The sequence below is a fragment of the Streptomyces sp. NPDC005496 genome (assembly GCF_042872045.1).
In the GTDB taxonomy this organism is placed as follows: Bacteria; Actinomycetota; Actinomycetes; order Streptomycetales; family Streptomycetaceae; genus Streptomyces.
Genome location: NZ_JBIAJQ010000003.1, coordinates 340,622 through 452,801 on the forward strand (window position 1 = coordinate 340,622; position 112,180 = coordinate 452,801).

Sequence of the window (112,180 nt, forward strand, 5' to 3'; positions counted from 1 at the left end):
GGGCTCGGTCGGCTTCGACGAGGACTTCTGAGCCGGGCGGGCGCTCCCCCGGGCGGCCCTGAGCTCGCGGTCGACGCGCCACTCGTGGCGCAGGCCGATCAGTGAGGGCAGGGCCAGGACCAGGAAGAGCGCGAGGACGGTGAGCAGGGCGACGGTGGTGTTCACGAGTGTCTCCATGAACACCACTGTCGCGCCGATCGCGCCCCGGGGTCAGTGGCAGTACTGCCGTAGACCCTCGAATTACTGCCACGTTCCAGGCACACTGGCGGCATGCTGAAAAACGTGGCCGTGGTCCTGCTGGACGGGGTGCACCCCTTCGAACTCGGCGTCGTCTGCGAGGTGTTCGGACTCGACCGCAGCGACGAGGGGCTCCCCGTGTACGACTTCGCCGTCGCCTCGGCGGGGCCGCGCACCCTGGGCACGCACGCGGGGTTCACGCTGACGGCCGAGCACGGCCTGGAGCGGCTGGAGGAGGCCGACCTCGTCGTGGTGCCGGCCGGCGACTCCTACGCCGACCGCGCGTACCCCGAGGAGTTGCTCGACGCGCTGCGCCGCACCGTCGAGCGGGGCGCCCGGGTGCTCAGCGTGTGCTCCGGTGTCTTCGTGCTGGGCGCGGCCGGGCTGCTGGACGGTCGGCGCTGCGCCGTGCACTGGCACCACGCGGACGCGCTGGCCCGGCAGTTCCCGCGGGCGGTCGTCGAGCCGGACGTGCTCTACGTCGACGAGGGCCCGGTGATCACCTCGGCGGGCACCGCCGCCGGCATCGACGCCTGCCTGCACCTCCTGCGCAAGGAGCACGGGCCCGAGGTCGCCAACGCCGTCGCCCGCCGCATGGTCGTGCCCCCGCACCGGGACGGCGGGCAGGCCCAGTACATCGAGCGGCCGCTGCCCCGTTCGCAGTGCGACACCGTCGGCGAGGTGCTCGTCTGGATGGAGCGCCACCTGGACCAGGAGGTGACGGTCGAGCAGCTCGCGGCCCGCGCCCACATGTCCCCGCGCACCTTCGCGCGCCGCTTCCAGCAGGAGACCGGCACCACGCCGTACCGCTGGCTGCTGCGCCAACGCGTGCTGCTGGCACAGGAGTTGCTGGAGGTCACGGACGAGACGATGGACGCGATCGCCGGCCGGACCGGCTTCGGCAACGCGGCCGCGCTGCGCCACCAGTTCATGCGCAGCCTCGGGACGACGCCGGGCGCCTACCGCCGCGCGTTCCGGGGTCCGCGGGCCGCCTGAGGCGCGGGGTGCGACCTCCCCCGAGGGCGCACCCCGCGGACCCGGCTCAGCGCGGCTCGGCCCTCAGCACCAGGTCGTGCGGGCGCAGGGTGATGCCGACGCGGGTCGCGTCGTTCGACCCGGCGACCTGCTCGAAGCGCCATCTGGCGGCCACCGTCGCCGTGATGAGCGTGAGCTGCGCCATCGAGAAGTGGTCGCTGGGGCACTTGCGGTTGCCCACGCTGAACGGGCGCATGGCGTACTTCGGCAGGTCCTTGGAGCGTTCCGGAAGCCAGCGGTCGGGATCGAAATCCAGGTGCCGCTCGTACGACCGGGGATCGCGCTGTATCGCGTACGGGCTGTAGACGATGTCGGCACCGGCCGGAATGCGATAGCCGCCCAGCTCGGTTTCGGTCACCGCCCGGCGCGTCAATATCCATACGGCGGGACGCAGTCGCATGGCTTCGACGACGACATTGTTGGTGTGCGTCAGCTTTCGGACGTCACCGAATGCGACAGGCCGGTCCCCTGCGACGGATTCGACCTCCGCACTCACCTTGGCCGCTTGTTCCGGGTGTGCCGTGAGGACGTCCAAGAGCCACATGATCGTGGACGCGATGGTTTCGCTTCCGGGGGTGAGTATCGCGACGACTTGGTCGTGGACCTCCTGCTCGGTGATGGGCTCCCCGTCGTCGTCCTTCGCCTCCAGCAATGCCGTCAGCAAATCGTCCGGCTTTTGACCAGATGCGCGGCGCTCGGCGATGATCTCGTCGACCAGAAGGTGCAAATCGGCCAATGCCCGGTCGAATTTGCGATTGGCCGGAAGCGGCAGCCGATAGAGCGGTCCCGCGGGGATGACCATGCGCTGGTACATACCGCGGAACACCGTCGTGAGCGCGATGCTCAGCCGTTCGGCGCGTTCGTCCATGAACTGGCCGCGCAGCAGGCAGCGGGCCGCGATCCGCACGGCCACCCGGAAGGACTCCGAGGTGCAGTCGACGGGCTTCCCCGACGCCCAGCGGTCGGCGAACGCGCGCGCCTCCTCCTCCATCACGGACGCGTACTCGTGGATGATGTCGGCCCGGAACGCGGGCTGGATGGTGCGGCGTTGGCGCCGGTGGAGGGGGCCGTTGGCGGTCGCGACCCCGTGCTTGCCGAGCAGCCCCTCCAGGGACTCCCACAGCGGGCCGCCGATCTCGTAGTCGGGGCTGAGCGCCAGCGCCCCGGTGAGGGCCGGCGTGGTGACCGCGTACACCGTCTTGGGGCCCAGCTTGAGCCGGACGACGTCACCGTGGTCGCGCAGCTGCGCCAGGAAGCCCAGCGGATCGCGGACGAGTTTCCAGCCGTGGCCGAGACCGGGGATACCGCCACCGGCCAAAGGCGGGATGGACGACTCCGGTGCCTCGGGTGCCGCGGGCCGTACGGACTCGACGGTCATTTCTCACCTGCCGCTTCGTTGTTGACGTACGGGGGTGTGGAACGGTCGTCCCAGCTGTCGACCATGTACCGGCCGGACTCGTGGTGGAACCAGTACACGGAGCTGAACCAGTTCCGCATATTGGAGAGACAGCCCTTCACGGCCACACTCAATTCCTTTCCCCGCACGGTCCCGTCCGCGAGGGTGTCGGCGAGCCGCACCACGTCCTTTTCGACGGCGAGGAATTCTGAAATGCATTCTTCGACGCGTCGGCGCACTTCTGTGACAGCCTCTTCGAGAGTCATCCCCTCGTGTTGGATGAGACTGATTCCGAGATTATGGACTTCGTCTCCCGCGATCTCTTTCGGGAGGGAGCAGAGATCGTTGTACCAGGCGGCGAATTCCTGACTGAGGAGGGCCGCCCGCAGATATGCCGGGTCCTCCCGGACGGCGGCGGGAATTTCGAGCCCCGCGCTCGGCTCCAGCAGATCCGTCCAGATCCAGTGGGCAAAGGTGAGCCGCCGGAGTTCGAGATACTCCTCGACCGTCGGCACCGTGCCCGACGTCCGGTTGCGGAATTCCCGGTCGTACGCCTCGATCACCGCGTGGAAGTGCTCGGCGAACCGGGCGTTCCAGTCGGCGCCCAGGAACGAGTACAGCCGGACCATGCTGTCCGCGAACGCTGCCACCAGGGGATCCTGGTGGTGCAGGTGGTCCCGCGGCGAGTCGAGCGCCGCGTGCAGCTGGAACCTGAGCCTCCGCCAGGCGGCCGGGCGGCCGTGGACGATGTCGCGGTCGTGACGGTCGTCCCAAACGAAGAACCACGCGCTGTAGTCCGCTATCGCCTGGAGCACCTCGTCGGGCGCGCCTATGTAGAAGCCCGCCATGAGGTCCGTGTAGCACAGGCCGTCGGCATATTCCGCGACCTTGTCCGCAGGCATGAGGCGCTTTTCGAGGAGCCAGGCCCTGGTGTTCTCCTGCAGCCTGGGCCAATACGGGTGCAGTTGACGGGGAAACGCGGTCTCGATCACCGGAAGAGAGAGCGCCGGTGGCACCGCGACCGCGGTCGTCGTCGATGAAGTGCCGTGTGAGAAAGCATGCACGAACAAACCCCTCTCAGCCGCCTGTTGGCGCTACACCTCTCCCGCTGTGCCGGGCGTGCGCCGTTGCGTATCCCCGCACTTCCCATTCAGCACTACAACTGACCGTTCTGGGAACGGATTTGCCCCACTCACTACCCCAAGGTGCCGAGAATCTCCCCTCGCGTGACTGGTTTCGGATCGCCAGGGGAGCACAAGGGAGCGAACGTGCGACGCACACACGAACGGCGCCTGGTCGGGGAGGTCCCCGGCCAGGCGCCGTCCGACGGGACTCACGAGAGGTCGTGAGCCCCGGCTGTCATTTTCAGTCTCATTCGTTCACCGCGGTGTCCCGGCCACGGCCGCGCCGCCCCGGACCTCCCCGGACACGGTTCAGTCGTTCGCCACCACGGGGTAGCGGGGCTCGTTCTCGGCCATCTGCCGCAGCGCGTCCTTGCGCTCGCGCTTGGAGAGCCGGTCGATGTACAGGTATCCGTAGAGGTGATCCGTCTCGTGCTGGAGGCACCGGGCGAAGTAGCCCGTGCCGCGCACCCTGACCGCATGGCCCTTCTCGTCCTGCCCGGTGACCTCGGCGTAGTCCGGGCGGGCCAGCGGCGCGTACGCGGTCGGCACCGAGAGGCAGCCCTCGTTGCTGTCGTCCAGCCGGCGCAGCTCGGCGGGCAGCTCCACGAGCACGGGGTTGCACACCACGCCCACGTGCCGCTTGCCCTCGTCGTCCATGCAGTCGTAGACGAAGACCTTCAGGTCCACGCCGATCTGGTTGGCGGCCAGGCCCACGCCCTCGGCGGTGCGCTGGCTGGCGAACATGTCGGCGACCAGCTGCTGGAGCTCGTCCCCGAACTCGGTGACGTCCTTGCACTCCTTGTGCAGCACCGGGTTGCCGACGACCGTGATCGGCCGCGAGGTGCCGCGCTCGCGGTAGGCCGCCTCGCGCTCCTCGCAGTCCTCGGTGTCGATGACGAAGCCCTCGTCGTCCACGGGGAGCACGCCCGCGTGCTGCTGATCGGTGTCCTGCTGCGCCATGACCGACGTACGCCTTCCTGCGACCTGGTGAGAATTTCTGCGGGTACAGCCTAAAGGGGCGCGTCGCAGACCTCGGCGCGAACGGCGTACCCGGGGCTAACAGACCTCTTCGAGGTCCCGCCAGTCCCGCGAGTCCGGGCTGTCCGCGACCCAGCCGTCGAGCAGGCCCCGGACCAGGGAGGCGGGCGCAGCGAGACCGCACTCGCGCTCGGGCACCCACAGCTGACCGTCGGTCCGGTGCCCGAGCGGCCCCGGATGCCCCGGTTCGCTGTGGTCGTGCGGGTCCAGGTGCTCGCCGTCCCCCTCGTCGGAGGGCATCCGCGACTCGGAGCACATCCGGCACAGCAGCCGCACGGACGACGACCAGTCCTCGGCCGCGAAGCCCGCGTCGGCGGCGAGCCGCTCCAGCGCGTCCCGGTCGTCCTCGGTGGCCGCCTCCAGGAGCACGACCCAGGTCGGCACCGGCGAGGGCGCCCACAGCTCGATCTCGTCGAAGACGGGGTAGGCGTGCCCGACGGCCGTCGTCCGCTCGCCGTGCGGCACCCCGTCGTGCAGCACGACCTCGCCCCAGCGACGCCCGGAGGACGGCAGCGGGATCGACAGCACCTCGATCCGGGCGGGGTCCAGCCTGCGCCCCCACACCACCTCGGCCTCGCCCTCGGGCGACAGCCGTACGGCGGCACTGCCCAGGTCCATGCCGACCGGCTCGCCGGAGACGGCCGCGCCGCCGGGCACCCGCAGGCCGTACGCCTGCCAGGAGCGCCGAGCCAGCGGCCAGTCCTGGAGCGCGGTGGCCGCGATGCCCACGTTCCACCAGTCAGGTGCGCCCGCCTCGCGGTCGAGCAGTGCGACGGCCCGCAGACCGGCCGCCCGGGCCTGCTCCCAGTCGTGCCGGAACTTGTGCAGCAGCGCCAGGTTGAACCAGGACTCGGACAGCCAGGGCTCCAGGTCCGCGGCGCGCGTCAGCAGCGCTCCCGCGTCCTCGTACCGGCCGTCGCCGATCAGCGTGAACGCGCGGTCGGTGGCCTGCCGCCATGAGGCGGAGGGCCGGTGTCGTCCCTTGCCGAAGATCCTCACGATTCCCGCCTGCCAGTTCCTTGCGTGTCCCGCCTGCCGGTCGCTCGAAGAGTCCCTCGAGGACAGTGCGGCCCCGGGCCGGCCGGTGCCCCCGAACACCCTCTTCCTCGCATCCAACCACGTACCGTCGGACGGCCGCTCATTACCCATGGGTTACCCAGCCCGGGGCAAGGTCAGACCGGGTCGCGACAGGACCCGGGCCAGTGATTCCACGACCTCGGGCTGGTAGTCGCGGGCGGTGCCCAGACGCAGCTTCTCCAGGGCGGTCAGCGGCCCACCCGGCCCTGCTTCCCGCGCCATCTCCTCGTATGCGTTCACCGCCCGGACGATGCGCGCGGTGACCGGCTGCTCCCGGTAGGGGTCGGCCTGCCGCTCCACGACCACCGCCACCTCGGCGTCCACCCCGGTCTGGCGTACGACGGCGCCGCCGAGGAGCGCTATGCGCCGCTGCTGCTCGGCGGGCAGCACGGCGGTGGCCCCCGCGGGCACGGGGTCGACGAGGCTGAGCTGTCCGATGTCGTGCATGAGGGCCGCGTACTCCAGCACGGTCAGGTCCGGTTCGGAAAGGCCCAGCTCGCGTCCGACGGCGCGGCTGAGCGCGGCCACGCGGCGCGCGTGCCCGGCAGGTGTGTACCCGGCGATCTCGGTGGCACGCGCGAGCGAGGCGATCGTCTGCCGGTAGGTGGTCCGCACGGCCGCGTACCGCCGGAAGGACAGCTGGGTGAGCAGCAGCGGCAGGGAGAAGACCGGCAGGGCCCACAGGCCGACGACCGCCACGGCGAGGGACATCACGGCTCCGGTCGCGCAGACGGCCGAGCCGATGCCGAGCATGGCGCGCAGCTCGTCGCGCAACAGGGGTCCGAAGGGCCAGCGGGTGCGGGCGTGCGCCATCACCGCCGCGAGCACGGCGTCGCACAGGGCGGTGAGCACCAGCAGCGCGACCAGGAGCAGGGCGTAGGCGGGGCCGTCCCACTCGCGCAGCCTGCCCTCGTTGTAGAGCGGCTGGAAGCAGACGGCGGCGAAGCCGACGGTCAGCACCCGCCGGGTGAGGTGGTCGAGCGCCGGGCCCCTGCCGTGCGCCACGTGCGGTACGCAGCCGACGAGGGCGGCCGCCACGACGACGGCGACGATCTGGAGGGGGCCGTGGTGGGTGGGGGCGCCGCCGTTCTCGCCCAGCAGCGCGTACGCCAGGGCCCCGGCGGCCCCCAGCGGCGCGGACTCCCGTTCCTCGGCCCCGCTCCAGCGGGCCAGCTCCCCGACGGCGACGAGGACGCCGAAGGCCAGGGCGGCACCCCGCTCGTCGAGCCCCCGGTAGAGGGTGCCGGCGACGCAGACGACGGCGACCAGGGCGGCGCAGGCGTGTACGGACGTGAGGGCGAGCGGGGTCCGCAGCGGCTGCGGGGACCCCTCCCCCACGGCGCTCACGAGGTCCTCCCGCCGGCGGTGTCCCGGTGCCCCCGCGCGTCCTCGGGCGCGACCGGCCGGTCCCCGCCGCGCGGCACGGGGACGCCGGTGCCGGTGTCGTCGGCCGTGACCACGGGGTGCCAGCCGTGCCGGCCGAGCGCCCGCACCAGCGCGGTCACCATCCGCGGGTCGAACTGCGCCCCCGCGCAGTTCTCCAGCTCCTCCAGCGCCGCCGGCACGGGCCGGGCCCGCCGGTAGGACCGCGTGGACGTCATCGCGTCGAAGGCGTCGGCCACGGCGACCACCCGCGCGAACTCCGGGATCTGCCGGCCGGCCAGCCCGTACGGGTAGCCGCTGCCGTCGAGCCGCTCGTGGTGGTGCAGGATGGCCGACCGCGCCTCGCCGAGGAACCCGATCCCGCGCACCATCTCGTGCCCGTACTCGGGATGCAGCTCGATGATCCGGCGCTCCTGCGGGGTCAGCGGCCCGTCCTTGCGCAACAGGCGGGTGGGCACGCCGAGTTTGCCGACGTCGTGCAGGATCCCCGCCAAGCGCAGCCCCTCGACGCGCTCGTCGTCCATGCCGAGCTCGCGGGCGATCATCATGGACGCCTGTCCGACCCGCTCGCTGTGCCCGCGTGTGTAGCCGTCCTTGATGTCGACGGCCTGCACGAGCGCCCGGATGGTGGCCTGGTGGGCGGCCTGCTCGCGGTGGTACTGGGCGAACACCCAGCAGGAGATGTACATCGGCAGCAGGACGAGCAACGCGGCGACCGGGCCGTAGGGACTGCGCCAGAGCACCGCCATCATCAGTCCGGCCAGCCCGTGCACGGCGACCGGGGCGAGGGAGCGCAGGAAGAGGCCGCGCCAGGCGTTGCGCGCGGGCACCCGCTCGGCGGTGGCCAGGATCCCGCCGTCGAGGACGGTCAGGACCAGGCAGAACGCCAGGACCGCGGCCCCGGCGGGCACGAGCGCGTACGGGAAGTCGGACCCGACGACCGCGTCCCGTCCGCCGAGGGCCCAGTGCACCCGGGCCGCCGCCCAGATGCCGAGGGCGAGCTGGGCCGCCCGCCAGATCCGGCGCAGCCCGCGCGGGCGCTGTTCGACCCGGGAGAGGAGGGCGCCGGGCAGCGCGACGACCGCCGCGGCCGGCGGCGGCAGCAGGAAGGCCCCGGCCAGCAGGACGGGGAAGAAGGTGCCCATGCCCTGGGGGGCGCGGTGGCCGACGATGCGGCAGCGGGTGAGCTGCTCGCAGCCGGCGTACAGCCCGGCGAGCAGCGCGACCGCCCACCACGGTGTGTGGACGTCCGGGAGCGGGGCGACGCAGAGCAGGGCACCGACGACGACACAGGCCACGTAGACCCGGGCCTGTCCCGGAATCGACCCCATCCCCTGTCCCCTCCCTGCTCAGGCTTGTGGAGCCTAGAGCGGAGGGATCGGCGCGCGGGCGCCAATGGCCGAATCCGCGGGCCGAGGGCCCGCGGATTAGCACGTTCGGGTGATGGACCGGCCTGCGCGGGCGTCCCGGCGGGGAGCGCGCGCGAGCGGGGTCAGGACTCCTGGGGCGCCGAGGTCACGTCGTGCTCGGGCACCGTCTGTCCGGAGCGGATCAGGTCGATGCGGCCCATGACCTTGGCCCGCAGGTCCGTCGGCACGTCGTCCTGGCCGCAGCACCGCTTGACCAGCTTCTTCACGGCCTGCTCCAGGCCGTACTTCTCCAGGCACGGGGAGCACTCCTCGAAGTGCACCTCGAACTTCGTGCAGTCCGCGTCCGGCATCTCGTGATCGAGGAACTCGTAGAGATGGTCGAGGACTTCACTGCAATCCGTCTCGTGCGGCTCTCCGCAGCTCATGAGCCCGAGCCTTTCGCTTCGTTCGACTCTCCGGCGCCGGCCGGGACCAGTCCGCGGTCACGCGCGTAGTCCTCGAGCATGCCGCGCAGTTGGCGACGTCCCCGGTGCAGCCGGGACATCACCGTTCCGATGGGTGTCCCCATGATGTCCGCGATCTCCTTGTACGCAAAGCCCTCGACGTCCGCGAGATAGACGGCGATGCGGAACTCCTCGGGGATCGCCTGCAGCGCCGACTTGACGTCCGAGTCCGGCAGGTGGTCCAGCGCCTGCGACTCGGCCGACCGCAGTCCGGTCGACATGTGCGACTCGGCGCGCGCCAGCTGCCAGTCCTCGATCTCCTCGGCCGCGCTGCGCTGGGGTTCGCGCTGCTTCTTGCGGTACGAGTTGATGAAGGTGTTGGTCAGGATGCGGTAGAGCCACGCCTTGAGGTTGGTGCCCTCGCGGAACTGGTGGAAGGACGCGTACGCCTTCGCGTACGTCTCCTGCACCAGGTCCTCCGCGTCGGCCGGGTTGCGCGTCATGCGCAGGGCCGCCGAGTACATCTGGTCGAGGAATTCGAGCGCGTCCCGCTCGAAGCGCGCGGTGCGCTCGGCGGACGATTCCGCCGTCGCGTCGCTCGTGCCCTGGCCCTCGGGCTGCTCCGCCTGGCCGTGTTCGGTCCCTGCGTCGGTCCCAGTGACCGGACCCACCTCCTCCAACGACGTGGCGGAACCGAAACCGGTCCCACTCGAATCGGAGGATAGACGACGATCCGGTCCGCCCGCCGCCCGAATAGGGGCGGTCTTCGCCGCGTGCAGAACCGACCACTCCAGGTCAGCGGCGCTGCTGCGGCTCGGGCAGATGGTCGAACCCATGCGGCGGACTTCCTCTCGTACGAACGGTCAGCACCTGCGTGTGCTGTCTGATCCGCACAACATCCGCCCATCGGCGGGCATTCCCGTGGGCGTGCCGCGTGCGTCACGCGGGTCACCGGAGTGACATGAGCCACTTCGCCGTCGCGTCGGTGATGATCCGCAGCGCCTCGTCCGGCTCGATCGGGGCGCGCTTGGGTACGGCGAGGCCGTGATCGCCGTAGGGCACCTCGACGAGCTCGTGGGGCCCTTCCGGGAACTCCGCGGGCCTGCCGAAGGGGTCGTTGCCGCCCTGCACGACGAGGGTGGGCACGCCCGCGTCGAGCAGTTCGGCGGCCCGGGACTTCTCGGGCCTGCCCGGCGGGTGGAGCGGGAAGCTGAGCGCCAGGACGGCGTGGGCGCCGAGCTCGCGCGCCGTCCGGCAGGCGACCCGGGCTCCGGCGCTGCGTCCGCCCGCGACCACCGGCAGCCCCGGTGCGCACAGGGCCGGCCACAGTCCCCGCCATCCGGCGTCCAGCGTCCCGGGCGCCGGCGCCAGCTTCTTCCCGGCCACCCGCCAGGGCTGCTCGACCAGGGCGACGCTCACCCCGTGGCCGGGCAGCGTCCGGGCCAGCGCCTGGAGGTCAGCGGCCCCGATACCGCCGCCCGCGCCGTGGCTCACGGCGAGGACGAGCCGGGCCCGCTCGGCGGGATGCCAGGTCACGCGGGCCGTGCCGGTGTCCGTCTCGACCGTCTGTGTCACGTGTGTCGCGTCTGTCACATCAGAAGAGTGTGCCCTCTTCGGGCCCCTCCAGTTCCTTCAGCAGCTCCGGGCCGTTGTTGCGCACGTTGCTGACGGCGGTGGAGACGGGGTAGGCGCGCATCAGCCCGGTGGGCGGCGGCGCGAGCAGTCCGCGGAGGTCGTCGGCGTCGGTGCGCGCCGGGTCGAGCCAGGCGTCCCAGCGGTCCGGGGTGAGCATGAGGGGCATCCGCGGGTGGATGTCGGCCAGCGCGCGCGGGCCTTCGTCGGGCGCTGCGGCGAGCGGCGCGGTCTCCGCCTCGGTGGTGATGACGGAGCACGTCACCCACCAGGCTCCGGGGTGGTCGTCGGGGAGCGTCCGGTCGCGCCAGAACTCGTACAGCCCGGCCATCGCGAAGACCGATCCGTCCGCGGGCGTCACGAAGTACGGCTGCTTGCGCGGCCGCTTCCGCCTGCCCTCGACCTCCAGCTCGCGCTCGGCGGACCCGGTCACCCACTCGTAATAGCCGTCCGCCGGGATGATGCAGCGCCGGGCGGCGAAGGCGCGGCGGAAGGAGGGCTTCTCGTGCACGGTCTCCGCGCGCGCGTTGATCATCCGGGCCCCGCCGTCGGGCGTGGTGGACCAGGACGGGACCAGCCCCCACTTGAGCCTGCGCAGCTGGCGGACCGGCTTCCCCGGCGCGGAGGAACTGGCGGACGCGGACCCGGCGTCCTTCACGGGGCGGTCGAGGACGACGTGGACCTCCTTGGTCGGGGCCACGTTGAAGTCGGGGGCCAGGGTCTCCTCGGGCTCCCACTTCTCGATCTCGAAGATTCCCGCGAGATCCTCAGGCCTGCGACTCGCTGCATACCGTCCGCACATACGTGCCAGACTGCCAGATTCCGCGACACCAGAGGGAGCCATCGCCGACCATGGACAGCACCGCATCCACCTCCGCGGCCCAGCTCTGGGACCAGATATTCGGCAGCCAGCCGGACCCGGATCTGTGGGTGGTGATCGCCACCGCGGCGGCCGCGCTGGCGGTGATCGTCCCGCACGGGCTGTGGCGCCTGTCGCGCAACGCGATCACCATCGCCCACGAGGGCGGGCACGGCCTGGTCGCCCTGCTCACCGGGCGCAGCCTCAGCGGCATACGCCTGCACTCCGACACCAGCGGCCTGACGGTCAGCCGCGGCAAGCCGACCGGCCTCGGCATGATCCTGACCGCGGCCGCCGGCTACACCGCGCCACCGCTGCTCGGGCTGGGCGGGGCCGCCCTGCTGGGCGCCGGGCACATCACCGCGCTGCTGTGGCTGGCCACCCTCCTGCTGGTGGCGATGCTGGTGATGATCCGCAACGCGTACGGCGCCCTGACCGTGCTGCTGACCGGCGGTACGTTCCTGCTGGTGTCCTGGCTCGCCGGACCGCAGGTGCAGGCGGCGTTCGCGTACGCCGTGGTGTGGTTCCTGCTGCTGGGCGGGGTCCGGCCGGCCTTCGAGCTCCAGGCCAAGCGCCACCGGGGCAACGCGGGCGACTCCGACGCGGACCAGCTGTCCCGGCTGACGCACGTGCCCGCCGGGCTGTGGCTGTTCCTCTTCCACGCGGTGTCCCTGTGCTCCCTGATCGGCGGCGGGCGCTGGCTGCTGGAGGTGTGAGCGGCGGCCGGCGGCGCGGACGCGGCCGGTTCTTACCACCGCTCTGTTTCGCTCGGATTTCGCCGCTTTTGATCAAGATCTCCGCCCATCGGCAACCACTAAAGTGGGGGCATGACCGTTAACCCCGCGTACACCGCCCTCTGGCCCGCCCCGCACGCAAGCGGAGCCGTCGACGCGACGGTCCACGTGCCGGGGTCGAAGTCGGTCACCAACCGGGCGCTCGTGCTCGCCGCCCTCGCCTCCGAGCCCGGCTGGCTGCGCCGCCCGCTGCGCTCGCGCGACACCCTGCTGATGGCCGGTGCGCTGCGCGCGATGGGGGTCGGCATCGAGGAGACGGTCTCCTCCAGCTCCACCGTCGCGGTCGGCTCCGACGGCACGGGCGAGGCCTGGCGGATCATCCCGTCCGGCCTGCACGGCCCGGCCACGGTCGACGTGGGCAACGCGGGCACGGTGATGCGCTTCCTGCCGCCGGTAGCCGCGCTGGCCGACGGCCCCATCCGCTTCGACGGCGACCCGCGGTCGTACGAGCGCCCGCTGCACGGCGTGATCGACGGGCTGCGCGCCCTAGGTGCCCGGATCGACGACGACGGCCGCGGCACGCTGCCGCTGACCGTCCACGGCGGTGGCGCCCTGGACGGCGGGCCCGTGGAGATCGACGCCTCGTCCTCGTCGCAGTTCGTCTCCGCCCTGCTGCTGTCGGGCCCGCGCTTCAACCAGGGCGTGGAGGTGCGGCACACCGGATCGCGGCTCCCCTCGATGCCGCACATCCGGATGACGGTCGACATGCTGCGCACGGTCGGCGCCCAGGTGGACACCCCGGAGTCGGGCGGCGAGCCGAACGTCTGGCGGGTCACGCCGGGCGCCCTGCTCGGCCGCGACCTGACCGTCGAGCCCGACCTCTCCAACGCCCAGCCGTTCCTGGCGGCCGCGCTGGTGACCGGCGGCAAGATCCTCATCCCCGACTGGCCCGAGCACACCACCCAGCCCGGGGACCGGCTGCGGGAGATCTTCACCGAGATGGGCGGTTCCTGCGAACTGACCGACCGGGGTCTGGAATTCACCGGATCGGGTTCGATCCACGGTATCGACGTGGACCTCGGCGAGGTCGGCGAGCTGACCCCCGGCATCGCGGCGGTGGCCGCCCTCGCCGACTCCCCCTCGACCCTGCGCGGGGTGGCCCACCTGCGGCTGCACGAGACGGACCGGCTGGCCGCGCTCACCAAGGAGATCAACGAACTGGGCGGCGACGTCACGGAGACCGCCGACGGCCTCCACATCCGTCCGCGCCCGCTGCACGGGGGCGTCTTCCACACCTACGAGGACCACCGCATGGCCACCGCCGGCGCGATCATCGGCCTCGTCGTGGAGGGGGTCCGGATCGAGAACGTGGCGACGACGGCGAAGACCCTGCCGGACTTCCCCGATCTGTGGACCGGAATGCTCGGGAACTGACGGGCGGACACGGATCATGCGCCGTTACGGCAAGCACACCGACGAGGACGACATCCGCAGCCGCCCCAACCGCAAGGGCAACCGGCCGCGTACGAACATCCGGCCGAAGCACGAGGAAGCGGTCGAGGGCATGGTCGTCACGGTCGACCGGGGCCGTCTGACCTGTCTGGTCGAGGACCGCCTGGTCACCGCGATGAAGGCGCGCGAGCTGGGCCGCAAGGCCGCGGTCGTGGGCGACCGGGTGGCGATCGTGGGCGATCTGTCCGGCGAGAAGGACACCCTGGCCCGCATCGTGCGGATCGCGCCGCGCAGCTCCGTCCTGCGCCGCACCGCCGACGACGACGATCCCTACGAGCGCGTGGTCGTCGCCAACGCCGACCAGCTCGCCATCGTCACAGCCCTCGCCGACCCCGAGCCCCGCCCGCGGCTGATCGACCGCTGCCTGGTGGCGGCGTACGACGGCGGCCTGGAGCCCCTGCTGGTGCTGACGAAGTCCGACCTCGCGCCGCCGGACGAACTCCTGGAGCTGTACGGGACCCTGGGCGTGCCGTACGTCGTGACCAGCCGGGAGGAACTGGAGAGCGGCGAGGCCGTGGAGCGGGTGCGCAAGCAGCTGGACGGCAAGATCACGGCGTTCGTCGGGCACTCGGGCGTCGGCAAGACGACCCTGGTCAACGCCCTGGTCTCGCTGGACCGGCGGCGCAGCACCGGCGTCGTCAACTCCGTCACCGGGCGCGGCCGGCACACGACCACGTCGGCGCGCGCGATCCCGCTGCCCGGCACGGCCGGCTGGGTCGTCGACACCCCGGGCGTGCGGTCCTTCGGGCTGCACCACGTGGACCCGTCCCGCGTCATCAAGGCCTTCCCCGACCTGGAGCCCGGCACCGAGGGCTGCCCGCGCGCGTGCAGCCACGACGAGCCGGACTGCGCCCTGGACCAGTGGGTGGCCGACGGCCACGCGGACCCGGCCCGCCTCTACTCACTGCGCAGGCTGCTCGCCACCCGGGAACGGAACGAGGACGACTGACCGGCGCGCGGGAGGGGCGGGGGCCCTCCCGGGGAAGACGGCTGACCTCCGCGTTGTTTGCCTCCGCGGCATGTCGGTAAGGGCATAATCGCAGCGAGCCCGATCCGAGCCAGGCGAAGCAGTCGACGTGGTACGCGGGAGGACAAGACATGGCGTGGCTGCTGGTCGTTGTGGCGGGCTTCTTGGAGACCGGCTTCGCCGTCTGCCTGAAACTCTCGCACGGCTTCACCAGACTCTGGCCGACGGTCGCGTTCTGCATCTTCGCGCTCGGCAGCTTCGGTCTGCTGACCCTCTCCCTGAAGAAGCTCGACGTGGGGCCCGCGTACGCGGTGTGGACCGGCATCGGTGCCGCCGGCACCGCCATCTACGGGATGATCTTCCTCAACGACCTCGTCTCCACCCTGAAGATCGTCTCGATCAGCTTCGTGATCATCGGCGTGATCGGGCTCCAGCTGTCGGGCTCCACGCACTGACGTCGCCCTCCGCCGCGCACGCTCTCTCCAACAGGCTTGCAGCCATGGGTGATTGGCGGGTGCTCAGGACGCGGCTCCCAGGGTCCGGGGCGGCGCGGTGAGCGCGGACCGCACCAGCTCCGTGACCCCTCCGGTGCCCGGCGGAGCCGTCACGCAGGAGAGGGAGAGGCGTACGACGAGCTCGCAGGCGCGGGCCAGTTCGGCGGCGTCGGACCGGGTGGTGCCGGGTCCGGAGAGCGCCGAGACCGCCCGGTCGCGCACCAGACCCACGAAGTCGGAGGGCGAGGGCAGGGGCCCGTCCGCCCGCCGCTGCGCCGGCACCACGGACGAGGACGGCACCGGCGAGAGCGTCGGCGAGGGCAGCCGCTCGCTCCAGCAGCCGGTGAGCATCGCCCGTACCAGCGCGTTGCCGCGGGCCGCCGACGCGGTCCACTCGGCGGCCGCGACCAGGCGCTCGCGCGGGTCGGCGGGGGCGGCCACGGCCCGCTCGACGCCCGCGAGATAGCCGTCGGCCTCGCGGCGGACCAGGGCGCGGGCGAGCCCTTCCTTGCTGCCGAACTCGTTGTAGAGCGTCTGCCGGGACACACCGGCCACGGCGGCGACGTCCACCATGCGCACGGTGGACCACGGACGGCGTGCGAGCGCCGTGAAAGCGGCGTCCAGCAGGGATTCCCGCGCTGCAGGCATCTTCGCCTCCCAGGGGCGACCGGCTCCGCACCTCAGGTTTGACGGGCGGGAGGGCACTGTCAAGGGTTCGCGGCGGCGCCGAGGGGGCGTGCACCGGACACCGCACGCGGCCCGCTCCGCCGGCCCGGCGGCTCGGCACCGGCCGCGCGCCGGGGTGTGGACGAGGATCGCCGGCCTCCCCGCCCTGCGGCGTCCGGCCCGTCGGCCGGTCGTGGTGATACGGGCGAGGTGCTGTGGCGATCCCGGGCCGGGGCCCCGTATCGGGCCGGGCCCGTGTGGCCCTGCGGCGAGGCGGACAGATACGGTTCTGTCATGCCCGACTATCGCGATGACCTGCGCCTCGCCCATGTCCTGGCGGACGCCGCCGACGCGGCGACCATGGGCCGGTTCAAGGCACTCGACCTCAAGGTGGAGACCAAGCCGGACATGACGCCGGTGAGCGAGGCGGACAAGGCCGCCGAGGAGCTCATCCGCGGCCAGCTCCAGCGGGCCCGGCCGCGCGACGCGATCCTCGGCGAGGAGTACGGCGTCGAGGGCACCGGCCCCCGCCGTTGGGTGATCGACCCGATCGACGGCACGAAGAACTACGTACGCGGCGTGCCCGTCTGGGCCACGCTGATCTCCCTGATGGAGGCGGGCGAGGGCGGCTACCAGCCGGTCGTCGGCGTCGTCTCCGCGCCCGCGCTCGGCCGGCGCTGGTGGGCCGCGAAGGGCCACGGCGCGTTCTCGGGCCGCAGCCTGTCCGCCGCCACCCGGCTGCACGTCTCGGGCGTCTCCCGCATGGCCGACGCCTCCTTCGCGTACTCCTCGCTGACGGGCTGGGAGGACCAGGGGCGCCTCGACGGCTTCCTGGACCTCACCAAGGCGGTCTGGCGCACGCGCGGCTACGGCGACTTCTGGCCGTACATGATGGTCGCCGAGGGCTCGGTCGACATCTGCGCCGAACCCGAGCTCTCCCTCTGGGACATGGCCGCCAACGCGATCGTCGTCACCGAGGCGGGCGGTTCCTTCACCGGCCTCGACGGACGCCCGGGCCCGCACAGCGGCAACGCCGCCGCGTCGAACGGCATCCTGCACGACGAGATGCTCGGCTACCTCAACCAGCGTTACTGACGGCCCGTCCGCACCCGCGTCACCCGAGTGTCCACGGCGGTCTCCTGCGGTTCCTGAGCGCCTCCGTGACCCGTGTGCGCCCCTGAACTCGCCTCCCGCGCCCTCTTGTTGACCCTCCCTTTAACTGCGACTCTGAGAGTCCCCCACTTGTGAACTTGTGAACCGCTTCTCGTCGGCGTTTCACCAAGGAGGTGGCTCCATCCCATGCTCGTCCGCGACGCCATGAGCACGGTGGTCCTCACCATCGGCCCGGCACACACCCTCCGCCAGGCGGCCCGGCTGATGTCGGCGCGCCGCGTCGGCGCGGCCGTCGTCCTCGACGAGGAGGCCGGAAACCTCGGAATCCTGACCGAACGCGACATCCTCAACTCGGTGGCCCTCGGACAGGACCCGGACACCGAGACCGCAGGCACCCACACCACCAACGACGTCGTCTTCGCCACCCCCGCCTGGACCCTGGAGGACGCCGCGGCGGCCATGTCGCACGGCGGCTTCCGCCATCTGATCGTGCTCGACGCCACAGCCCCGGTCGGGATCGTCTCGGTCCGCGACATCATCCGCTGCTGGGCACCGGCCCGGCAGCACGCCACCGCCTGACCCGGCCCTCGTACGCGCGAGCGGGCCGGACCCCCGGTACAGGGGATCCGGCCCGCTCCCTACGGCAAGCGATCCAGTGCCGGCATCAGCCGCGGAGGGCCTGGACCGCGGCCTCCAGCCGCTTGCCGAAGTCTCCGTCGGCCTGACGGAAGTTGTTGATCGCGCGCTCGGCGATGTCGTCGCGCGAGACCTTGGCGATGAAGCCAGCCAGGTTGTCGACCAGACGGCCCTTCTCGTCCTCGGACATCAGGCGGTAGAGGTTGCCCGCCTGTACGAAGTCGTTGTCCTCGGCGTGGACGGGCGCCTCGCTGTTGCCCGTGACCCCGGTGACCGGCACGCCCTGCCACAGCGGGCGGTCGCTCTGGAACGGGCCGCCGAAGCTGTTCGGCTCGTAGTTCTTCGCGCCCTTGTGACGGCCGTCGTACAGGAAGCCGTCACGGGAGTGGGTGCGCGCCTCGGTGGCGTGCGGGCGGTTCACCGGCAGGTGGTCGGCGTTGATGCCGACGCGGTAGCGGTGGGCGTCGCCGTACGCGAAGAGGCGGCCCTGGAGCATCTTGTCCGGCGAGGGACCGATGCCCGGCACGAAGTGCGCGGGGCTGAAGATGCTCTGCTCGACCTCGGCGAAGACGTTCTCCGGGTTGCGGTTGAGCTCCAGCTTGCCGATCTCGACCGGCGGGTAGTCCGCGTGCGGCCACACCTTGGTGAGGTCGAACGGGTTGAAGCGGTACGTCGCCGCCTCGGCCGCCGGCATGATCTGCACCTGCACGGTCCAGGTCGGGAACTCGCCGCGCTCGATCGCCTCACGCAGGTCCCGCTGGTGCGAGTCGGGGTCGAGACCGGAGACCTTGACGGCCTCCTCGGTGGTCAGGTTCTTGATGCCCTGGTCGGTCTTGAAGTGGTACTTGACCCAGAAGACCTCGCCGGCCTCGTTGTTCCACTGGTAGGTGTGCGAGCCGAAGCCGTCCATGTGGCGGTACGAGGCGGGGATGCCCCGGTCGCCGAACAGCCAGGTCACCTGGTGGGTGGACTCGGGCGACAGACCCCAGAAGTCCCAGACGTTGTCCGCCTCCTGCGAGCCCGTGTACGGGTCGCGCTTCTGGGTGTGGATGAAGTCGGGGAATTTGATGGCGTCCTTGATGAAGAACACCGGGGTGTTGTTGCCGACGAGGTCGTAGTTGCCCTCTTCGGTGTAGAACTTCAGCGCCCAGCCGCGGGGGTCGCGCACCGCGTCGGCGGAGCCGAGGTTGCCTGCGACGGTGGAGAAGCGCAGGAAGGTCTCGGTCTGCTTGCCGACCTCGGAGAGGAACGCGGCCCGGGTCCACTGCGAGACGTCACGCGTGAGCGTGAAGGTGCCGTAGGCCCCGGCGCCACGGGCGTGCACGACACGCTCCGGGATGCGCTCACGGTTGAAGTGGGCGAGCTTCTCCAGGAGCAGCTGGTCCTGGACGAGGACGGGGCCGCCGACGCCCGCGGTCTCGCTGTTCTGGTTGTCGGCGACCGGCGCGCCGGCCTCCGTCGTAAGCGGTCCCTGCGTCACGTGCGCCTCCTGCGTCATACCCGTCTTGTCCTGTCCCTTGGCCAATGCCGAACTCGATCCTACGATAGACTTTGTCTAAGTCAAGTGAACTTCCAAAGTCACACCTGTTCGGGATCTGGTCCCCCTGCTGTTAGGCTGGTGCGCATGAGTGACCTGTTGGAACGACTGCGCGGACGCGGCTGGCGCATGACCGCGCAGCGACGTGTCGTCGCCGAGGTCCTCGACGGCGACCACGTCCATCTGACGGCCGACGAGGTGCATGCCCGGGCCGTCGCGAAGCTGCCCGAGATCTCCCGGGCCACCGTGTACAACACGCTGGGTGAGCTGGTCTCGCTCGGCGAGGTGCTGGAGGTGGCCACGGACAAGCGCGCGAAGCGGTACGACCCGAACGCCCACCGGCCCCACCACCACCTGGTGTGCGCACGGTGCGGCGCGATCAAGGACGTCCACCCGGGCGGCAACCCGCTCGCCGACCTCCCCGACTCCGAGCGCTTCGGCTTCACGGTCTCGGACGTCGAGGTGACGTATCGCGGCGTCTGCCCGAACTGCGCGAGCGCCTGACCCACACGCACCACCCGAAAGCCCCCGGCCCCGATGGACGCCGGGGGCTTTTCGCATCCGCGCCCGCCCGGCGGCCGGTGGACGCACGCGAAAACACCGAAGGCCCGGAACCATTGGTTCCGGGCCTTCGGCCTTCAGTAGCGGGGACAGGATTTGAACCTGCGACCTCTGGGTTATGAGCCCAGCGAGCTACCGAGCTGCTCCACCCCGCGTCGGTGAAATGAACACTACGTCAACCGGGTGGACAGGCGCAAATCACTTGGACGTCAGACAGATCACGCACCCGGCTCACGCCGGTGCGCGCCGGCCGCGGCGACCCCCGTGCGAGTCGCCGGCGGGCGCGGGCAGGGCGGCGGTCAGGCCGTCAGCTCCTGCCGCAGGGCGTCCCGCAACCGGGCCGCCCGCTCGGCCACCTCGGCCGGCCCGAGGGACACGGCCCGGTCGGCCCACCGGGACCCCTCGGCGAGCTCGCCACGACGCGCGTAGACGAGCGCGAGCCGCAGCGCCGCACGCCCGTGCCCCGCGTCGGCCGCCCGCGTCCACCAGAGGGCGGCCTCGGGCTCGCTACCCTCCCGGGCCAGCAGCAGCCCGAGATTGAAGGCCCCGTTGCGCGACCCGGCCTCCGCGGCCTCGCGGTACCAGCGCGCCGCCTCCACGACATCGCCGCGCGCGGCGGCGAGCATGCCGACCCGCACCTGTGCACGCCGGTGCCCCTGCGCGGCCGCCCGCTCGTACCACTCCTCGCACTCCGTCTTCTCGTGCGCGGGCTCCCCCAGCTCGTGGGCGGGCGCCGGCGGCCGCCGGGCGTCGAGCACGGCGGCGAGCCGGTACGCGGCCTCCGCGCTGCCCCCGCCCGCGGCGCACCGCAGATGGCGCTCGGCGGCGGGCTCGTCCCCCTCGCGCAGCCGCGCGATGGCGACCTGGAGCGCCGCCTCGGTGTGCCCGGCGGCGGCCGCCCGCTCGTACCACCGCAGCGCGGCGGCCTCGTCCTCCTCGCCACCGCGCCCGGCGTGCAGGATGCCGAGGTTGAACGCGGCGTCCACGCTCCCCGCCTCGGCCGCCTTGGAGAACCACGGCTCGGCCCCGGCGGCGTCGCCGACCTGGAGCAGCAGGACGGCCAGCGCGTTCGCGGCCTCCCGGTGCCCGGCGTAGGCGGCGCGCCGGTACCACTGCTCGGCCTGTGCGGTGCGCCCCTGCTCGGCGCAGAGCAGCCCCAGGTTGTACGCGCCGTTCACGTCGCCCGCGTCCATGGCGGCGCGGTACCACCGCTCGGCGGTCTGGTGCTCGCCGCGCTCGGCGTGCAGCGCGCCCAGGGCGTTGGCGGCGTTGCCGTCGCCGTCCTGGGCGGCCCGCAGCCACCACACGGCGGCGCTCTCGGTGTCGCCCGCGTCCCGCAGCAGGAAGCCGAGCGCGCACGCGGCCCTCGCCTCGCCGTCCTTGGCGGACGTCAGGTACCAGCGCCCGGCCTCCTTGAGATGGCCGCGCTTCTCCAGGATCGCCCCGAGGTGGAGCGCGGCCCGCCGGTGCCCGCGGGCGGCGGCCTGCCGGTAAAACTGGGCGGCCTCCTCGCCGCCCGCCCCGATGACACCGTTGTCAGCGCCGACCTCGCCCGCGTCGGCCGCCTTGCGGTCAAGGGTGCGCGCCAGCCGGTACGCCGCCTCGCGGTGCCCGCGCTCGGCCGCGGCGCGCATCCAGCGCTCGGCGCCGGGGTCACCGCGGTGCTCCAGCAGGTCCGCGAGCGCGTACGCGCCGAGGGCGTGCCCCTGCTCGGCGGCCTGGCGCAGCCAGTACTCGGCGGCGGGCTCGTCCCCGCGCTCGCGGTGGTGCCGTCCGAGGGCGTGCGCGGCGGCCGCGGAGCCCGCGACGGCGGCGATCCGCCACCAGCCGGCGGCCTCCTCGGCGTACCCGCGCTGATGCAGGAGGACGCCCAGGTTGTTGGCGGCTGCGCGGTCACCGGCGGCGGTGGCGGCACGCAGCTGAGGCTCGGCTCCGTCGAGATCACCGCGGCGCAGCAGCATGGCTCCGAGGACACTCATCGCCTCGGCGTCGCCAGCTTCCGCGGCGAGCCGTTGACGTGCCTCCTCGGCGGCCTCGCCGGTTTCGTCCCGGTCGGAAGGCTGCACAAAACGCCCTGTCTCCAACAGAGTTGCCTTGTCCCCCATAACGTCCATCGTCGCACCACCTGCAACCCGGGTACACCTGGTATACCGCAGTCAGTGAGGTCACTTCAGCGTTTTGTCGACATGCCCACAGAGAGACAAGTCAAACACAGATCTGCCAACTCGCCCCGCAGGCAGCGCCCTTCAGGCGCGTCGGCGCCCAACTCCGCACGCACGTACACACCTTCCGTACGCGCGTCCACGCGGCGCCCGCACAGCCCCTCGGCGCCCGTCCACACGTCCGGACGGACCCGCCCCGTCGCGCGTCCCGGACCGCGCGCTCGCCCCCGGCAGGACACGCCCGCTCCCCCGCTTCCCGTGCCCACGCACACATGACGAAGGCCCGGATCCATAGGATCCGGGCCTTCGCCTTTCAGTAGCGGGGACAGGATTTGAACCTGCGACCTCTGGGTTATGAGCCCAGCGAGCTACCGAGCTGCTCCACCCCGCGCCGTTGTGTTGCAACCGTACCACGGCGCGGGGCGGGCCCCAGGTCAGCCCCCGTCAGCGCTCTTGTCGCTGCTCTTGTCGGTCTTCCCGTCACCGCTCTTGTCGGCGCTCTTGTCCGCGTTCTTGCCGCCGGCGGCCTTGTCGGCCTTGGCCTGAGCGTCCTCGGCCCGCTGGAGCGCGTCCTCGAGGTCCTTCTGCGCCTTGCCGTACGCCTCCCAGTCGCCCTTCTTGAGGGCCGCCTGGCCGTCCTCGAAGGCCTTCTGGGCGTCGTCGAGCGCTTCCTGCACCGTCGGGTCCTGGGACGTCGGCGGCTTGGTCTGCTCACCCTCGTCCGGTGGCTCCTGGGTCGCCCCCTCGGCTCCGAAGACCTTGTTGAGCGCCTCGCCCAGGGTGTCCTCGAAGGCCGTGGCGCCGCCGTAGGTCACCAACACCTTCCGCAGCAGCGGGTACTTGAGGCCACCACCGCGTACGTAGACCGGCTCCACGTAGAGCAGTCCTCCGTCCAGCGGCACCGTCAGCAGGTTGCCGTACTCGACTTCCGAGTCACCACCTCTGAGGAGCCTGATGGACTCGGCGATGGACGGTTCGGAGTTGAACTGGCTCTGCACCCGTTTCGGTCCGTCGACCGTTCTGCCCGTGGGCAGTTTCAGGATGCTGATCTTGCCGTAACCGCCCGTGCCCGCCTCGGCGTTGACCGACATGAAGGCGCTCAGGTTGTCCCGGCCGTTCGGCGTGAGCGTCGTCGTCAGCGAGAACGCCTGGGAGGTCTCCCCGGGCAGCTTCATGCTCAGGTAGTACGGCGGCACCGCGTTGCCCGACTTGTTCGTCGGGTCGTCCGGGACCTGCCACACCTCGCTGCCGCTGAGGAACGTCTGCGCGTCCTTCACGTGGTAGCGGGTCAGCAGCTCGCGCTGGACCTTGAACAGGTCCTGCGGGTAGCGGAGATGGTCCATGAGGGACTGCGGGATGTCGTTCCGCGACTTCACGGTCCCGGGGAAGGCCTTCTTCCAGGTCTTCAGCACCGGGTCCTTGGTGTCCCACTCGTAGAGCGTGACCTTGCCGGTGTACGCGTCGACGGTCGCCTTCACCGAGTTGCGGATGTAGTTGACCTGGTTCTGCTGGGCGACCACCGCGCGCTGGTTGTTGGCGGCGGTCAGCGAGTCGGCCGTCGTGTCGCCCAGGGTGGTGCGGGAGGCGTACGGATAGCCGTTGGTCGTCGTGTAGGCGTCAACGATCCACTCGATCCTGCCGTCGACGACCGCCGGGTAGGCGTCACCGTCGATGGTGAGCCACGGCGCGACCGCCTCCACGCGCTCCTTGGGAGTGCGGTTGTACAGGATCCGCGAGCCCTCGCCGATGGCGCCCGAGTACAGGATCTGCGGCTCGCTGAACGCCACCGCGTACGCGGCCCTGTTGACCGGGCTGGAGAGGTTGACGCCGCTGTCGCCCTTGTAGCTGGTCGTCTTCTCGCCGCTGTCGTCGGAGTAGTCGATCTCCTTCTGCGGTCCGCCGACGATGGAGTACTGCGTGGTCTTCTCGCCGTAGTAGACCCGCTGCTGGTACTCCCCGAGGTTGCCCTTGGACGGCAGGTCGTACTCGGTGAACTCCGGGCGGCCCTCGGCGTCGGCCGTGGTGCCCTTGGCCGCGACCACGCCGTAGCCGTGGGTGTAGCGGAAGTGGTCGTTGATCCAGTTGTTCTTCGGGATGCCCTGGAGGTTCAGCTCGCGCAGACCGATGACGGTGTCCTGGTCCTTGCCGTCCTTGCTGTAGCGGTCGACGTCCAGGTTCGACGGGAACGCGTAGTAGTTGCGCACCTGCTGGAGCTGCTGGAACGTCGGCGAGACCACGTTCGGGTCGAGCAGGCGGATGCTGGCCGCCCCGTCGGCGTCCTTGCGCAGCTTGCTCTTGTCCTCGGTGTCGCTGCGGCCCGCGTACTCCGTCACCTCGGCGCCGTCGATGCCGTAGGCCTCGCGCGTCGCCTCCAGGTTCTTCTCGACGTACGGCGCTTCCTTGGCCTGCTCGTTCGGCTGGACCTGGAACTTCTGGACGATCGCCGGGTACAGGCCGCCGATGAGGATGGCGGAGAGCACCATCAGGCCGAAGCCGATGACGGGCAGCTGCCAGGTGCGCCGCCACAGGGTGGCGAAGAACAGCACCGCGCAGATGACGGCGATGCAGAACAGGATCGTCTTGGCCGGCAGGTACGCGTTCGCGTCGACGTACCTGAGGCCCGTCCAGTTGCCCGTCGCCTTGAAGTCACTGGACTTCACCGCCAGCCCGTACCGGTCGAGCCAGTAAGCGACCGCCTTGAGCGCGACGAAGATGCCGAGGAGCACCGAGAGGTGCCCGGTGGCCGCGGCCGTGGCGCGCGCGCCGGGGCTGGTGATCCGCAGCCCTCCGTAGAGGTAGTGCGTGAGCGCGGCGGCGATCAACGAGAGCACCGCGGCGGCGAAGCCGAAGCCCAGCAGGAAGCGGTACCACGGCAGATCGAAGGCGTAGAAGGACACGTCGAGGTGGAACTGGGGGTCCTTCTGGTGGAAGGGCACCCCGTTCACCCACATCAGCCACGTGCGCCACTGGCCGGCGGCGGACGCGCCCGCGATCAGCCCGACGAGAGAGGTCACCCCGAGGAGCAGCCACTTCTTGTACGGCGCGATGCCCATGCGGTACCGGTCGAGGCTCTGCTGCTCCATCGACATGGCGCTCAGCGGCGGGCGCAGCCGGTGGGCCAGCCACACGTTCACCCCGACCGCGGCCGCCATGAGCAGGCCGAAGACGAAGAAGAGTCCGATCTTGGTCCACAGCGTGGTCGTGAAGACGGACGAGTAGTTGACCGACCGGTACCAGAGCCAGTCCGTCCAGAATCCCGCGAACATCGTGAACGCCATGGCCAGCACGGCCAGGACGCCCAGTGTCATCAGCAGGGTCCGGACACGCCGGGACGGGCGGCCCACTCTGATCCGTGGCCCCGTCGGGCCTCCGCCGCGGTCCGGCATCTGGAAAGCCAAGGTGCGCACCTCGAAGTTCGCTGTTGATCCGTCAGGCCCCCGTGATCGTGGACCCACACCTATGCAACTTACTCACGCTTTACTCGGTTCCCGCTTCCGGGTACTTCCGAGGCAGGATTGTGACCATGTCCAACACTCCCATGGCAGCGAGCCCGCTCACCCGGGCCGTACTCGAGATCGACGAGTACGCCTCCGGCCTCGGCTGGGACCAGCCCGCTCGCCTCTTCGCCCTCGTAGACACCGCGCGACTGCGGGCCCAGGAACCCGGTCTCGCGGCCCAGCTCGGTCTTCAGGACGAGCAGGAGACCACCGGTCTCACCCCCATCGAGCAGGACGAGGTTCCCGCCGACAAGCCGCTCGACGAGTTCCTCGGCACCATCGCCTGGCCGGACGCGGTCGTCGGCTGCGCGCTGACCGTGGAGCGGCTGATGCTGCCGCCGTCGGCGGAGGCCTCGGTCCCGGAGGGCCTCAGCGACAAGAAGCTCGCGCAGTGGGTGGCCGAACACCCGGACCGCCAGGAGGTCCGGATGACCGTCGCGGTGCTGCGGAACGGCTCCCGCGACTCGGCCCTGCGGCTGCGTGCCAAGGACGCGCCGACGGAGGTCCTCACCGGCTCCGAGCTGGTGCCGGGGCTCGCGGAGGCCCTGTCGGCCACGTTCGCGGACTGACACCTTCCGCACCTCTGTCCACGAAGGCTTCCCGTACGGCGACGGGGGCGCGCCCGGTTTCCGGGTGCGCCCCCGTCTGTGTGCGGGCACGTGGAGGTGTGCGAGCGGCCCGGGTCAGCCCTTGGCCGTGCACTTCGGCAGGGCGGCGGTGTCGCCGGAGCGGATGTCCTCCAGGGCGTCCATCGCGTCGTCGATGGTGTTCACCTTGACGAGCGTGAGGCCGTCGGGGGTGTCCTTGGCGGCGGCCGCGCAGTTGTCCTTCGGCGTCAGGAAGTACTGGGCGCCCTTGTCGCGGGCACCGACCGTCTTCAGCTCGATGCCGCCGATCGGGCCGACCTTGCCGTCGTCGTCGATGGTGCCGGTGCCGGCGACGAACCGGCCGCCCGTGAGGTTCCCCGGGGTCAGCTTGTCGACGATGCCGAGGGCGAACATCAGGCCGGCGCTGGGCCCGCCGACGTCGGCGAGCTTGATGTCGATGCTGAACGGGAACGTGTGATCGGTCCCGGCCGAGATGCCGACGATCGCCCGGGCCTCGCCGGTGTCGTCGGACTTCTCCGTGGTGATGGTGATGTCCTCGGTCCGGGTCGCCGTCCTGTTCGCCTTCTCGGCGGCGGCCTGCTCCTTGGCGGGCACGATCGTGAAGTCGACCTTCTCGCCCGGCTTGTGCCTGGTGACCAGCTTCGCCACGTCCTCGGGGGCCTTGACCACCGTGCCGTCGACGGCCTTGACCACGTCACCCGCGTGCAGCTTCCCCTCGGCGGGGGTGCCCTTGACGACGGTGGAGACGATCACCCAGGACTTCACCGGGATGTCCAGCTCCTTGAGCGCCGCGACCTTGGCGCTCTCCTGGGACTGGCTGAACTCCTCGGCGTTCTCCTGCGTCGACTGCTCCTCCGTCTTGCCGTCCGGATAGAGCGTGTCGTGCGGCACGATCTTGTTGTCGTGCGCCAGCCACCCGTAGACCGCCTCGACGAGGTTCATCTTGTAGTCGGCGCTGGTGACCCTGACCGTCGTCATGTTGAGGTGACCGGTCGTGGGGTACGTCTTGCGGCCGGAGATCTGCAGCACCGGCTCGCCCGCGTGCTCCCCGAGCGTGTTCACCGTCGGTCCCGGTGACATCTCCGAGTACGGCACGTCGATGAACACTCCCGCGCACAGGAGTGCGATCAGCATCAGGGTGGAGGCGAGCATCGTCGCGGTGCGGCGTGGCATGGAACGACAGTACGGGACCACGCCGACAGCGCACTGCGGGGGCCGCCCGTACGGGGACCGGCCCCCGCTCACGTCCCGGAGTGCGACTTCTCCATGGCCTCACGGAAGCGCGTGTAACCCGCGAGCTCGGTTCCGTCTCCCGTGGTCTTGCGATTCCGTCCGACCCAACTGCCCCACAGACCGGCGCCGATCGCAGCGAAAAGCGGAATCAGCAACCAGGCGAGCGCTGCCATGCCGACCTCCCAACCCCATGAGCGACCGCAACTGAGTGATCAGCAGATTAACCATCCGCCTGCTCAACGCTCACGCCCGGGGTGCGGTTACGCAACCGGAGGACCAGGCGGGGGTGAGGAGTTCACGACGCGGCCCGCGCGCGGGTGCCGTCCACGAGTCCTCGGCGGGCGTCCGCGGCCCCGCGCGTCGCCCGTTCGGCTCAACAGGCCCCGACCCACTCCTCCGTACCGTCGGAGAACGTTTGGTGCTTCCAGATCGGCACCTCGTGCTTGAGGTCGTCGATCAGCTTGCGGCACGCCTCGAAGGCCTCGCCCCGGTGCGGGCACGACACGGCGACGACGACCGCGAGGTCTCCGACGGCCAGGTCACCCACGCGGTGGACGGCGGCCAGCGCCCGCACGGGGTACGCGGCGACCACCTTCTCGGCGATCCGCCGCATCTCCGCCTCGGCGGTGGGGTGGCACGAGTACCCCAGCCGGTCGACGTCGGCGCCCGAGTCGTGGTTGCGCACGGTCCCCACGAAGAGCGCGGTCCCGCCGGCGGCGTCGTCCCCGACGGCCCGGAAGACCTCGTCGAGGGAGAGCGGCGTCTCCCGGATCGCGAGCAGCCTGATGGGGTCCTGCGCCGCCTGCTCGCCCGGGTGGTCGTACGTAGGTGCCATGGCCCCATCGTGCCGCACGCCACCGACAAGTCGGAATAGCCGTTTCGCCCGGCACACGCGCGTGGCCGCTTGGAGCCTCCTACAGACACGGACCGCCACCCGTGCGGAGTACGGACCACCGCTCCGTCGGCGGCGCCCCGGCCGGCACCGCGCGGGACCTGCCGCGGTCCCGGCGTCAGATCCGGCGTCGGGCCTTGCGGGCCCGGCGGACGAGGGCCGCCGTACCGAGCAGGGCGACCGTCGCTCCGGCGGCTCCCGCGGCGGTGGCGTCCTTGCGCCCGAGCCGCCGCCCGGCCACCGTGTGCCGCCCGGCGACCTCCTCCAGCAGCTCGGCCATGACCTCCTCGTTGGTCCACCGGGGCCGCCACCCGGCGTCGTGCAGCTTGTTCCCGCTGACCACCCAGGGGTACATCGTGTACGCCAGGTCACCGGCCGGCGAAGGCGTCAGCCCGATCCGGTGCAGCCGGGCGGCCGCGCCGAGCGCCACCGCGGACGGCAGTTCCATCCGCCGGATGCCGCTGAGCTCCTCGACCTCCTCCTGCTCCAGCCACCCGTCGCAGCCGACAACCAGCTCGCCGTCGACCTTCTCCAGGACGGCGTACTCCAGGGCGCTGCACAGGTCCTCGACGTGGCAGAACTGCCAGGCGGGCCGCGAGCCGGCCACCACCAGCAGCCGCGGCGACTCGAAGTACCTGGTCAGCGCCGTGTCCGTGCCGCCGACCAGCACCGCGGGCCGGACGACGGTGACGTTGAGGCCCGGATGGGCGCGGGGCGCGCGCCGCGCGAGCCGCTCGACCTCCAGGAGGTCCCCGACGCCCGTGGCCTCGGCGGTCGCCCGCAGTTCTGCGTCCTCCGAGAGCGGCAGCTCGTTGTCGGGCAGCGCCCCGTAGACCATCGACGAGGTGCACAGCACCACCCGGTGGACCCCGGCGGCCGCGGCGGCCGTCAGCACCGTCTGCGTGCCCCGGACGTTGTAGGCCGTGCGGGCCGCCGGGTCGCTCTCCAGGTCCAGGTCCAGCGCCAGGTGCACGACGACGTCGGCGCCGCGCAGCTTCTCGGCGATGGCCGGGTCCCGCACGTCGAGGATCTGCCACTGCGCCCCGGCGCACTCGCCGCGCCGCTCGTCGATGGCGATGACCTGCTTGATCTCCTCGCTGGCGGCCAGCCGCTCGGTGAGCAGCGCGCCCACGCCGGACGCCGCGCCGGTGACGGCGACGACGGGCCCGCGGGCGGCCGGGCTGGTTGAGGGGTTTCGCGCTGCGCGAACCTGCGGATCTGGGGAACTCACCGGGCGTCTCCAGCGGTTGTCTTCAGTAACGAACGCGCGTGACGCGTGCGTACCAGGTGGCATCCATCCTGCCGCAGGCGGAGAGTCGGCGAAGCACCGAGGCCCGATCGGCCCTTGGTGTCTACGCTGGGTGGTGTTGTCGGGCAGCCGCCGTCGGAAAGAACCGGCGGCCTTACCAGCCGAGGAATCCCGTGAGTGACACCCCATTCGGATTCGGCCTTCCGCCGGAGGAGCCGGAGAACGGCGACGAGGGCAAGAAGAAGGACCAGGAGAGCGGCGGTGGTCAGGGACCGGCCAACCCGTTCGGCTTCGGGTTTCCCGGAGCCGGCGGTCCCGGCGCCGACAATCCGCTCGCCGCGATGTTCGGTTCCCTGAACCCCAACGACCTGGGCGCCGCGTTCCAGCAGCTGGGCCAGATGCTCTCGTACGAGGGCGGCCCGGTGAACTGGGACATGGCCAAGCAGATCGCCCGCCAGACGGTCTCCCAGGGCACGTCGGAGGGCACCAAGGACGCGAGCGTGGGCCCCGCCGATCGCACGGCGGTGCAGGAGGCCGTCCGTCTGGCCGATCTCTGGCTGGACGACGCGACGTCCCTGCCGTCCGGCGCCGGCTCCGCCGTGGCCTGGAGCCGCGCGGAGTGGGTCGAGGCGACCCTTCCGGTGTGGAAGGAGCTCGTCGATCCGGTCGCCGAGCGTGTCGGCGCGGCCATGGGCGACGTGCTGCCCGAGGAGATGCAGGCCATGGCGGGCCCGCTGATCGGCATGATGCGGTCCATGGGCGGCGCCATGTTCGGCACGCAGATCGGGCAGGCCGTGGGCGTGCTCGCGGGCGAGGTCGTCGGCTCCACCGACATCGGCCTCCCGCTCGGTCCCGCCGGCAAGGCCGCGCTGCTCCCGCTGAACATCGAGGTGTTCGGCAAGGACCTGGGCGTCCCCCAGGACGAGGTACGGCTCTATCTCGCCCTGCGGGAGGCGGCCCACCAGCGGCTCTTCACGCACGTGCCGTGGCTGCGCTCGCACCTCTTCGGTGCCGTCGAGGGCTACGCGCGCGGGATCAAGGTCGACACCGCCAAGCTGGAGGACGTGGTCGGCCAGTTCGACCCGCAGAACCCCGAGCAGCTCCAGGACGCGCTCCAGCAGGGCATGTTCCAGCCGGAGGACACCCCGGAGCAGAAGGCCGCGCTCGCCCGTCTGGAGACGGCGCTCGCGCTGGTCGAGGGCTGGGTCGACGCGGTCGTGCACGCCGCGGCCAAGCCGCGGCTGTCCTCGGCCGACGCGCTGCGTGAGACGCTGCGCCGCCGCCGTGCCTCGGGCGGTCCGGCCGAGCAGACGTTCGCGACCCTGATCGGCCTGGAGCTGCGCCCGCGCCGGCTGCGGGACGCCTCGCGCCTGTGGGCGTCCCTCACGGACGCGCGCGGGGTCGACGGCCGCGACGGCCTGTGGGCGCACCCGGACATGCTGCCCACCTCGTCCGACCTGGACGACCCGGACGGCTTCGTGCACCGCGAGCAGCTGGACTTCTCCGAGCTCGACAAGATGCTCGGTGAGGCGGCGGGCGGTCCCGGCGGACGGCAGAACCTGAAGAAGGACGAGACCGGCGAGACCCGGGGCAAGGACACCAAGGACACCAAGGACGACGGCAAGGGCGACGGCACCGAGTGACGCTCCACGACGACGCGGTCCTCGTACTGAAGGAGTACGGGGACCAGGAAGAGCTGCGCCAGGTCTATCTGGACCATCTCGCGGCGCATCCGGACGGCCTGTGGAAGGCCTGTACGGCGGGGCACCTCACGGCGAGCGCCCTGGTGGTCGACCCCGAGCGGGGCCGGGTGCTCCTGACCCTCCACCGCAAGCTGCGCATGTGGCTCCAGATGGGCGGTCACTGCGAGCCCGGCGACGCCACGCTGGCGGCGGCCGCCCTGCGCGAGGCCACGGAGGAGTCGGGCATCGCGGGCCTGACCCTGGTGCCCGGCGGCCCGGTGCGCCTGGACCGGCACGCGATCCCGGCGCCGTGCCACTGGCATCTGGACGTCCAGTACGCGGTGCTGGCGGAGCCGGGGGCGGTGCACGAGATCAGTGACGAGTCGCTGGACCTGCGCTGGTTCGCGTACGACGAGGTCGCGGAAGTGGCCGACGCGTCGGTCGTCCGGCTGCTGGAGGCAGCCCGGGCCCGGCTCTGAGCGGCTGCGTCTCGACGGATGGGTAAGGGGCGGTCGCCGCGGCGACCGCCCCTTACCCGTACCTCCCGGGAGGCTGCGCCCGCGGCTAGCTCCAGGCGTTGCCCTGGTTCTGCGCGTGGGCGCCGTGCTGTCCCATGCCGTACTGCGCGCGCACGCCCTGTCCGATCTGGGCGTTCTGCGGCGGCAGCAGCTCGCTCGGCTGGACGAGGATGTACCCCTGGCCCATGAAGCTGAGCTCCCAGCCCTCGCCGGTGCTGCCACGGCGCCGCCACACTCCGGAGGAGTGCGTCTGCGCCTGCATCTGCACCCGGAGCGCGGTCGACCAGGCGACGATCGCGTCCGCGTCGCAGTTGACGTACTTGTCCGGCGTGACCTGCATCATCAGCGGCATCCCGGACGTCATCAGGGCGACCTTGCCCCGGCCCGTGATGTTGAGCTGGTACTTGCCGGACCCCGAGATGCCGTACTGGCTGTCCACGGCGATCACCTCGTGGTGCAGCGCCGAGTCCATCGCCAGGACGTAGCTGCTGTCGACCGTGAGGCCGTCCTGGTCGACGTCGACCACGTGCACGTGCTGGGCCAGGTTGGCCAGGTAGACCGTCCCCTGTCCGTGGCAGCGCATCAGGTCCAGGCCCTCGCCGGTCATCGCGCGCGACCGCCGCTGCCCGTTGTTCTGGTACTCGGCGTCGAACTCGACGAGTCCCTGGTAGGCGACCATCGTGCCCTTGCGGGCCAGGATGTCGTCGTGCCCCTCAAGGGAGACCCGCAGCATCTGCGAGTTCTGCAGGCTGTAGCGGTCCTGGGACTGCTGTTCGTTGTAGCCGAAAAGCGGGCTCTGCATGGTGTCCTGTTCCCCCTCAGCCCCGGATCCGGAGGCGGTCGGTGCTGTCCTCGCTGGGCTGGACGACGACGATGCCCTGCCCGGAGAACGCCATCTGGTACGCCTCGCCGCTGCCCCGGCCGATCAGGGACTGCGCCTTGAAGCTGCGCTTGCCCTTGACCTTGAGGTTCGGGGACCAGGCGACGAGCGCGTCCGGGTCCACGTACGTCTCGTCCTCGCCGCCGCCGCAGTCCACGACGATCGGCTTGCCGCGGGAGGTCAGCGCCACCCAGCCCTGGCCGGAGATCTTGGTGTTCCACAGACCCTGCCCGGCGAACTTGGCGAGCCCCTTGACGCGCTCGACGCCCCAGGTGAGGTGCGCGTCGAAGGCGAGCAGGTTGGTGGCGTTGACGGAGATCGCGTCCCCGTTGAGGTTGATGACGACCACGTTCGCGCCGTAGTCGGCGAGATACAGCAGACCGTCACCGGTGCACTTCATGAGGGGCGCGCCCTCACCGGTCATCCAGTCGCGCGCGATCTGGCGCACGGCCGGCGGGTTGGGCTCGTACTGGACGAACCCTTCGTAGGCGACCATCGAGCCCACGCGCGCGAAGAGGTCGTTTCCGGTCTGCATGGCGACCTTCAGCATGTGATTGCCGTGGTTCTCCATGCGGGCGGTGACGGGTGCCGGGGCGAAGCCCGCGAACGGCTGATTCATGACGGGCTCCCTCAGACCTCGTACGGCTGGACGACGATGAAATTGCCGGGAGCGCCCCGGAACTGCAGGTTCACGCTCTCGCCGGTGTCGCCCGGGTAGGCGTTGCGACGCATCCGCACCTGGCTGGAGACGATCACCTGGGACGCCGAGGACCACGCCACGACGGCGTTGCAGTCGGCGAACGTGGTGGGCGTGACCGGCAGCACGACGGGAGCGCCGTGGGTCTTCACCACGATCGTGCCGGTCCCCTGGAACTGCATCGTGAACAGGGCCCCACCCGGGATGCCGTGCCCCTCGATCCGCCGCACCTCGTACTGGAGCGTCTCGTCGAAGGCGAGGACGTTCTCCGCGGAGACGCAGATGCCGTCGCCCTGGAGTTCGATGGGGTGCAGCATCGTCGAGTTGTCGGCGAGGAACACCTGGCCCCGGCCGGAACAGCGCATCAGCTGCATCTCCTGGCCGGTCGCGTTGCCCACGATCCGGCCGGCGAAGCCCGCTCCCTTGTAGCTGAAGTCGACCTTGCCCTGGTAGAGCACCATGCTGCCCTGCCGGGCGAGGACCGCCTGGTCGCCGCCGGCGCCGAGGTCGACGCGGACCAGCTTCTTGTTCTGCTGGGTCCACCGCTGGCCGGTGGGCGTCTCCTTGTACGCCTGGAGCGCGGCGGCCACACCGGCGCCGCCCTGCGGGGCGCCCTGGGGGGCACCGTAGGGCGAGGGCGCGGCCTGGCCGGGGACCTGGCCGTACGGAGGCTGCTGCCCGTAGCCCGGAGGCGGGCCCGGCTGTCCGTAGCCGGGGGGCGCGCCCGGGGGCTGCCCGTAGCCGGGCGGCATGGGGGCGCCCTGCCCGGGAGGCTGCTGTCCGTAGCCGGGCGGCGGGCCGGGCTGGCCCGGCGGCTGCGCGTACGGCGCGGGTCCGGGCGGCGGTACGGTGCCCGCGCCCGGCGGGGTCAGCGGCGCGATGATCGTGGGCGCGGCGTGCACCGCGGGCGCCGGTGCCGGCGGCGGAGTCGCGCCCGGAGGCGGCGTGAAGCCCTGCGGCGCGGGGGCCGGGGCGCCGAAGGCGGGCGGCGCGGAGGACTGGGCGGGCGGCGCGAAGGACGGGGAGGCGCCGGCCTGCGGCTGCGGGGCCACGGGTGTCTCCTCGGCGACCTCGCCGCCGAAGTTCTTCAGCAGCGCGTCGAGCCCGCCGTCGAAGCCCTGTCCGACGGCGGCGAAACGCCACACGTCCTTCAGGTAGAAGTCGCCCAGCATGACGGCGCGTTCCGTCGAGAACTCCGCCCCGCTGAACGCGTACCGGGCGACCTCCTCGCCGCCCGCGACGATACGGAGGTATCCGGGAGCGATCTGCGACATCTGCCCGGCGCCGTCGATCGTCGCCGTGAACGACAGCTTGTGGATCTGCGGCGGGATCCTGTCGAGGGTGACGCGGAAGGACTCCGTGTCACCCGCCTGGGCGCCCAGGAGCTGGACGGACTCCTCGGGGGACTTCGGCTGGTTGAAGAAGACGAAGTACCGGTCGTCGGACAGCCGTTCGTCGGCGTCGAGGCCGAAGCAGCTGATGTCGAAGGTCAGCCCGGGGCCGGTGATCTGCACGCCTACGTACAGATCGGTGCCCGCGGTGAGGTCACTGATCTTGGCCTTGTGGCCGCGTTGGAATTCCCTGGCCATGCGTAACGACCGTCCCCCATCCCGAATGCGAGTGCGTCGCGTCAGGCTAACGGCAAACTCCGGGAGCGGACGAAGCCGGTACAGACCCGGTACACAATCCCTGCCCCGCGCGCGTCGGGCCGCTCTCAGTCCTCGGCGTCGGCGGGCTGGTGGGGCAGGCGGTCCGCGGCGGCCACCCCTTCGAGGTAGCCGCGGGCACGCTCGGTGCGCGGATAGGCCTCCAGGAGCCGCCAGAAACGGGGGCCGTGTCCGGGTACGAGCAGGTGCGCCAGTTCGTGGACGAGGACGTAGTCGACGACGTACTCCGGCATGCCCTGCAGCCGGTGCGACAGCCGGATGCTGCCCTCGGACGGGGTGCACGAGCCCCAGCGCGTGTTCTGGTTGGTGACCCAGCGGACCGAGGTGGGACGGGCCCGGCCGTCGAAGTACAGGTCGGAGAGCCGGGCCGCGCGCTCGGACAGCTCCCTGTCGCCGAGCCTGCGCTTGCTCTCCTGGGCGGCCAGCTTGTCGAGCATGACGCTCACCCAGCGCTGCTCCTCCGCCTCGGACATCCGGGCGGGGATGAGCACAACGGTGCGATCGCCCTCGCGGTACGCGGAGACCGTCCTGCGCCGTCGGGCACTCCTGCGGACCTCGATCGCGCTCGCCCCCGAGCCGCCTGGCGGCAGGCTCGTCGTGCTGCGCTGTGGCTTTCCGGCGCGGTGCAGTGGGTCGGCGGGCACGCCCCGACGTTACCCGTTGCACATGGTGAAAGTCCCGCCTCCGGGACGGTTCCGTGGCGATCCGCACTCCGTGCGCTGGATTCGTACGACGAATGCGGCAGCCTGTGGACAACTTTCGGCGCGGTGGCGGCCCGGGCGGGCATGCTGGCGGTCGTCGGCGGAGCTGGACCGCGGCCCGCCGGCACACGGGACGATCCGAGGGCTACGGGGGCCGGTCATGCATCCGATGGTGAAACCCGCGCTGCGGCGCGGCTGGCGGGATCTCAACACCGTGCAGTTCGGCATGGCCCCGGCGCACGCCATAGTGCTGGGCCCGATGGACACGGCCACGGGCAGCTTCCTGACGCTGCTCGACGGGACCCGCGGGCTGCCGCTGCTGCGGGACGAGGGACGCCGGATGGGTCTGCCGGACGGCCATGTGGACGGCCTCGTCGAGCGCCTCGCCGGCGCCGGACTGCTGGACGACGCGACCGGTGGCGGGCCGGCCGCCGACGCCCTGCGCGGGAGGAAGGCTTTACTGGACCGGCTCCGCCCGGACTTCGCCTCGCTGTCGCTGGTCGCTCCCGGTCCGGGCGAGGCGATCGAGCGCCTGGCCGCCCGCCGCTCCCTGCGGGTGCAGGTGCGCGGAGCGGGTCGGGTGGGTGTCGTGCTCGCCTCGCTGCTGGCGGGCGCGGGCGTGGGCGAGGTCGACGTCCGGGACGGCGGCCGGGTGGAGCCGGGCGATGTCGCTCCGGGCGGTCTGCCCGCCGAGTCCATCGGCGAGCGCAGGGAGGAGGCCGCCCGGCGGGCTGTGCGGCTCGCCGCCCCCGACCGGCCACCCCGCCGCAGACGGGCACCCGCACCGGATTCACCGGGCTCACCGGGCTCACCGGGCTCACCGGGCTCACCGGGCTCACCGGATGAGCAGACGCCGCCTCCCGCGGAGCCGACCTTCCCGGAAGGACGGGCGCACCTCCTCCCGGACGAGTCCGGCTGGTCGCTGGTGATCCTCGCGCCCCGGGACGGACTGGCGGTCTACGCACCCGACCCGGCCGCCGCCGACCAGCTCATCGCCTCCGGGACGCCGCACCTGTACGCGGGAGTAGTGGAGGGGACGGGTGTGGTCGGCCCCCTGGTCCTGCCCGGCGAGACCGGATGCGCGGGCTGTCTGGACCAGGCACGCGCCGACCGGGACGAGACCTGGCCGCGGCTGATCGCCCAGTGGCGCTCGGGTGGCGTTCGCCACGTCCAGGCCTGCGATCTCGCCCTGGCGGCCGCTGTCGCCGGGCTGGCCGCGAGCCACGCGCTCGCCTTCCTCGACGCCACGGCGCCCGCAGGCACCGGGATCCGCTGGGAGGCGTCCGTGCCGGAACCGACCTGGCACGCCCGGCCTGTGTGGCCCCACCCCACGTGCCCGTGCGGGGCGGCGGAGAGAGGTAAGGAAGAACACACCCCCGGGGACGGGGAACCGCACGAGACAATGGCGGAGCAACAGCCGCCGACGGGGTCACGCCACGAGGCACACGCCGCGCGGCTGTCTGGGACTTGGAGGGCGCATGTCTGATCTTCCCCGCAAGGCGGTCACCCGGACCGCCAAGCTCGCGGCGCTCCCGCTCGGCTTCGCCGGGCGGGCGACGTGGGGGCTCGGCAAACGCATCGGCGGGAAGTCGGCGGAGATCGTGGGCCGCGAACTCCAGCAGCGCACGGCGGAGCAGCTGTTCAAGGTGCTCGGCGAGCTCAAGGGCGGTGCGATGAAGTTCGGGCAGGCCCTGTCCGTCTTCGAGTCCGCGCTGCCCGAGGAGGTCGCGGGCCCCTATCGTGCGGCGCTGACGAAGCTCCAGGAGGCCGCGCCTCCCATGCCGACGCGGACCGTGCACACCGTGCTGGAGGAGCGGCTCGGCGAGGACTGGCGGGAGCTCTTCCAGGAGTTCGAGGACAGGCCCTCCGCGGCGGCCTCGATCGGCCAGGTGCACCGGGCCGTGTGGCACGACGGGCGCGAGGTCGCGGTCAAGGTCCAGTACCCCGGCGCGGGCGAGGCGCTGCTCTCCGACCTGACCCAGCTCAGCCGCTTCGCCCGTCTCCTGGGTCCGCTCATCCCCGGCATGGACATCAAGCCGCTGATCACCGAGCTGCGCGACCGGGTCTCCGAGGAGCTCGACTACGGGCTGGAGGCCCAGGCCCAGGCGGCGCACGCGGAGGAGTTCGCGGACGACCCGGACGTGGTGGTCCCCGCCGTCGTCCACCAGAGCGACCAGGTGCTGGTGACGGAGTGGATCGACGGGACCCCTCTCTCGGAGGTGATCGCCGACGGCACCCGGGAGCAGCGTGACCGGGCGGGCCAGCTGCTGGCCCGTTTCCTGTTCTCGGGTCCCGCCCGCACCGGCCTGCTGCACGCCGACCCGCACCCGGGCAACTTCCGTCTCCTGCCGGACGAGGAGAAGGGCTGGCGTCTCGGCGTCCTGGACTTCGGCACGGTGGACCGGCTGCCGGGCGGCCTGCCCAGCACCATCGGCAGCTCGCTGCGCATGACCCTCGAAGGAGAGGCGGAGGCGGTCTACGGACTTCTCTGCGAGGAGGGTTTCGTCAAGGAGTCGATAGAGCTGGAGCCGGACGCGGTCCTGGACTACCTGCTCCCGATCATCGAACCGGCCCAGGCCGACGAGTTCACCTTCACCCGCGGCTGGATGCGCAGCCAGGCCGCACGCATCGCCGACCCCCGCTCCCCCGCCCACCAGCTCGGACGGCAGCTCAATCTGCCGCCGTCCTACCTGCTGATCCACCGGGTCACCCTCAGCACCATCGGTGTGCTGTGCCAGCTGGGTGCGACGGTGCGGTTGCGGGACGAACTGGAGGAGTGGCTGCCCGGCTTCCTCGCAGAGGAGGACCCGATGGAGGAGCTGCTGGAGGAGGAACTGCTGGAGGAGGAGTCCGCCGCCGAAGCGTGATCGGGCCTACCACCAGGCCCAGTCGAGGCGGCCCTCGATCGCCCTGAGGTTGGCCCGGGCGCACGCCTCGCAGAAGTAGTGGCGGGCGCCGTTCTCCACGGAGCAGGTCCAGGTGACCGGTGGTCCTTCGGCGGAGGTGCCGCAGCGGGCGCACACGACGCGCGGGGGCTCGGCCGGGTCGTTCCGCGGCGTGGAGCCGTCGTCGTCGTTGTCCCCGGGAAGGCTCGTCACCCGGCGACGATAGCGCCGCACCGAGCGGCCCGGCGCCCACAACGCACCGCGGGGGCCGGTCCGTTCGGACCAGCCCCCGCTCTGACATCTCGTCTACTTCTCGTGACCGCTTACGGTCACTGCATGACGGCCATGGCCAGCGCCCGGCGAGCACGCATCGAGGCGCGCTCGGCACGGCGCTGCATCCGCCGGGCGGTGGCCAGGCGCACGGCCTGTCGTTCCCGCTCGGCTTCGTGCAGGCGGTCGTGCATATGCGCACGAGCCATGGCTTCTGGGATGAGTTGCATCTCGCGGGTCCTGTTCTGGCGCGAGTCGTTCGCACCGGTGGTGGAGAAGTCTGGGATCGCGGAGCCGACGGGCTCGGTGGTGGACGGCTTCATCGGGGCCTGCTTCTTGGGGTCGTTCGTGAGGGGGCGGTCGATCGTTCCTGCGGTGTTCATGCTGTGACCGGGTTCTTGCGCGGACGGCCACGCGGCCGCTTGCGGGCCACGACGACCCCCTGCACGAAGAGCTCGCCACCCCAGACGCCCCAGGGCTCGCGCCGCTCCTTGGCGCCGGCGAGGCAGGCCTCGACCAACGGGCAGGTGCGGCAGAGGGACTTGGCGTACTCGACATCGGCCGGCGACTCCGCGAAGAAGACCTCCGGGTCGTACGAGCGGCAGGGGACGGGTACGCCGAGGTTCTCGATGGCGTCGTCGAGCGCGGTGAGCGCGGTGAGCGGAGTCAAGGTGGAGTCCTCCGTGAGGCCGGGCGGGGGGATCGTCTCGGAAGGCGGTACGGACGGGGCGTGCGCTTCGAGTTGCACGGTTTGTTTTCCTCGTCTGGTCGTGCCGGCCGGTTGGCCGGTTGGCGGCTTGGTACCGGGTTTTCTTGTCCCGAGGCCCCTTCGCTCCGGCTGTCCCCGGTCGGGGACAAACAGAAGGGCCGCGGATCCCGGGTGGGGTTCCGCGGCCCTGAAGGCGCCGGCCTGATCGAGAATCAGGCTGGATCACTCCAGGGTTCAGGCCCACGGAAGGCCCACATCGTGTGGTGCTGCTTCGTCTGCTCCAGGGATCCGGCACCGGCCGCCGCAAAGGCATAGGTCCGCACCTGTGCCGCTACTGCTTCCAGTGCCTGGATCGGTCGCTCATTGCGCTCACGAACGGGAAGACCCGCGAGAGCCACACTGGACGCCGGACGGACGGCGGAGATGCCGGACAGACCGGTGCCCAGGATGGAGACGCCGAGCGTGCAGACAGAGGCGACCGAGGGATCGGTCATTTTGACGGTGCTGGTGGAGCTGAAGTTGATGCTGATCACTGGAATCGCCTCCTCTCGGCGTCTATGGGGACCGGGGTGAACCGGTCCGACGGTTGTTAAGTACATCACGAAACCAGGGCCTCGGAGAAGGCCGCCGTTTCCGTGTTAAGAACCTATGGGGATCGCTGGGGCATGCGCAAACTATTTTTTCGACGAGTTTGAATCAGTCGACGTCGTCGTCCCCGCCGGGCTCGCGACCTGCGCAGATGGCCAGAACATCGGCTCCGAAACGGTTCAGCTTGCGTACTCCGACCCCCGGGATCCGCGCCAGCTCGCGCTCGTCGTCGGGCACGGACTCCGCGATGGCCATCAGTGTCTTGTCGGTGAAGACGCAGAACGCGGGCTGCCCACTGCGCTGCGCCTGCACCGCGCGCCACTCCCGCAGCCGCTCGTAGAGCCCCTCGTCCATGTCGGAGGGGCAGTCCTCGCAGCGCATCAGTTTCATCTCGCCCGCGTCGGTGAGCGTGCGTCCGCAGACCCGGCAGCGGGCCGGTGTCCGGCTGGTGCGCCGCACGGCGCTGCCGCCCGCTCTCCCGATCCCCCGCTCTATCCCGCCGGCGCCGACCGCTCCCGCGCGGCCCGCCGTGGCGACGGAGCCGGGGCGCAGCCCGTCGAGGAAGCGGCTGGGACGGCGGCTGGCCCGGCCGCCGGGCGAGCGGGACAGCGCCCAGGAGAGGAACAGGTGCTCTCTGGCCCGGGTGACGCCGACGTAGAGGAGCCGGCGCTCCTCCTCGATCTGCTCGTCCGTCTTTGCGTAGGTGATCGGCATCATGCCCTCGGCGACCCCGACCAGGAAGACGACGTCCCACTCCAGGCCCTTGGCGGAGTGCAGCGAGGCGAGCGTGACGCCCTGGACGGTCGGCGCGTGCTGGGCACCGGCGCGTTCGTCCAGCTCCGCCACCAGGTCGCCCAGGGTGGCGTCCGGTTTGGCCGCCGCGAAGTCCTGCGCGAGGTTCACCAGGGCGGCCAGCGACTCCCAGCGCTCCCGGACCGCTCCCGAACCGGCGGGCGGCTGGGTGGTCCAGCCCTCGCCGGAGAGGACCGCGCGGACCTGCGAGGGCAGGTCGACCACGTCGTCCAGGAGGGAGTCGTTGCCGCCGAAGCGGGCCGCGCCGCGCAGGGCGACGCCGGCCTTGCGCACCTCCGGGCGGTCGAAGAATCGCTCGGCTCCGCGCAGTTGGTAGGGCACCCCGGCGTCGGCGAGGGCCTGTTCGTAGATCTCGGACTGCGAGTTCGTGCGGAAGAGGACCGCGATCTCCGCGGCCGGGACTCCGGAGGCGATCAGGTCGCGGATGCGGCGGGCCGCGCCCTCGGCCTCGGCGGGCTCGTCCGTGTACTCGGTGTAGACGGGTTCTGGGCCGGGGCCGCGCTGGGAGACCAGCTCCAGTCGGTGGTCGGCGGCCCGGCCGCGGGCCTGGGCGAGCAGCCCGTTGGCGAGGTGGACGACCTGGGGCGAGGAGCGGTAGTCGCGGACGAGCTTGACGACGGTGGCCCCGGGGTGGCGGGTGCGGAAGTCGAGCAGGTGGTCGGGGGTTGCACCGGTGAACGAGTAGATCGTCTGGCTGGCGTCGCCGACGACGCAGAGGCTGTCGCGCTCCCCGAGCCACAGCTCCAGGAGGCGCTGCTGGAGCGGGCTGACGTCCTGGTACTCGTCGACGACGAAGTGCTGGTACTGGGAGCGGACCTGCTCGGCGATGTCGTGCCGGTCCTGCAGCACGGCCACGGTCAGCAGCAGGACGTCCTCGAAGTCGATGACCGCGCGGTCGCGCTTGAGGTCCTCGTACGTCGAGTAGAGCTGGGCGATCTCGGCCGGGTCGCGGGGGGTCTCGCGGCCCGTCTTGGCGGCGGCGGCCGCGTAGTCGCCGGGGACGGTCTGGGTGACCTTGGACCACTCGATCTCGGCGGTCACGTCGCGCAGCTCGCCCCGGTCGAGCCTGATGCGGCAGGCGGCCGCCGCGTCCGCGACGATCTGGATCTTGCGGTCGATGATGCGGGGCATGCTGCCACCGACTGCTTTCGGCCAGAAGTACTGGAGCTGGCGCAGGGCGGCGGAGTGGAAGGTGCGGGCCTGGACACCGGAGGCGCCGAGCTGCCTGAGGCGGCCGCGCATCTCGCCCGCGGCACGGTTGGTGAACGTGACGGCCAGCACGCTGGAGGGCTGGAGGATCCCGGCGCGTACTCCGTAGGCGATGCGGTGGGTGATCGCCCGCGTCTTGCCCGTGCCGGCTCCGGCCAGCACGCACACCGGACCGTGCAGGGCGGTCGCGACCTCGCGCTGCTCGGGGTCGAGCCCGTCGAGCACCGCGTCGGCCGTGTCCGGTACCTGAGGGAAGAGGGTGGAGTGCGTTGCTGCTGTCACACCGCCATGCTGCCAGGTCGCGGGAGACGGGTGAGCCGGTTGTCCACAGGGGGGCACCACTTGTCGTACCAATGCGGCAGGCGTCACAGCCGTCACATCGCAGGACTCGGCACCGGACCGGCGCCGGACCCGGGCCGTGCGCCGGCCCGCCCGCGGGAATGGCGGCCCGGTCACGTACGTTCCACTGACTGCGAACACGCACCCTCTGCCGCGAAGGAGCACAACAGACATGCCGGGCACTGTGACGATGTACAGCACCACGTGGTGCGGCTACTGCCGCCGGCTCAAGAGCCAGATGGACCGGGAGGGCATCACGTACAACGAGATCAACATCGAGCAGGACCCGGATTCCGCCGCGTTCGTGGAGAAGGCGAATGGCGGAAACCAGACGGTTCCGACCGTCCTCTTCCCGGACGGGTCGACGCTCACGAACCCCTCGCTGGCCCAGGTCAAGCAGAAGATCGGCGCGTAGCGCGGGACGTCGTCGGCACGCGGCCGTCGGCCGCGGCGTGAGCGTGACGATCGCGAAGGCCGGGCACCTCATGGGTGCCCGGCCTTCGCGTTGCCGTCCCTGAGACCGGTCGCACGTCGTCCGCGCGCGGCCCGGCGCCCGTCAGGGGCGTGACCTCACGGACGCGGCAGGGGCTTGCCGTACCAGAGCTCGATCAGCCGGGCCGCGATGGAGATGCCGTACGGGGGCAGCACCTCGCCGGACTCGAAAGCGGCCCGCAGGTCCTCGCGGGAGAACCAGCGCGCCTCCTCGATCTCCTCGCCGTCGACGTCGATCTCCGACGACGTGGCGCGGGCCATGAAGCCCAGCATGAGGCTGGAGGGGAAGGGCCAGGGCTGGCTGGCGACGTACTCGACCTCGCCGACCGTGATCCCGGCCTCCTCGAAGACCTCGCGGCGCACCGACGTCTCGATGGACTCGCCCGGTTCGACGAAGCCCGCGAGCGTGGAGAAGCGGCCCTCGGGCCAGTGCACCTGGCGGCCCAGCAGGATGCGGTCGTCGTCGTCCGTGACCGCCATGATCACGGCCGGGTCGGTACGGGGGTAGTGCTCGGCTCCGCAGGCCGGGCAGCGGCGGATGTGGCCGGCGGCCGCGATGACCGTGCGCTCGCCGCAGCGCGAGCAGAAGCGGTGCAGCCGCTGCCAGTTCTCCAGGGCGACCGCGTGCACCATCAGTCCCGCGTCGCGCGGGGACAGGAGCAGCCCCGCCTCCCGCAGGCCGGCCGGGCGGGCGGACTGGTCGATGCGCCCCGGCAACGCGTCCTTCTGCAGGGCGAAGTAGCTCACGCCGTCGTCGTCGGTGCCGAGGAAGTAGCGGTGCGCCTCGGTCAGCGGGGCCTCGAAGGACGGAGTCATGACGAGTTCGGTGGTGCCGTCCGCCGCCTCGTCGATGAGGACCTGACCGCCGGAGACCACGAAGACGCGGGTGGTGGGGTGGCTCCACGCCGCCGCGAGCCAGGCCTCGTCGAGCCGGTGGTGGGCGGCCCGGTCGATGCCGCTCGGGGCGGTGAGCGAGATGGGACGGTCGGCGCTGTGGTCGGTCCAGGTGGTCACGGGTGCTTCCAACTCCCCCGATGGAAAGGTTGTTTCGGCTGGCGGTGCGGCGGGACGGGTGCGGAGGTCGTTCTTCGGCGTGCGGCCGGCCTTCTTCAGTGTGCCTCGCCCCAGTTCTCGGCCAGGTCGCCCCAGAGGTGGGCGGTGGTCTCGACGCCCTTCATCAGGAGGTCGAGCTCCACCTTCTCGTTCGGCGCGTGCCAGCCGTCGGACGGGACGGAGATCCCCAGGAAGAGCACCGGCGCCCCCAGCACCTCCTGGAGGTCGGCGGCGGGACCCGAGCCGCCCTCGCGGGTGAAGCGGACCGGCTGCTCGAAGGCCCGGCCCATGGCGCGTACGACGGACTGCAGCGCGGGGTGGTCGAGCGGCGTCAGGCAGGGCCGGGTGGCCGCGCCGAAGGTGATCTCGTGCCGGATCCCGGCGGGCAGCTGATCGGCCGCCCAGGCGCGCACCGCCTTCTCGATGTGGTCCGGGTCCTGTCCCGCGACCAGCCGGAAGGACAGCTTCACCATGGCCGAGGACGGGATGATCGTCTTGCTGCCGGGGCCCTGGTAGCCGCCGCCGATGCCGTTCACCTCGGCGGTCGGGCGGGCCCAGATGCGCTCCAGGGTGGTGTGCCCGGCCTCGCCGTGGGTCGCGGCGGACCTGGCCGTACGCAGCCACCGCTGCTCGTCGAAGGGCAGCTCGGCGAAGAGTTCGCGCTCGCGGTCGGTGAGTTCGACGATGCCCTCGTAGAAGCCGGGGACGGCCACGCGCGCGTGCTCGTCGTGCAGGGCGGCGACCAGGCGGGCGGCCGCGGTGGCCGGGTTCGGCACGGCGCCGCCGAAGGAGCCGGAGTGGATGTCCTGCTCCGGTCCGTGCAGCTCGATCTCGCACTCGGCCAGGCCGCGCATGCCCGTGCACACCGTCGGGGTGTCCTCGGACCACATGCCGGTGTCGGAGACGATCACCGCGTCCGCGGCGAGCCGGTCCGCGCGCTGTTCCACGAGAGCGCGGAAGTGCGGCGAGCCGGACTCCTCCTCGCCCTCGACGAGCATCTTCAGGTGCACCGCGGGGGCCGTGCGACCGGTGGCGGCGAGGTGGGCGCGGACTCCGAGTGTGTGGAAGAACACCTGCCCCTTGTCGTCGGCGGCCCCGCGCGCGTGGAGGCGGTTCCCCCGGATCACCGGTTCGAACGGCTCGGTGTCCCAGCCGTCCGCGCGGGCGGCGGGCTGCACGTCGTGATGCCCGTAGACGAGGACCGTGGGCGCCTGTGGGTCGTCGGCGGGCCACTCGGCGAAGACGGCGGGCGCGCCCGACGTCTCCCACACCTCGCTGACCGGGAAGCCGGTCTCCTTGAGCTTGGCGGCGAGCCAGTCGGCGCTGCGTGCCACGTCCGCGGCGTGGTCGGGCTGCGCCGAGACCGAAGGGATCCGCAGCCACTCCGCGAGGTCGTCGAGGAAGGCGGCGCGGTGCGCGGCGATGTACGTGCGGATGGTGCTGACAGCGCTGTCAACGGGCTTGCTCATGGCCACGAGCCTAGCGGCCCCCGCCGACACCCTCGTCCGGCGGATCCTCGGGAGCCCCGTCGGCGTCAGCGGGATCCTCCAGCAACAGCCGTTCGAGCGCCGCCCGGTCGGGGAGCCCGTCGAGGTTGACGACCTCGCCACTGCGCACGTACAGGAAGGTGGCCCGGACGGACGCGAGGGGGACGCCCTGCTGCTCGGCCCAGGCCAGTCGGTACACGGCGAGCTGGAGCGGGTCCGCGGTGCGGGTGCGGCTCGTCTTCCAGTCGACGATCTCGTACGTCGTGCCCTCGGCTCCGTCCTCGCGGTAGACGGCGTCGATGCGGCCGCGCACGACGCGTCCCGCGACGGACAGCTGGAACGGGGACTCCACCCGGTACGGGGTCCGGTGCGCGTACGGGCTGCGCTCGAAGGCCTCCTTGAGTGCCTCCAGGTCGCGCTCGTCAGCGATCTCGGCCTCGCTGCCCGGCAGCTCGTCCGGTTCCAGCATGGGCAGCCGCAGCGCCTCGAAGCGGGATTCGACCCAGGCGTGGAAGCGGGTTCCGCGGCGGGCCGCGGGCTGGGGCGGGCGGGGCATGGGGCGGGCGAGCTCCTGGGCGAAGCCGTCCGGGTCGGCGGCCAGCCGCAGCAGCTGCGAGGCGGTCAGGGACGCGGGCAGGGGTACGTCCGTGACGCTCGCGCGGGCCCGCAGGAGCTCGCCGGTGAGAGCGTCGAGGTCGCGGTCCCAGGAGGCGAGGGTGCGGGCTTCCTCCGGGGTGAGCGGCGCGCCCCCGGCCTCGGACGCGTGATCGAGGTCGTCGGGGTGGGAACGGGCGTGCGGGATGACGGGCCGGTCGTCCTCGCCGGACGGTCCCGCCGTCGGTTTCTGCTCCCGCTCGTGTTCCTCGGGAAGCGGCACGCGCGCGTGGGGCGTGCCTGCGGGGCGGTCCGTCGTCCAGGAGTCCCAGTCGGCGGTGGCCTCCTCGGAGGGGTCGGCGTCGTAGGAGTCGTCGGGGAACTCCTCGTCGTCCGGTGGCGGCGGCCAGTCCGGGTCGTCGTGCGAGGAAGGGTCGTGGAGGGCCTCGGGCCGGCCCGCCCCCGGGTGGGTCTCGTCATGGGAGGCGAGCCGCTCCAGGTGCGCCAGCACGGTCTCCGCGGCGGCGCGCCGGCGAGCCAGCGCCAGGTCGTCCAGGGGCAGCGGCCACGCGTGATCGGCGGCGGCCTCCTGGAGGGCGGGGTTCTCCTCGTCCTCGGCCGGCTCGTCCGCCCAGACCTCGATCTCGCCGTGGCCGGACGCGCAGTGCTCGTACAGGGCGTGCAGGAAGTCCGAGGGGCCGCGCGGGCGCTTCTGCGAGGGGCCCCACCAGTGGCCCGAGCCCAGCAGCAGGGAGCGGGGGCGGGTGAAGGTGACGTAGCCGAGCCGCAGTTCCTCGGTGTGCTGGTGCTCCTTCATGGCGTCGTGGAAGGCCTTCATGGCCCTGGCGTCCCAGGAGTCGATGTCGGGCAGCGTGTCGGCGTCGCCGCGCAGCTCGTGCGGCAGGACCTTCCCCTGGGCGGTCCACTTCTCGCGCCCCTGGGTGCTGGGGAAGGTCCCGGTGACCAGTCCCGGCACCGCGACGACGTCCCACTCCAGGCCCTTGGACTTGTGCGCGGTGAGCACCTTGACGGTGTTCTCGCCGCCGGGGAGGGCGTTGTCGAGGCCCTTCTCGTACTGGGCGGCGGTCCGCAGGAAGCCGAGGAAGGCCAGCAGGGTCGCCTCCCCGTCACCGGCCGCGAAGGAGGCGGCGACGTCCAGGAAGTTGGAGAGGGTCTCCCTGCGGCGGGCGGCCAGCGCGTGCGGGGACGCCGACAGCTCGACCTCCAGTCCGGTGACGGCGAGCACCCGGTGCAGGACGTCCATCAGGGGGTCGGACAGGGAGCGCCGCAGGTCGCGCAGTTCGGCGGCGAGACGCGCGAACCGCACCCGGGCGTCGGGCGAGAACGGCAGCCCGTCGTCCTCGGCCTCGGCCCCGAAGGGCATCTCGAGGAAGGTGTCGAGGGCGTCCGCGAGCGATATCACCTCGGCGGGGTCGACCCCCTCGACGGCGGCGGCGAGCCGGCGGTCCGGGTCGTCGTCGTCCCCGCGCGCATGGGACACGAGCAGCCGGGCCCGCCGCCCCAGGAGCGCGAGGTCGCGCGGGCCGATCCGCCAGCGCGGTCCGGTGAGCAGGCGTACGAGGGAGGCGTTGGCCCCGGGGTCCTGGAGGACTTCGCAGACCGCGACGAGGTCGGCCACCTCGGGCAGGTGCAGCAGGCCGGAGAGGCCGACCACCTCGACCGGGATGTCCCGGGCGACGAGCGCGCCCTGGATCTCGGCGAAGTCCGTCGCCGTGCGGCACAGCACGGCGATCTCGCCGGGTGCCTTCCCGGTGCGTACGAGGTGGGCGATCGAGTCGGCGAGCCAGTCCATCTCCTCGGCGTGGGTGCGCAGCAGCGCGCAGCGGACCGTGCCGTCGCGCTCGGCTCCGGGGGCGGGGCGCAGGGCCTCCACGCCCGCGTGCATCGCGCGCAGGGGTTCCGCGAGGCCGTTGGCGAGGTCGAGGAGCCGGCCTCCGCTGCGGCGGTTCTCACTGAGCGACTGGCGGGCCGCCGGGCGGCCGTCGGCGTGCGCGAAGTGTTCGGGGAAGTCGTCCAGGTTGGCGACGGAGGCGCCGCGCCAGCCGTAGATCGCCTGGCAGGGGTCGCCCACCGCGGTCACCGGATGGCCCGTGCCGGCGCCGAACAGTCCGGCTAGCAGGACGCGCTGGGCCACCGACGTGTCCTGGTACTCGTCGAGCAGCACCACGCGGAACTCGTCGCGCAGGATCGCGCCGACCTCCGGGCGGGTGCGGGCCAGGGTCGCGGAGAGGGCGATCTGGTCGCCGAAGTCGAGCAGGTCGCGCTCCCGCTTGGCCGCGCGGTAGCGGCCCACCAGCTCGGCGAGCTCACGCCGGGCCCTGGCCGCCTCGGGCACCTTGCGGAGGTCGGCGTTGCTGAGCCGGGCGTCCTCCAGGGAGCGCAGCAGCTCGGCGTCGTACGCCCGCAGGTCCTCGATCCCCACGAGGTGCTCGGCCAGTTCGGAGTCGAGCGTGAGGAGGTCGCCGACCAGGTCGGGGAAGGAGCGGGTCAGGGCGGGATAGGGGCCCGGGGCCTCCCGCAGCACCCGCGCGGCGAGCTGGTAGCGGGTGGCGTCGGCGAGGAGGCGTGCCGTCGGTTCCAGCCCTATGCGCAGGCCGTGGTCGGTCAAGAGCCGGCCGGCGAACGCGTGGTACGTCGAGATGACCGGCTCACCCGGCGGGTTGTCCGGGTCGATCACGTCGGGGTCGGTGACGCCGGCCCTGACCAGCGCCTTGCGGACGCGCTCGGCCAGCTCACCGGCCGCCTTGTTCGTGAACGTCAGGCCCAGCACCTGTTCCGGGGCGACCTGTCCGGTGCCGACGAGCCACACCACGCGGGCCGCCATCACCGTGGTCTTGCCCGAGCCGGCTCCGGCCACGATCACCTGCGGGGCGGGCGGTGCGGTGATGCACGCCGTCTGCTCCGGGGTGAACGGGATGCCCAGGAGCTCCTTGAGCTGCTCGGGGTCGGTGATACGGGCTGGCACGTCAGAGAGGCTAGCGGCGCCCACTGACAGCGGAGACCGCATCGGCGCACGGGACGGAAGAAGCGCTGGTCAGCTCACGAGGTGCGGTATGTCACTCGGGCCGCGCCGACCGTCGGCGGGCAGCCGCCGCGGGGCGCTCGTACGTCGGCGGGCGGCCGCCCCGGGGTGCGCGGGGCGCTCGTACGTCGGCCGTTCGAGGGACGCCTCACTCGATCACCTGCCGCCCTTCCGGCCGGGCGCTGCACGACGCCCGGAACGCGCAGTGCGTGCAGTGCTGTCCTGTGCTCGGCGTGAACCGTTCGTCGAGGACCTTGCCCGCGGCGGTGGCGAGGAGGTCGCCGACCCACTCCCCCGTCAGCGGCTCCTGCGCCTGGACCTTCGGGAAGGTCTCCCCGCCGTTCTTCTTGGCGGCGCCCTGGCGCAGCTGGACGAGTTCGGCGCCGCCCGGCTCCGGGCGCACCCCGTCGAAGACCTCGTCGACGGCGCCCTGGTTCACGGCCAGCTGGTACACCGCCAGCTGCGGGTGACGGGCGACGTCGGCCGCCGTCGGTGCCTGCTTGCCGGTCTTGAAGTCGACCACGTAGGCGCGGCCTTCGGTGTCCGTCTCGACGCGGTCCATGGAGCCCCGGATGCGCACTTCGTAGGAGCCCGCCTCCAGGGTCACGTCGAAGTCGTGCTCACTGGCCACCGGCCTGCGCCCCGTGCGGTCCATGACGTGCCACCGCAGGAAGCGTTCGAGCGCCACGCGCGCGTGCTCCTTCTCCTGCGACGACTTCCAGGGCGCGTCGAACGCGAGCGCGTTCCACACCGAGTCGAGGCGTTCCATGAGGACGGCGAGGTCGGCGGGCGTGTGCCCGGAGGCCACCTCGTCGGCGAGCACGTGCACCACGTTGCCGAATCCCTGGGCGGCGGTCGCGGGTGCGTCCGCCTTCACCTCGCGGCCCAGGAACCACTGCAGGGCGCAGGTGTTGGCGAGCTGGTCCAAGGCGCTCCCGGAGAGCACCACCGGGTGGTCGCGGTCGCGCAGCGGCACCTTGCTCTCGGTCGGCTCGTACATGCCCCACCAGCGGTAGGGGTGTGCGGACGGCACCAGGGGGCGCCCGTCCTCGTCGCCGAGCGCGGCGAGCCTCGCCAGCCGGCGGGCCGCGGCCTCCCGCAGGGTGTCGGAGACCCGCGGGTCGACGGTGGTCGCCCGCAGTTCGGCCACCAGGGCGGCCACGGACAGTGGGCGGCGCGGGCGGCCGGTCACGTCCCTGGGCTCGACGCCGAGCTCGGTGAGGAAGCGGGAAGGCTGGTCCCCGTCGTCCGCCGGGGCCTTCACCGCGGTGACGACGAGGCGTTCACGCGCGCGCGTGGCGGCCACGTAGAACAGGCGGCGCTCCTCGGCGAGCAGCGCGCCGGGCGTCAGCGGTTCGGCGAGGCCGTCACGTCCGATGCGGTCGGCCTCCAGCAGGGAGCCCCGCCGACGCAGGTCGGGCCACAGCCCCTCCTGGACACCGGCGACGACGACGAGCCGCCACTCCAGGCCCTTGGAGCGGTGCGCGGTCATCAGGCGGACGGCGTCGGGGCGTACGGCCCGGCGGGTGAGCGTGTCCGCGGCGATGTCCTGCGCCTCGATCTCCTCCAGGAAGTTGAGGGCGCCGCGGCCTCCGACGCGCTCCTCGGCGCGGGCGGCGGTCGCGAACAGCGCGCACACGGCGTCGAGGTCGCGGTCGGCGTTGCGGCCCGCGGCGCCGCCGCGCCGGGCGGAGCGCTCCAGCCGCTGCGGCCAGGGTGTGCCGTCCCACAGGTCCCAAAGGGCCTCCTCCGCCGTCCCGCCGCCCGCGAGCCGCTCCCGGGCCTTGCGCAGCAGCGCGCCGAGCCGTTGGGCGCCCCGCGCGTACGCCGGGTCGTGCGCCACCAGCCGTTCCGGCTCGGACAGCGCCCGGGCCAGCAGTTCGTCGGAGGGCGGCGGTACGTGGTTGCCGCCGGCGCGCTCCTCCTCGCGCAGGGCCCTGCCGAGCCGTCGCAGGTCGGCGGCGTCCATACCGGCGAGCGGGGAGGCGAGCAGGGTGAGAGCGGTCTCGGTGTCGAGCCATGAGCCCTCGGGACGAGACCCGGGCGTTCCGGTCTCCGCACCGCGCTCGACGGGATCCGGGGTTTCCGTGTCCTGGCCGGCCTCGGTGGAGTCCGGGGTTTCCGTCTCCTCGCCGGGCTCGGTGGGGTCCGGGGTTTGCGCGACCTCCCCGGATTCGGGGAATTCCGTGATGCCGGTGTCCTCGGGCTCCGCCGTCTCGGCCGTCTCCGCCTCCGCCGTCGCGACCGCCTTGAGCGCCGTGAGCAGCGGCGCGACCGCCGGTTCGTGCCGCAGGGGCAGGTCGTCGCCGTCGATGTCCAGGGGGACCCCGGCGGCCGTGAGGGCACGCCGGAACGCGGGGATGGTGCGGGAGCCCGCGCGTACCAGGACCGCCATGTCGCCCCAGGGGACGCCGTCCTCCAGGTGGGCGCGGCGGAGGATGTCCGCGATGTTGTCCAGCTCCGTGCCGGACGTCGGGTACGTGTAGACCTCGGCCCGCCCACCGCCGCGGACCGGCGTGAGTTCGCGGTGGGCGCGGACCTTCTCCGCCGGGAGGCGGGTCAGGGGCATGCGCTGGGTGACCAGACGGGTGGCCTCCAGCAGGGCGGCGCCCGAGCGGCGGGACGTGCGCAGGACCTCCACGGGGGCCGGACGGCCGTCCGCGCGCGGGAAGGCGTGCGGGAACTCCAGGATGCCGTTCACGTCGGCGCCCCGGAACGCGTAGATCGACTGGTCGGGGTCTCCGAAGGCCACCAGGGTCCGGCCGCCTCCAGCGAGAGCGTGCAGCAGCCGGACCTGCGCGGGGTCGGTGTCCTGGTACTCGTCCACGTAGACCGCGTCGTACTGGGTGGCCAGCCGCTCGGCGACCTCGTTCCGTCCGGCGAGCAGCACCGCGCGGTGGACGAGTTCGGCGTAGTCGAGCACTCCCTGCATGTCGAGGACGTCCAGGTACTCGGCGAGGAAGGCGGCGGCGGCCCGCCAGTCCGGGCGGCCGATGCGGGAGGCGAAGGCGTCCAGGGCGTCGGGGCCGAGCCCGAGTTCACGGCTGCGGGCCAGCACCGCGCGGACCTCGTCGGCGAAGCCGCGGGTGGTCAGGCAGGCGCGCAGTTCGTCCGGCCAGCGCACGTGCGCCAGACCGAGCTTCTCCAGGCCGGGCTGGCCGGCGAGCAGCTCGCGCACCGCCACGTCCTGCTCGGGGCCGGACAGCAGCCGCAGGGGCTCGACGAACAGCTCGCTGTCCTGGTGGGCGCGCACCAGGGCGTAGCAGTACGAGTGGAAGGTGGTGGCGCGCGGGGCGCGGGCCGCCCCGATGCGCAGCGCCATGCGGTCGCGCAGTTCCACGGCCGCCTTGCGGCTGAAGGTCAGCACCAGGATGCGCTGCGGGTCCGCGCCCCGGGCGATGCGCGCCGCCACGGACTCGACGAGCGTCGTCGTCTTTCCGGTGCCGGGACCTGCCAGGACGAGCAGCGGGCCCGCCTTGTGGTCAACCACCGAGCGCTGTGCCGCGTCCAGACGAGGGGGGTCCGGCCGGGCGGGCGGGGTACGCACCAGTCGGTAAGCGCCACGGCTCCCCTGGCGCACCTGGTGGTGCGACAGACGCCTGGTGGAAGAAGAGGAGCTCACGTGGTTCGCCGGTCCTGGTGGTTGTGCGATCGGTCACTGCCGGCGCGGGGCGCCGTCCTTCAGGGGTGGTCGGGTGACGGGCGGGCGGGCCGCCGCACGGGGCGGGCGGTGACCGCGAGGTGAGGGAGACGCGCGTCGTCGGTGCCACGCGGGTGGACGCCGGGGAAGACGCTACGCCGGTGGACACCGTGGAAGGAGGCCTTCCCCTTCTTCCCTCGTGCCCCGTGCGTCCCTCGCTCCCCGAACGTACGGCATGTCCCGCGGGTGCCCCGTTTCCCTCGTACGGGCCACAGGTTCCCCGTTCGCCGGTCCGATGCCGGAAGCTGTCAGGTGTGACCCTCCGCGCGCCCGCCCCCGTCCCATCTCGCCCGTCTCATGTCGACGCGGGGCAGATGACCTGCGGAGGCCCGGCCCGCTTCCTTCAGAGGCGTGCCCTCCGCGCGGTAGTGGCCCAGCGCCTCCAGCTCGTGGCCGGGGACCAGCACCCCGTCCGCGCGTATGACCCGCCACCAGGGAACCGCGCCTCCGTAGAGGGCCATCACGCGGCCCACCTGTCGCGGGCCGCCCTCCTCCAGCCATTCGGCGACGTCCCCGTACGTCATGACGCGCCCGGACGGGATCAGCTCGGCGACGTCGAGCACCCGCTCCGCGTACTCCGGCAGGGCGTCCGCCGGAAGGCTCTCCTCGCTCATCCGACCCATCCTGCCCCACCCCACCGACAATTCGACCGGGCGGTCACGCTGCGTACGCGTCGCCCCGGGACCACACTCGAGGCAGGCCGTTGGACCCCGTATTGCACCCTCCTGCCCCCGTGTCCCGGCGGGGCATGCCACCATCGTGCGGGCGGTGACAGGTGATACGAGATCAAGAAGAGACGATGAAGCAGCAGGGTGTGCACCCCGAAGACGCGGAGGGCACCTCTGAGGCGTCGTCGCGCCCGGACGCCGCCCGGACAGATGACGGAGCGGCCGAGGACGTGTCCGAGGAGAACGCCGACTGCGCCGAGGACCAGCACAGCGACGAGGTCGAGGGCGACGAACCGCTGCTCCCCGCGCGCGTGCACCGGCCTTCCGACCTCATGCGGCTCCTGGTCGGGATCCTCGCGATCGTGGTGCTGCTGGCCATCGCCGCGTTCGCGCACGGCACCACCTCGGGGCTCGAACAGGACATCAACAAGGGCACCGGCCAGGCACCCGATCTGCTGATCAAGATCGCGGGTCTGGCGTCGAGCATCGCGATCCTCCTGGTGCCCGTCGCCTTCGCGATCGAGCGGCTGATCAAACGGGACGGCCTGCGCATCGCCGACGGCGTGCTCGCCGCGGTCCTCGCCCACGGTGTGACACTCGCCACGGACCTGTGGGTCGCCAAGGCCGCCCCGAACTCGATCCAGGAAGCGCTCACCCAGCCCTCACCCGGCGACGTCCACGCCCTCACCGACCCGGTGCACGGCTACCTCGCGCCCGTCATCGCCTACATGACGGCCGTCGGCATGTCGCGCCGCCCGCGCTGGCGGGCCGTGCTGTGGGTGGTGCTGCTGCTGGACGCCTTCTCGATGCTGGTCACCGGCTACACGACACCGTTCTCGATCATCCTCACGGTGCTGATCGGCTGGACGGTCGCCTACGGGACGCTGTACGCGGTCGGCTCGCCGAACGTGCGTCCGACCGGCCGGACGCTGATGGCGGGGCTGCGGCACGTGGGCTTCCGCCCGGTGAGCGCGGCCCGCGACGAGGCCCCGGACACCACCGAGAACGGCGACCGAGGGCGGCGCTACTTCGTCACCCTGGAGGACGGCCCACCCCTCGACGTCACGGTCGTGGACCGGGAGCAGCAGGCGCAGGGGTTCTTCTACCGCGTGTGGCGCCGGCTGACGCTGCGCGGCATCACCACGCGCCGCAGTCTGCAGTCCCTGCGCCAGGCGCTGGAGCAGGAGGCCCTGCTCGCGTACGCGGCCATCGCGGCCGGCGCCAACGCGCCCAAGCTGATCGCGACCTCGGAACTCGGCCCTGACGCCGTGATGCTCGTCTACGAGCACACGGGCGGCCGCACCCTCGACTCGCTGCCCGACGACATGATCACCGACGAGCTCCTGAGGGACACCTGGCACCAGGTCCACGCCCTCCAGTCGCGGCGCATCGCGCACCGCAGGCTCGCCGGCGACGCCATTCTGGTGGATCGTTCCGGCACGGTGATCCTCACCGACCTGCGCGGCGGTGAGATCGCGGCCGGCGACCTGGTGCTGCGCATGGACATCGCGCAGCTCGTGACCACGCTCGGACTGCGTGTCGGCGCCGAACGCGCGGTCGCCTCAGCGGTCGGCGTGCTGGGCCCGGACGCGGTCGCCGACTGCCTGCCGCTGCTCCAGCCGATCGCGCTGACGCGCTCCACGCGCGCGACGCTGCGCAGACTGGCCCGCGAGCGCGCCCAGCGCGAGCGCGACGCGGTGCTGGAGGCCTCCCGGCAGGACAAGCTCGCCCGCACCGAGGAAGCCCACGAGCACACCGGACCCGTACTGGAGAAGCCGGGCAAGAAGGCCGTACGTGCCGAGCAGCGGGCGGAGAAGCGGGCCATCGACGACGCCGTGGAGGAGGCGCGCGAGGAGGACCTGCTCACCCAGATCCGCCACCAGGTGCTGCTGATCAGACCGCAGGCGCCCGTCGAACCGGCGCGTCTCGAACGCGTCCGCCCCCGCACGCTGATCAGCTTCATCGCCGGTGCCATCGGCGCGTACTTCCTGCTCACGCAGCTCACCCACATCGAGTTCGGCACCCTCTTCGACAGCGCCGAATGGGGCTGGGTCGCCGCGGCCGTGCTGTTCTCGGCGCTGAGCTACTTCGCGGCGGCGATGAGCCTGCTGGGCTTCGTGCCCGAGCGGGTGCCGTTCATGCGGGCCGTGGCCGCGCAGGTCGCCGGCTCGTTCGTGAAGATCGTGGCGCCCGCCGCGGTGGGCGGAGTCGCTCTCAACACCCGCTTCTTGCAGCGCGCCGGGGTCCGCCCCGGACTCGCGGTGGCGAGTGTCGGCGCCTCGCAGCTGTTCGGGCTCGGCTGCCACATCCTGATGCTGCTCTCGTTCGGCTACCTGACCGGAACCGAGAAGACACCCTCTCTCTCGCCGTCCCGCACGGTCATCGCCGGCCTGCTCACCGTCGCGGTCCTGGTGCTCGTGGTCACGTCGGTGCCGTTCCTGCGGAAATTCGTCGCCACGCGCGTGAGGTCGCTGTTCGCCGGCGTCGTGCCGCGCATGCTCGACGTCCTCCAGCGGCCGCAGAAGCTGATCACCGGCATCGGCGGCATGCTGCTCCTCACCGCCTGCTTCGTGATGTGCCTGGACGCATCGATCCGGGCCTTCGGCCACGACGAGACGACCACGCTCAGCCTCGCCAGCGTCGCCGTCGTCTTCCTCGCGGGCAACGCGCTCGGCTCCGCTGCGCCCACCCCGGGCGGTGTCGGCGCGGTCGAGGCGACGCTGACGGTCGGTCTGATCGCGGTCGGGCTCCCCAAGGAGGTCGCGGCGCCCGCGGTGCTCCTGTACCGGCTCCTGACGCTGTGGCTCCCGGTGCTGCCCGGATGGCTCTTCTTCAACCACCTGACACGCAAGGGCGCCCTCTAGACGCGTACCCGGGTGACCGCCTACGCGCCGGGCGCTCCTCACCCGCACGGCCCGTGCCCCGAGCGTGCCGTCCGGCGCGACCTCAGGATGGGATCATGCCGACCCCTCCCCGACTGCGCGCCGCCGCCATGACCGCCGCCGTACTTCTGTCGTCCCTGATGACGGGCTGCAGCGACGACGACTCCAAGGACGAGGACCTGACGGCTCAGAAGCTGAGCTGGAAGGAGTGCCCGGCACCCTCCGAGTCCGAGGGCGGCGGCAACGCCCCCTCCCCGTTGCCGGGCGGCACGGAGTGGCAGTGCGCCACCATGAAGGCGCCGCTCGACTGGGACGAGCCCAAGGGCGACACGATCGGCATCGCGCTGATCCGCGCGCGGACCAGCGGGGCCGAGAGCGAGCGCATCGGCTCACTGATCTTCAACTTCGGCGGTCCCGGCGGCTCCGGCGTCGCCACGCTGCCCGCCTTCGGGGAGGACTACGCGAAGCTGCGCACCCGCTACGACCTGGTGAGCTTCGACCCCCGGGGCGTCGGCCGCAGCGCGGGGGTGAAGTGCGAGGACGACCAGCAGCTCGACGCGTACTTCCAGCAGGACGCCACGCCCGACGACGCGGCCGAGCGGACTGAGCTGCTCGACAACACCAAGCAGTTCAACTCGGCCTGCGAGAAGAACTCGGGCCGGACCCTGCCGCACGTGCGGACCACGGACGCGGCCCGCGACATGGACCTGATGCGTCAGGTGCTGGGCGACGACAAGCTGTACTACTTCGGCGTCTCGTACGGCACCGAACTGGGCGGTGTGTACGCGCACCTGTTCCCCACGAAGGTGGGCCGTGCCGTCTTCGACGCCGTCGTCGATCCGACGCAGACACCGGAGCAGGGCTCCCTCGGCCAGGCCAAGGGCTTCCAGCTCGCGCTCGACAACTTCGCCCAGGACTGCACCAGCAAGGTCGAGGACTGCCCGGTCGGCGACTCCCCGCAGGACGTCAAGGACCGCATCGCGAAGCTGCTGGCGGACCTCGACCGCAAGCCGATCCCCGGTGTCTTCCCCCGGGAGCTGACCCAGACCGCGGCCACCGGCGGCATCGCCCAGGCCCTGTACTCCAAGGACTTCTGGGAGTACCTCACCCAAGGCCTGGAGGAGGCGTACGACGGGGACGGCAAGGTCCTGATGCTGTTGTCCGACTCGATGAACGGACGCAACGAGAACGGCCAGTACAGCAACATCACCGCGGCGAACGTCGCCATCAACTGCGCCGACGACAAGGCGCGGTACACGACGGGTGACGTGGAGACGCGGCTGCCCGAGTTCCGGTCCGCCTCCCCGTTGTTCGGCGACTACCTGGCCTGGGGCATGGTCAGCTGCACCGACTGGCCGGTCGCGGGCGCCGCCGACCACCCCGACGTGAGCGCGCCGGGCTCGGCCCCGATCCTCGTCGTCGGCAACACCGGCGACCCGGCCACCCCGTACGAGGGCGCGAAGAAGATGGCGGACGCGCTGGGCCGGGGGGTCGGCGTCGAGCTGACGTACAAGGGCCAGGGGCACGGCGCCTACGACAGCGGGAACAAGTGCGTTCACCAGGCGGTCGACAGCTATCTGCTGGCCGGGACCGTGCCCTCGGCCGGAACCGTCTGCTCCTAGGAAACCGCAGGTCAAAAGGTTATCCACAGGCCGCGACGGCGGTCGGACGCCGACGCCTAGTATGGCTTGCGTGTGATCCGCGACTCCGGCGGAGCACTGGCGAGGGGGGAAGCACATGACACGTTTCGCACGGTGGACGGCGGTGGCCGCAGCCGCACTGCTGCTGGCCGGCTGCAGTGACGGCTCGTCCGGCGAGGCCAAGGGCGGGGCCGGGGACAAGGACCGCCCCGACTCGTCGGCCACCGCGTCCTCCTCGGGTGCGTCGCCGGGGCTGCCGTCCGCCCTGACCTCGCAGAAGCTGGACTGGGGCCGCTGCAAGGCCACGTCGGACTCCCCCGCCCCGGGGAACGCGTGGCGGTGCGCGACGCTCAAGGCGCCCCTGGACTACGCGAAGCCGGACGGCGACACCATCGACCTCGCGCTGATCCGCTCCCAGGCGACCGGCGGCCGGAGCAAGCACATCGGCTCCCTCGTCTTCAACTTCGGCGGCCCCGGCGCCTCGGGCGTCGCCACGATGCCGGCGTACGCGAACGCGGTCTCCAAGCTCCACCAGCGCTACGACCTCGTCAGCTGGGACCCGCGCGGGGTTGCCGCCAGCGAGGGCGTGCGCTGCCGCGGCGACAAGGAGATCCAGGCCGCCGAGTCGGTGGACGCCACCCCGGACGACGCAACTGAGGAGAAGACCTACCTCAAGGACGCGACGGACTTCGGCGAGGGCTGCCGCAAGAGCGCCGGGAAGCTCATGTCGCACGTCTCGACGACCGACACCGCCCGCGACCTCGACCTGATGCGCCAGGTCCTCGGCGACCGCAAGACGCACTACTTCGGCATCTCCTACGGCACCGAACTCGGCGGTGTGTACGCCCACCTGTTCCCGAAGAACGTGGGACGCGTCGTCCTGGACGCCGTCGTCGACCCGAGCGCCGACACGATGGGCCACGCCAAGAACCAGACCCGGGGCTTCCAGCGCGCCCTGAACGCCTATCTGAAGTCCACCGGCCAGAACCCGGAGCAGGGCTCTCAGAAGATCGTGGACCTGCTGAAGCGGCTCGACGCGAAGCCGCTCCCCGCGTCTCCCGGCCGCAAGCTCACACAGACGCTGGCGGTGACCGGCATCGTCCTGCCGCTCTACAGCGAGCAGGCCTGGCCCACCCTGACCAGCGCGCTCAAAGCCGCCGAGAGCGGGGACGGTTCACAGCTGCTGGCGCTCGCCGACGGCTACAACGAACGTGACGCCTCGGGGCACTACGGCACGACGACCCACGCCCAACGGGTCATATCGTGCCTGGACGACAAGCAGCGGCTGACGCCCGAGGAGTCGAAGAAGCTGCTGCCGGAGTTCGAGAAGATCTCCCCCGTCTTCGGCGCCTTCATGGGCTGGGACACGGCGGGCTGGTGCCACGACTGGCCGGTCGCCGGTCAGTTCGACACCCCGGAGGTCAGCGCGGCCGGATCGGCGCCCGTCCTGCTCGTGGGCAACACCGGGGACCCGGCGACGCCCTACGAGGGCGCCCGAGCGATGGCCGACGAGCTGGGGAAGGACGTGGGCGTGCTCCTCACCTGGAAGGGCGAGGGTCATGGGGCGTACGGGAGCGGCAGCGACTGCGTCGACTCGACGGTGAACGGCTATCTGCTGGACGGCACGGTGCCGAAGGACGGCAAGGTCTGCTCGTAGGACGGCCCGCGGGCGGCCGGGGCACGACGTCCCGGCCACCCGGGACCGTTCCGGCGGCAGGGGCACGGGCCTGGGTATTGGGGAGGTGCCCGGCACGAGCCACGGTACCGGAGAGGTGCGTGGCACCGGTCTCTGCACCGGAGTGGAGCCCGGCACCGGCCTTGGCACGAGTCCCGGTACGGGAAAGGGGCCCTGCACACGAGGTGCCGGGCCCCTCCCGGAAGGCCGTACGTCCGGCGAACCGGTTCGGACGCCTAGTAGACCGGCTTGTCCGGCTCGATCTGGTTGACCCAGCCGATCACGCCGCCGCCGACGTGCACGGCGTCGGAGAAGCCCGCGGACTTCAGCACGGCGAGGACTTCCGCACTGCGGACACCCGTCTTGCAGTGCAGGACGATCTTCTTGTCCTGCGGGAGGCTCTCCAGAGCGGTGCCCATGAGGAACTCGTTCTTCGGGATCAGCCGGGCGCCGGGGATCGAGACGATCTCGTACTCGTTGATCTCGCGGACGTCGATGATGTCGATGTTCTCGCCGTCGTCGATCCACTCCTTGAGCTGCTTCGGAGTGATCGTCGAGCCGGCCGCCGCCTCCTGGGCCTCCTCGGACACGACGCCGCAGAAGGCCTCGTAGTCGATGAGCTCGGTGACGGTGGGGTTCTCACCACAGACCGCGCAGTTCGGGTCCTTGCGGACCTTGACCTGGCGGTACTGCATCTCCAGGGCGTCGTAGATCATCAGGCGGCCGACGAGCGGCTCGCCGATGCCCGCGAGGAGCTTGATGGCCTCGTTGACCTGGATGGACCCGATGGACGCGCACAGCACGCCCAGGACGCCGCCCTCGGCGCAGGAGGGGACCATGCCCGGCGGCGGGGGCTCCGGGTAGAGGCAGCGGTAGCAGGGACCGTGCTCGGACCAGAAGACCGAGGCCTGGCCGTCGAACCGGTAGATCGAGCCCCACACGTACGGCTTGTTCAGCAGCACGCAGGCGTCGTTGACCAGGTACCGGGTGGCGAAGTTGTCCGTGCCGTCCACGATCAGGTCGTACTGGCTGAAGATCTCCATCACGTTGTCGGCTTCGAGCCGCTCCTCGTGAAGGACGACGTTCACGTACGGGTTGATGCCGAGCACCGAGTCGCGCGCCGACTCGGCCTTGGAGCGGCCGATGTCCGCCTGGCTGTGGATGATCTGGCGCTGCAGGTTCGACTCGTCGACCTCGTCGAACTCCACGATGCCGAGCGTGCCCACGCCCGCGGCGGCCAGGTACATCAGTGCCGGCGATCCGAGGCCGCCGGCGCCCACACAGAGCACCTTCGCGTTCTTCAGCCGCTTCTGCCCGTCCATCCCGACGTCCGGGATGATCAGGTGGCGGGAGTACCTGCGGACCTCGTCTACGGTGAGCTCGGCAGCCGGCTCGACCAGGGGTGGCAGCGACACGGTTACTCCGTTAATCGGTCAATCAATGGGTGTCCCCCCGTTCGGGCGCAGCCGGGACCGGGGGAGGTCGTTCTCCCCGTAACACTGCCACGCCCTTCTTCATTCCGAGACACCCGTTCCGACTCGCGAGACGATCTCGTCCCAGTAGCCGGGCATGCTCGCGTAGGGGTCGGCGCGGCCGCCGTGGTCGAGGCGGTCGGTGAAGTAGATCGTCGACGCGCCCTGCCAGCGGGCGATGCGCAGGGCCTCCTCCAGGTGACCGCGGGGCACGCCGTGCACGAAGTGGCAGAAGCGCTCGGGCGGATAGTCGGCCGTCCACTCGGCCACCTGCGACCAGCGGTAGTCGGTCCAGGGGCCGGAGAAGGTCACCAACTGGTCGGCGTTCTCGGCGTATCCGGGGTAGGGGTGCGTGCCGTGGCCGAAGACGATGTGAGCTTTGTCGCGCAGCGCACGCAGTGTGGTCACGGTGCGGCGGATCTCGGGAAGCGCGGTGCGCTCGGTGGGACAGCGGTCCAGGTAGAAGCCGTCGGCCTTGTACCAGTCGAGGTAGCGGTGCGCGTCGGAGACGAGTTCCCCGAAGGTGCGGGCGCCGTAAGCGGCGTCCAGATGCCCCAGGACGCGGACTCCGGCGTTGCGCAGCCGTCCCGTCGCCTCCAGGCAGCGCGGGTCGGGGCGGGTGCCGGGCCCGTCGGCGACGTTCAGGACGACCCAGTGCAAGGGGGTGCCGGGGCGGGCGAGCTCACCCCATTCGAGCGGGGCGACGAGGGGGTGCGCGTAGCCGGGGATGCCGAAGCCGACGCCCAGACCGGTGCGTGCGGTGCCCGCCGCGGAGCGGGTCAGATACGGCATGCCGCCTCCATCCAGATGTCGGCGAGGGATTCCTCGAGGTTGATGCGGGGACGCCAGCCGAGCCGGTCGCGCGCGGTGCGGACGTCGGCCTGCTGCCAGCTGCCGCAGCCGTCCGGGTACGGGAAGGCGGCGGCCGGCACGTGGTCGGGTTCGTTGCGGGGATGCACGATGGACGGCCGCAGTGGGCCGGGCGGTCCGTCGAGCTCGTGCAGCGCCCCGCCGTATCCGGCCACCCGTGCGAGGACGGCGGCGGCGTCGCGGAGGCGGACGGCGCGTCCCGAGCCGATGTTGATGACGCCCTGGGCGGCGGAGAGGGAGGCGGCGTGGACGGCGCGGGCGACGTCGCGGACGTCGATGAAGTCGCGCTGGACGCCGAGTCCGCCGAGCTTGAGTTCGCCGTCGCCGGACTGCATGGCGCGGCGCATGGCCTCGGCGAGGCGGCCGAGGGGGGACCCGGCGGGGGTGCCGGGTCCCGCGGGCGAGAAGACGCGGAGGACGACGGCGTCCAGACCGGAGCCGAGGACCAGTTCGGTGGCGGCGAGTTTGCTGACGCCGTACGGACCGCCGGGGCGCGGTACGGCGTCCTCGGCCGTGGAGGAGCCGGGCTGGCTCGGCCCGTACTCGGCGCCGCAACCGAGCTGTACGAGCCGTGCCCCACAGCCGCTACGGCGCAGGGCCTCGCACACGGTGGCGACGGCGACGGTGTTGTGCCGGGTGAGTTCGCGGGCGCCGCCGCGGGTGGCGCCGGCGCAGTTGACGACGACTCCGGGGTGCACCGCGTCCAGGAAGCGGGTGAGGGCGCCGGGGCTGCCCGAGGCGAGGTCGAACCGTACGTCGGCGTCGTCGCCGCGGCCGAGCGCGGTGAGCTGGACGGCCGGGTCGGCGAGCAGCCGGTCGGCGACGAAGCGGCCGAGATATCCGTTGGCTCCGATCAGCAGGACCCTCATCGGGCGGCTCCCGGGGCGGACTCTCCGGTTCGGGAGGTGATCATCTGGCGTTCTCCTTCAGGGGTGGTGCCGTGGATCGGGAGTAAGGCCCGCGGTGTCGGCCCCGCGGGAGACAAGGGGGTGCTCGGGCCGGAAGCCGGCCTCACGGTGTCGCTCCGGCCGGTGTCGCGTGGGCCGAGGCGCGGGTCAGGGTGCGGGTGGCGTGGATCAGGAGGACGAGGGCCGCCGTCCCGCACACGGCCGCCGGGACGGCCCCGGGTCCCCCCGCGGCGACGACGGCCTCGACCGGTACCGAAAGGAGGGAGCAGCCGGGGAGGCGGCCGGCGAAGACGGACGACAGGGCGGTCGCCTCGGCCGCGCCCGCCGCGGCGAGCACGACGGCCGGGGCGTGGGTGAAGCCGTGCGCGGTCAGGAGCCGGGCGAGGAGGAGCAGTGCTCCGAGGGCGCCGGCTCCGGCGTACGCGGCGGGCTCGCCGAGCAGAGCCCCGCACACGGCGAGCAGGACGCCGACGGAGCAGAGGAAGAGCCCGAATGTGCCCAGGAGCAGAGGCTTCACGGAGTCGGCGAACTCCTCCAGGCCGCGGCTCGCGGTGAGCCGGCGCCGGGCGCGTACGGCGAACAGGTGGGCGCACCAGGCCGCCGGGGCGCAGGACAGGGTGAGGGCCAGGACGGGTGCGACGGCCAGGGGCCAGGGCCCGTCGGGGCCGCCCTCGATGCCGGCGTCGAGCAGTCCGTCGCCGACCAGTGCGTACGTGAGGAGCCAGCAGATCCAAGCGCGGGAGGAGTTGCGGTCAGGGGCCCTGAGGGGTCCCCGGCGCAGGGCCGCCCGCAGGCCGATCGCGACGGCCAGGACACCGGCGGCGGCCACGGCGAGGCGCGGCTGCCCCTCGGTGAGGCGCAGTCCTGCGACGGTCGCCGCGCAGAGTGCGCCCGGGAGCAGGGCGAGTACGGCCCAGCGGGCGGGGGCGCCGGGAGCGTCGGCCGTCTCGGGCCGTGCGGTCGGCTCCCCGTCGCGGGGCACGCGGGCGTACATCTCCTCCGCCAGCGAGAACACGTCCCGGTGCCGGAAGCGGGCGGCGGTCCGGTCGGTCACGCCGTGCGCCTCCAGGCCGGCGGCGATCTCCAGCGGGTCGACGGCGCGTTCGCAGAGTTCGCGGTGCCGGTGCATCAGGGCCTTCACGGGGTCGACGGCACCCCGACGGCTCACGGCACGCTGCGCCACACCGAGGCCCCCACGGAGCCCGGCGTCGCCGCTCACTCCGGCGCGGCCTTCGGCTCCGGCACCCGACGCGGCTTCGGCGCCCACTCCGACTCCGGCGTGCCCGTCTAGCCCAGCGCGTCCGCGCACTCCGGCGCCGCCGCCGACTCCGGTCGGGCCTTCGAGCCCGGCGACCGAATCGGCTTCGACGACATGGCCCGCCGTTTCGAGCGGACCAAGCGTCTCCAGAGGTACTGCCTCACCGAACCCACCGGGCTCCCCAGTCACCTCCGCAGCACCAAGCCCGCCGAGCCCGTCGGCAACCTGGCCCCCGCCAGGCCGACCGAACGGCGCCGTCCCTACGACCTCACCGAAGTCACCGGTCGCCTCAGCCACTTCCGCTGCATCGAGCCCACCAAGCTGACCAAGTCCCCCGAGCCCGTCAGTAACCTGGCCCCCACCGAGCCGACCCGGCCCTTCCAGAGCTACCGCCTCACCGAACCCACCGGTCTCCCCAGGCGCCCCCGCGACATCGAGCCCAGCGGGCCCGCCGAGCCCGTCGGCTACCTGGCCCCCACCGAGCAGCCCCAGCCCCTCCGGAGCTACCGCCTCACCGAACCCACCGGCGTCCTCCGCCAAGTCCTGTGCCGTAACCCCACCAAGTCCGCTGAGCCCCTGAGCAACGGCCCCCGCATCGAACCGGCGCAGTTCCTCCGCACTCGAGGCCCCACCGGCTCCGCCCGCTCCCCCGGCGAGCTCCCCCAACTCGCTCGGTCCGCTGAACGCGCCGGAGTTGGTCGTACCGTTCGCCCCGGTCACCTCGCCCGCTCCGCTCATCGCACGCCCTCCCCGGCAGGGACCACCTGGGGGGCCGGGACGGTCACCGTGGCGCGTACCGGTGCGCCCGCCGCCCAGCGCGGCCGGCCCGCGGCCATCAGGCGGGACTCGGTCCAGCGGCCGGGCACGTGGGCCTCGGCGGGGACACCGAAGGGCAGCGGTTCGCCGGCCTCGTCGACGACGACCCGGCGTACCGGGGAGTGCGAGACGATCTCCAGGTAAATGCCGTGAAATGCCGTGATGTTCTGCTCGACGGTGAAGAGTTCGAGGGCGCGGGCGCGGGCGGCGGCGCCGAGCCGCTCACGGCGCTCGGGGTCGCGCAGCAGCGCCACACACGCCTCGGCGAGCGCCCGCGGATTGCGCGGGGGCACCACCAGCCCCGTACCGCCGATGACCTCGACGACCGCGCCGACGTCCGTGGAGACCGTGGCGCGTCCGCAGAACATGGCCTCGACCAGGCTGATCGGGAAGCCTTCGACGACGCTCGACAGGACGACGACGGCTCCCGCCGCGTACGCCTCCGCGAGGGTCGGGACCTCGGGGCCGCCGATCTCCTCGAAGGACACGGGGTTGTCGCCGACCGCGTGCACGCCCTCCGCCTCGTCGGGGAAGAGCTGCGCGGCCAGGGCCTTGCAGTGGCCGAGGTAGGCGGTGCCCTCCGCACCCGCGGCGGCGCCGACGATCCGCAGCCGCGTCTTCGGTTCCTCCCTGCGGATCTCGGCGAAGGCGTGGAGGAGGGAGATGAGGTCCTTGGCCGGTTCGATGCGGCCGACCCAGACCAGCGTGTCGGGGTCCGCGCCGGCGGCGCCCTCCGGGTTCTCCCCGACCTCGGCGAAACGGGAGGCGTCCATGCCCGGGTAGACCGTGCGCAGCTTGGCGCGGTCGGCGCCGCAGCGCTCCTGCCAGCGGCGGGCGTGCGTGTTGCCGGGCGTGATGAAGGAGGCCCGGCGGTAGACCTCGGAGGCGAGCCTGCCGTGGAAGGCGGCGAGCAGCGACCGCACCGCCGGGGGTGCCTGGGTCGACGCGAGGTAGTGGGCCCGCAGTTGTACCCCGTACTCGGTGACGAGGAGCGGGACGCCGGAGAAGTGGTGTGCCAGCAGCCCGGGCAGCGCGGCGGAGCCGCCGGCGGCGGCGTGGCACAGGTCGACCGAGCCGAGCCCGTCGTCCTCGTACCAGTCGAGGGAGAGGGGGCGCAGCGCCCGTTCGATGTGGGCGGCGACGGCGAGCAGGTCGGGCACCCGGGCGGTGCGGGCGGGCCGGAGTGCGCCGGGCGCACGACAGGCACGCTCCAGGGCGCGTACGGCGACCTCGGACCGCAGGGCTCCGACCAGGCCGCCCTCGTCCCGGGCGAGTTCGGCGAGGGCGTACAGCGCGTTGCCGAAACGGTCCGCCTCGACGCCGTCGGCGGTTTCGGGGCCCTCGGGGGACCCTGCCGCGCCGGTGCCGGAGGGTCCGGCGCAGACCACCGCTGCCAACTCGGCGTACGCGTCGGCGAAGCGCCTGCGTGCCCGTCGGCCGTGGACCACGCCGTCGTCCTCGGCCGTCCACAGGGGCGCGGTCCGCACCCGGCTGACCTGGGGCGGGAGTTCGATCCAGCCCTCGTCCTCCTGCCGCTCGCTGCGGCTGAGCGCGTAGATGTCGAACTCGTGCTGCCCGAGCCCGCGTACGAGCCGGTCGCACCAGAGCCTGGCATCACCGCTCACATACGGATAGCCACCCTCCGTAAGCAGTCCGATGCGCACGAGTGCACCCCCGATCTCCCGTATGGGGAGCCGCCGTTGGCCCGGCGGCTCGCAGCGGGACGAACGTATGCGGACAAGGCGGTGGCGCGACGGACGGTTGTCCATCGCGCCACCAAAAGGGGTGAACGGTCGTAACTTTCCCGCGCGGTCGGCGTTCCGTCGCGCTAAGGGATCATGCGGTCACATTCCGTCAGACCGCGGTCAGTTCCCGCCGGGCGGCCCGGCGCCGCGCCGCGACCTGCGGATCGAGCGCCGGTACGGCGGCGAGCAGCTGCCTGGTGTACGGGTCCCGCGGGGATTCGTACACCTCGTCGACCGGGCCCTGTTCGACGATGCGGCCGCGGCTCATCACCGCGACCCGGTCGCTGACCCGGCGCACCACCGCGAGGTCGTGCGCCACGAACACCAGCGCCAGCCCGAGTTCGCGCCGGAGTTCGCCGAGGAGGGCGACGACCTGGGCCTGCGTGGTGACGTCGAGCGCGGAGACCGGCTCGTCGCACACGATGACCCGCGGCTCGGCGGCGAGGGCCCGTGCGATGCCGACCCGCTGGCGCTGTCCGCCGCTGAACTCGTGCGGGTAGCGGTCGTAGTGCGCCGGTTCGAGCCCGACGCGCTCCAGCAGACCTCGCACACGCCCCCTGATCAGGTCCTCGTCCCGCTCGCCCCTGGCCCGCAGCGGATCGGCGATCGACTCGCCGACGCTGCGCCGGGGGTTGAGGGAGGAGACGGGGTCCTGGAACACCATCTGCACGGCCGGACCGACGCCGGAGCGGGCACGCCCCTGGTACCGGACGGAGCCGGCCGTCGGCTCCAGGAGGCCGACGAGCATGCGGCCCAGCGTGGTCTTGCCGCTGCCGCTCTCACCGACGATGCCCAGGGTCTCGCCCCGGTGCACGGTCAGCGTGACGTCGTCGACCGCCGTGAACCGGTGCTTGCCGCGCCCGAACTCGCGCCGCAGGCCCACCGCTTCGAGGACGACCTCACCGACGGCACCCGGCCCACCACCGGAACCGGACGCGGACTCGGACGCGGACTCGGCCTCGGACGCGGACTCGGCCTCGGACGACGTGCCCGCCCCACCGGACGAGGACTCGACCGACTCACCTGGCCCTCCGGACGAGGAACCAGCCGACCTGCCCGCCCCTCCGCCCGAAGGCCCGGCCGATGCCGATGTGCCCAGCGCTCCGGCCGAAGGCTCAACCGACGGCGCCGGAACACGCACCCGAGACCCGGCCCCCCGGGACTCGTGCGCACCGGGACCGCCCACTCGCGGCTCGTCCACCCGTGGGACCGCACTCAGCAGTTCCCGGGTGTACGCCTCCCGCGGGGCCCCCAGCACCGCGCCGACCGTTCCGTGTTCGACCGCGCGCCCGTGGCGCATGACAAGGACGTCGTCCACGCTCTCGGCGGCGACGCCGACGTCGTGCGTGACGAGCAGCAGCCCCATCCCCGTCTCCTCCCGCAACGTGTGCAGCAGGTCGAGGATCTGGGCCTGGACGGTGACGTCGAGGGCGGTCGTCGGCTCGTCGGCGATCAGCAGGTCCGGCTCGCACGCCAGGGCCATCGCGATCAGCGCGCGCTGCCGCATGCCCCCGCTGAACTCGTGCGGGCGCGAGCGGGCCCTGTGTGCGGCGCCCGGAATCCCGACCCGGTCGAGCACGGACACGGCACGCGCGCGGGCGGCCCGCCGGGACGCCCGGGTGTGCACCCGGTACACCTCGGCGATCTGGTCGCCGACGGCGTAGTACGGGTCGAGGGACGAGAGCGGGTCCTGGAAGACCATCGCGGCCTTCGCGCCCCGCAGTCGCCGGAGTTCCTCGTCGGATGCCGCCCCCACGTCCACTCCGGCCACGCGCAGCACCCCGCCGACGCGCGCGCCCGTGCCGCGGTGCAGCCCCAACAGGGCCGACGCCACAGTGGACTTACCGGAGCCGGACTCGCCGACCAGGCCCAGCGCGGCCCCCTTCTCCAGCCGGAAGGACACCCCGTCGACGGCACGCAGCTCCCCGAACGCGACTGTCAGATCACTGACTTCGACGAGGCTGTCGCCCGTTCTCCCGTCACGCGGGTCGGCCCCGGCGGCGGAAAGGGCACTCCGCTCACCGCCGCCGGAACGCTCACCGCCGACAGAGGCATGGACGTCACGGCCGGAACCCGTACCATCGGGCCCCGCCTTGTGGTCCTCCCCGACCGGGCCCCGGTCGGTCTTCCCAGAGCTCATGAGAGCACCACCCGTCGGTCCGCCACCGCGAACAGCACGTCCGCGACAGCATTGGCCACAACCACGAAGAAGCCGGTCACCAGGACCATGCCGACGACCACCGGCAGGTCGACGACCTTCACCGCGTGCACGAGTTCGCGCCCGAGGCCGGGCAGACCGAACATCGTCTCGGTGAGCACGGCGCCGCCGATCGCCGACCCGAAGTCGTTGGCGCTCAGGGCGATGACCGGCGCGACGGCCCCGCGCAGGGCGTGCCGTCCGATGACCGACCGTTCGCCGACGCCGTACGCGCGAAAGGTCCGCACGTGGTCCTCGGCGAGCGTCTCCAGCATGGCGGCGCGGGTCAGCCGGGCGTACTTGGCGGCCTCGATCACCGCGAAGGCCAGCCACGGCAGCAGCAGGTTCCAGGCCCACTGCTCGGGGTCCTCGGTGAAGGGCACGTACTGCGGGAAGGGCAGCAGCTGGAGCTGCCCGCACACGACGATCATCAGGACCAGGCCGATGACGAAGACGGGCGTGGCCGTGCCGGCGAGTGTGATGCCGGTCAGCAGCCGTTCGCTGATCCGTCCGCGCCGCCACGCGGAGAGCACTCCGGTGCCGACGCCGAGGATCAGCCAGAGCACCATGGCGCCCAGCACGAGGGAGAAGGTGACCGGCAGCTTCGCCCAGATGAGCTGCGTGACCTGCTGGTCGCTCTGGTACGAGAGACCGAGGCAGGGCGCGCCGCAGTGCTGCACGGAGGTGCCCGTGGAGTAGTCCTGGCCGGCGAAGATGCCCTGGAGGAAGTGCCAGTAGCGCAGGTAGAGCGGGTCGCCGAGCTTCAACTGCTCGGCCACCTGGTGCACTTGGGCGGGCGAGCAGCGCGGGCCGCAGGTGATCTGCGCGACGTCGCCGGGGGCGACGTAGAACACCGCGTAGATGATGACGGTGATGGCGAGCAGGGTGACGACTGCTCCGACCACCCGGCGCAGGGCGAACCCGGCGAAGCCGGCCGTGAAGGGGACCGCGCTCATGCCTTCGCCTCCCGCCTGCGTCCCGTGCCGACGCGCAGCCGGGAGGCGGCGCGCGGGTCGAGCGCCGTCCGCACACCGTCGCCGAGGACGGTCAGGGCGAGCACCGTGACGAACAACGACCCGGCGGGGAGCAGCAGATACTGCGGTGCCGCCTGGTACCAGACGTCGGCCGCGGTGAGCATCTGCCCCCATGAGGGCGTCGGCGGTTTCACGCCGACGCCGAGGAAGCTGAGCGCCGCCTCGACGGTGATGTTCATCGGGACGAGCAGGGCGGCGTACGTGATGACGGGCGCGGCGAGCGCGGGCAGCAGCTCGCGGCGGGCGACCCGCCAGGAGCCCCAGCCGCTGAGCCGGGCCGCCGCCACGTAGTCCAGCTGCTTGAGGGTCAGGGTGTGCGCGCGCACGATCTTCGCGATCGATCCCCAGGCCACGAGCCCGATGATCAGCGCGACGAGGACGGGCCGCGGGAAGCCGCCGGGCACGATCGCGAGCAGCGCGAGGGCCACGATCATGAGCGGCATCGCGATGATGACGTCGGTGGCGCGGCTGAGCAGCTGGTCGACCCAGCGGCCGCCGAGGGCGGCGGCGACGCCGACCACGACGCCGATGAGGACCTGTACCAGCGTCGCCGCGAGCGCGACGCCGAGGGAGACGCGGGCGCCGTAGACGAGCCGGGCGAAGAGGTCGCGGCCGGTCTGCGGTTCGACGCCGAGCCAGTGGTCGCCGCTGACTCCGCCGAAGGAGCCGAGGGGGACGCCGCCGCGCGCCGAGTCGATCAGCGAGGGGTGGTAGGACGTCGGGTCCTGCCCCTCGATCGCCGTGAGGAGCGGTGCGACGAGCGCGACCAGGACGAGCAGCGCCACGACGGCCGCCGCCACGAGGGCGGCGCGCTGGGCACGCAGCCGCCCCCAGAACTGTCGGGGCCCCGAGACCGCCGGGACGGACGGATCCGTCCCGGCTGCCTCCGAGACCACAAGGGCCTCACTCATCTGACTACTTCACCGCGACCTGGGAGATGTCCAGCACGCCGGTCCAGTCGCTGATCACGATGTTCTTGACGTCCTTGCCGTACAGGCGCTTGTAGACGGGGTGGAACAGCGGCACGGTCAGCGCCTGCTCGCCGATCTTCTTGTCCAGCGCGCCCCAGCGCTTCGCCGCCGCGTCGAGGTCGGTCAGCTTGTTGATGGCGTCGATCTCGTCGTTGACGGACTTGTCGTTCAGGAAGCCGGTGTTGAAGTTGGCGCCGTCCTTGACGATCTGGCGGCCGTCGAAGATCGGGGCGAGGAAGGGGCCGCCGGAGGGCCAGTCGGCTCCCCAGTGGGCGAGGAAGAAGCCGGGCTCGGTCTTGGCGCTGTGGATCTTGTCGGCGTAGTCGTTGTCCTCCAGGCCCTGGAGCTTGACGGTGATGCCGGCCTTCTTGAGGGCGTCCTGGACGGCGGTCGCGATCTCCGGGCTGGTCTCGAAGTCCTTGGCGTTGGAGTGGGTGAGCGTGACCGTGAGCCCGTTCTTGTGACCGGCCTCCTTCAGCAGCTCCTCGGCCTTGCCCGCGTTGCCCGACTTGCCCGCGGGGAAGTGGTCGTACGGCGTGTAGCCGAAGGACTTCTGGTCGGGCAGGTACGTGGTCGCCGGCTCGGCGAGGGAGGAACCGCCGGCCGCGTTGATCACCGACGAACGGTCGACGGCGTACGAGATCGCCTGGCGCACCTTCGGGTTGTCGAAGGGCTTCACCTTCGGGTTGAAGGCGATGTAGTTCGTGTAGCCGAAGTGCCCGGTGCCGACGCGCGAGGCGAGTTCCTTGTCGCCGCTGACCTTGGCGAGTTCGGCGGGACCGAGGTTGGTGTCCGTGGTGACGGCGGCACCGTCCGCGCCCTGGGACGCCGAGAGCCGCTGGTTGATCACGGAGGAGTCGAGCCCGGACCGTACGTCGATCTTGTCGGGGTAGGCCTTGCGCTCCGCGTCGGTGGCCGCCGACCAGTGGGTGTTGCGCTCCAGGATCAGCCGCTCGCCGTCGTTCTCGTTCTTGACGACCTTGTACGGGCCCGAGGAGACGGGGTGCTCCTCGTACTTGGTGCCGGTGTCCTTGGCCTTGGGGACGGGCGTGAACTGGGTCTGCGTGGCGAGGTAGGGGAACTCGCCCTCGGGCTTGTTGAGCCGGAAGACGAGGGTGCGCTCGTCCGGCGTCTCGATCGAGTCGAGGCCCTTCTTGTCCTTGTACGGCCCCTGGTAGTCGGCGCCGCCGATCAGCCAGTCCCGCAAGTAGGGGGCGCCGCCGGAGAGTTCGGCGGCGAAGGAGCGCTCGATGCCGTACTTGACGTCGGCGGAGGTGATGGCGCTGCCGTCCTCGTACTTGAGGCCCTTCTTCAGGGTGTACGTCCACACGGTCGCGTTCTTGCTGGGGCGGCCGGTGTCGGTGGCGAGGTCGGGGACGACCTCGGCGCCGGCCGCGCCGTCCTCGCGGTTGCGGGTGGTGAGGGTGCGGAAGACGAGCGAGGGGACGTTACCGCCGCCGGAGGTGTAGAGGCGCGCGGGGTCGAAGTCCTCCTGCGGGTTGGCGTTCAGGACCGTCAGCGTGCCTCCCTTCTGCGGCTCGGAGCCGCCTCCGGTGCCCTTGGCATCGTTGTCCTCAGGACCGCAGGCGGCGGCACCCGCTGCCACGACCAGGCTGACGGACACCGCGGCCACGCGGCGCGCTATGAGGGACGGTTGACGCATCGGAAGACGACCTCTCGGGGAATGTCTCGTATGGCGAGACGAAACGACACAGAGTGAGACGAACATGTGCAGAGCTCGCCCCGGGCGTCGAAGTGCGCGTCGAGAGAACGGCCGTGAAGGACAGACGGAACCCGAAGAAGGGGAACGTGACGCACGCGCCGGGGGCGGGCGTCAGCGACAGTGAATGTCGGCCACGCAGAGCGCGGTCACACCGATGAGCGCCAGCTCAAGGGCGGCGCAAGCGGAGGCGTGACGAGGCGACATGCGGAGAAATATGAACGAACTTTCGTCCGATGTCAACGCGGCTTCCGGGGCCGGTGTCAACTCCCGGGATACTGCCAGGGGTTGGCCTTGCAGTGGATTCCGTCGTGGTCGAGGAACTTGGTCTGCTGCTGCATGACGGGCGCGAGGTCGCCGTCCTTGCCGCAGGTCACATGGCCGTAGCCGAGCCGGTGACCGACCTCGTGGTTGATCAGCATCTGGCGATAGGAGTGGATCCGGTCACCGTAGGTCTCGGAGCCCTGGGCCCACCGGTAGGCGTTGATCATGACGCGGTCGGTGGCCGCCGAGTCGCACGACACGTTGTCCTCGGTGGTGTCGAGCCCGGACTTGGCACACCAGTCGGCGGTGGTGCCGGGACTCGCCAGCGTGATCACGAAGTCCGGCTCGCCGGAGGAGATCCGCTCAAAGGTGCGGGCCCCGTCGTGCGCCCAGCTCCGGTCGTCGTTCAGGGTCTTCTGCACGGCCTCGGCGAAGAGCTCCGCGTCCAGCCCGAGGCCCTGCTCCACGTCGACCCGGTAGGTGTACTTGCGTCCCTTGCCCGGCGCCTTGTCGAAGCCGAGGACGGCGTCGAACTTCCCCGACCCCGTGAACTCCGCCCCGAGCGCGTACCTCTCCGCCATCTTCTGCTCGTACGTCAGCGGTGCCACGCTCGGCGTCCCGGTGGGCGTGGGACGGCGGTCGCCGCGCGAGGCGGAGTCCCGGGCGTCCCGGCCACCGGCGCCGGCCGCCTGCGCGCGCACGGTCTTCTCCGCACGCCCTTCGGTGACCTGCCCGGCGACGACGACCGCCAGCACGGTCGTGACCGCGGCGGCCGCGATCCCCGCGAACGTCCGGCCCCTGCCGCCGCCTCTGCCCTTCTCCGGAAGCCCCGTCTCCGGGAACACCGGCCCGCCGCGGCCGGCGCCCGCGTCCGGGAAGGCGGACGCGGCCGGCGGACCGGCGGCGCGCACGCCCCCGGTGCCGGGCGCGAAGACGTCGTCGTCCTCGTCGAAGGCGTCGAGATAGGTCTGTCGTGGGCCGCCCGCGCGGACGTCCTCACGCTGTGGCGGTATCCGCGGCCCCGACCGTCCGCCGGGCGCACCCTGCGGCAGGTCGAGGGAGACGCCCTGAGGCGCCGCGACGGGCAGACCCGGCGCCGTGCCGTACCCGGGCCCGGCGGTCGGCCGCGCCCCGGCCCGCAACTCGCCCCAGCCGCCCCCGATCTCGTGCTGCTCGGGGTGCCCGCCCCGCACCGGGGACGCTCCCCGCGCGGGAGCGCCGTCGGGCAGCCGCGGCACACCACGCGCGGGTGTGCCGTCACCGAAACGAGGTACTCCGTGAGCGGGCGTCCCGTCGGTCAGACGGGGCATCCCGTGCGCCGGTGTCCCGTCGGAGAAACGCGGCACGCCGTGCGCCGGCGTGCCGTCGGGCAGACGAGGTACTCCGCGAGCAGGCGTCCCGTCAGGAAGCCGCGGTACTCCGCGAGCCGGCGTCCCGTCGGAGAACCGGGGCACTCCGTGAGCGGGGGTGCCGTCGGGCAGACGTGGCACTCCGCGCGCGGGGGTGCCGTCCGGCATCCGGGGCATCCCCCGGGGCGGGGTCCCGTCCCTGCGGGGCTGCGCCGCCGCTCCGGCCGGGGGCAGCACGACTCTCGGAACGGACTGCTTCTCCTCGGCCTTGCCGCCGGTACCGCTCTTGTCGGCCCGCCCGCGGCTGTGACGTCCCACGCCCCGCCTCAGCTCCCCGCGCTCGCGCTGCCGACCCCGTCCTTCGCGGCCGGGGTGTCCGTGACCGCCGACCCGTCCAGCTCGCCCGAGTCGACCAGTAGTTCACGGAATGCCGTGGCCACCGTATCGGGATACTCCATCATCGCGACATGGCCCGCATCCGGAAGGGTCAGCAGCCGGGAGTCGCGGAAGGCCCGGGCCGCCCGCTGGGCCATGCGGTACCCGACCAACTGGTCCCGGCCGCCGTAGACGAGCAGCGTGGGCGCGAGGACCCGTTCGGCCTGACGCCAGAGCCCGTGCTGGCCGCCCAAGGTGTACGCGTTCACGATGCCGCGCGTGGAGCGGGCCATGGCGTCCCAGAAGTAGGGGAGCGCCAGCCGCCGTTCCATCTCCTCGACCGCGTTGCGAAAGCCTTCGGGCGTGACCATGGAGGGGTCCCCGTAGCAGAGGGCGGTGACGCCGCGTACGCGCTGCTCGGCGGTCCAGCCCTTGGTGAACCGGGTGAACAGGGCCGCGACGCCGGGCAGCGCCAGCGCCGCCGTGGGCCACGCCGAGCGCTGCGCGCGGATCTCCGGGAGCGCGGGCGAGACGAGCGTGAGGGTGCGGACGAGGTCGGGACGTACGGCGGCGACGCGCGTCGTGATCGCTCCGCCGAGCGAGTTGCCGAAGAGGTGCACCGGCCCGCGCCCGGAGGCGTCGAGATAGCGGATCACCGCGCGCGCGTGCCCGGTGACCGAGTAGTCCCCGTCGTCCGGCGGCGGCGAGTCCCCGAAGCCCGGCAGGTCCAGTGCCTCGCTGTCGACGAGCTGGTCGAGCAGCGGCATCAGCGCCGACCAGTTCTGTGAGGAGCCGCCTAGTCCGTGCACGTACAGCGCCGGCGGCAGTCCGCTCCGGGCCGGCGGCCGCGACCGCACCGTCAGGGTGACGCCCGGCAGGCCGACCGACCGCAGCCGCTCCCCCTCCGCGACCCGTACGGAACCGACCCTCGGTGTGACGGTGGAGGCCAGTACGGACGGCAGCTCGGTCGAAGACATGCGGGCAATGTTACGAGACGATCACGTACTGGTTCATGTGTTCGCCGTCACAGGAGGCGGGGTACCGGGGCGGGGCCCGGGCGCCGCGAAAGCACGCCGAATCGCATCGCGTCCGGATCAGGTGTCTCCTAGGCTCGAAACAGGGCACCCATATGTGATCCCTGCTTCGCAGCGCGCAGGGAGTACGAGCACGTTCCAGGAAGGGAGCCCGCCATGGCCATCGACCCCACGGATCCGGAGACGTTCGAGGACGAGGAGACGACTCCCGGGATCGACGAGGAGACCCCGGAGGCCGACGCCGCCGAGCAGCACAAAGAGGTGGCCCCGGACCGCGACGACCCCCTCACGGGCGCCGACCCGGCCAGCGCCAACGAGGCCGACCTCGCCGAGCAGGCACGCGTCGTCACCCTCGACGAGGACGACTACCGTTGACAGGGAGGCGGACGCACTGACCGCCGTGCCCCCCTTTGCCGCCCTCTGCGTGGCTATCGCCCTTGTCCGGTCCGTGAAATTGTGCGTCCTCGGCGCGCACACGGGGGTTACCGAAAAGTACGATGGCGGCGCGGCGCACACCGCATGTGGACGATTTTGGGAGGCGGCGTGACAGCCATCGAGCAGACAGAGGCGGCGCGCCCGCGGGGCACACGCCTGCCGCGCCGTGCCCGACGCAACCAGCTCCTCGGCGCGGCCCAGGAAGTCTTCGTCGCGCAGGGGTATCACTCGGCCGCGATGGACGACATCGCCGAACGCGCGGGCGTCAGCAAGCCGGTTCTCTACCAGCACTTCCCGGGCAAGCTCGACCTGTACCTGGCCCTCCTGGACCAGCACTGCGAGTCGCTGCTGGAGGCGGTGCGCACGGCGCTGGCCTCCACCTCCGACAACAAGCTGCGGGTCCGCGCCACGATGGACGCGTACTTCGCGTACGTCGAGGACGACGGCGGCGCCTTCCGGCTGGTCTTCGAGTCCGACCTGACGAACGAGCCGGCGGTGCGCGAGCGCGTGGACCGTGTCACGGTGCAGTGCGCGGAGGCCATCTGCGACGTGATCGCCGAGGACACCGGCCTGTCACGGGCCGAATCGATGCTGCTGGCCTCCGGTCTGGGCGGTCTCGCGCAGGTGGTGGCCCGCTCCTGGCTGCACAGCGACCGCAGCGTGCCGCGCGATCAGGCGGTCCAGCTGCTCACGTCGCTGGCCTGGCGCGGCATCGCCGGCTTCCCGCTGCACGGCAGCGAACAGCACTGACGTACGGCGGGCGCGTTTGTTCCCGTCCGCTGTTCGCTGATGGCGTTCTCGGACGGAACGTGTACGTCCCCTCACCGGGCTAATGTGTGCAGCGTACGGCGCGAGCAACGCGCACATCACTGACCGTCGGAGGGACAAAGCCGTGGAGGTCAAGATCGGCGTGCAGCACGCGCCCCGCGAGATCGTTCTGGAGAGCGGTCAGACCGCCGAGGAGGTCGAGCACGCGGTGTCCGAGGCGCTGTCCGGCAAGTCGGCGCTGCTGAGCCTCGTGGACGACCACGGCCGCAAGGTCCTGGTCCCGGCCGACCGTCTCGCGTACGTGGAGCTCGGCGAGCCCACCGCGCGCAAGGTGGGCTTCAGCGCGCTCTAGCAGAGAGTGCAAGGGGCCCGGCGGCATCGGCCGCCGGGCCCCTTTCTCATGACCTGAACTGCACAGACGGAGCACATCTTCCGCACCGGGGAGGGTTGCTTTCCGGCCCTCGGGGGTAGATCGACTACGACCGATTTGCCCCAGCCGTGCGGGAGGGAACCCACGATGTTTTTGGAAGCGCTCGGCTCCGCGATCCTCGGTCTCGCCCTCGCCTGGGCGGCGGCGTACCGCCTGCCCCACCGGCTCCCCACGCGCAGCCTGGTGCTGTCGACGGGCGTCGCGGGAGCACTCTTCGGAGCCTTTCTGACCCACAGCGCGCTCGGTCCCGGCCACTTCTCGCTGACCCTCGTCGGCGCGGTCGCGGTCTCGGCCGCCTCGCTGTCGCTGCTGCTCCGTCCGGCGGAGCGCTTTCGCCGCCGTTCGGCGCCGGCGTAGGACCGCCGCCGGCCGGACCCCGCGAGGCCGTCCGCGTCACCGTTCATCGAGCCGCCGGAAGCCACCGGCGGCTCGACGGCCGTCCGCGTCCGGGGACGCTCAGGCCGCGAGGCCCAGGGCGGCCATGCGCTTGGTGTGGGCCTCGGTGATCCGGGAGAACATCCGGCCGACCTCCGCGAGGTCGAAGCCGTCCGCGACTCCGCCGACGAGCATGGTCGACAGGGCGTCACGGTCGGCGACCACCCGCTGCGACTGGGACAGCGCCTCGCCCATCAGGCGGCGGGCCCACAGGGCGAGCCGGCCGCCGACGCGGGGCTCGGCGTCGATCGCTGCCCGGACCTTCTCGACGGCGAAGCTGGCGTGCCCGGTGTCGTCGAGGACCGCGAGGACGAGCGCGCGGGTGTCGGTGTCGAGACGCGCGGCGACCTCGCGGTAGAAGTCGCTGGCGATGGAGTCGCCGACGTACGCCTTGACGAGTCCCTCCAGCCAGTCCGAGGGCGCCGTCTGGCGGTGGAAGCCGTCGAGCGCGGCCACGAAGGGCTCCATCGCCCCGGTCGGCTCCGCGCCCACGGCGGACAGCCGGTCGCGCAGCTGCTCGAAGTGGTGGAACTCGGCCGACGCCATCTTGGCCAGCGCCGCCTTGTCGGACAGCGTGGGTGCCAGCTTGGCGTCCTCCGCGAGCCGCTCGAACGCCGCCAGCTCGCCGTACGCGAGCGCTCCGAGCAGGTCCACGACCGCGGCGCGGTACTGGGGGTCGGCGGAGGCCGTGTCCCAGTTCTGCGCGGCGACTCCGGTGGCCGCGGGAGTGGCTTCGGCGGGGGTGGCAGCGGCGTTGTCAGGCGTCGTCATGAAGCGCACAATAGCCCGCTCACCGCGCCACGGAAGTCCCTGGTCAATCAGTGTGACGACGACCATGTGACCAAATCGGCCATCGCGTGTGCGCGATTCCGGGGTATGGTGGTAATGCGCCCGGCGAGTCATTCGACGGGCCGCGTGAATGAGGATGCCCGGTCGGTGGCCCGATCGGCTCCGACCCGACAGACCTCCACGTCCGTACGGCACCTTGCGTACGACACCCGGAGGAACCCTCAGCGGTACGAGCGCTCGAGCGTCGGCAGTGGTCCCATGCCACTCGGCCAGCCCGCAAAGCGGCCGACGTCCCCGGCACGGTCCAGACACGACCCCCGCGCTCGCCTCGCACCGCGTTCACAGAAGAGGCAGCACCCTGACTACGACTTTTCGAGACCTCGGAATCCTTCCCGAGACCGCCGAAGCCCTTGAGGCCGTCGGCATTCTCAACCCCTTCCCCATCCAGGAGATGACGCTCCCGGTCGCCCTCACGGGCAAGGACGTCATCGGACAGGCCAAGACCGGCACAGGCAAGACGCTGGGCTTCGGTCTCCCGCTCCTGGAGCGCGTGACGGTCCCCGCGGACGTCGAGGCGGGCCGCGCCCTGCCCGAGCAGCTCACGGAGGCCCCGCAGGCGCTCGTCGTCGTCCCGACACGTGAGCTGTGCACCCAGGTCACCAACGACCTGCTGACCGCGGGCAAGGTCCGCAACGTGCGCGTGCTCGCCATCTACGGCGGCCGTGCCTACGAGCCCCAGGTCGAGGCCCTGAAGAAGGGCGTCGACGTGGTCGTCGGCACCCCCGGCCGCCTGCTGGACCTCGCGGGCCAGAAGAAGCTGAACCTGAAGCACATCAAGTCGCTCGTCCTCGACGAGGCCGACGAGATGCTCGACCTGGGCTTCCTGCCCGACGTCGAGAAGATCATCAACATGCTGCCGGCCCGCCGTCAGACGATGCTGTTCTCGGCCACGATGCCGGGCGCCGTCATCGGCCTGGCCCGCCGCTACATGTCGCAGCCGACGCACATCAGCGCCACCTCGCCGGACGACGAGGGTGCGACGGTGCGCAACACCGCGCAGCACATCTACCGCGCGCACAACATGGACAAGCCGGAGATCGTCTCGCGCATACTGCAGGCCGACGGCCGCGGTCTCGCGATGGTCTTCTGCCGCACGAAGCGGACGGCGGCCGACCTCGCCGACCAGCTCCAGCAGCGCGGTTTCGCGTCCGGCGCGGTCCACGGCGACCTCGGCCAGGGTGCCCGCGAGCAGGCGCTGCGCGCCTTCCGCAACGGCAAGGTGGACGTCCTCGTCTGCACCGACGTCGCCGCCCGCGGTATCGACGTCGAAGGCGTCACGCACGTCATCAACTACCAGTCCCCCGAGGACGAGAAGACCTACCTGCACCGCATCGGCCGTACGGGCCGCGCGGGCGCCAAGGGCATCGCGGTCACGCTCGTCGACTGGGACGACATCCCGCGCTGGCAGCTCATCAACAAGGCGCTGGACCTCGGCTTCCCGGACCCGCCGGAGACGTACTCCACGTCCCCGCACCTGTTCGAGGAGCTGAAGATCCCGGCCGGCACCAAGGGTGTCCTGCCGCGCTCCGAGCGCACCCGCGCGGGCCTCTCCGCCGAGGTGGTCGAGGACCTGGGTGAGACCGGTGGCCGCGGTCAGCGCGCCGCCCGCGGTGGACGCGCCGCCGCGCCGGTCGCGGAGCGCGACAGCGAGCGTGAGCGCCCGGCGCGCACGCCGCGCCGCCGCCGTCGTACGCGCAACGGAGCGCCGCTGGAGGAGACGTCCGCGTCCGCCGCGGTGACGCCCGTCGAGTCCGCCGGGACCACGGAGGCCACCGAGCCGCGTACCCCGCGCCGTCGCCGCCGCACCCGTAACGGGGCCGGCGCGGAGCCGGTCGCGGTGACCGAGGCCGTGGCCGAGCAGCCGTCGGCCGAGGCCGCGGTGGACACCGCCGAGGGTGTCACCGAGGAGAAGCCGCGCCGTCGCCGCACCCGCAGGGCCGCGGAGACGACGGCCGTCGAGGCGCCCGCCGCCGAGGTCGCCGAGGTCGTGGAGACCACCGAGCCCGAGGCCAAGCCGCGCCGCCGCACCCGGAAGGCCGCCGAGACCGCCGAGACCGTGGTCGACACGGCCGAGGCCGCCACGGAAGCCCCCGCGAAGCCGCGTCGCACCCGCGCCAAGGCCGCGCCGGTGACGGAGGCCGCCGAGACCGCCGTGGACACCGCGGAGGCCGCCGAGGCCAAGCCGAAGCGCCGTACCCGCAAGGCCGCGGTCGCTACCGTCGACGCCGAGATCCCGGCACAGACGGCCGACGAGCCCGAGGCCAAGCCGCGCCGCCGCACCCGCAAGGCCGCCGAGACCGCGGTCGACACGGCCGAGGCCGCCACGGAGGCGCCCGCGAAGCCGCGTCGCACCCGCAAGGCCGTCGCCACGGCCGCGGACGCCACGGCCGAGGTCGCCACCGAGGCCGCGGAGGCCAAGCCGCGCCGCAGCCGTGCCAAGGCCACGACGGCGGCGGTCGCCGAGACCGCCGGGGAGCCGCAGCCGAAGCGGCGTCCGCGCAAGGCCGCGGTCGCCACCGTCGACGCCGAGATCCCGGCGCAGACGGCCGACGAGCCCGAGGCCAAGCCGCGCCGCCGCACCCGCAAGGCCGTTGCGGCCACGGAGCCCGCGGACAGCTGATCCCCACCTCGAACGGCCCGGCCCCTTTCCCAAGGGACCGGGCCGTTCGACATCCCGGGTACGGGTCCCCCGCCTCCTAGCCAACTCGGCTCCCCGGAGCCTTGGTTGACGTAGCCCCAGGGCCGCCGCCCCCGACACCAACGGGGTGCCGCTCGTAGCGGTTCACTCCCCCTCGCCTGCATCAGCACCCGACGCTGAGCCCGACGTCGGAGTGGGCCGGCGAACCCGGCGTCTACGGGTGCCGTCCCCGGGTGGGCCAACTCCCGTTCCTGCATCGGCACCCGGCGCCGCAGCCGAGGCCGAGGTGGGACGGCGAACCCGGCGCCAACGGGGAGCCGCCTGCGCCCACCCGTGCCGCCCCAGCGGCACGATTGCCCGCAGCTGTAGCGAGAACGGCCGTCCCACGCCGCACGCCTGCCCGCAGCGGGAGCGGACGGACCTCCGGCGCCAGCCGGGTGGGCGCCGCACGCCTGCCCGGAGATGGAGCGGGCGGACCGCCTGGCCCCACCTGGGCGGACGCCGCACGCCTGCCCGCAGCGGGAGCGGGCGGACCTCCGTCGCCAGCCGGGTGGGCGCCGCACGCCTGCCCGCAGATGGAGCGGGCGGACCGCCTGGCCCCACCTGGGTGGGCGCCGCACGCCTGCCCGCAGCGGGAGCGGACGGACCGCCGTCCCCAGCCGGGTGGACGCCGCACGCCCGTCCGCAGCCAGGTGGGCGTCGCCCCGCCAGCCCGCACCGGAGCCACCGGGCCCGAGCCCCCGCGGCTCAGCCGCCCACGGCCCGCAGCCGCCATCCGACCGAAGGGGCCGTGCCGGTACATCAAATGGCCGTCGAGACGGGGACGTACCCGACCGAGGAACGCTGGTGACGGACGCCCACAACAACTACCGACGGCCGGATGTACCGGCACGGCCCCGACTCACCCACCGGCCCCACCGCGCCGGACGCCCACCACAGCGCCCCTCAGCAGTCCCAGATAGCCTCGGGGCATGAGCAGGCCGCCCAGTTTCGTCCCGCCGCCCGGTGTCCGGGCGTACCGTCTCGCGACCGCACGCGGCGACTTCGCCGTGCTGGACGCCGCCCCGACGGCCCCGCCGAGAGGAACCGCCCTGCTGCTCCCGGGATTCACCGGCAGCAAGGAGGACTTCATCGCCCTGCACGAGCCCCTCGCCGCCGCCGGCTACCGCACCGTCGCCGTCGACGGACGCGGCCAGTACGAGACACCCGGCCCCCCGGACGACGAAACCCCGTACGCCCAGGCCGAGTTGGCACACGACGTCCTGGCCCAGGCGGCAGCCCTCGACGCCCCGGTCCACCTCGTGGGCCACTCCCTCGGCGGTCAGATCGCCCGCGCCGCGGTCCTGCTGGACCCGACCCCGTTCAGGTCGCTCACCCTCATGTCCTCGGGCCCCGCCCAGGTCTCCGTACCGCAGCAGCAACGCGTGAAGCTGCTCCGCGACGCCCTCGCGGTGATGAGCATGGCCGACGTCTGGGAGGCCATCCAGGCGATGGAACCCTCGGAACCCCCGGAGGAGTCCACCCCGAGCAACCCCGACTCGGCCGACCTCGACTCGGGTGACCTCGACGCCGGCCTGGACGACCGCGCGGACCTGCGCCGCCGCTGGCTGGCCAACAGCCCCGCGCAGCTCATCGCGACAGGCCGGCAACTGTGCACGGAACCCGACCGCGTACCCGAACTGGCCGCCGTACCGCTCCCGATGCACGTCATCTCCGGCGACCGCGACGACGCCTGGCCCTTGCCGCTGCTGGACGACATGGCGGTACGGCTGGACGCGCGGCGCACCGTCGTACGGGGGGCGGAGCACTCCCCGAACACGGACCGGCCGCAGGACACGGCAAAGGCACTCGCCCGCTTCTGGGACGACTGCCCCCCGGCCTGAGCCGGCCACCCTCGAACGACGGGACCTAGAACTGCGACTGGAGATGCGCCCAGAAGCCGTCCCGAAGCGACCGACGGAGATCGGCCTGCCCCCGCAGGGAGTACTGGAGCAGCCCCTCGGCCTCGACGAGCAGATCCTGGTCGACGGACCCGGGCAGATACGGATGCCCGGGAAGCAGCTCGCCCAGCGACTCCCGCCCCCGCGCCGCCAGCCACTTCGCGGCGATCTGCGCACCCACGAACCGCACGTCGTCCCGAGCAGGGCGAGCCGTCCCGGCGGCGTCGTACGTGGCGGCGGTCCGCCGGGTCACGTACGGCTTGAAGAAGTCGAGGTCGAACGTCCGCTGGCTGTCGACCTCCCAGAGCAGCGGCTCGGCCTGGTTGCGGCCCTCGGGCGCCTCGATCCCCCAGAGGTGGACCCGCGCCCCGTAGCCCTGGGCCGCCTCGACGGCCGACACCAGGTCCTCGTCGCCGCCGAGCAGCGCGGCGTCGCTGATGGCGCGGTGCCGGGCGAGTGACTCCAGGTCGCTGCGGATGATCGAGTCGACGCCCTTCTGCTGGTTGTTGGCGTTGAGGTTGCCCAGGCGGACCTTGACGTCGGGCAGCTCGGCGATCGACTGCTGCTCGGCGGTGTGGATCCGGCGCCGCGCGCCGTCGTACCAGTAGACGCGCAGCAGCCTGCTGTCGGCGAAGATCGTGCGAGCCCGGTCGATGAGCGCCTCGATGAGGCCCTCGGCGTCGAGGTCGAAGGCCCGGCGGTCCTCGGTCCCGGCGACGAGCCGTCCGGCGGCGGCGTACAGATAACCGGCGTCGACGAAGATCGCGTGGGTCGAGGGCGTCTTCGCCACCTCGGCGAGCATGCGCTGGAGCAGCTCGTTCGTACGGTCGATGCGGCCGCCGAGCGCCGCGAGGTCGTCGTTCATTGCGTCCATTGTCCCGGCCGTCACGCTGCGAACACAACTGCTCCCGGTCGGTCCCGCCGCCGCCCGCGCCGCCTTCTGCCGCCTCGCCACGCCGTCGCCCCACCCGCCGGGGCCGATCGTTTACCCGTCAGTAATTAGGTTCTCGAAAATTTTCCTTAGCGTAGGGAATGTTTGTAACACGCATCCCGTTGAATCCGTATGAAGCGGAGGGGCACTGCTGCCTCACGCCTCACACATCAGTAGTTCTCCTCAGGAGGATGACCAGACGAAGGGAGAAGCCAATGCGCTTCGAAATCATGCGACTCGACGATGTCGACGGCACCCCCGTGGACACGACCGTCGTGGACGCCGCCTCCGTCAACCGGATCGTTCAGCAGGCAGCCGCCATCGGGCAGCGCCTCTGGATCCGCCCGGCCGACTCGACTGCCTCGTAACACGCGGGTGTTTTCCACGTAACCCGCAGACGCTTCGCAGACTTCGGAGCCCCCGTACGGCACATGCCGTACGGGGGCTTTGCACGTTGCGGGCGGCTCAGGCGCCCTGGATCACCTGCGTGACGCCGTTGATGATCTGCTGGACGGCGATGGCGGAGAGCATCATGCCCGCGAGGCGGGTCACCAGCACGACACCGCCGTCCTTGATGACGCGGATGATCAGCAGCGAGTACCGCATGACGATCCACAGCACGACGTGGATGGCGAGGATCGCGGACCACACGGACAGCTGGGTCGACGCGCTGTCGGCCTTCTGGACGGCGAGGATGACGGACACGATCGCGCCGGGCCCGGCCAGCAGCGGCATGCCGAGCGGGACGAGGGCGACGTTGACGTCCTTCGTCTGCTTGGGCTCGTCGGTCTTGCCGGTCAGCAGGTCGAGGGCGATGAGCAGCAGGAGCAGCCCGCCCGCGATCATCAGCGCGGGTACGGACACGTGCAGGTAGTTCAGGATCTGGTGCCCGAGCAGACCGAACACGGCGATCACGCCACCGGCCACGCAGACGGCCTGGAAGGCCATGCGCTTCTGCACCTTGCCGGGGCGTCCGGCGGTGAGCGCGAGGAAGATCGGGGTGATCCCGGGGGGATCCATGATCACGAAGAGGGTCAGGAAGAGCGAGCCGAAGACGGCGACGTCGAACACGGTGGTGCCTTGCTGTGTGCGGTGGAACGGGATGAACAGGACGAGGTGGCGCACCGCGACGAGGGCGGACGCCATGGGGACAGAAGTCGGGACGGAACGAACGAAGGGGGCCGCGTCGCGCGCGGGCACGGCGTCTCACGGCACGGGAAGCACTGAGCACGGGTCACGGACCGGCGGCGTACGCGCCGCAGCCACGACACGGACCGGATCGAGACGGCCCCGGCGACCGGCCGGACCGAGACAGCACCCGGCACCGGACCGCATCGAGAAAGCCCCGAATCACAACCGCGCCGGGCTGGAGCCCTCCGAGAGGACCCTGGACCGCAGCAACGGAGAGCAGCCGCACGCGAGCCGCACCACGACGGAGTGAACCGACCACCCGGCGGCGCCGGGATCCCCGGCACCCAGCCGAACCAGAACCACCACCGAGCGAACCAGGCACCCGGCAGTCCCGGCGATCCCGGGACCCCGAAGCGCACGACCGAGCGATTCAGCGATGGAGCGGCCGAGCGACCCTTCGCCTAGCGGGAGCGGCGGCTTCCCCCCGCCCCCGGGACGGGGAACGCCCCGGTGGCCCGCCGGGTGATCTCCCCGTAGACCTCGGGGTCGGTGGTGTACTCGCCGAGCGCGCAGCTCTTGCGGCTGCCGTGGTAGTCGGAGGACCCCGTGGTGAGCAGCCCCAGCTCGCTCGCCAGCCCGCGCAACCGCGCCCGGGTGGCCGGCTCGTGGTCCATGTGCTCGACCTCGATGCCGTCGAGGCCGGCGGCGGCGAGCTCGGCGATGGCGCTGTCCGGCACGGTCCGTCCGCGCTTGGCGGCGGCCGGGTGCGCGAAGACGGCGACGCCGCCCGCGCCCTTGATCAGCCTGATCGCCTCGAAGGGGTCGGTCTCGTGCTTGGGGACGTACCCCCGGCCGCCGTCGGCCAGCCACTCGCCGGTGAAGGCGTCCCCGACGCTCGGTACGACACCAAGCTCGACGAGGGCGGAGGCGACGTGGGGCCGGCCGACCGAGCCGTCGCCCGCGATCCGGGCGACCTGCTCCCAGCTGATGGGGACGCCCAGTTCGCGGAGCTTGGCGACCATGGCCTGGGCGCGCGGCACCCGGTCGTCCCTGACCAGCTCGCGCTCGGCGAGGAACGCGGGCTCCTCGGGGTCGAAGAGGTAGGCCAGGACGTGCATGCTGACGCCGTCGAGGCGGCAGGAGAGTTCGGCGCCGGTGACCAGCGTCAGCCCCTCGGGAAGGGCGGCGATCGCCTCGGCGTGACCCCGGGTCGTGTCGTGGTCGGTCAGCCCGACGACGTCCAGCCCGGCGGCCGCGGCCTTGCGGACCAGCTCGGCCGGGCGGTCCGTGCCGTCGGAGGCGGTGGAGTGGGTGTGCAGGTCGATGCGCACGACGCGGACTCCAAGCGGTGACGGGGACGGAAGGGACTGCTCAAGGATAACGGGAATCCCACGCCCCCCTGTCACACCCGCAACGCCCGAGCACCCCCTACGCAGGCACCCTCCCGGCACCCCTCACCCAGAGCCCCGACCGCCGTCACGCGCCACCGCCTGAACCGAACACACCGCCCCTCACACGCCATCGCGCGGACCGTGCCTCACACCTCAAGGCTCAAGAATCCGAGGTGACAGCGCCCCGCACGGCAGCAGGTCCACCTCGGCGCCCGCGTCGCGCAGATCCGTGAGTACGAGTTCGTCGTACATGAGCAGGCCCGACTGCTCCGGCCACACGACGGCCCACAGCCACAGTCCGAGCGCCTCGCCCGCGAACACGGCGCGGTCGTCCGGGGAGCCGGAGACGAGCCAGAGCGGGGTGGGCCGGCCGGCCGCGAGGACCTTGGCCTGGGGCGGCTTCTCGACGTTCATGTACGGGCCGGGATCGGGGCCGTCGACGCCCGCGTACCGGGCGCCGAGGCCGACGCCGAGCTCCTCGGCGACCAGCACCAGCTCCCCTATGCCGCCCAGCGGGCCCGGCCCCGAACAGGCGACGACGGTCGCGCGGCCGCCGTTGCGGTCGTCACCCGCGCAGCCCACGCCCGTGAACAGCCAGCCGACGGGCAGGGGCCACGGCATCCACACCGGGACCTGCGCGCGGTGCACCACGACGCTGAGAGCCTCGACGCTGGGCGGGATCACGGGCTGCAGTGGATGCACCGTCCCGTGGACATCGCACTGCCAGGAGTCGGAGAAGAGTCCGGGAGCCCTGACCCGGCCACCACACTTCGGGCAACTGGGTTCGCCCCTCATAGGCCCCAACGGTCCTCCCCGTCCTTCGCCGCGTCAAGGACGATCACCCGTCCGGCGTGTGCCCGTCACCCCGGGACAACTAGATGGTACTTGCATTAATTAGCTGAGCTAACTTATTGTGTGTATACATCAACGATCTCCCTGCGAGCCTCGGAGGAGCAGGCATGAACAGCAGCACAGGAGGACCCGCCGAAGCGGACCCGTTCGACTCCGGGGCCGGCGGGATCCTGCGCCAGCCGAAGGCGGTCTGGGCGACCGCGGGCGCGTCCGTCGTCGCCTTCATGGGCATCGGGCTGGTCGACCCGATCCTGCCCTCCATCGCCAAGGGCCTCGACGCCACGGCCGGGCAGGTGTCGCTGCTCTTCACCTCGTACTTCCTGATCACGGCCGTCGCCATGCTGGTGACGGGCTTCGTCTCCAGCCGGATCGGCGGCCGTAAGACACTGCTCGCCGGGCTCGCCCTGGTCGTGGTCTTCGCCGGGCTCGCGGGCACCTCCGGCTCGGTGGGCGAACTGGTCGGCTTCCGCGCGGGGTGGGGCCTCGGCAACGCCCTCTTCGTCTCGACGGCCCTCGCGGTCATCGTCGGCGCGGCGGCGGGCGGCAGCGCCGCGGCGATCCTCCTGTACGAGTCCGCCCTCGGCCTCGGCATGGCGTGCGGGCCCCTGCTCGGCGCGCTGCTCGGCGACGCGAGCTGGCGCTACCCGTTCTTCGGCACCGCGTTCCTGATGGCGATCGGCTTCCTGTGCATCACCGTGTTCCTGAAGGAACAGCCGAGGCCCGCGCGCAAGACCTCGCTGCTGGACCCGATCAGGGCGCTGGGCCACGGCGGACTGGCCTCGGTCGCCGCCTCCGCGTTCTTCTACAACTACACGTTCTTCACGGTGCTGGCCTTCACGCCGTTCGTGCTGGACATGAGCCCCTACAGGTCCGGTGCCGTCTTCTTCTGCTGGGGCCTGCTGCTCGCCGTCTTCTCGGTGATCGTCGCGCCGCGCCTCCAGGCCCGGTTCGGCTCGCTGAAGGTGCTCGGCGGCTCCCTCGTGCTGCTCGCCGCCGACGTCCTGGTGCTGGGCTACGGCGACCACGCCACGGCCGTCGTCTGCACGGTCCTGTCCGGCGCCTTCATCGGCGTGAACAACACGGTCTACACGGAGCTGGCGCTGGGCGTCTCGGACGCGCCGCGCCCGGTGGCGAGCGCCGGATACAACTTCGTGCGCTGGTTCGCGGCCGCTGCGGCGCCCTACTTCGCGCCGAGGATCGAGGAGTGGACCGACGTCCACATCCCGTTCGTGGTCGCGGCGGTCACCGCGGTGCTCGGCGCGGTGGTGGTCCTCGTACGGCGCGGCGCGCTCACCCACGAGGCCGAGGAACTGGAGCCGCGCCACGCCACCGAGGACGGCGTCTCGGTCTTCGCCGACCGGGCGACGGCCGGGAACTGACGCGGCCTCAGCCGGTCGGCTCAGTCCAGGGCCACGGACCTGCGCAGCGGATCGCGCAGGTCCGTCCCGCCGTTCAGCCAGCGCTCCTGGAGGGCGCCCGCGCCGTGCACGCGCTTCCAGGCGGCCTCGTTCGGGGTCATCGGCAGCAGCGGCAGGAACCGTACGGGGTCGGCCGGCGCGTCCAGGTCCAGGTCCTCCACCAGACCGCCCGGCTCGGCCACCAGGACGGACGTGAACGGCGCCCCGGGCCACAGCGGTTCCCCCACGTCGAGCGAGGCGCCCGGGGCCACGACCAGGCCCTCCACCTGCGGGGACGCGGCGAGCACGGCGAGGGGGCGGAGCACCTTGTCGGTGTCGGCCTCCCCGGCGCGCACCGACAGGACCAGCTCGGCGCGCGGGCCCTTGACCGGGTCGGCGAGGGCCGCGGTGGGGTCGGTCATCGGCTGCGCCGACATGCCGAGCGTCGCGTAGCGGACGACGTCGCCCTCTGTGAAGCGCAGCACTTCGATGCGGTCGGTGCCGAGGAAGGTGACCGCGGCGCGGGCGTCCGGCTCGCCGAACGCGGAGCGCAACCGGGCCTCGACCAGGGGGAGAACATCTGCCATACGCCGAGCATAGGCGGCGCTTTCACGGCCGGGGCACCCCGGACCACGCGGTCAACAACGGGCAAAGCGGGGCCTTGACGCTTCGGTGCGCTGATAGTCTTGGCCGCTGGTCGGGGCAGCACGCAGAAGCGTCGCTCTCGAGCCTCGACGCATGAGACTCCCCTACGGGGGATGGATCGTCCCTCACGGGGGACCGGCCGGAGGAGGTGGGGCTGCAATGGACCGAAGTCGACCGTGCAGTACCACCCGCTCTTCCGGCCGCTGACGTAGCTCTGGCTCTGCCTGCTGCCGCCTCTCGCGCTCGCATCTTTGTCTGTCCGGTGCACCGACGGAAGAGCACTTCGTTCCGCCTGATCCATCCGACTGATCCGTCTGATCTGAATCAGTAGCGAAGCTGCCACCGCGACGGTGCGGTGCTCCCCGCTTTGTGGACGTGCCAAACATCCCTGCCGCACACGGCCGGGAGATCCCTGGTCAGGACGTCCCCATTCCGGGCAGTTCCACCCGTCGCCGGCGGCCTCCGTTGTTAAGGAGCCTGCCATGTCGATGATCCGTGACCTCCGTGCGGCGGTCCGTCCGCGGCCCTCCCTGCGCAAGGACGGTGGCTCGTACGACGCCACCCGCGACCCCGCCACCCCCTCCGCCGTGGTCGACTGCGCGGTCTACCTCGACGGCGCCCGCGTCGAGGCCTCCGAGCAGCTGACACCGCACGAGGCGATGCGCCAGGTGCGCCGCGACGGCGGCTTCGTCTGGATCGGTCTGCACGAGCCCACCGAGGCCGAATTCGCCGGTATCGCCAGCGAGTTCGGGCTGCACCCGCTGGCCGTCGAGGACGCGGTGCAGGCCCACCAGCGCCCCAAGCTGGAGCGCTACGACGACACCCTCTTCACCGTCTTCAAGACCATCCACTACGTCGAGCACACCCAACTCACCGCCACCAGCGAGGTGGTGGAGACCGGCGAGGTGATGTGCTTCACCGGACGGGACTTCTTCATCACCGTCCGGCACGGCGGGCAGGGCTCGTTGCGGGCGCTGCGCCACCGGCTGCAGGACGACCCGGAGCTGCTGGCCAAGGGGCCCTCGGCGGTGCTGCACGCGATCGCGGACCACGTCGTCGACGGCTACATCGCGGTCGCCGACGCCGTGCAGGACGACATCGACGAGGTCGAGACCGAGGTGTTCTCGCCGGGCCGCAAGGGCACGCCGCGCGGTACGGACGCCGGGCAGATCTACCAACTCAAGCGTGAGGTACTGGAGTTCAAGCGGGCGGTGTCCCCGCTGCTGCGTCCCATGCAGCTGCTGAGCGAGCGGCCGATGCGGCTCATCGACCCCGACATCCAGAAGTACTTCCGCGACGTCGCCGACCACCTGGCCCGGGTGCAGGAGCAGGTCGTCGGCTTCGACGAGCTGCTCAACTCGATCCTCCAGGCGAACCTCGCGCAGGCCTCCGTCGCGCAGAACGAGGACATGCGCAAGATCACGTCCTGGGCGGCCATCATCGCCGTACCCACGATGGTGTGCGGGGTGTACGGGATGAACTTCGAGCACATGCCGGAGCTGCACTGGCGGTTCGGCTACCCCGTGGTGATGGGCATCACCGTGGTCATCTGCCTGGGCATCCACCGCACGCTGAAGCGCAACGGCTGGCTCTGAACGGGCCGGCCGGCCGCGTGGCGCCGCTGGATAGTCTTGCCCCCATGACGGAGAAGCTGCTCGACCAGGCCCTCGTCGAGGAGGCCACCAAGAAGTCCGGGCTGATCTGGGTGACGGGCGGCGCCGCGCCGGCGCCGGAGCACCGGGAGGGTCCCGCGGCGCCCTCGCGGCCGCTGTGGCACGTCTGGCACGAGGGTGCCGCGTGCCTGGTCGGCGACGGACCCGGCGAGCAGCCGCTGCCGGCCCTGGCCGACGGGGGCGACGCGGTGGTCACCGTACGCAGCAAGGACAAGGGCGGGCGGCTGGTGTCCTGGGCCGCGAAGGTCGTGGAACTGACGCCCCGCTCCCCGGAGTGGGAGGCGGCCGTCGCCGACCTCAAGGGCAAGCGGCTGAACGCGCCCGACGGGGAGGCCGTGCCCGAGCGCTGGGCGGCCACGTGCCGGGTGCTGCGGCTGGAGCCGAGGGGCACCACCGGCGCCCTTCCGGACGGCTCCCTCGCGGCGCCGCCCGTCCCGACCCCGGCGACCACCCGCAGAGCGGCCCCCGCCGGTCTGCCGCGCCTCCTCTTCAAGAAGCGCAAGCGCTCCTAGAACGGCCGCAGCCGGCTACGAGGCGGGGAGCTGCTGCCCGTAGTCGACCGTCTCCTTCTTCGACGGCTCCTCCAGGGCGAAGTCCTTGCCCCAGTCGGTGAGCCGCAGGGTGCCGGCGTCCCCGGCGCGGACCAGGAGCAGCGGGTACGGCTTCCCCTCCAGGGAGACGTCGAGGCTGCCGCCCGAGCCCTTGTCCGCGGTGATCCGGACGGTGCGCGTGCCGTTCACCTCGTGGCGTCCGTCCGTCGCGAGCGCGCCGTGCAGCGTGAGCAGCCCGTCGAGGAGGACGTCCTTGTCGGTGAAACCGCTGAAGCGCTTGTAGGCGGGGTCCCCGGTCGGGACCTTCACGTACATGCCCTCCAGCTTGTCGGCGGCCTCGGCGTCCGAACTGGCGTCGTCGGCCGAGCCGTCCTGGTGGCTCCAGAACTCCGCGTCGGCCTTCAGGAACAGGTGCTCCCCCACCCGCAGCAGCCGGAACGTCGCGCCCTTGGAGGTGACCGACCCGGTGCCGCCGTCGCCCTTGAGGCGCATGTCGAGCCGGTAGGTGCGCCCGTTGGTCACCACGGTCCCCGAGAGCCGCACCGCCTCGGCCGCGTCCGCCGACGTGCGCGCTCTGCTCTGGATCTTGGCCGCGGGCAGCTTGCCCACCCCGTTCGTGCCCGCGTCGGGGTCCTCACTGCTGCACCCCGTCAGCCCCGTCCCCGTCACGACCAGTGCGCAGACCGCGCTCAGCAGTACTGCGCTGCGGGTGCGGCCCTGGGGAATTGCAGTCACAGGTGGGGCTGCCTCTCGTGCGGGGGTCCTCAACGGCGTACGGCAGCGTACCGGGGTCGGGCGAGCCCTTCGGAGGCAGTCCGTCCGCACCGCTCACCAGGGCGTATCCGACCGGGACGGGCTAGCCTGAAGCCCATCCGAGCGGACATCGCGACACATAGCGTCCAGTACGGGAAGGAGGTCCGGGCATGGCGGCAGGCGCCCCCAGGATCTTCGTCTCGCACCTCTCCGGCACCGCCGTCTTCGACCCGAACGGCGATCAGGTGGGCCGCGTGCGCGACCTGGTCGCCATGCTGCGCGTCGGACGGCGCCCGCCCCGGCTGCTCGGCCTGGTGGTCGAGCTGTCCACGCGCCGCCGCATCTTCCTGCCCATGACGCGGGTCACCGGCATCGAGTCCGGCCAGGTCATCACCACCGGTGTGCTCAACGTGCGCCGCTTCGAGCAGCGGCCGACCGAACGGCTCGTGTTCGGGGAGCTGCTCGACCGGCGGGTCACGCTCGCCGAGAGCGGCGAGGAGGTGACCGTCCTGGACGTGTCGGTCCAGCAGCTGCCCGCGCGCCGGGACTGGGAGATCGACCGGGTCTTCGTGCGCAAGGGCAAGAGCGGGACCTTCCGGCGGGCCAGGGGCGAGACGCTGACCGTCGAGTGGTCCGCCGTCACCGGCTTCTCCCTGGAGGAGCACGGACAGGGCGCCGAGAGCCTCCTCGCCACCTTCGAGCAGCTGCGCCCGGCCGACCTCGCGAACGTCCTGCACCACCTGTCGCCGAAACGGCGCGCCGAGGTGGCCGCGGCCCTGGACGACGACCGCCTCGCCGACGTCCTCGAAGAGCTCCCGGAGGACGACCAGATCGAGATCCTCGGCAAGCTCAAGGAGGAGCGCGCCGCCGACGTCCTGGAAGCCATGGACCCTGACGACGCGGCCGACCTGCTGGGCGAGCTGCCCGAGGCGGACAAGGAGCGGCTGCTCGCGCTGATGCGCCCGGACGAGGCGGCGGACGTGCGGCGGCTGATGGCGTACGAGGACCGCACCGCGGGCGGTCTGATGACCACCGAGCCGATCGTGCTGCGCCCGGACGCGACCGTCGCCGACGCCCTCGCCCGGGTCCGCAACGCCGACCTCTCCCCCGCGCTCGCCGCACAGGTGTACGTGTGCCGCCCGCCGGACGAGACGCCGACCGGGAAGTACCTCGGCACGGTGCACTTCCAGCGGCTGCTGCGCGACCCGCCCTACACCCTGGTCGGCTCGCTCGTCGACGACGACCTCCAGCCGCTGGCGCCGGGCGCGGACCTGCCCGTGGTGGCCGGCTTCTTCGCGACGTACGACATGGTCGCGGCGCCCGTGGTCGACGAGAGCGGCTCGCTGCTCGGCGCGGTGACCGTGGACGACGTACTGGACCACATGCTGCCCGACGACTGGCGCGAGACGGAGTTCCACCTCGACGAGACGCCGGCCGCCGAGGGCACGGGGGCCGCTCATGGCTCCTGACCGCGAGCGGACGCCCGCCGGGACGGCCGCGGCACCACCCCGGCCGCGCACCCGGCTCGACCAGCCGCTGCCGCGGCGGCGCAGGCTGCTGCCCGAGTGGGACCCGGAGGCGTTCGGGCGGCTCTCGGAGCGGATCGCGCGGTTCCTTGGCACCGGGCGGTTCATCGTCTGGATGACCGCGGTCGTCGTGGTGTGGGTGGTGTGGAACATCGCCGCGCCCCGCGACCTGCGCTTCGACCAGTACCCGTTCATCTTCCTGACCCTGATGCTCTCGCTCCAGGCGTCCTACGCGGCCCCCCTGATCCTGCTCGCGCAGAACCGCCAGGACGACCGCGACCGGGTCAATCTGGAGCAGGACCGCAAGCAGAACGAACGATCGATCGCGGACACCGAGTACCTGACCCGGGAGATCGCCGCGCTGCGCGTCGGCCTCGGCGAGGTGGCCACCCGCGACTGGATCCGCTCCGAACTGGAGGATCTGGTCAAGGAGCTGGAGGAGCGGCACGGGGACGGAAGGGTGGTGTTCCCGGCGGAGCACGTGCGGGGACGTGACGTAGACGACCGGTGAGAGGGCTTTCCGGCCCCCCGGTCCGGCGCCGTACCATCATGCGTATGGCTACGGAAGACGCGGTGCGCGAAGCGCTGGCGACGGTGAACGACCCCGAGATCCAGCGACCCATCACCGAACTGGGGATGGTCAAGTCCGTGGAGATCGGTGCGGACGGAGCGGTCGCGGTCGCGGTGTACCTGACCGTCTCCGGCTGCCCGATGCGCGACACCATCACGAAGAACGTGACCGAGGCGGTCTCGGCGGTCGAAGGCGTCACCCGCGTCGACGTCACGCTGGACGTCATGAGCGACGAGCAGCGCCGTGAGCTGGCGGGCGCGCTGCGCGGCGGCCAGGCCGAGCGCGAGGTCCCCTTCGCCAAGCCCGGCTCGCTGACCCGGGTGTACGCGGTCGCCTCCGGCAAGGGCGGCGTCGGCAAGTCCTCGGTGACGGTGAACCTGGCGGCGGCCATGGCGGCCGACGGGCTGAAGGTGGGCGTCGTCGACGCCGACATCTACGGCCACTCGGTGCCCCGCATGCTGGGTGTCGACGGCCGTCCGACCCAGGTCGAGAACATGATCATGCCGCCCTCCGCGCACGGCGTGAAGGTCATCTCGATCGGCATGTTCACCCCGGGCAACGCGCCAGTCGTCTGGCGCGGCCCGATGCTCCACCGCGCCCTCCAGCAGTTCCTGGCGGACGTGTACTGGGGCGACCTGGACGTCCTGCTCCTCGACCTGCCCCCGGGCACCGGCGACATCGCGATCTCGGTCGCGCAGCTGGTCCCGAACGCGGAGATCCTCGTCGTCACGACCCCGCAGCAGGCCGCGGCCGAGGTCGCCGAGCGGGCCGGCTCCATCGCCGTGCAGACCCACCAGAAGATCGTCGGCGTCGTCGAGAACATGTCGGGGCTGCCCTGCCCGCACTGCGGCGAGATGGTCGACGTGTTCGGCACCGGCGGCGGCCAGACCGTCGCCGACGGCCTCACCCGTACGACGGGCGCGACCGTGCCGGTCCTCGGCTCCATCCCGATCGACGTCCGGCTGCGCGAGGGCGGCGACGAGGGCAAGCCGGTGGTGCTCTCCGACCCGGACTCCGCGGCGGGCGCCGCCCTGCGGGCCATCGCGGGCAAGCTGGGCGGCCGTCAGCGCGGCCTGTCGGGCATGTCGCTGGGCATCACCCCGCGCAACAAGTTCTAGCTCCGTACGGGGCCTCCCGCCCCGCAGGGGAGCGAGCACGCACCACGAAGGGGGCGCCGTCGTCGGACGGCGCCCCCTTCGGTGTCCCCGACGGCGTGCCTAGGCGTACGCCGCGATGTCCTTGATCATCGAGAAGCCGAGCCCGTACGCGCTCATCCCCCGCCCGTACGCGCCCACGTGGACGCCCTCCTGGGTGGAACCGGCGAGGACCCAGCCGAACTCCGACTCCCGGTAGTGGAAGGGCGTGGGGACGCCGTCCACGGGCAGCGACAGCGTGGACCAGTCGGAGCCGGTCAGGTCGTCGGCGAGGACCCAGGCGGTCTCGGTCTGCTGGTCCAGCCAGTCGTCGCGCAGCGTGTGGTCCATCTGCCCGGGCCAGGTCAGCGACAGCAGGCCGACCCCGGCGAGCCAGGCCGCGGAGGACACCGAGGTGGCCTCCAGCATTCCCGTGCCGTCGGCGCTACGCCGTACGGGGTTGGCGGCGACGGTCACGACCACCGCGAACCGTTCCTTGTCCTCGGTGGACTCGCTGCGCACCGTGGGCTCGTCGCCGTGCCCGATCGACCCGTGCTCGACGGAACCGTCCGCCGAGGTGCCGACCTGCATCAGCCAGCGCGGACCCGTGAAGGCCTCGTCGAGGCCGTACCACGGGAAGGGCGCGAGCAGGTAGCCGTCGACCGTGCGCCGGGCGGAGGGGACCTGTTGTCCGCCCTCCGCGGCCGGCGCCTGCGCGCCTACCCGACTTGTCGTCTCCATCTCCCGGACGCCTCCTCGCTCTTGTTGGACCCGAGCGGCCCGCCCCCCGCGGGCGTCCTCGCTCACACCTGGTCCGCACAACAACTGGGCAGCATAGCCACACCGTTGCGGGCAGCCGGGAAGCCGCCCGGCGCGTGGACCGCGTGCGCGGCGGGTTCAGGCCGTGAACGAGGGCGTACGTGTATGACTCATATCACGTACGCCGAGGGCCTGCGGCCCGGACGCGCGACCGGGGGACCCCGTCCGGGGCGCCGGAGTACGGCTCAGGTGGCGTCGGCGTCGAAGGGCGGGCGCTCGTCGGCGTCGAGCTTCTCGCGCTTCTTCGTCATGTCGACGGAACCGCCGGTGCTGCCGTTCGCGGTGACGGCGGGCACGTCCGGAGACTCGCTCTCGCGGCCGTGGACGGCGTCCGTGACCTCGGCCATCTCCTTCTTCAGGTCGAAGCCGTTGCGGATCTCCTTGAGCCCCAGGTCGTCGTTGTCCAGCTGCTTGCGCAGGAACGTCTTGGGGTTGAGGTCCTCGAACTCGAAGTCCTTGAACTCGGGGCCGAGCTCCTCGCGGATGTCCTGCTTCGCGCTCTCCGAGAACTCACGGATCTTGCGGATGGTGCGCGTGACGTCCTGGATCATCTTCGGGAGCTTTTCCGGGCCGAAGACGAGCACGGCGAGGACGACGAGCGTCACCAGCTCGAGCGGTCCTATGTCATTGAACACCTGAAGCTCCTTGCGATGTCCTCGGCCCTCGGCAGGTCTTCCGTGGTCCGGGCCGGATCCACGGTACCCGGCCATCGTGTCCGTCCGGTACTGTCCCGGGCCCTCCGGCTTCGTGTACACGGCGGGTTCGCCGGGATGTCCGCCGTCGGTCGCCGTACCGGGCGGGCCGCGGCCCGCCCGTGCGCGGTCGCCGTCAGTCGCCGTCGGCCGAGCCGAGGACCAGGGTGAGCGGCTTCTCGGTGCCGTCGCGCTCCAGCATCAGTTCCAGACGGTCGCCGGGACGATGGGCGCGGATCCTGACGATGAGCTCCTCGCCGGAGTGGACGGGCCTGCCGTCGACCTCGGTGATGACGTCGCCCGCCCGGATGCCGGCCCGGTCGCCGGGGCCGCCGGGGGTGACCGGGGCCCCGCCGCCGTCGGCCTTGGTGCCGACGCGGGCGCCGTCGCCGCCGTAGTCCATGTCGAGGGTGACGCCGATGACCGGGTGCGTCGCCCTGCCCGTGTTGATCAGTTCCTCGGCGACGCGCTTGCCCTGGTTGACGGGGATCGCGAAGCCGAGCCCGATGGAACCGGACTGGCCGCCCTCCAGGTCGGAGCTGCTGTCGGCGGACCGGATGGCGCTGTTGATGCCGATGACCCGGCCCTTGGAGTCGAGGAGGGGACCACCGGAGTTGCCGGGGTTGATGGGGGCATCGGTCTGCAGGGCGTCCACGTACGAGACGTCGCTGCTGCCGCCCTTCTCACCGCCCGCGGTGATGGGCCGCTCCTTGGCGCTGATGATCCCGGAGGTCACGGTGTTGGGGAGGTCGAAGGGCGCTCCGATGGCGACGACGGCGTCGCCGACCTGCACGTTGTCGGAGTTGCCCAGCGGCAGCGGCTTGAGCCCGCTGACCGAGCTGACCTTGACGACGGCGAGGTCGTAGCCGCTGTCCCGTCCGACCACCTCGGCGGTGGCGCTCTCGCCCCCGCTGAACGTCACGGTTATCTCCCCGCCCTTTCCGGCGGGCTCGACCACGTGGTTGTTGGTGAGGATGTGGCCCGCGCCGTCCAGCACGAAGCCGGTGCCGGTGCCCTGGTCCTCCGAGCCGCGCACGTGCAGCGTGACGACGCCGGGCAGCGCGCCGGCCGCGATCCCGGCCACGGTGCCGGGCGCCCGGTCGTTCGGCTCCTTGCCGGCCTGCGGCAGCTCGACGTCCACCATCCCGCCATTGCGTTCCAGGTAGGCACCCACGAGGCCGCCGACGCCGCCGGACAGCAGCGCGATGAGGAGGGCGCCGCCGATCAGGATCCGCTTCGCCTTCCTGCGGCGCTGGGTCCGCGACGGGACGGCCGCCCCGTTCAGCTGGAGCGGCCCGGACGCGGCCCAGGGATCGTAGTTCCGCCAGGGCGCGGGCCCTTCGGCTCCCGCCCCGGCACCCCCGTCGGCCATCGGTACGTGCGGCGCGGCCCCACCCGTCCCGACGGCCGGCAGTGGCGCGGGTGCCACACCGGTCCCCTGCGGGACGCCCTGGACGGGGGCGGGTACGGGTGCGGCGACGCCCGGATCGGTTCCGTGCGGCACGGCGGGATGCGGCACGCCCTGGGCGACCGGCGGGGGCGCGATCTGGGATGCGGCGGGGTGCGGCGCCTGGGTGACCGGCAGGGGCGCGGAGGAGGCTCCCGGCGGTACGGCGGGCGGGGTCGCGGCGGCTCGCGGGTGCTGGACCGGCGGGGCGGGCGCCCAGGGGCCGGGCTCGCCGTACGGAGGGGTGCTGTAGGGGTCGGGAGCGTGCAGCGGCCGGGGACGCTCGGCGGGGGCGCCTACGGGGGCCACGGCGGCGTCGGCGGGCGGTGCGGGGTGGGGCACGTCGGCCGAGACGGGAGGAGAGACGGGGTCCGGCACCGGCGCGGACGCGGCCTCGGGCACCTGCACGGACGTCCCTGGGTCCGCCCCGGGCCGCGCCAGTTCGAAATCGCCGTCGGCACGGGCATCCGCCGCGGCGGGACGGCTCAGCTCGAAGTCGGCACCGGAGTCGTCACCGGACGCCGGGACGCCACCGCCCGATCCGGAGTCGCTGTCGGCAGCGGACGCCGGGAGGGGGCGGCTCAGCTCGAAGTCGTCGCCGGGGTCGGCGTCGGCGTCGGCGTCGGACGCCCGGACGGGACCGCCCGACTCGGTCTCGCTGTCGGCACCGGCACCGGCACCGGTCGCCGGGACGGGACGGCTCAGCTCGAAGTCGTCGCCGGAGTCGGGGTCGGCGTCGGACGCCGGGGCAGGACCGCTCGACTCCAAGTCGGAGCCAGCGTCGAGGTCGGCACCGGCTTCGGTCGCTCTCGGCAGGGGCCGCTCCAGTTCGAAGTCGCCGTCGTGGGCGGTCGCCGTCGCGAGGCCGGTTTCCGGGGTCCCCTCCGGGTCGGAGGGCACCGGCGTGCCCGGGTCGCTCTCCGCACCGTCCGGCCGGGGCCTGCTCCACCACTTCGTCCTCGCGGGCTTCCCCTGGTCCATGCTCTCCCCACACCCGGCCCGCGGCACGACGGCACCGGCGGTCACCGCAGATTGTCGACTCCGCGCCCGGATCCCTCCCACGGCGCGGCCCACCCTGGATTCAACCAGGTTCACGGACCGCCGCGCAGAGATCGGCAGGTCCCGGTGCCTGCCCGGCCGGTCGCGAGTTTCCCGGAGGCCGGTCCGGCCGTCCCCGCGCGTCAGGCTCGCGGCGGCCCGGGAGCAGGGCACGGGACCTCGTACGGGACCGCACCCGGTCCGCGCGGTGCCGGGAGGAGTAGAAGCACGCGCGCGGGGCAGGCGTGAGCGGGCGGACGAGGTCTAGGGAGTGCGCGAAGAGGACGGAGAGGGCGTGGGGGACGCGGTCTGCGGCGGCGCGGTCAGCAGGCCCGGTCTCACGACGTCCCAGTCCGCCGACCAGATGGCCGGCTCGACGGTCTGGGCCGTGGCGAGCGGACGTATCAGCGGGGACATGGCGGCCGCGCCGGCCACGATGGGCGTGGTCAGCGTGTGGATGGCCTCCTGTCCCGCGGACGGAGTGGGGACTCCGGGCAGCAGGGGCGCGGACAGCGAGGTCGGTATGACAGGGCCGTCACCCGGCGTCCGCTGCCCTTGGGCGAGCACCGGGCCGAGAGTCCGCCGGCGCTGGGAGTCGGGGGTCGTCGCACCGCCGGTGCCCTGGCTGCGCAGCGGTGTCACGTTGCTCCCCGAGCCGGAACCGCCTCGCGCGTCCGCGGTGTCGCCGGGCACGCCCGTGGACACCCCGCCGAGGGCGACGGCGGCCAGTGACACCGCGCCCGCCGCGGCGAACGCGAACCGCAGTCCGCGCGAGGCCGAGCGGTCGGTCTCGTGCCGGCCGACGTCGTGGATGCGGAAGCCGCGTCCGGACGAGGGGGGCAGCACGTCGGCATGCGGCCGGGCGGGCACGTAGCCGAAGGACTCACCCGTCACTCCGAAGACCCCGGCGACGCCTGAGTGCCGGTCGGAGCCGGGAAGTCTTCCGAAGAACGCGCCGCCGCCGGGCGGGCCGCCGTCGCCGGAGTCGCCTCCGCCGGGGAGCCCCTGAAGACGGGCCAGGAAACTCTCGGAGGGGGGCGGGGGTGCGACTTCCGCGAACACGTTCTTGAGGCGGCGCTGGGCGTCCGCCTCGGCCTTGCACTTCGCGCAGGTGGCGAGATGGGCCAGGACGCGCTCGCGCGAGTCGTGGCCGAGCTCTCCGTCCACCAGGGCGGAGAGGCGGTCTCCCAGGTGCTGGTCTGCCACGCGCCGTTCGGCGGGGTCGGGCCGGATTCCACTCACGCGGTCGCGCCCCCTCCTCCCAGCGCGGGGACTCCCGTGACTGCGAAGCCGCGGCGCTCGGCGCGGGCTTCCGGAGAGCGGTGTGCGAGGGCCTTGCGCAGCTGGGAGCGGCCGCGGTGGATGCGGCTGCGGACCGTACCGAGCTTGACGCCCAGGGTCGCGGCGATCTCCTCGTAGGAGAGGCCCTCGATGTCGCACAGGACGACGGCGGCGCGGAACTCCGGCGCGAGGGTGTCCAGCGCCTGCTGGACGTCGGCGTCGAAGTGCGCGTCGTTGAAGACCTGTTGGGGCGAGGGCTCGCGGCTGGGGAGGCGCTCGGCCGCGTCGTCGCCGAGGGCGTCGAAGCGGATGCGCTGCTTGCGGCGCACCATGTCCAGGAAGAGGTTCGTGGTGATGCGGTGCAGCCAGCCCTCGAAGGTGCCGGGCGTGTACGTCGACAGCGAGCGGAAGACGCGGACGAAGACCTCCTGCGTGAGGTCCTCGGCGTCGTGCTGATTGCCGGTCAGGCGGTAGGCGAGCCGGTAGACCCGGCCGCTGTGCGTGCTGACGATCTCCTCCCAGGTGGGCGGAGTCCACGCCTGCGGGTCCGCGTCGGAGGCGAAAGTCGCGGTCTGCGCGGACTCAGCGGTGTGGGAACGGTCAGCGGTGTCAATCACGGATTTCGGCTCACCCGCCGACCTGAGAAAGCGCCGCAGCACTCCTCCCCGATCCACAGGCGCTGCCGCACCTCCCCTGTCGGCTCTGGTGGTATCCAGCGGAGCCCCTACCATAGCCACCTCGCCCGTTAGCTCCGGATAAGCGGTTTTACGAGAATTTGATGCGGCCTTCTGCGGCTGCGTCAGCACTTGCTCGGTGTCCCGATCCATCAGCGTCCCCCCACTGCCTTCCCCACTCTCCTAAACGCCTGGTCCCATCTGCGGGTTCCCGACGGCAACGGATACAGTCACGGCCAGGCAACTACGGGGACAGGAGAGGGTCATTACCGGCAACCGGCAGACGAGCTGGGCGTTCGCCGACGCCTTTGTCGCCGAGGAAGAGGCGCTGCGCTGGGCCCGGGACCGGGCCCGGGAAGCAGGGCTGCGCTCGGTGTCGCCCGGCACGGGTGCCGCGCTGCGGTTGCTCGCCGCCACCGTGGACGCGAAAGCGGTGGCGGAGATCGGTACCGGGACCGGGGTCTCCGGTATTCATCTCCTGCACGGCATGCGGCCGGACGGGGTACTGACCACCGTGGATCCGGAGCCGGAGCGCCAGCAGTTCGCCCGTCAGGCCTTCCGGGCCGCCGGTTTCGCCAGCAACCGCGCCCGCTTCATCCCGGGCCGCGCCCTGGAGGTCCTGCCCCGGCTCGCGGACAGCGGCTACGACCTCGTCTTCTGCGACGGTGACCGTCTGGAGTGCCTGGACTACCTCGCTGAATCGTTGCGCCTGTTGCGGCCGGGCGGGCTCGTGGTCTTCGAGGGCGTCTTCGCGGACGGCCGCACGGTGGACTCGGGACCGCAGCCCGCGGAGGTCGGGCGGCTGCGGGAACTGCTGCGCGCGGTGCGCGAGAGCCAGGAGCTGGTGCCCTCGCTGCTCCCCGTGGGCGACGGGCTGCTCTGCGCCGTCAAGCGCTGACATCGCACCCCGCCGCAAGGCGCTGACCAGGCCGAACGTCACATCCGGAGCCTCGGGGAGGCGGCGCGGCACCCCTCGAAACACAGAGTCCCGGCACCGCGTACGATGCCGGGACAGCTGTAAAGATAGGGTCGCGTTCCGCGTCAGCCGACGACCTTCTTGAGGGCGTCGCCAAGCGCGTCGGCCTCGTCAGGGGTCAGCTCGACGACGAGCCGACCGCCGCCTTCGAGCGGAACGCGCATGACGATGCCCCGCCCCTCCTTGGTCACCTCGAGCGGGCCATCGCCCGTCCGCGGCTTCATGGCCGCCATGCTCGTTCCCCTTCCTGAAACCAGCTCATCGTCGCCGACGGCCCCTTAGGAGGGCACGCACGTCCCCTCATAGGACACACGTCACCGGCATCGAACACATTGCTTCCAGGCCATTATCCCGCATCTCAGGACCCGATGACCAACATCAGTCGGCATCGCTTGCGCAACGCGCTTGAGCAAAACCACTCAATTCGGCGGTGTGACTGCGATACTGCGCCGCCGCACGGACTTTCCCGCCGCGGAATTCTTTGACGCAGGTCACATGTCGGGCTCGCGCCACCGTCGGCGATCTCCGCCATGCTGTCCTCGGAAGCAGTGCGTACCGGCCGGTACGACGGAGCCGCGACACCGGAGGGGACCCCACCATGGCCGACACCGTGCTCTACGAGGTGAGCGACGGACTCGCGACGATCACGCTGAACCGCCCCGAGGCGATGAACGCGATGAACAACGAGGCCAAGGTCGCCCTCCGGGACGCCGCGCAGGCCGCCGCCGGGGACGACGCCGTGCGGGCCGTGCTGCTGACCGCGGCCGGGGACCGGGCGTTCTGCGTCGGCCAGGACCTGAAGGAGCACGTGGGCGGGCTGCTCACGGCGCGGGAGTCGGGCGCCGGCGACGGCGTCATGAGCACGGTGCGTGAGCACTACAACCCGATCCTGCGGGCGCTGACCGGTGCGGCGAAGCCGGTGGTGGCGGCGGTGAACGGCGTCGCGGCCGGAGCCGGCTTCGGTTTCGCGCTCGCCGCGGACTACCGGATCGTCGCGGACACGGCGACCTTCAACACCTCCTTCGCCGGTGTCGCGCTGACCGCCGACTCGGGCATCTCGTGGACCCTGCCGCGGGTCGTGGGCCCCAGCCGGGCCGCCGACCTGCTTCTCTTCCCGCGCAGCATCTCCGCGCAGGAGGCCTACGACCTGGGCATCGCCAACCGAATCGTGCCCTCCGCCGAGCTGGCCGCCGAGGGCGCCAAGCTGGCCCGGACCCTCGCCGAGGGCCCGACGCTCGCGTACGCCGCCCTCAAGGAGTCCCTCGCCTACGCCCTCTCCCACTCCCTGGACGAGTCCCTGGAGAAGGAGGACGAGCTGCAGTCCCGGGCGGGCGCGTCCGAGGACCACACGATCGCCGTGCAGGCGTTCCTCGCCAAGGAGACGCCGAAGTACCTGGGCCGCTAGGCCGTGCTCCCGGGGCGGCTCAGCGGCCCCGGGACGCGCAGTCGGCGAGGTGGTCGTCGACCAGGCCGCACGCCTGCATCAGGGCGTACGCCGTCGTCGGCCCCACGAAGCGGATGCCCCTCTTCTTGAGCGCCTTGGACAGCGCGGTCGACTCGGGGGTGACGGCGGGGACGTCCGCGAGGGTGCGCGGAGCCGGGCGGGACGCCGGGTCGGGGGCGAAGGACCAGATCAGTTCGTCCAGCTCGCCCGGCGCCCAGTCGGCGAGCACGCGCGCGTTGGCGAGCGTCGCCTCGATCTTGGCGCGGTTGCGGATGATGCCGGGGTCGGCGAGGAGCCGCTCGGCGTCCTCGCCGGTGAAGGCCGCCACCTCGGCGATCTCGAAACCGGCGAAGGCGGCGCGGAAGCCGGGGCGCCGCCGCAGGATGGTGATCCAGGACAGGCCCGACTGGAAGGCCTCCAGGCACAGCCGCTCGTACAGGGCGTCGTCGCCGTGCACCGGGCGGCCCCACTCCTCGTCGTGGTAGGCCACGTACTCCTCGGTCGACAGCGCCCAGGGGCAGCGCAGCGTCCCGTCGGCGCCGGGTAGGGCGGCGCTCAACGGTCGTCCTCGGAGGGCTTGCGCAGCGACGTGGCGGCGGACGCGCGGGCGCCGGCGAGGGCGGCCTCAAGGTCCGCGATCCGGGCGTCCCGCTCGGCGATCTCGGCGCCGAGGCGGCCGAGGGCGTCGTCGACGTCGGCCATGCGGTAGCCGCGGACGGCGACCGGGAAGCGCAGCAGGTCCACGTCGGCGCGGTTCACCGGGCGGTGCGGCGGGAGGGGGTCCTCCAGCCGCTCGGGCGCGGGGTCGGTCAGGGGGCCGCTCTCGCCGCCGCCCACCACGGCCAGGGTGACCGCGGCGACCACGACGGCGAGCGCGACGACCAGGAACAAGAACATGAACATCGCTGAGGTCCCCACGCTCTGGTGCCGACGCGGGGCGCGCCGACGTGGAAAGTATCGGAAGTGTCAGGGTCCGATCGTGCCATGCGACTCTGACAGCTAGGGTCGCAGGCGGTCGAACTGCGGGAACCACGAGGACACGAGGAGAGGTCACAGGGGATGCTCAGGCTGGGCAGGCGTGAATTCGACACGCACGAGCCGGTGATCATGGCGATCGTGAACCGCACCCCGGACTCCTTCTACGACCAGGGGGCCACGTTCCTCGACGAGCCGGCGCTCGCCCGCGTCGAGCAGGCGGTGGCCGAGGGCGCGGCCGTCGTGGACATCGGCGGGGTCAAGGCCGGACCGGGCGAGGAGGTCACGGCCGAGGAGGAGGCCCGCCGCACGGTCGGTTTCGTCGCCGAGGTGCGGCGCCGGTTCCCGGACGTGGTGATCAGCGTCGACACCTGGCGGCACGAGGTCGGGGAGGCGGTCTGCGAGGCGGGCGCCGATCTGCTCAACGACGCCTGGGGCGGCGTCGATCCGCGGCTGGCGGAGGTGGCCGCGCGGTACGGGGCGGGGCTCGTGTGCACGCACGCGGGTGGTTCCGAGCCGCGGACGCGTCCGCACCGGATCACGTACGGCGACGTCATGGACGACATCCTGCGGGTGACCGTCGGGCTGGCCGAGCGGGCGGTGGCGCTGGGGGTGCCGCGGGAGTCGGTGCTGATCGACCCGGGGCACGACTTCGGGAAGAACACCCGGCACAGTCTGGAGGCGACCCGGCGGCTGGGCGAGATGGTGGACACAGGCTGGCCCGTGCTCGTCTCCCTGTCCAACAAGGACTTCGTCGGGGAGACCCTCGACAGGCCGGTCAAGGAACGGCTGGTCGGGACGCTGGCCACGACCGCGGTGTCGGCGTGGCTGGGGGCGCAGGTGTACCGCGTCCACGAGGTCGCGGAGACCCGGCAGGTGCTCGACATGGTGGCGTCCATCGCCGGCCACCGGCCGCCGGCCGTGGCCCGCCGGGGACTGGCGTAGCGCGGCCGTCCGGCCGGGGGTCCCGGCCGGACGGCCGCGCCGTGGAGCTAGGGTCTGTCGTTTGGATCAGGCCGGCTGGGACAAACGACAGGCCCTAGCGGCCCGCCTCCTTGGAGACCAGGGCGACCGCCTCGTCCACGTCGTCCGTGAGGTGGAACAGGAGCAGGTCCTTCTCGGAGGCCTTGCCCTGGGCGATCAGCGTGTTCTTGAGCCAGTCGACGAGGCCGCCCCAGTACTCCGTGCCGAAGAGGACGATGGGGAACTGGGTGACCTTCTGGGTCTGGACGAGGGTGAGCGCCTCGAAGAGCTCGTCCAGGGTGCCGAGGCCGCCGGGGAGCACCACGAATCCCTGGGCGTACTTCACGAACATCATCTTCCGCACGAAGAAGTAGCGGAAGTTCAGGCCGATGTCGACGTACTTGTTGAGCCCTTGCTCGAAGGGCAGTTCGATACCGAGGCCGACGGAGATGCCCTTGGCCTCGCAGGCGCCCTTGTTGGCGGCCTCCATGGCGCCGGGCCCGCCGCCGGTGATCACGGCGAAGCCCGCCTCGACCAGACCGCGGCCGAGCTCCACGCCCGCCGCGTACTCCGGGGAGTCCGCCGGGGTGCGGGCCGAGCCGAACACGCTGATCGCGGGCGGCAGTTCGGCCAGCGTGCCGAAGCCCTCGATGAATTCCGACTGGATGCGCAGGACCCGCCAGGGGTCGGTGTGCACCCAGTCGGACGGGGCACGCTCGTCGAGCAGCCGCTGGTCGGTGGTGCTCGCCTGCACCTGGTCCCGCCTGCGCAGCACCGGTCCCAGCCGCTGCTCCTCCGGTGGCCGCTTCTTGCCCTCGGGGTTGCCGGTAGCCATGTCCGCTCCCTCCGCTTGCGGTAGTTCCACCCCAGCGTAGATCTACGCGGGTTACGGAGGGGGGACCTGCGCATGTCCGCGGTGAACCGCCGTGGCGGCGGCCGGGGCTGTCAGGCCGTCAGCCAGGCCCGCAGCCGCTCCTCGGCCTCGGGGATCAGGGAGGCCGTGACCCGCTCGTCCGTCTTGTGGGCCAGGAGGGGTTCGCCGGGTCCGTAGTTCACGGCGGGCACCCCGAGCGAGCTGAAGCGGGCGACGTCGGTCCAGCCGAACTTGGGGCGGGCCTCGCCGCCGACGGCCGCGAGGAAGGCGGCGGCGGCCGGGTGCGTCAGGCCGGGGCGGGCGCCCCCGGTGTGGTCGTCGACGACGAACTCGTCGACCCCGCAGTCGGCGAAGTACTCGCGCACGAAGGCCTCCGCCTCCGCCTCGCTGCGGTCCGGGGCGTACCGGAAGTTCACGACGAGCGTGCAGGCGTCGGGGATGACGTTCGTGGCGACGCCGCCCTCGACGCGCACGGCGTTGAGGCCCTCGTGGAAGCGCAGGCCGTCCACGACGGGCCGCCGCGGCTCGTACGCGGCCAGCCTGGCCAGGGCCGGGGCCGCCGCGTGGATCGCGTTGGAGCCCATCCACGCGCGCGCGGAGTGCGCCCGCTCCCCCGTGAACCTGAGCAGCATCCGCAGGGTGCCCTGGCAGCCGCCCTCCACCTGGCCGTCCGTCGGTTCCAGGAGGATCGCGAAGTCGCCCGCCAGCCAGTCGGGGTGCGCCTCGGCCACGTGCTTGAGGCCGTTGAGGTGCGCCGCGACCTCCTCGTTGTCGTAGAAGACGAAGGTGAGGTCGCGGTTGGGCTCGGGGACGGTGGCCGCGATGCGCAGCTGCACCGCCACGCCCGACTTCATGTCGCAGGTGCCGCAGCCCCACAGGACGCCGTCCTCGTCGAGCCGGGACGGCACGTTGCCCGCGATCGGGACGGTGTCGATGTGGCCGGCCAGGACGACCCGCTCGGCGCGGCCCAGGTTCGTACGGGCCACCACGTTGTTGCCGTACCGGTCGACCGTCAGGTGCGGCAGGGCGCGCAGCGCGGCCTCGACGGCGTCCGCGAGCGGCTTCTCGCTGCCGCTCTCCGAGGGGAAGTCGACGAGCCGCGCGGTGAGCTCGGCGGCGTCCAGCGTGAGGTCAAGCGGGGTATCGGCCATGCGGCCGAGCCTAACGCGCCGCCCCCGGCCCCACTGTCCACAGGCCCATCGCCCGTCACAGCGGCCTCCAGTACCTTGTACGACGTGCCAGAGCCGTCCCCCACCTCCTCCCGGCGCGGCCGCCTCCTCCGGTTCGGGGCGGCCGTCGCGGTGCTGCTCGCGCTCGCGGGCTATCTCGTCGTGCAGTACGTCACCGGCGGCACGGGCGCGCCCCGCTGCAAGGTCGTCTCGGGCAAGGGCGACGGCGCCTCGTACGAGTTCACCCCGGAGCAGGCGGTGAACGCGGCGACGATCACCGCCGTCGGCACCACGCGCGGCATGCCGGAGCGGGCCGTCACGATCGCCCTCGCGACCGCCCTCCAGGAGTCCGGCCTGCGCAACATCCGGCACGGCGACCGGGACTCCATCGGCCTGTTCCAGCAGCGGCCCTCGCAGGGCTGGGGCACCCGGAAGCAGATCATGGACCCGACGTACGCGGCCGGTGAGTTCTACCGGCATCTGGCCAAGGTGCCGGGCTACTCGCGGCTGCCGCTGACGGTCGCCGCGCAGCGGGTGCAGCGCAGCGGCTACCCCCAGGCGTACGCCAAGCACGAGCCGGACGCCACGCTGCTGGCGGCGGCCCTGACCGGCCGCGCGGCGGCCACGCTGACCTGCGAGGGGCGGCCCGGCGCGACCCGCACGGGCGGTCCGGACGCCGTGCGGGCCGCGCTCGTGCGGGACTTCGGGCGCGACGTGCTCCAGGTCGCCGGTGCCGAGGTGGACGGCGGGACCGACAGCGGTACCGGCCAGGCGTCGCCCTCCGCGGCGGCCTCGCCGTCGCGGGGGCCGGGCACCGCTGTGACCGTGCCCGTGCCGGAGGGGACGGCGGCCGACGGCAGCCGCAGACAGCGCGGCTGGGAGCTGGCCCACTGGGCCGTCGCCAACTCCTCCGCGCTGCACATCGCGCACGTCTCGTACGCGGGACGCGAGTGGTCCGCCGGGCGGTCCGTGAGCGAATGGACCGAGAGCGGGAATTCGCGGAACTCGGCGAAGTCGACCGCCGAGGTCCGGATCGTCACTGGTCAGTAGTACGGGCCCTCACCCGTTGGGGGGACGGGGCCTGACCCGGACGCGGTGTCGGCGCGGGTTTTCGCGCGGTCACCCCCGAATCCGCCAAAACCCTTGAGAACAAAGGGCGGTAAGGATTCGGCAGACTTTCCGACCGGGTGGTCTTTGCCCGTTTTTATCCGCAGCCGATAATGCGACGCATTACCAACTCTTTACGTCGGGCCACCGCAACCTTCGCGGTCTTCGAGCGGTAGTCACTGCGTCCGGAGCCCGGGACGATCACAGCCGTTCGGTCGACAGCCAGTCGGTCAGCCACCGGGACACCTCGGACACACCAATGTTTTTCTCCCGTCTAAGGAGCATCATGTCCCTCCCCCTGACCCGCCGGATCGCCCGTGTCGCGCTGCTCATCGCAGCGGGGGCGGCGCCCGTGGTCGGTGCGGCCGGCTCCGCCAGCGCGGCGGCCGAACTGCCGGCCACCCCGAACCTCGGTGGGCTGACCGCTCTGGACGGCGCGCAGGCCGGCAACACCGTGGACAGTGCGGCGCAGAAGACCACCGGCCTGGCCGGCGAAGCCGGCAGCAAGGCCGTCAAGAAGGCCGTGCCCGCCGCGGGCAAGACCGGCGGCAAGGTCGCCAAGACCGCCGCCCCCGCCGCCCAGAAGACGGCCGGTGAGGCGGCCGGCTCCGCGGGCGGGCTGCTCGGCGACACCGCCAAGGCGACGGGTGGCGGCCTGCCGACGGACTCCGTGACCAAGGGCGGTCTGCCCACCCAGGGGCTGCCGACCCAGGGCCTGCCGCTCGGCTGAGACCGGTACGGCACGACGAGGGGGCCCGGGGATCTTCCCCGGGCCCCCTCGCCCGTGTCCGGGAGGTGCCGCCTGCCGGCGGTCAGGCCAGCCGGGCCACCGCCGCCGCGATCCGCTCGTCCGACGCCGTCAGGGCCACCCGTACGAAGGTGCCGCCCGCGGGGCCGTAGAAGTCGCCGGGGGCCACCAGGATGCCGAGGCCGGCGAGGTGGGCGACGGTGTCCCAGCAGGACTCGTCCCGCGTGGCCCACAGGTACAGGCTCGCCTCGCTGTGCTCGATGCGGAAGCCGTGCCCGAGGAGGGCGGCGCGCAGGGCCGTGCGCCGGGCCGCGTAGCGCTCGCGCTGCTCACGGACGTGGGTGTCGTCGCCGAGCGCGGCCACCACCGCGGCCTGGGTCGGCGCGGAGGTCATCATGCCGCCGTGCTTGCGGATCTGGAGCAGCGGGCCGAGGACGTCGGGGTCACCGGCGAGGAACGCGGCGCGGTAGCCCGCCAGGTTCGACCGCTTGGAGAGCGAGTGGACCGCCACGATCCCCTCGTACGAGCCGCCGCACACGTCCGGGTGCAGCACCGACACCGGGTCGGCCTCCCAGCCCAGTTCGAGGTAGCACTCGTCGGAGAAGACCAGGACGCCGTGCCGCCGCGCCCAGGCGACGACGCGGGTGAGCTCGTCCTTGGCGAGGACGCGGCCGGTGGGGTTCGACGGCGAGTTGAGCCACAGGAGCTTCAGGTCCGTGGGGTCCAGCTCGGTCGGATCGTCGTAGGCGACGTGGTCCGCGCGGGCCAGCCGGGCGCCGACCTCGTACGTCGGATAGGCCAGGCGCGGATAGGCGACCGTGTCCCCCGGGCCGAGGCCCAGCTGGGTCGGCAGCCAGGCCACCAGCTCCTTGGAGCCGACGATCGGCAGCACGTGGCGGTGCGTGACCTCGCGGGCGCCCAGCCGCCGCTCCACCCAGCCCGTGATCGCGTCGCGCAGCTCGGGGGTGCCCCAGACCGTGGGATAGCCCGGCGAGTCGGCCGCGGCGACCAGAGCCTTCTGGATCAGCTCGGGCACCGGGTCGACCGGCGTGCCGACGGACAGGTCGACGAGGCCGTCCGGATGCGCGGCGGCCGTCGCCTTGTAGGGCTCCAGCTTGTCCCAGGGAAACGTGGGAAGCCGGTCGGAGACTGCGGACACGGGCTCGGACTCACTTTCTCGTACGGGCGACCCGGGCCGGCGGGTCGCGCTCACGGCGGGTGCGGACGGACCGCGCGCCAAACACCTCGGTCCCGCACGGCAGCGAGGCCGTACGGGACCGGGGCGGCGCGATCCGGGCCGCTTACTGGTTCTGCGGCGGAAGCGCTGCGACGAAGGGGTGGTCGCGCTCGATCAGTCCCAGCTTGCTGGCACCACCGGGCGAGCCGAGCTCGTCGAAGAACTCGACGTTCGCCTTGTAGTAGTCCTTCCACTCTTCCGGAGTGTCGTCTTCGTAGAAGATCGCCTCGACCGGGCACACCGGCTCACAGGCTCCGCAGTCGACGCATTCGTCCGGGTGGATGTACAAGGACCGGGAGCCCTCGTAGATGCAGTCGACCGGGCACTCCTCGATGCACGCCTTGTCCTTGACGTCGACACAAGGCTGCGCGATGACGTAGGTCACGCTGTCGTTCCTCCTCGATAGGGCGCTGGCGGGCCTCCTCAGGCTCCGCCGCCTGGCGCGCGGGAGCGCGGCGTCGTCGATGCCCGCCCCTAGTATCTCCGTTCCTGGGCATGATCCGAACAGGAGGGGTGAACTGACCTGTGGAAATCTCCGCGGCCGGCCGCCTTGAGGTCCGCATCACCGCTGCTGACGTGGGCAAACGCGTCTCCGTGCGACGCTTGAACGAGGACGGAGACACGGAAGAGAAGTTCACCGACACGGTCGGTGTTCTCACATCATGGGACGACGGTGTGCTGCTGATCACACGACGCACCGGCGAAAGCGTCCGCATTCCGGAATCCTCGCTGGTAGCGGGCAAGGTCGTGCCGTCCGCTCCGGCGCGGCGGCGGGGCCCCGCGGCCTCGTACGGGGAACTGGCGCGGATCGCCGCCAGGGCCTGGCAGCCGGTCGAGCGCGAGCCGCTCGGCGAGTGGGAGCTGCGCGCCGCCGCCGGGTTCACCCGGCGCGCCAACTCCGTCCTGACGCTCGGTGATCCGGGCCGGCCGCTGGACGAGGCGCTCGCCGCCGTCCGCGACTGGTACGCCGTCCGCGGGCTGCCCGCGTACGTGCAGACGGCGACCGGGGCCGAGGGCACCCAGGAAC

General features: G+C 72.1%; 102 protein-coding genes, 2 tRNA genes and 1 pseudogene (3 of these 105 running past the window's edge). 39 read left to right on the forward strand and 66 right to left on the reverse strand.

Going from position 1 to position 112,180, the window contains the following annotated elements; translation table 11 throughout:
- Positions 1-31: the 3' end of a ribonucleotide-diphosphate reductase subunit beta gene (locus ACFYQQ_RS10210; RefSeq protein WP_355783016.1), read on the forward strand. 983 nt of this gene lie to the left of the window's left edge; the window shows 31 of its 1,014 coding nt (coding positions 984-1,014); its start codon lies off the left edge, out of view; the stop codon is at positions 29-31.
- On the opposite strand, the gene ACFYQQ_RS10215 is transcribed toward ACFYQQ_RS10210, so the two are convergent.
- Positions 1-177, reverse strand: the 5' portion of a protein-coding gene (locus tag ACFYQQ_RS10215; RefSeq protein ID WP_355783013.1) for a hypothetical protein. 57 nt of this gene lie to the left of the window's left edge; 177 of the gene's 234 nt are visible here — the first part of the coding sequence; the start codon lies at positions 175-177; its stop codon lies beyond the left edge, outside the window. The genes ACFYQQ_RS10210 and ACFYQQ_RS10215 overlap by 88 nt on opposite strands.
- Before the next feature lie 93 nt (positions 178-270).
- Between ACFYQQ_RS10215 and ACFYQQ_RS10220 the strand changes: the two genes are divergently transcribed.
- Positions 271-1,233 carry a GlxA family transcriptional regulator gene (locus ACFYQQ_RS10220; protein WP_388904170.1) on the forward strand — a complete coding sequence of 321 codons (963 nt, stop codon included), beginning with the start codon at positions 271-273 and terminating at the stop codon, positions 1,231-1,233.
- A gap of 46 nt (positions 1,234-1,279) precedes the next feature.
- On the opposite strand, the gene ACFYQQ_RS10225 is transcribed toward ACFYQQ_RS10220, so the two are convergent.
- The 10 genes from ACFYQQ_RS10225 to ACFYQQ_RS10270 form a co-directional block, all read right to left on the reverse strand.
- Positions 1,280-2,650: a cytochrome P450 gene (locus tag ACFYQQ_RS10225; protein WP_356238251.1), complete on the reverse strand. Its 1,371-nt coding sequence runs from the start codon at positions 2,648-2,650 to the stop codon at positions 1,280-1,282.
- A complete protein-coding gene (gene cyc1, locus ACFYQQ_RS10230) occupies positions 2,647-3,732 on the reverse strand; it encodes an epi-isozizaene synthase (RefSeq protein WP_355793936.1) in 1,086 nt (361 codons plus the stop codon). The genes ACFYQQ_RS10225 and cyc1 overlap by 4 nt, the downstream gene beginning before the upstream one ends.
- A gap of 369 nt (positions 3,733-4,101) precedes the next feature.
- The gene (gene def / locus ACFYQQ_RS10235) at positions 4,102-4,752 is read right to left on the reverse strand and encodes a peptide deformylase (RefSeq protein WP_355794734.1); all 651 of its coding nucleotides are present in this window, start codon (positions 4,750-4,752) and stop codon (positions 4,102-4,104) included.
- 96 nt (positions 4,753-4,848) lie between these two features.
- Positions 4,849-5,829, reverse strand: coding sequence for a hypothetical protein (locus tag ACFYQQ_RS10240; protein ID WP_356238247.1), 981 nt, complete (start codon positions 5,827-5,829; stop codon positions 4,849-4,851).
- Positions 5,830-5,982: 153 nt separating this feature from the next.
- Positions 5,983-7,254: an HD domain-containing protein gene (locus ACFYQQ_RS10245; RefSeq protein WP_356238245.1), complete on the reverse strand. Its 1,272-nt coding sequence runs from the start codon at positions 7,252-7,254 to the stop codon at positions 5,983-5,985.
- Positions 7,251-8,621: an HD-GYP domain-containing protein gene (locus ACFYQQ_RS10250; RefSeq protein ID WP_356168519.1), complete on the reverse strand. Its 1,371-nt coding sequence runs from the start codon at positions 8,619-8,621 to the stop codon at positions 7,251-7,253. Before ACFYQQ_RS10250 ends, ACFYQQ_RS10245 begins: the two co-directional genes overlap by 4 nt.
- A 161-nt stretch (positions 8,622-8,782) precedes the next feature.
- A complete protein-coding gene (gene rsrA, locus ACFYQQ_RS10255) occupies positions 8,783-9,085 on the reverse strand; it encodes a mycothiol system anti-sigma-R factor (RefSeq protein WP_355784437.1) in 303 nt (100 codons plus the stop codon).
- Entirely contained in the window at positions 9,082-9,774 is a 693-nt protein-coding gene (gene sigR, locus ACFYQQ_RS10260; protein ID WP_355784440.1) for an RNA polymerase sigma factor SigR, read from the reverse strand. The genes rsrA and sigR overlap by 4 nt, the downstream gene beginning before the upstream one ends.
- Before the next feature lie 277 nt (positions 9,775-10,051).
- Positions 10,052-10,696, reverse strand: coding sequence for an alpha/beta family hydrolase (locus ACFYQQ_RS10265; protein WP_356238242.1), 645 nt, complete (start codon positions 10,694-10,696; stop codon positions 10,052-10,054).
- Between the two features lies 1 nt (position 10,697).
- Complete coding sequence (locus ACFYQQ_RS10270) at positions 10,698-11,537, reverse strand: SOS response-associated peptidase (RefSeq protein WP_356168512.1); 840 nt, start codon at positions 11,535-11,537, stop codon at positions 10,698-10,700.
- Between the two features lie 50 nt (positions 11,538-11,587).
- On the opposite strand from ACFYQQ_RS10270, the gene ACFYQQ_RS10275 reads away from it, so the two are divergent.
- The 4 genes from ACFYQQ_RS10275 (at position 11,588) to ACFYQQ_RS10290 (ending at position 15,262) form a co-directional block, all read left to right on the forward strand.
- Positions 11,588-12,310, forward strand: a complete 723-nt coding sequence (locus ACFYQQ_RS10275) for a M50 family metallopeptidase (RefSeq protein WP_355784242.1) — start codon at positions 11,588-11,590, stop codon at positions 12,308-12,310.
- 111 nt (positions 12,311-12,421) lie between these two features.
- Positions 12,422-13,762 carry a 3-phosphoshikimate 1-carboxyvinyltransferase gene (aroA, locus tag ACFYQQ_RS10280; RefSeq protein ID WP_355784245.1) on the forward strand — a complete coding sequence of 447 codons (1,341 nt, stop codon included), beginning with the start codon at positions 12,422-12,424 and terminating at the stop codon, positions 13,760-13,762.
- A 16-nt stretch (positions 13,763-13,778) separates the two neighbouring features.
- Positions 13,779-14,789: a ribosome small subunit-dependent GTPase A gene (gene rsgA, locus ACFYQQ_RS10285; protein ID WP_355784248.1), complete on the forward strand. Its 1,011-nt coding sequence runs from the start codon at positions 13,779-13,781 to the stop codon at positions 14,787-14,789.
- Positions 14,790-14,938: 149 nt separating this feature from the next.
- The gene (locus ACFYQQ_RS10290) at positions 14,939-15,262 is read left to right on the forward strand and encodes a multidrug efflux SMR transporter (protein WP_355784251.1); all 324 of its coding nucleotides are present in this window, start codon (positions 14,939-14,941) and stop codon (positions 15,260-15,262) included.
- Between the two features lie 63 nt (positions 15,263-15,325).
- Here ACFYQQ_RS10290 and ACFYQQ_RS10295 read toward each other — a convergent pair whose 3' ends face one another.
- Entirely contained in the window at positions 15,326-15,949 is a 624-nt protein-coding gene (locus tag ACFYQQ_RS10295) for a TetR/AcrR family transcriptional regulator (RefSeq protein WP_355784254.1), read from the reverse strand.
- A gap of 312 nt (positions 15,950-16,261) precedes the next feature.
- Here ACFYQQ_RS10295 and hisN point away from each other — a divergent pair, with 312 nt between their 5' ends.
- Positions 16,262-17,062 carry a histidinol-phosphatase gene (gene hisN, locus ACFYQQ_RS10300; protein WP_355784257.1) on the forward strand — a complete coding sequence of 267 codons (801 nt, stop codon included), beginning with the start codon at positions 16,262-16,264 and terminating at the stop codon, positions 17,060-17,062.
- A gap of 204 nt (positions 17,063-17,266) precedes the next feature.
- A complete protein-coding gene (locus ACFYQQ_RS10305; RefSeq protein ID WP_355784259.1) occupies positions 17,267-17,659 on the forward strand; it encodes a CBS domain-containing protein in 393 nt (130 codons plus the stop codon).
- Between the two features lie 85 nt (positions 17,660-17,744).
- Here the strand turns inward: ACFYQQ_RS10305 and ACFYQQ_RS10310 are convergent, their stop codons facing one another.
- Positions 17,745-19,214, reverse strand: a complete 1,470-nt coding sequence (locus ACFYQQ_RS10310) for a catalase (protein ID WP_355784261.1) — start codon at positions 19,212-19,214, stop codon at positions 17,745-17,747.
- A gap of 126 nt (positions 19,215-19,340) precedes the next feature.
- Here ACFYQQ_RS10310 and ACFYQQ_RS10315 point away from each other — a divergent pair, with 126 nt between their 5' ends.
- Positions 19,341-19,757, forward strand: coding sequence for a Fur family transcriptional regulator (locus ACFYQQ_RS10315; protein WP_355784264.1), 417 nt, complete (start codon positions 19,341-19,343; stop codon positions 19,755-19,757).
- 138 nt (positions 19,758-19,895) lie between these two features.
- Here ACFYQQ_RS10315 and ACFYQQ_RS10320 read toward each other — a convergent pair.
- The 4 genes from ACFYQQ_RS10320 to ACFYQQ_RS10335 form a co-directional block, all read right to left on the reverse strand.
- A tRNA-Met gene (locus ACFYQQ_RS10320) sits at positions 19,896-19,969 on the reverse strand.
- A 144-nt stretch (positions 19,970-20,113) separates the two neighbouring features.
- Positions 20,114-21,928 carry a sel1 repeat family protein gene (locus tag ACFYQQ_RS10325; RefSeq protein WP_388904178.1) on the reverse strand — a complete coding sequence of 605 codons (1,815 nt, stop codon included), beginning with the start codon at positions 21,926-21,928 and terminating at the stop codon, positions 20,114-20,116.
- Between the two features lie 365 nt (positions 21,929-22,293).
- Positions 22,294-22,367, reverse strand: a tRNA-Met gene (locus tag ACFYQQ_RS10330).
- 43 nt (positions 22,368-22,410) lie between these two features.
- Positions 22,411-25,362, reverse strand: coding sequence for a UPF0182 family protein (locus tag ACFYQQ_RS10335; protein WP_356168669.1), 2,952 nt, complete (start codon positions 25,360-25,362; stop codon positions 22,411-22,413).
- A 137-nt stretch (positions 25,363-25,499) separates the two neighbouring features.
- Between ACFYQQ_RS10335 and ACFYQQ_RS10340 the strand changes: the two genes are divergently transcribed.
- Entirely contained in the window at positions 25,500-26,042 is a 543-nt protein-coding gene (locus ACFYQQ_RS10340; protein ID WP_355781814.1) for a PPA1309 family protein, read from the forward strand.
- Positions 26,043-26,156: 114 nt separating this feature from the next.
- On the opposite strand, the gene ACFYQQ_RS10345 is transcribed toward ACFYQQ_RS10340, so the two are convergent.
- The 4 genes from ACFYQQ_RS10345 to ACFYQQ_RS10360 form a co-directional block, all read right to left on the reverse strand.
- Positions 26,157-27,254, reverse strand: a complete 1,098-nt coding sequence (locus ACFYQQ_RS10345) for a PDZ domain-containing protein (RefSeq protein WP_355781817.1) — start codon at positions 27,252-27,254, stop codon at positions 26,157-26,159.
- Between the two features lie 68 nt (positions 27,255-27,322).
- Positions 27,323-27,487, reverse strand: coding sequence for a hypothetical protein (locus ACFYQQ_RS10350; protein ID WP_355781820.1), 165 nt, complete (start codon positions 27,485-27,487; stop codon positions 27,323-27,325).
- A gap of 200 nt (positions 27,488-27,687) precedes the next feature.
- Positions 27,688-28,149: a molybdenum cofactor biosynthesis protein MoaE gene (locus ACFYQQ_RS10355; RefSeq protein WP_355781823.1), complete on the reverse strand. Its 462-nt coding sequence runs from the start codon at positions 28,147-28,149 to the stop codon at positions 27,688-27,690.
- Between the two features lie 175 nt (positions 28,150-28,324).
- Positions 28,325-29,437 carry an SDR family oxidoreductase gene (locus ACFYQQ_RS10360; protein WP_355781826.1) on the reverse strand — a complete coding sequence of 371 codons (1,113 nt, stop codon included), beginning with the start codon at positions 29,435-29,437 and terminating at the stop codon, positions 28,325-28,327.
- A 191-nt stretch (positions 29,438-29,628) separates the two neighbouring features.
- Here ACFYQQ_RS10360 and ACFYQQ_RS10365 point away from each other — a divergent pair, with 191 nt between their 5' ends.
- Positions 29,629-31,098, forward strand: coding sequence for a zinc-dependent metalloprotease (locus ACFYQQ_RS10365; RefSeq protein WP_355781829.1), 1,470 nt, complete (start codon positions 29,629-29,631; stop codon positions 31,096-31,098).
- Complete coding sequence (locus tag ACFYQQ_RS10370) at positions 31,095-31,616, forward strand: NUDIX hydrolase (RefSeq protein WP_355781832.1); 522 nt, start codon at positions 31,095-31,097, stop codon at positions 31,614-31,616. The genes ACFYQQ_RS10365 and ACFYQQ_RS10370 overlap by 4 nt, the downstream gene beginning before the upstream one ends.
- 85 nt (positions 31,617-31,701) lie before the next feature.
- Here ACFYQQ_RS10370 and ACFYQQ_RS10375 read toward each other — a convergent pair whose 3' ends face one another.
- From ACFYQQ_RS10375 to ACFYQQ_RS10390, 4 genes are all read right to left on the reverse strand, one after another.
- Positions 31,702-32,457, reverse strand: coding sequence for an AIM24 family protein (locus ACFYQQ_RS10375; protein WP_355781835.1), 756 nt, complete (start codon positions 32,455-32,457; stop codon positions 31,702-31,704).
- 16 nt (positions 32,458-32,473) lie between these two features.
- Positions 32,474-33,154: an AIM24 family protein gene (locus ACFYQQ_RS10380; RefSeq protein ID WP_355781842.1), complete on the reverse strand. Its 681-nt coding sequence runs from the start codon at positions 33,152-33,154 to the stop codon at positions 32,474-32,476.
- Between the two features lie 11 nt (positions 33,155-33,165).
- Positions 33,166-34,821: a TerD family protein gene (locus tag ACFYQQ_RS10385; protein ID WP_388904183.1), complete on the reverse strand. Its 1,656-nt coding sequence runs from the start codon at positions 34,819-34,821 to the stop codon at positions 33,166-33,168.
- Positions 34,822-34,946: 125 nt separating this feature from the next.
- Complete coding sequence (locus ACFYQQ_RS10390) at positions 34,947-35,543, reverse strand: M48 family metallopeptidase (protein WP_355781655.1); 597 nt, start codon at positions 35,541-35,543, stop codon at positions 34,947-34,949.
- 217 nt (positions 35,544-35,760) lie between these two features.
- Between ACFYQQ_RS10390 and ACFYQQ_RS10395 the strand changes: the two genes are divergently transcribed.
- Both ACFYQQ_RS10395 and ACFYQQ_RS10400 read left to right on the forward strand, forming a co-directional pair.
- Complete coding sequence (locus ACFYQQ_RS10395; RefSeq protein ID WP_355781652.1) at positions 35,761-37,086, forward strand: TOMM precursor leader peptide-binding protein; 1,326 nt, start codon at positions 35,761-35,763, stop codon at positions 37,084-37,086.
- Positions 37,079-38,467 carry an AarF/ABC1/UbiB kinase family protein gene (locus ACFYQQ_RS10400; RefSeq protein WP_356238229.1) on the forward strand — a complete coding sequence of 463 codons (1,389 nt, stop codon included), beginning with the start codon at positions 37,079-37,081 and terminating at the stop codon, positions 38,465-38,467. Before ACFYQQ_RS10395 ends, ACFYQQ_RS10400 begins: the two co-directional genes overlap by 8 nt.
- 6 nt (positions 38,468-38,473) lie before the next feature.
- Here the strand turns inward: ACFYQQ_RS10400 and ACFYQQ_RS10405 are convergent, their stop codons facing one another.
- From ACFYQQ_RS10405 to ACFYQQ_RS10425, 5 genes are all read right to left on the reverse strand, one after another.
- The gene (locus tag ACFYQQ_RS10405) at positions 38,474-38,698 is read right to left on the reverse strand and encodes a hypothetical protein (protein ID WP_355789311.1); all 225 of its coding nucleotides are present in this window, start codon (positions 38,696-38,698) and stop codon (positions 38,474-38,476) included.
- A gap of 116 nt (positions 38,699-38,814) precedes the next feature.
- Positions 38,815-39,138, reverse strand: coding sequence for a hypothetical protein (locus ACFYQQ_RS10410; protein ID WP_355789308.1), 324 nt, complete (start codon positions 39,136-39,138; stop codon positions 38,815-38,817).
- Complete coding sequence (locus ACFYQQ_RS10415) at positions 39,135-39,503, reverse strand: WhiB family transcriptional regulator (protein WP_030038270.1); 369 nt, start codon at positions 39,501-39,503, stop codon at positions 39,135-39,137. Before ACFYQQ_RS10415 ends, ACFYQQ_RS10410 begins: the two co-directional genes overlap by 4 nt.
- Positions 39,504-39,676: 173 nt before the next feature.
- Positions 39,677-39,997 (reverse strand): hypothetical protein, encoded by a 321-nt coding sequence (locus ACFYQQ_RS10420; RefSeq protein ID WP_355789303.1) that lies wholly within the window; start codon positions 39,995-39,997, stop codon positions 39,677-39,679.
- A gap of 163 nt (positions 39,998-40,160) precedes the next feature.
- Positions 40,161-42,413: an ATP-dependent DNA helicase UvrD2 gene (locus tag ACFYQQ_RS10425; protein WP_355789316.1), complete on the reverse strand. Its 2,253-nt coding sequence runs from the start codon at positions 42,411-42,413 to the stop codon at positions 40,161-40,163.
- 172 nt (positions 42,414-42,585) lie between these two features.
- Between ACFYQQ_RS10425 and ACFYQQ_RS10430 the strand changes: the two genes are divergently transcribed.
- A complete protein-coding gene (locus ACFYQQ_RS10430; RefSeq protein WP_030929162.1) occupies positions 42,586-42,828 on the forward strand; it encodes a mycoredoxin in 243 nt (80 codons plus the stop codon).
- Positions 42,829-42,983: 155 nt separating this feature from the next.
- On the opposite strand, the gene nudC is transcribed toward ACFYQQ_RS10430, so the two are convergent.
- From nudC to ACFYQQ_RS10455, 5 genes are all read right to left on the reverse strand, one after another.
- Positions 42,984-43,919 (reverse strand): NAD(+) diphosphatase, encoded by a 936-nt coding sequence (gene nudC / locus ACFYQQ_RS10435; RefSeq protein WP_355793709.1) that lies wholly within the window; start codon positions 43,917-43,919, stop codon positions 42,984-42,986.
- A gap of 95 nt (positions 43,920-44,014) precedes the next feature.
- Complete coding sequence (locus ACFYQQ_RS10440; protein ID WP_355793711.1) at positions 44,015-45,427, reverse strand: dipeptidase; 1,413 nt, start codon at positions 45,425-45,427, stop codon at positions 44,015-44,017.
- A gap of 10 nt (positions 45,428-45,437) precedes the next feature.
- Positions 45,438-49,067, reverse strand: coding sequence for a UvrD-helicase domain-containing protein (locus ACFYQQ_RS10445; RefSeq protein ID WP_388904188.1), 3,630 nt, complete (start codon positions 49,065-49,067; stop codon positions 45,438-45,440).
- 163 nt (positions 49,068-49,230) lie between these two features.
- Positions 49,231-52,704, reverse strand: a complete 3,474-nt coding sequence (locus tag ACFYQQ_RS10450; protein WP_356168474.1) for an ATP-dependent DNA helicase — start codon at positions 52,702-52,704, stop codon at positions 49,231-49,233.
- 326 nt (positions 52,705-53,030) lie between these two features.
- A complete protein-coding gene (locus ACFYQQ_RS10455) occupies positions 53,031-53,396 on the reverse strand; it encodes an MGMT family protein (protein WP_355782300.1) in 366 nt (121 codons plus the stop codon).
- Between the two features lie 185 nt (positions 53,397-53,581).
- Between ACFYQQ_RS10455 and ACFYQQ_RS10460 the strand changes: the two genes are divergently transcribed.
- The 3 genes from ACFYQQ_RS10460 (at position 53,582) to ACFYQQ_RS10470 (ending at position 59,629) form a co-directional block, all read left to right on the forward strand.
- The gene (locus ACFYQQ_RS10460) at positions 53,582-56,314 is read left to right on the forward strand and encodes a lysylphosphatidylglycerol synthase transmembrane domain-containing protein (RefSeq protein WP_355782297.1); all 2,733 of its coding nucleotides are present in this window, start codon (positions 53,582-53,584) and stop codon (positions 56,312-56,314) included.
- 95 nt (positions 56,315-56,409) lie between these two features.
- Positions 56,410-57,954: an alpha/beta hydrolase gene (locus tag ACFYQQ_RS10465; protein ID WP_355782295.1), complete on the forward strand. Its 1,545-nt coding sequence runs from the start codon at positions 56,410-56,412 to the stop codon at positions 57,952-57,954.
- A 115-nt stretch (positions 57,955-58,069) separates the two neighbouring features.
- Positions 58,070-59,629 (forward strand): alpha/beta hydrolase, encoded by a 1,560-nt coding sequence (locus tag ACFYQQ_RS10470; RefSeq protein ID WP_355782293.1) that lies wholly within the window; start codon positions 58,070-58,072, stop codon positions 59,627-59,629.
- Between the two features lie 254 nt (positions 59,630-59,883).
- Here ACFYQQ_RS10470 and moeZ read toward each other — a convergent pair whose 3' ends face one another.
- The 4 genes from moeZ to ACFYQQ_RS10490 form a co-directional block, all read right to left on the reverse strand.
- Complete coding sequence (gene moeZ / locus ACFYQQ_RS10475; RefSeq protein ID WP_355782290.1) at positions 59,884-61,062, reverse strand: adenylyltransferase/sulfurtransferase MoeZ; 1,179 nt, start codon at positions 61,060-61,062, stop codon at positions 59,884-59,886.
- 99 nt (positions 61,063-61,161) lie between these two features.
- A complete protein-coding gene (locus tag ACFYQQ_RS10480; RefSeq protein WP_355782288.1) occupies positions 61,162-61,911 on the reverse strand; it encodes a spherulation-specific family 4 protein in 750 nt (249 codons plus the stop codon).
- A complete protein-coding gene (locus tag ACFYQQ_RS10485) occupies positions 61,899-62,858 on the reverse strand; it encodes an NAD-dependent epimerase/dehydratase family protein (RefSeq protein ID WP_355782285.1) in 960 nt (319 codons plus the stop codon). The genes ACFYQQ_RS10480 and ACFYQQ_RS10485 overlap by 13 nt, the downstream gene beginning before the upstream one ends.
- 142 nt (positions 62,859-63,000) lie before the next feature.
- Positions 63,001-64,026 carry a hypothetical protein gene (locus tag ACFYQQ_RS10490; protein ID WP_388904396.1) on the reverse strand — a complete coding sequence of 342 codons (1,026 nt, stop codon included), beginning with the start codon at positions 64,024-64,026 and terminating at the stop codon, positions 63,001-63,003.
- On the opposite strand from ACFYQQ_RS10490, the gene ACFYQQ_RS10495 reads away from it, so the two are divergent.
- Together ACFYQQ_RS10495 and ACFYQQ_RS10500 are read left to right on the forward strand one after the other, a co-directional pair.
- On the forward strand, positions 64,021-64,188 hold the full coding sequence (locus ACFYQQ_RS10495) for a hypothetical protein (protein WP_355781605.1): 168 nt from the start codon (positions 64,021-64,023) through the stop codon (positions 64,186-64,188). The two genes, ACFYQQ_RS10490 and ACFYQQ_RS10495, sit on opposite strands and share 6 nt — an antisense overlap.
- Before the next feature lie 81 nt (positions 64,189-64,269).
- A pseudogene (locus ACFYQQ_RS10500) lies at positions 64,270-64,746 on the forward strand (DUF4573 domain-containing protein); the annotation flags it as partial.
- Between the two features lie 143 nt (positions 64,747-64,889).
- Here the strand turns inward: ACFYQQ_RS10500 and ACFYQQ_RS10505 are convergent.
- From ACFYQQ_RS10505 to ACFYQQ_RS10540, 8 genes are all read right to left on the reverse strand, one after another.
- Entirely contained in the window at positions 64,890-66,596 is a 1,707-nt protein-coding gene (locus ACFYQQ_RS10505) for a glycosyltransferase (protein WP_388904193.1), read from the reverse strand.
- A gap of 229 nt (positions 66,597-66,825) precedes the next feature.
- On the reverse strand, positions 66,826-68,856 hold the full coding sequence (locus tag ACFYQQ_RS10510) for an ABC transporter ATP-binding protein (protein ID WP_355781588.1): 2,031 nt from the start codon (positions 68,854-68,856) through the stop codon (positions 66,826-66,828).
- Positions 68,853-69,869 (reverse strand): ABC transporter permease, encoded by a 1,017-nt coding sequence (locus ACFYQQ_RS10515; RefSeq protein ID WP_355781590.1) that lies wholly within the window; start codon positions 69,867-69,869, stop codon positions 68,853-68,855. Before ACFYQQ_RS10515 ends, ACFYQQ_RS10510 begins: the two co-directional genes overlap by 4 nt.
- Positions 69,866-70,858: an ABC transporter permease gene (locus ACFYQQ_RS10520; RefSeq protein WP_355781593.1), complete on the reverse strand. Its 993-nt coding sequence runs from the start codon at positions 70,856-70,858 to the stop codon at positions 69,866-69,868. The genes ACFYQQ_RS10515 and ACFYQQ_RS10520 overlap by 4 nt, the downstream gene beginning before the upstream one ends.
- A 4-nt stretch (positions 70,859-70,862) precedes the next feature.
- Complete coding sequence (locus tag ACFYQQ_RS10525) at positions 70,863-72,581, reverse strand: ABC transporter substrate-binding protein (RefSeq protein WP_355781596.1); 1,719 nt, start codon at positions 72,579-72,581, stop codon at positions 70,863-70,865.
- A gap of 171 nt (positions 72,582-72,752) precedes the next feature.
- Positions 72,753-72,845, reverse strand: a complete 93-nt coding sequence (locus ACFYQQ_RS10530; protein ID WP_355781599.1) for an Ms4533A family Cys-rich leader peptide — start codon at positions 72,843-72,845, stop codon at positions 72,753-72,755.
- A gap of 56 nt (positions 72,846-72,901) precedes the next feature.
- Positions 72,902-74,095 (reverse strand): DUF3152 domain-containing protein, encoded by a 1,194-nt coding sequence (locus tag ACFYQQ_RS10535; RefSeq protein WP_356168453.1) that lies wholly within the window; start codon positions 74,093-74,095, stop codon positions 72,902-72,904.
- Positions 74,096-74,577: 482 nt separating this feature from the next.
- Positions 74,578-75,603, reverse strand: coding sequence for an alpha/beta hydrolase (locus ACFYQQ_RS10540; RefSeq protein WP_355787765.1), 1,026 nt, complete (start codon positions 75,601-75,603; stop codon positions 74,578-74,580).
- Between the two features lie 213 nt (positions 75,604-75,816).
- Between ACFYQQ_RS10540 and ACFYQQ_RS10545 the strand changes: the two genes are divergently transcribed.
- From ACFYQQ_RS10545 to ACFYQQ_RS10560, 4 genes are all read left to right on the forward strand, one after another.
- Positions 75,817-76,035, forward strand: coding sequence for a hypothetical protein (locus ACFYQQ_RS10545; protein WP_355787768.1), 219 nt, complete (start codon positions 75,817-75,819; stop codon positions 76,033-76,035).
- A gap of 168 nt (positions 76,036-76,203) precedes the next feature.
- Entirely contained in the window at positions 76,204-76,845 is a 642-nt protein-coding gene (locus ACFYQQ_RS10550) for a TetR/AcrR family transcriptional regulator (protein ID WP_355787771.1), read from the forward strand.
- 142 nt (positions 76,846-76,987) lie between these two features.
- Positions 76,988-77,215: a DUF3107 domain-containing protein gene (locus tag ACFYQQ_RS10555; protein ID WP_355787774.1), complete on the forward strand. Its 228-nt coding sequence runs from the start codon at positions 76,988-76,990 to the stop codon at positions 77,213-77,215.
- A gap of 165 nt (positions 77,216-77,380) precedes the next feature.
- Complete coding sequence (locus ACFYQQ_RS10560; protein ID WP_355787777.1) at positions 77,381-77,650, forward strand: hypothetical protein; 270 nt, start codon at positions 77,381-77,383, stop codon at positions 77,648-77,650.
- 99 nt (positions 77,651-77,749) lie between these two features.
- Here the strand turns inward: ACFYQQ_RS10560 and ACFYQQ_RS10565 are convergent, their stop codons facing one another.
- Positions 77,750-78,499 (reverse strand): ferritin-like fold-containing protein, encoded by a 750-nt coding sequence (locus ACFYQQ_RS10565; protein WP_355787780.1) that lies wholly within the window; start codon positions 78,497-78,499, stop codon positions 77,750-77,752.
- A gap of 469 nt (positions 78,500-78,968) precedes the next feature.
- On the opposite strand from ACFYQQ_RS10565, the gene ACFYQQ_RS10570 reads away from it, so the two are divergent.
- Positions 78,969-81,197, forward strand: a complete 2,229-nt coding sequence (locus tag ACFYQQ_RS10570) for a DEAD/DEAH box helicase (protein ID WP_388904199.1) — start codon at positions 78,969-78,971, stop codon at positions 81,195-81,197.
- 989 nt (positions 81,198-82,186) lie between these two features.
- A complete protein-coding gene (locus tag ACFYQQ_RS10575; RefSeq protein ID WP_355780058.1) occupies positions 82,187-83,098 on the forward strand; it encodes an alpha/beta hydrolase in 912 nt (303 codons plus the stop codon).
- 25 nt (positions 83,099-83,123) lie between these two features.
- Here ACFYQQ_RS10575 and ACFYQQ_RS10580 read toward each other — a convergent pair whose 3' ends face one another.
- Positions 83,124-84,029: an NYN domain-containing protein gene (locus tag ACFYQQ_RS10580; protein ID WP_355780062.1), complete on the reverse strand. Its 906-nt coding sequence runs from the start codon at positions 84,027-84,029 to the stop codon at positions 83,124-83,126.
- 272 nt (positions 84,030-84,301) lie between these two features.
- On the opposite strand from ACFYQQ_RS10580, the gene ACFYQQ_RS10585 reads away from it, so the two are divergent.
- On the forward strand, positions 84,302-84,454 hold the full coding sequence (locus ACFYQQ_RS10585; protein ID WP_121405831.1) for a hypothetical protein: 153 nt from the start codon (positions 84,302-84,304) through the stop codon (positions 84,452-84,454).
- A 97-nt stretch (positions 84,455-84,551) separates the two neighbouring features.
- On the opposite strand, the gene ACFYQQ_RS10590 is transcribed toward ACFYQQ_RS10585, so the two are convergent.
- The 3 genes from ACFYQQ_RS10590 to ACFYQQ_RS10600 form a co-directional block, all read right to left on the reverse strand.
- Positions 84,552-85,157, reverse strand: a complete 606-nt coding sequence (locus ACFYQQ_RS10590) for a MarC family protein (protein WP_355780069.1) — start codon at positions 85,155-85,157, stop codon at positions 84,552-84,554.
- Positions 85,158-85,678: 521 nt separating this feature from the next.
- On the reverse strand, positions 85,679-86,548 hold the full coding sequence (locus tag ACFYQQ_RS10595) for a PHP domain-containing protein (RefSeq protein WP_356171867.1): 870 nt from the start codon (positions 86,546-86,548) through the stop codon (positions 85,679-85,681).
- A 213-nt stretch (positions 86,549-86,761) separates the two neighbouring features.
- Positions 86,762-87,403 carry a DUF6758 family protein gene (locus ACFYQQ_RS10600; RefSeq protein ID WP_356171864.1) on the reverse strand — a complete coding sequence of 214 codons (642 nt, stop codon included), beginning with the start codon at positions 87,401-87,403 and terminating at the stop codon, positions 86,762-86,764.
- A gap of 164 nt (positions 87,404-87,567) precedes the next feature.
- Here ACFYQQ_RS10600 and ACFYQQ_RS10605 point away from each other — a divergent pair, with 164 nt between their 5' ends.
- The gene (locus ACFYQQ_RS10605; protein ID WP_355791583.1) at positions 87,568-88,839 is read left to right on the forward strand and encodes an MFS transporter; all 1,272 of its coding nucleotides are present in this window, start codon (positions 87,568-87,570) and stop codon (positions 88,837-88,839) included.
- 20 nt (positions 88,840-88,859) lie between these two features.
- Here ACFYQQ_RS10605 and ACFYQQ_RS10610 read toward each other — a convergent pair whose 3' ends face one another.
- A complete protein-coding gene (locus ACFYQQ_RS10610; RefSeq protein ID WP_355791585.1) occupies positions 88,860-89,444 on the reverse strand; it encodes a suppressor of fused domain protein in 585 nt (194 codons plus the stop codon).
- A gap of 540 nt (positions 89,445-89,984) precedes the next feature.
- Between ACFYQQ_RS10610 and ACFYQQ_RS10615 the strand changes: the two genes are divergently transcribed.
- Complete coding sequence (locus ACFYQQ_RS10615; protein WP_355791588.1) at positions 89,985-91,097, forward strand: magnesium and cobalt transport protein CorA; 1,113 nt, start codon at positions 89,985-89,987, stop codon at positions 91,095-91,097.
- A gap of 44 nt (positions 91,098-91,141) precedes the next feature.
- Positions 91,142-91,687, forward strand: a complete 546-nt coding sequence (locus tag ACFYQQ_RS10620) for a hypothetical protein (protein WP_356171860.1) — start codon at positions 91,142-91,144, stop codon at positions 91,685-91,687.
- Between the two features lie 15 nt (positions 91,688-91,702).
- Here ACFYQQ_RS10620 and ACFYQQ_RS10625 read toward each other — a convergent pair whose 3' ends face one another.
- Positions 91,703-92,461: a hypothetical protein gene (locus ACFYQQ_RS10625; protein WP_355791701.1), complete on the reverse strand. Its 759-nt coding sequence runs from the start codon at positions 92,459-92,461 to the stop codon at positions 91,703-91,705.
- 188 nt (positions 92,462-92,649) lie between these two features.
- Here ACFYQQ_RS10625 and ACFYQQ_RS10630 point away from each other — a divergent pair, with 188 nt between their 5' ends.
- Genes ACFYQQ_RS10630 through ACFYQQ_RS10640 form a run of 3 tightly spaced genes read left to right on the forward strand, consistent with a single transcriptional unit; the run spans position 92,650 to position 95,694 of the window.
- Positions 92,650-93,948, forward strand: a complete 1,299-nt coding sequence (locus tag ACFYQQ_RS10630) for a magnesium transporter MgtE N-terminal domain-containing protein (protein WP_355791704.1) — start codon at positions 92,650-92,652, stop codon at positions 93,946-93,948.
- Positions 93,938-94,516, forward strand: coding sequence for a DUF1003 domain-containing protein (locus ACFYQQ_RS10635; protein ID WP_355791707.1), 579 nt, complete (start codon positions 93,938-93,940; stop codon positions 94,514-94,516). The genes ACFYQQ_RS10630 and ACFYQQ_RS10635 overlap by 11 nt, the downstream gene beginning before the upstream one ends.
- Before the next feature lie 44 nt (positions 94,517-94,560).
- The gene (locus ACFYQQ_RS10640) at positions 94,561-95,694 is read left to right on the forward strand and encodes an Mrp/NBP35 family ATP-binding protein (RefSeq protein WP_356171853.1); all 1,134 of its coding nucleotides are present in this window, start codon (positions 94,561-94,563) and stop codon (positions 95,692-95,694) included.
- Between the two features lie 99 nt (positions 95,695-95,793).
- Here the strand turns inward: ACFYQQ_RS10640 and ACFYQQ_RS10645 are convergent, their stop codons facing one another.
- The 5 genes from ACFYQQ_RS10645 to sigE form a co-directional block, all read right to left on the reverse strand.
- Positions 95,794-96,450: a hypothetical protein gene (locus ACFYQQ_RS10645; RefSeq protein WP_355794436.1), complete on the reverse strand. Its 657-nt coding sequence runs from the start codon at positions 96,448-96,450 to the stop codon at positions 95,794-95,796.
- 263 nt (positions 96,451-96,713) lie between these two features.
- Positions 96,714-97,163: a sec-independent translocase gene (locus tag ACFYQQ_RS10650; RefSeq protein WP_355794435.1), complete on the reverse strand. Its 450-nt coding sequence runs from the start codon at positions 97,161-97,163 to the stop codon at positions 96,714-96,716.
- A gap of 193 nt (positions 97,164-97,356) precedes the next feature.
- Positions 97,357-99,648: a trypsin-like peptidase domain-containing protein gene (locus ACFYQQ_RS10655; protein ID WP_388904207.1), complete on the reverse strand. Its 2,292-nt coding sequence runs from the start codon at positions 99,646-99,648 to the stop codon at positions 97,357-97,359.
- A gap of 321 nt (positions 99,649-99,969) precedes the next feature.
- Positions 99,970-100,947, reverse strand: coding sequence for an anti-sigma factor (locus ACFYQQ_RS10660; protein ID WP_355783593.1), 978 nt, complete (start codon positions 100,945-100,947; stop codon positions 99,970-99,972).
- Positions 100,944-101,645, reverse strand: a complete 702-nt coding sequence (gene sigE / locus ACFYQQ_RS10665) for an RNA polymerase sigma factor SigE (RefSeq protein ID WP_355783608.1) — start codon at positions 101,643-101,645, stop codon at positions 100,944-100,946. Before sigE ends, ACFYQQ_RS10660 begins: the two co-directional genes overlap by 4 nt.
- Positions 101,646-101,859: 214 nt before the next feature.
- Between sigE and ACFYQQ_RS10670 the strand changes: the two genes are divergently transcribed.
- Entirely contained in the window at positions 101,860-102,558 is a 699-nt protein-coding gene (locus tag ACFYQQ_RS10670) for an O-methyltransferase (RefSeq protein WP_355783612.1), read from the forward strand.
- A gap of 143 nt (positions 102,559-102,701) precedes the next feature.
- Here the strand turns inward: ACFYQQ_RS10670 and ACFYQQ_RS10675 are convergent, their stop codons facing one another.
- A complete protein-coding gene (locus tag ACFYQQ_RS10675; RefSeq protein WP_003966491.1) occupies positions 102,702-102,869 on the reverse strand; it encodes a DUF3117 domain-containing protein in 168 nt (55 codons plus the stop codon).
- Positions 102,870-103,234: 365 nt separating this feature from the next.
- Between ACFYQQ_RS10675 and ACFYQQ_RS10680 the strand changes: the two genes are divergently transcribed.
- Entirely contained in the window at positions 103,235-104,041 is an 807-nt protein-coding gene (locus ACFYQQ_RS10680; protein WP_355783596.1) for an enoyl-CoA hydratase-related protein, read from the forward strand.
- Positions 104,042-104,060: 19 nt separating this feature from the next.
- Here ACFYQQ_RS10680 and ACFYQQ_RS10685 read toward each other — a convergent pair whose 3' ends face one another.
- Together ACFYQQ_RS10685 and ACFYQQ_RS10690 are read right to left on the reverse strand one after the other, a co-directional pair.
- The gene (locus ACFYQQ_RS10685) at positions 104,061-104,639 is read right to left on the reverse strand and encodes a DNA-3-methyladenine glycosylase I (protein ID WP_356171843.1); all 579 of its coding nucleotides are present in this window, start codon (positions 104,637-104,639) and stop codon (positions 104,061-104,063) included.
- On the reverse strand, positions 104,636-104,983 hold the full coding sequence (locus tag ACFYQQ_RS10690; protein WP_356171840.1) for a DivIVA domain-containing protein: 348 nt from the start codon (positions 104,981-104,983) through the stop codon (positions 104,636-104,638). Before ACFYQQ_RS10690 ends, ACFYQQ_RS10685 begins: the two co-directional genes overlap by 4 nt.
- 156 nt (positions 104,984-105,139) lie before the next feature.
- Between ACFYQQ_RS10690 and folP the strand changes: the two genes are divergently transcribed.
- Complete coding sequence (gene folP / locus ACFYQQ_RS10695) at positions 105,140-106,000, forward strand: dihydropteroate synthase (protein ID WP_356171837.1); 861 nt, start codon at positions 105,140-105,142, stop codon at positions 105,998-106,000.
- Positions 106,001-106,094: 94 nt separating this feature from the next.
- Here folP and ACFYQQ_RS10700 read toward each other — a convergent pair whose 3' ends face one another.
- Together ACFYQQ_RS10700 and dapE are read right to left on the reverse strand one after the other, a co-directional pair.
- Entirely contained in the window at positions 106,095-106,853 is a 759-nt protein-coding gene (locus ACFYQQ_RS10700; protein WP_355792198.1) for a TIGR00730 family Rossman fold protein, read from the reverse strand.
- Between the two features lie 110 nt (positions 106,854-106,963).
- Positions 106,964-108,043, reverse strand: a complete 1,080-nt coding sequence (dapE, locus tag ACFYQQ_RS10705; RefSeq protein WP_356171834.1) for a succinyl-diaminopimelate desuccinylase — start codon at positions 108,041-108,043, stop codon at positions 106,964-106,966.
- 84 nt (positions 108,044-108,127) lie between these two features.
- On the opposite strand from dapE, the gene ACFYQQ_RS10710 reads away from it, so the two are divergent.
- Positions 108,128-109,111 carry a heavy metal transporter gene (locus ACFYQQ_RS10710; protein ID WP_388904211.1) on the forward strand — a complete coding sequence of 328 codons (984 nt, stop codon included), beginning with the start codon at positions 108,128-108,130 and terminating at the stop codon, positions 109,109-109,111.
- A gap of 343 nt (positions 109,112-109,454) precedes the next feature.
- Positions 109,455-109,898, forward strand: a complete 444-nt coding sequence (locus ACFYQQ_RS10715) for an ATP-binding protein (RefSeq protein WP_355792461.1) — start codon at positions 109,455-109,457, stop codon at positions 109,896-109,898.
- Between the two features lie 82 nt (positions 109,899-109,980).
- Here the strand turns inward: ACFYQQ_RS10715 and ACFYQQ_RS10720 are convergent, their stop codons facing one another.
- Both ACFYQQ_RS10720 and fdxA read right to left on the reverse strand, forming a co-directional pair.
- Positions 109,981-111,075 carry a bifunctional succinyldiaminopimelate transaminase/glutamate-prephenate aminotransferase gene (locus ACFYQQ_RS10720; protein WP_355792464.1) on the reverse strand — a complete coding sequence of 365 codons (1,095 nt, stop codon included), beginning with the start codon at positions 111,073-111,075 and terminating at the stop codon, positions 109,981-109,983.
- Positions 111,076-111,217: 142 nt separating this feature from the next.
- A complete protein-coding gene (gene fdxA / locus ACFYQQ_RS10725) occupies positions 111,218-111,538 on the reverse strand; it encodes a ferredoxin (RefSeq protein WP_019058397.1) in 321 nt (106 codons plus the stop codon).
- Between the two features lie 140 nt (positions 111,539-111,678).
- Here fdxA and ACFYQQ_RS10730 point away from each other — a divergent pair, with 140 nt between their 5' ends.
- A protein-coding gene (locus tag ACFYQQ_RS10730) for a GNAT family N-acetyltransferase (protein WP_356171827.1) crosses the window boundary here: on the forward strand, positions 111,679-112,180 show its start. Its footprint extends 539 nt past the window's final position; only the first 502 of its 1,041 coding nucleotides appear in the window; it begins with the start codon at positions 111,679-111,681; its stop codon lies beyond the right edge, outside the window.

What these genes read in the sequence shown, in the direction of transcription:
- ACFYQQ_RS10220 (WP_388904170.1), top strand. Translation starts at nt 271, where the DNA reads ATGCTGAAAAACGTGGCCGTGGTCCTGCTGGACGGGGTGCACCCCTTC.
- ACFYQQ_RS10225 (WP_356238251.1), bottom strand. Translation starts at nt 2,650, where the DNA reads ATGACCGTCGAGTCCGTACGGCCCGCGGCACCCGAGGCACCGGAGTCG.
- def (WP_355794734.1), bottom strand. Translation starts at nt 4,752, where the DNA reads ATGGCGCAGCAGGACACCGATCAGCAGCACGCGGGCGTGCTCCCCGTG.
- ACFYQQ_RS10250 (WP_356168519.1), bottom strand. Translation starts at nt 8,621, where the DNA reads ATGGGGTCGATTCCGGGACAGGCCCGGGTCTACGTGGCCTGTGTCGTC.
- rsrA (WP_355784437.1), bottom strand. Translation starts at nt 9,085, where the DNA reads ATGAGCTGCGGAGAGCCGCACGAGACGGATTGCAGTGAAGTCCTCGAC.
- ACFYQQ_RS10270 (WP_356168512.1), bottom strand. Translation starts at nt 11,537, where the DNA reads ATGTGCGGACGGTATGCAGCGAGTCGCAGGCCTGAGGATCTCGCGGGA.
- ACFYQQ_RS10275 (WP_355784242.1), top strand. Translation starts at nt 11,588, where the DNA reads ATGGACAGCACCGCATCCACCTCCGCGGCCCAGCTCTGGGACCAGATA.
- aroA (WP_355784245.1), top strand. Translation starts at nt 12,422, where the DNA reads ATGACCGTTAACCCCGCGTACACCGCCCTCTGGCCCGCCCCGCACGCA.
- rsgA (WP_355784248.1), top strand. Translation starts at nt 13,779, where the DNA reads ATGCGCCGTTACGGCAAGCACACCGACGAGGACGACATCCGCAGCCGC.
- ACFYQQ_RS10290 (WP_355784251.1), top strand. Translation starts at nt 14,939, where the DNA reads ATGGCGTGGCTGCTGGTCGTTGTGGCGGGCTTCTTGGAGACCGGCTTC.
- ACFYQQ_RS10295 (WP_355784254.1), bottom strand. Translation starts at nt 15,949, where the DNA reads ATGCCTGCAGCGCGGGAATCCCTGCTGGACGCCGCTTTCACGGCGCTC.
- hisN (WP_355784257.1), top strand. Translation starts at nt 16,262, where the DNA reads ATGCCCGACTATCGCGATGACCTGCGCCTCGCCCATGTCCTGGCGGAC.
- ACFYQQ_RS10305 (WP_355784259.1), top strand. Translation starts at nt 17,267, where the DNA reads ATGCTCGTCCGCGACGCCATGAGCACGGTGGTCCTCACCATCGGCCCG.
- ACFYQQ_RS10310 (WP_355784261.1), bottom strand. Translation starts at nt 19,214, where the DNA reads ATGACGCAGGAGGCGCACGTGACGCAGGGACCGCTTACGACGGAGGCC.
- ACFYQQ_RS10315 (WP_355784264.1), top strand. Translation starts at nt 19,341, where the DNA reads ATGAGTGACCTGTTGGAACGACTGCGCGGACGCGGCTGGCGCATGACC.
- ACFYQQ_RS10325 (WP_388904178.1), bottom strand. Translation starts at nt 21,928, where the DNA reads ATGGACGTTATGGGGGACAAGGCAACTCTGTTGGAGACAGGGCGTTTT.
- ACFYQQ_RS10335 (WP_356168669.1), bottom strand. Translation starts at nt 25,362, where the DNA reads ATGCCGGACCGCGGCGGAGGCCCGACGGGGCCACGGATCAGAGTGGGC.
- ACFYQQ_RS10340 (WP_355781814.1), top strand. Translation starts at nt 25,500, where the DNA reads ATGTCCAACACTCCCATGGCAGCGAGCCCGCTCACCCGGGCCGTACTC.
- ACFYQQ_RS10345 (WP_355781817.1), bottom strand. Translation starts at nt 27,254, where the DNA reads ATGCCACGCCGCACCGCGACGATGCTCGCCTCCACCCTGATGCTGATC.
- ACFYQQ_RS10350 (WP_355781820.1), bottom strand. Translation starts at nt 27,487, where the DNA reads ATGGCAGCGCTCGCCTGGTTGCTGATTCCGCTTTTCGCTGCGATCGGC.
- ACFYQQ_RS10355 (WP_355781823.1), bottom strand. Translation starts at nt 28,149, where the DNA reads ATGGCACCTACGTACGACCACCCGGGCGAGCAGGCGGCGCAGGACCCC.
- ACFYQQ_RS10375 (WP_355781835.1), bottom strand. Translation starts at nt 32,457, where the DNA reads ATGCAGAGCCCGCTTTTCGGCTACAACGAACAGCAGTCCCAGGACCGC.
- ACFYQQ_RS10380 (WP_355781842.1), bottom strand. Translation starts at nt 33,154, where the DNA reads ATGAATCAGCCGTTCGCGGGCTTCGCCCCGGCACCCGTCACCGCCCGC.
- ACFYQQ_RS10385 (WP_388904183.1), bottom strand. Translation starts at nt 34,821, where the DNA reads ATGGCCAGGGAATTCCAACGCGGCCACAAGGCCAAGATCAGTGACCTC.
- ACFYQQ_RS10395 (WP_355781652.1), top strand. Translation starts at nt 35,761, where the DNA reads ATGCATCCGATGGTGAAACCCGCGCTGCGGCGCGGCTGGCGGGATCTC.
- ACFYQQ_RS10400 (WP_356238229.1), top strand. Translation starts at nt 37,079, where the DNA reads ATGTCTGATCTTCCCCGCAAGGCGGTCACCCGGACCGCCAAGCTCGCG.
- ACFYQQ_RS10410 (WP_355789308.1), bottom strand. Translation starts at nt 39,138, where the DNA reads ATGAACACCGCAGGAACGATCGACCGCCCCCTCACGAACGACCCCAAG.
- ACFYQQ_RS10430 (WP_030929162.1), top strand. Translation starts at nt 42,586, where the DNA reads ATGCCGGGCACTGTGACGATGTACAGCACCACGTGGTGCGGCTACTGC.
- ACFYQQ_RS10440 (WP_355793711.1), bottom strand. Translation starts at nt 45,427, where the DNA reads ATGAGCAAGCCCGTTGACAGCGCTGTCAGCACCATCCGCACGTACATC.
- ACFYQQ_RS10445 (WP_388904188.1), bottom strand. Translation starts at nt 49,067, where the DNA reads ATGCGGTCTCCGCTGTCAGTGGGCGCCGCTAGCCTCTCTGACGTGCCA.
- ACFYQQ_RS10455 (WP_355782300.1), bottom strand. Translation starts at nt 53,396, where the DNA reads ATGAGCGAGGAGAGCCTTCCGGCGGACGCCCTGCCGGAGTACGCGGAG.
- ACFYQQ_RS10460 (WP_355782297.1), top strand. Translation starts at nt 53,582, where the DNA reads ATGAAGCAGCAGGGTGTGCACCCCGAAGACGCGGAGGGCACCTCTGAG.
- ACFYQQ_RS10465 (WP_355782295.1), top strand. Translation starts at nt 56,410, where the DNA reads ATGCCGACCCCTCCCCGACTGCGCGCCGCCGCCATGACCGCCGCCGTA.
- ACFYQQ_RS10470 (WP_355782293.1), top strand. Translation starts at nt 58,070, where the DNA reads ATGACACGTTTCGCACGGTGGACGGCGGTGGCCGCAGCCGCACTGCTG.
- ACFYQQ_RS10480 (WP_355782288.1), bottom strand. Translation starts at nt 61,911, where the DNA reads ATGCCGTATCTGACCCGCTCCGCGGCGGGCACCGCACGCACCGGTCTG.
- ACFYQQ_RS10485 (WP_355782285.1), bottom strand. Translation starts at nt 62,858, where the DNA reads ATGAGGGTCCTGCTGATCGGAGCCAACGGATATCTCGGCCGCTTCGTC.
- ACFYQQ_RS10490 (WP_388904396.1), bottom strand. Translation starts at nt 64,026, where the DNA reads ATGCACCGGCACCGCGAACTCTGCGAACGCGCCGTCGACCCGCTGGAG.
- ACFYQQ_RS10510 (WP_355781588.1), bottom strand. Translation starts at nt 68,856, where the DNA reads ATGAGCTCTGGGAAGACCGACCGGGGCCCGGTCGGGGAGGACCACAAG.
- ACFYQQ_RS10515 (WP_355781590.1), bottom strand. Translation starts at nt 69,869, where the DNA reads ATGAGCGCGGTCCCCTTCACGGCCGGCTTCGCCGGGTTCGCCCTGCGC.
- ACFYQQ_RS10520 (WP_355781593.1), bottom strand. Translation starts at nt 70,858, where the DNA reads ATGAGTGAGGCCCTTGTGGTCTCGGAGGCAGCCGGGACGGATCCGTCC.
- ACFYQQ_RS10525 (WP_355781596.1), bottom strand. Translation starts at nt 72,581, where the DNA reads ATGCGTCAACCGTCCCTCATAGCGCGCCGCGTGGCCGCGGTGTCCGTC.
- ACFYQQ_RS10530 (WP_355781599.1), bottom strand. Translation starts at nt 72,845, where the DNA reads ATGTCGCCTCGTCACGCCTCCGCTTGCGCCGCCCTTGAGCTGGCGCTC.
- ACFYQQ_RS10540 (WP_355787765.1), bottom strand. Translation starts at nt 75,603, where the DNA reads ATGTCTTCGACCGAGCTGCCGTCCGTACTGGCCTCCACCGTCACACCG.
- ACFYQQ_RS10545 (WP_355787768.1), top strand. Translation starts at nt 75,817, where the DNA reads ATGGCCATCGACCCCACGGATCCGGAGACGTTCGAGGACGAGGAGACG.
- ACFYQQ_RS10560 (WP_355787777.1), top strand. Translation starts at nt 77,381, where the DNA reads ATGTTTTTGGAAGCGCTCGGCTCCGCGATCCTCGGTCTCGCCCTCGCC.
- ACFYQQ_RS10565 (WP_355787780.1), bottom strand. Translation starts at nt 78,499, where the DNA reads ATGACGACGCCTGACAACGCCGCTGCCACCCCCGCCGAAGCCACTCCC.
- ACFYQQ_RS10570 (WP_388904199.1), top strand. Translation starts at nt 78,969, where the DNA reads ATGACGCTCCCGGTCGCCCTCACGGGCAAGGACGTCATCGGACAGGCC.
- ACFYQQ_RS10575 (WP_355780058.1), top strand. Translation starts at nt 82,187, where the DNA reads ATGAGCAGGCCGCCCAGTTTCGTCCCGCCGCCCGGTGTCCGGGCGTAC.
- ACFYQQ_RS10580 (WP_355780062.1), bottom strand. Translation starts at nt 84,029, where the DNA reads ATGGACGCAATGAACGACGACCTCGCGGCGCTCGGCGGCCGCATCGAC.
- ACFYQQ_RS10585 (WP_121405831.1), top strand. Translation starts at nt 84,302, where the DNA reads ATGCGCTTCGAAATCATGCGACTCGACGATGTCGACGGCACCCCCGTG.
- ACFYQQ_RS10600 (WP_356171864.1), bottom strand. Translation starts at nt 87,403, where the DNA reads ATGAGGGGCGAACCCAGTTGCCCGAAGTGTGGTGGCCGGGTCAGGGCT.
- ACFYQQ_RS10605 (WP_355791583.1), top strand. Translation starts at nt 87,568, where the DNA reads ATGAACAGCAGCACAGGAGGACCCGCCGAAGCGGACCCGTTCGACTCC.
- ACFYQQ_RS10610 (WP_355791585.1), bottom strand. Translation starts at nt 89,444, where the DNA reads ATGGCAGATGTTCTCCCCCTGGTCGAGGCCCGGTTGCGCTCCGCGTTC.
- ACFYQQ_RS10615 (WP_355791588.1), top strand. Translation starts at nt 89,985, where the DNA reads ATGTCGATGATCCGTGACCTCCGTGCGGCGGTCCGTCCGCGGCCCTCC.
- ACFYQQ_RS10620 (WP_356171860.1), top strand. Translation starts at nt 91,142, where the DNA reads ATGACGGAGAAGCTGCTCGACCAGGCCCTCGTCGAGGAGGCCACCAAG.
- ACFYQQ_RS10630 (WP_355791704.1), top strand. Translation starts at nt 92,650, where the DNA reads ATGGCGGCAGGCGCCCCCAGGATCTTCGTCTCGCACCTCTCCGGCACC.
- ACFYQQ_RS10635 (WP_355791707.1), top strand. Translation starts at nt 93,938, where the DNA reads ATGGCTCCTGACCGCGAGCGGACGCCCGCCGGGACGGCCGCGGCACCA.
- ACFYQQ_RS10640 (WP_356171853.1), top strand. Translation starts at nt 94,561, where the DNA reads ATGGCTACGGAAGACGCGGTGCGCGAAGCGCTGGCGACGGTGAACGAC.
- ACFYQQ_RS10645 (WP_355794436.1), bottom strand. Translation starts at nt 96,450, where the DNA reads ATGGAGACGACAAGTCGGGTAGGCGCGCAGGCGCCGGCCGCGGAGGGC.
- ACFYQQ_RS10655 (WP_388904207.1), bottom strand. Translation starts at nt 99,648, where the DNA reads ATGGACCAGGGGAAGCCCGCGAGGACGAAGTGGTGGAGCAGGCCCCGG.
- ACFYQQ_RS10675 (WP_003966491.1), bottom strand. Translation starts at nt 102,869, where the DNA reads ATGGCGGCCATGAAGCCGCGGACGGGCGATGGCCCGCTCGAGGTGACC.
- ACFYQQ_RS10680 (WP_355783596.1), top strand. Translation starts at nt 103,235, where the DNA reads ATGGCCGACACCGTGCTCTACGAGGTGAGCGACGGACTCGCGACGATC.
- ACFYQQ_RS10690 (WP_356171840.1), bottom strand. Translation starts at nt 104,983, where the DNA reads ATGTTCATGTTCTTGTTCCTGGTCGTCGCGCTCGCCGTCGTGGTCGCC.
- folP (WP_356171837.1), top strand. Translation starts at nt 105,140, where the DNA reads ATGCTCAGGCTGGGCAGGCGTGAATTCGACACGCACGAGCCGGTGATC.
- ACFYQQ_RS10700 (WP_355792198.1), bottom strand. Translation starts at nt 106,853, where the DNA reads ATGGCTACCGGCAACCCCGAGGGCAAGAAGCGGCCACCGGAGGAGCAG.
- dapE (WP_356171834.1), bottom strand. Translation starts at nt 108,043, where the DNA reads ATGGCCGATACCCCGCTTGACCTCACGCTGGACGCCGCCGAGCTCACC.
- ACFYQQ_RS10715 (WP_355792461.1), top strand. Translation starts at nt 109,455, where the DNA reads ATGTCCCTCCCCCTGACCCGCCGGATCGCCCGTGTCGCGCTGCTCATC.